The organism is Flavobacterium sp., assembly GCF_027531705.1.
Taxonomy (GTDB): Bacteria; Bacteroidota; Bacteroidia; order Flavobacteriales; family Flavobacteriaceae; genus Flavobacterium.
In genome coordinates this window covers 1-89,186 of sequence record NZ_JAPZSP010000005.1, presented here as the reverse complement: position 1 = coordinate 89,186, position 89,186 = coordinate 1, and the positions used below count along the sequence as shown (strand labels likewise).

The 89,186-nt window shown below is 31.9% G+C and carries 89 protein-coding genes and 2 pseudogenes; 36 read left to right on the top strand and 55 right to left on the bottom strand.

Annotation, left to right across the window (positions count from 1 at the left end):
* A pseudogene (locus O9267_RS02645) lies at window positions 1–3,579 on the bottom strand (hypothetical protein); the annotation flags it as partial.
* A 146-nt stretch (window positions 3,580–3,725) separates the two neighbouring features.
* Between O9267_RS02645 and folE the strand changes: the two are divergent.
* From folE to yidD, 3 genes are all read left to right on the top strand, one after another.
* Window positions 3,726–4,397, top strand: coding sequence for a GTP cyclohydrolase I FolE (gene folE / locus O9267_RS02640; RefSeq protein ID WP_298175683.1), 672 nt, complete (start codon window positions 3,726–3,728; stop codon window positions 4,395–4,397).
* 125 nt (window positions 4,398–4,522) lie between these two features.
* Complete coding sequence (gene cysS / locus O9267_RS02635) at window positions 4,523–6,007, top strand: cysteine--tRNA ligase (RefSeq protein ID WP_298175681.1); 1,485 nt, start codon at window positions 4,523–4,525, stop codon at window positions 6,005–6,007.
* 44 nt (window positions 6,008–6,051) lie between these two features.
* Window positions 6,052–6,288 (top strand): membrane protein insertion efficiency factor YidD, encoded by a 237-nt coding sequence (yidD, locus tag O9267_RS02630; protein WP_298175679.1) that lies wholly within the window; start codon window positions 6,052–6,054, stop codon window positions 6,286–6,288.
* Between the two features lie 116 nt (window positions 6,289–6,404).
* On the opposite strand, the gene O9267_RS02625 is transcribed toward yidD, so the two are convergent.
* Entirely contained in the window at window positions 6,405–7,097 is a 693-nt protein-coding gene (locus O9267_RS02625; RefSeq protein WP_298175677.1) for an SIMPL domain-containing protein, read from the bottom strand.
* Between the two features lie 166 nt (window positions 7,098–7,263).
* On the bottom strand, window positions 7,264–7,905 hold the full coding sequence (locus O9267_RS02620) for a rhomboid family intramembrane serine protease (RefSeq protein WP_298175675.1): 642 nt from the start codon (window positions 7,903–7,905) through the stop codon (window positions 7,264–7,266).
* Window positions 7,906–8,014: 109 nt separating this feature from the next.
* Between O9267_RS02620 and O9267_RS02615 the strand changes: the two genes are divergently transcribed.
* Window positions 8,015–8,896 carry a lipid A biosynthesis acyltransferase gene (locus O9267_RS02615; RefSeq protein WP_298175673.1) on the top strand — a complete coding sequence of 294 codons (882 nt, stop codon included), beginning with the start codon at window positions 8,015–8,017 and terminating at the stop codon, window positions 8,894–8,896.
* Between the two features lie 477 nt (window positions 8,897–9,373).
* On the opposite strand, the gene O9267_RS02610 is transcribed toward O9267_RS02615, so the two are convergent.
* Window positions 9,374–10,861, bottom strand: a complete 1,488-nt coding sequence (locus O9267_RS02610) for an aminotransferase class V-fold PLP-dependent enzyme (RefSeq protein ID WP_298175671.1) — start codon at window positions 10,859–10,861, stop codon at window positions 9,374–9,376.
* A gap of 378 nt (window positions 10,862–11,239) precedes the next feature.
* Between O9267_RS02610 and O9267_RS02605 the strand changes: the two genes are divergently transcribed.
* Window positions 11,240–11,785 (top strand): hypothetical protein, encoded by a 546-nt coding sequence (locus O9267_RS02605; protein WP_298175669.1) that lies wholly within the window; start codon window positions 11,240–11,242, stop codon window positions 11,783–11,785.
* 164 nt (window positions 11,786–11,949) lie between these two features.
* Here the strand turns inward: O9267_RS02605 and O9267_RS02600 are convergent, their stop codons facing one another.
* From O9267_RS02600 to O9267_RS02560, 9 genes are all read right to left on the bottom strand, one after another.
* Window positions 11,950–12,180, bottom strand: coding sequence for a DUF465 domain-containing protein (locus tag O9267_RS02600; protein WP_298175667.1), 231 nt, complete (start codon window positions 12,178–12,180; stop codon window positions 11,950–11,952).
* A gap of 22 nt (window positions 12,181–12,202) precedes the next feature.
* Entirely contained in the window at window positions 12,203–12,907 is a 705-nt protein-coding gene (locus O9267_RS02595; protein ID WP_298175665.1) for a sulfite exporter TauE/SafE family protein, read from the bottom strand.
* A gap of 61 nt (window positions 12,908–12,968) precedes the next feature.
* A complete protein-coding gene (locus O9267_RS02590) occupies window positions 12,969–13,415 on the bottom strand; it encodes a FixH family protein (RefSeq protein WP_298175662.1) in 447 nt (148 codons plus the stop codon).
* A 12-nt stretch (window positions 13,416–13,427) separates the two neighbouring features.
* Window positions 13,428–14,852, bottom strand: a complete 1,425-nt coding sequence (ccoG, locus tag O9267_RS02585) for a cytochrome c oxidase accessory protein CcoG (protein WP_298175660.1) — start codon at window positions 14,850–14,852, stop codon at window positions 13,428–13,430.
* Between the two features lie 78 nt (window positions 14,853–14,930).
* A complete protein-coding gene (locus O9267_RS02580; RefSeq protein WP_298175658.1) occupies window positions 14,931–15,878 on the bottom strand; it encodes a cbb3-type cytochrome c oxidase N-terminal domain-containing protein in 948 nt (315 codons plus the stop codon).
* Window positions 15,879–15,907: 29 nt separating this feature from the next.
* Window positions 15,908–16,075: a CcoQ/FixQ family Cbb3-type cytochrome c oxidase assembly chaperone gene (locus O9267_RS02575; protein WP_298175656.1), complete on the bottom strand. Its 168-nt coding sequence runs from the start codon at window positions 16,073–16,075 to the stop codon at window positions 15,908–15,910.
* 3 nt (window positions 16,076–16,078) lie between these two features.
* Window positions 16,079–18,253 (bottom strand): cytochrome-c oxidase, cbb3-type subunit I, encoded by a 2,175-nt coding sequence (gene ccoN / locus O9267_RS02570; protein WP_298175654.1) that lies wholly within the window; start codon window positions 18,251–18,253, stop codon window positions 16,079–16,081.
* A gap of 2 nt (window positions 18,254–18,255) precedes the next feature.
* Entirely contained in the window at window positions 18,256–18,450 is a 195-nt protein-coding gene (gene ccoS / locus O9267_RS02565; RefSeq protein ID WP_298175652.1) for a cbb3-type cytochrome oxidase assembly protein CcoS, read from the bottom strand.
* A gap of 161 nt (window positions 18,451–18,611) precedes the next feature.
* Window positions 18,612–20,987 (bottom strand): heavy metal translocating P-type ATPase metal-binding domain-containing protein, encoded by a 2,376-nt coding sequence (locus tag O9267_RS02560; RefSeq protein WP_298175650.1) that lies wholly within the window; start codon window positions 20,985–20,987, stop codon window positions 18,612–18,614.
* Window positions 20,988–21,092: 105 nt separating this feature from the next.
* On the opposite strand from O9267_RS02560, the gene O9267_RS02555 reads away from it, so the two are divergent.
* Window positions 21,093–21,773: a Crp/Fnr family transcriptional regulator gene (locus tag O9267_RS02555; protein ID WP_298175648.1), complete on the top strand. Its 681-nt coding sequence runs from the start codon at window positions 21,093–21,095 to the stop codon at window positions 21,771–21,773.
* A gap of 4 nt (window positions 21,774–21,777) precedes the next feature.
* Here O9267_RS02555 and O9267_RS02550 read toward each other — a convergent pair whose 3' ends face one another.
* From O9267_RS02550 to O9267_RS02505, 10 genes are all read right to left on the bottom strand, one after another.
* Window positions 21,778–22,080, bottom strand: coding sequence for an antibiotic biosynthesis monooxygenase (locus O9267_RS02550; RefSeq protein ID WP_298175646.1), 303 nt, complete (start codon window positions 22,078–22,080; stop codon window positions 21,778–21,780).
* A 5-nt stretch (window positions 22,081–22,085) separates the two neighbouring features.
* Window positions 22,086–22,859 carry a nucleoside triphosphate pyrophosphohydrolase gene (gene mazG, locus O9267_RS02545; protein ID WP_298175644.1) on the bottom strand — a complete coding sequence of 258 codons (774 nt, stop codon included), beginning with the start codon at window positions 22,857–22,859 and terminating at the stop codon, window positions 22,086–22,088.
* Window positions 22,860–22,938: 79 nt separating this feature from the next.
* Window positions 22,939–23,460, bottom strand: coding sequence for a DUF5606 domain-containing protein (locus O9267_RS02540; RefSeq protein ID WP_298175642.1), 522 nt, complete (start codon window positions 23,458–23,460; stop codon window positions 22,939–22,941).
* Between the two features lie 149 nt (window positions 23,461–23,609).
* A complete protein-coding gene (def, locus tag O9267_RS02535) occupies window positions 23,610–24,197 on the bottom strand; it encodes a peptide deformylase (RefSeq protein WP_298175640.1) in 588 nt (195 codons plus the stop codon).
* 102 nt (window positions 24,198–24,299) lie between these two features.
* Window positions 24,300–25,094 carry an HAD family hydrolase gene (locus O9267_RS02530; RefSeq protein WP_298175639.1) on the bottom strand — a complete coding sequence of 265 codons (795 nt, stop codon included), beginning with the start codon at window positions 25,092–25,094 and terminating at the stop codon, window positions 24,300–24,302.
* The gene (locus O9267_RS02525) at window positions 25,084–26,568 is read right to left on the bottom strand and encodes a malate:quinone oxidoreductase (protein WP_298175638.1); all 1,485 of its coding nucleotides are present in this window, start codon (window positions 26,566–26,568) and stop codon (window positions 25,084–25,086) included. The genes O9267_RS02530 and O9267_RS02525 overlap by 11 nt, the downstream gene beginning before the upstream one ends.
* Before the next feature lie 39 nt (window positions 26,569–26,607).
* Entirely contained in the window at window positions 26,608–27,027 is a 420-nt protein-coding gene (ruvX, locus tag O9267_RS02520; RefSeq protein WP_298175636.1) for a Holliday junction resolvase RuvX, read from the bottom strand.
* 19 nt (window positions 27,028–27,046) lie between these two features.
* Window positions 27,047–27,328: a type II toxin-antitoxin system RelE/ParE family toxin gene (locus tag O9267_RS02515; RefSeq protein ID WP_298175634.1), complete on the bottom strand. Its 282-nt coding sequence runs from the start codon at window positions 27,326–27,328 to the stop codon at window positions 27,047–27,049.
* Window positions 27,318–27,551, bottom strand: a complete 234-nt coding sequence (locus O9267_RS02510; protein WP_298175632.1) for a hypothetical protein — start codon at window positions 27,549–27,551, stop codon at window positions 27,318–27,320. Before O9267_RS02510 ends, O9267_RS02515 begins: the two co-directional genes overlap by 11 nt.
* A 35-nt stretch (window positions 27,552–27,586) precedes the next feature.
* Window positions 27,587–28,027, bottom strand: a complete 441-nt coding sequence (locus O9267_RS02505) for an META domain-containing protein (RefSeq protein WP_298175630.1) — start codon at window positions 28,025–28,027, stop codon at window positions 27,587–27,589.
* Between the two features lie 113 nt (window positions 28,028–28,140).
* On the opposite strand from O9267_RS02505, the gene O9267_RS02500 reads away from it, so the two are divergent.
* Window positions 28,141–28,956, top strand: a complete 816-nt coding sequence (locus tag O9267_RS02500) for a 2,3,4,5-tetrahydropyridine-2,6-dicarboxylate N-succinyltransferase (protein ID WP_298175628.1) — start codon at window positions 28,141–28,143, stop codon at window positions 28,954–28,956.
* 64 nt (window positions 28,957–29,020) lie between these two features.
* Here the strand turns inward: O9267_RS02500 and O9267_RS02495 are convergent, their stop codons facing one another.
* The gene (locus tag O9267_RS02495; RefSeq protein WP_298175626.1) at window positions 29,021–29,776 is read right to left on the bottom strand and encodes a lipopolysaccharide kinase InaA family protein; all 756 of its coding nucleotides are present in this window, start codon (window positions 29,774–29,776) and stop codon (window positions 29,021–29,023) included.
* A gap of 152 nt (window positions 29,777–29,928) precedes the next feature.
* Here O9267_RS02495 and O9267_RS02490 point away from each other — a divergent pair, with 152 nt between their 5' ends.
* Window positions 29,929–30,993, top strand: coding sequence for a glycosyltransferase family 9 protein (locus tag O9267_RS02490; RefSeq protein ID WP_298175624.1), 1,065 nt, complete (start codon window positions 29,929–29,931; stop codon window positions 30,991–30,993).
* Here O9267_RS02490 and O9267_RS02485 read toward each other — a convergent pair whose 3' ends face one another.
* A complete protein-coding gene (locus O9267_RS02485; RefSeq protein WP_298175622.1) occupies window positions 30,994–31,812 on the bottom strand; it encodes a glycosyltransferase family 2 protein in 819 nt (272 codons plus the stop codon).
* Between the two features lie 53 nt (window positions 31,813–31,865).
* On the opposite strand from O9267_RS02485, the gene O9267_RS02480 reads away from it, so the two are divergent.
* Window positions 31,866–32,603: a glycosyltransferase family 2 protein gene (locus O9267_RS02480; RefSeq protein ID WP_298175620.1), complete on the top strand. Its 738-nt coding sequence runs from the start codon at window positions 31,866–31,868 to the stop codon at window positions 32,601–32,603.
* Here O9267_RS02480 and O9267_RS02475 read toward each other — a convergent pair.
* Window positions 32,595–33,320, bottom strand: a complete 726-nt coding sequence (locus O9267_RS02475) for a polysaccharide deacetylase family protein (RefSeq protein ID WP_298175618.1) — start codon at window positions 33,318–33,320, stop codon at window positions 32,595–32,597. The genes O9267_RS02480 and O9267_RS02475 overlap by 9 nt on opposite strands.
* A gap of 65 nt (window positions 33,321–33,385) precedes the next feature.
* Between O9267_RS02475 and O9267_RS02470 the strand changes: the two genes are divergently transcribed.
* The 12 genes and pseudogenes from O9267_RS02470 to O9267_RS02415 form a co-directional block, all read left to right on the top strand.
* Window positions 33,386–34,156 (top strand): glycosyltransferase family 2 protein, encoded by a 771-nt coding sequence (locus tag O9267_RS02470; RefSeq protein WP_298175616.1) that lies wholly within the window; start codon window positions 33,386–33,388, stop codon window positions 34,154–34,156.
* A 2-nt stretch (window positions 34,157–34,158) separates the two neighbouring features.
* On the top strand, window positions 34,159–34,956 hold the full coding sequence (locus tag O9267_RS02465) for a glycosyltransferase family 2 protein (RefSeq protein ID WP_298175614.1): 798 nt from the start codon (window positions 34,159–34,161) through the stop codon (window positions 34,954–34,956).
* Window positions 34,953–35,888: a glycosyltransferase family 2 protein gene (locus O9267_RS02460; RefSeq protein ID WP_298175612.1), complete on the top strand. Its 936-nt coding sequence runs from the start codon at window positions 34,953–34,955 to the stop codon at window positions 35,886–35,888. Before O9267_RS02465 ends, O9267_RS02460 begins: the two co-directional genes overlap by 4 nt.
* A gap of 1 nt (window position 35,889) precedes the next feature.
* Entirely contained in the window at window positions 35,890–36,855 is a 966-nt protein-coding gene (locus O9267_RS02455; protein ID WP_298175610.1) for a glycosyltransferase family 2 protein, read from the top strand.
* On the top strand, window positions 36,852–37,718 hold the full coding sequence (locus O9267_RS02450; RefSeq protein ID WP_298175608.1) for a hypothetical protein: 867 nt from the start codon (window positions 36,852–36,854) through the stop codon (window positions 37,716–37,718). The genes O9267_RS02455 and O9267_RS02450 overlap by 4 nt, the downstream gene beginning before the upstream one ends.
* Window positions 37,715–38,707, top strand: a complete 993-nt coding sequence (locus tag O9267_RS02445) for a glycosyltransferase family 2 protein (protein WP_298175606.1) — start codon at window positions 37,715–37,717, stop codon at window positions 38,705–38,707. The genes O9267_RS02450 and O9267_RS02445 overlap by 4 nt, the downstream gene beginning before the upstream one ends.
* A 13-nt stretch (window positions 38,708–38,720) precedes the next feature.
* Window positions 38,721–39,482 (top strand): FkbM family methyltransferase, encoded by a 762-nt coding sequence (locus O9267_RS02440; protein ID WP_298175604.1) that lies wholly within the window; start codon window positions 38,721–38,723, stop codon window positions 39,480–39,482.
* A 19-nt stretch (window positions 39,483–39,501) separates the two neighbouring features.
* Complete coding sequence (locus O9267_RS02435) at window positions 39,502–40,071, top strand: L-threonylcarbamoyladenylate synthase (protein ID WP_298175686.1); 570 nt, start codon at window positions 39,502–39,504, stop codon at window positions 40,069–40,071.
* Window positions 40,072–40,126: 55 nt separating this feature from the next.
* On the top strand, window positions 40,127–41,554 hold the full coding sequence (locus O9267_RS02430; protein WP_298175602.1) for an HD domain-containing protein: 1,428 nt from the start codon (window positions 40,127–40,129) through the stop codon (window positions 41,552–41,554).
* Between the two features lie 69 nt (window positions 41,555–41,623).
* Complete coding sequence (locus O9267_RS02425) at window positions 41,624–42,643, top strand: COX15/CtaA family protein (protein ID WP_298175600.1); 1,020 nt, start codon at window positions 41,624–41,626, stop codon at window positions 42,641–42,643.
* A gap of 41 nt (window positions 42,644–42,684) precedes the next feature.
* Window positions 42,685–43,455 (top strand): CDP-alcohol phosphatidyltransferase family protein, encoded by a 771-nt coding sequence (locus O9267_RS02420; protein WP_298175598.1) that lies wholly within the window; start codon window positions 42,685–42,687, stop codon window positions 43,453–43,455.
* Between the two features lie 94 nt (window positions 43,456–43,549).
* Window positions 43,550–43,669: pseudogene (locus O9267_RS02415) on the top strand (CsbD family protein); the annotation flags it as partial.
* A 136-nt stretch (window positions 43,670–43,805) separates the two neighbouring features.
* Here O9267_RS02415 and sucC read toward each other — a convergent pair.
* On the bottom strand, window positions 43,806–44,999 hold the full coding sequence (gene sucC / locus O9267_RS02410; RefSeq protein WP_298175596.1) for an ADP-forming succinate--CoA ligase subunit beta: 1,194 nt from the start codon (window positions 44,997–44,999) through the stop codon (window positions 43,806–43,808).
* Window positions 45,000–45,400: 401 nt separating this feature from the next.
* On the opposite strand from sucC, the gene lysA reads away from it, so the two are divergent.
* Together lysA and O9267_RS02400 are read left to right on the top strand one after the other, a co-directional pair.
* Window positions 45,401–46,606 carry a diaminopimelate decarboxylase gene (lysA, locus tag O9267_RS02405; protein ID WP_298175594.1) on the top strand — a complete coding sequence of 402 codons (1,206 nt, stop codon included), beginning with the start codon at window positions 45,401–45,403 and terminating at the stop codon, window positions 46,604–46,606.
* A gap of 77 nt (window positions 46,607–46,683) precedes the next feature.
* Window positions 46,684–47,343, top strand: a complete 660-nt coding sequence (locus O9267_RS02400) for a hypothetical protein (protein WP_298175592.1) — start codon at window positions 46,684–46,686, stop codon at window positions 47,341–47,343.
* On the opposite strand, the gene pafA is transcribed toward O9267_RS02400, so the two are convergent.
* Entirely contained in the window at window positions 47,344–48,957 is a 1,614-nt protein-coding gene (pafA, locus tag O9267_RS02395; protein WP_298175590.1) for an alkaline phosphatase PafA, read from the bottom strand.
* Window positions 48,958–49,203: 246 nt separating this feature from the next.
* Here pafA and O9267_RS02390 point away from each other — a divergent pair, with 246 nt between their 5' ends.
* From O9267_RS02390 to O9267_RS02370, 5 genes are all read left to right on the top strand, one after another.
* Window positions 49,204–51,423, top strand: coding sequence for a RelA/SpoT family protein (locus tag O9267_RS02390; protein WP_298175588.1), 2,220 nt, complete (start codon window positions 49,204–49,206; stop codon window positions 51,421–51,423).
* Window positions 51,424–51,499: 76 nt separating this feature from the next.
* The gene (locus tag O9267_RS02385; RefSeq protein ID WP_298175586.1) at window positions 51,500–51,955 is read left to right on the top strand and encodes a transcriptional repressor; all 456 of its coding nucleotides are present in this window, start codon (window positions 51,500–51,502) and stop codon (window positions 51,953–51,955) included.
* Window positions 51,956–52,000: 45 nt separating this feature from the next.
* Window positions 52,001–53,272 carry an adenylosuccinate synthase gene (locus tag O9267_RS02380; protein WP_298175584.1) on the top strand — a complete coding sequence of 424 codons (1,272 nt, stop codon included), beginning with the start codon at window positions 52,001–52,003 and terminating at the stop codon, window positions 53,270–53,272.
* An 88-nt stretch (window positions 53,273–53,360) separates the two neighbouring features.
* Window positions 53,361–53,879 (top strand): hypothetical protein, encoded by a 519-nt coding sequence (locus tag O9267_RS02375; protein ID WP_298175582.1) that lies wholly within the window; start codon window positions 53,361–53,363, stop codon window positions 53,877–53,879.
* On the top strand, window positions 53,872–54,225 hold the full coding sequence (locus O9267_RS02370) for a hypothetical protein (RefSeq protein ID WP_298175580.1): 354 nt from the start codon (window positions 53,872–53,874) through the stop codon (window positions 54,223–54,225). The genes O9267_RS02375 and O9267_RS02370 overlap by 8 nt, the downstream gene beginning before the upstream one ends.
* 274 nt (window positions 54,226–54,499) lie before the next feature.
* On the opposite strand, the gene O9267_RS02365 is transcribed toward O9267_RS02370, so the two are convergent.
* The gene (locus O9267_RS02365; protein WP_298175578.1) at window positions 54,500–55,723 is read right to left on the bottom strand and encodes a T9SS type A sorting domain-containing protein; all 1,224 of its coding nucleotides are present in this window, start codon (window positions 55,721–55,723) and stop codon (window positions 54,500–54,502) included.
* 185 nt (window positions 55,724–55,908) lie between these two features.
* Window positions 55,909–57,780: an alpha-amylase family glycosyl hydrolase gene (locus O9267_RS02360; RefSeq protein WP_298175576.1), complete on the bottom strand. Its 1,872-nt coding sequence runs from the start codon at window positions 57,778–57,780 to the stop codon at window positions 55,909–55,911.
* Window positions 57,781–58,089: 309 nt separating this feature from the next.
* Here O9267_RS02360 and O9267_RS02355 point away from each other — a divergent pair, with 309 nt between their 5' ends.
* The 3 genes from O9267_RS02355 to O9267_RS02345 all read left to right on the top strand — a co-directional run bounded on the left by O9267_RS02355 (window position 58,090) and on the right by O9267_RS02345 (window position 61,683).
* On the top strand, window positions 58,090–59,277 hold the full coding sequence (locus tag O9267_RS02355; protein WP_298175574.1) for an aspartate aminotransferase family protein: 1,188 nt from the start codon (window positions 58,090–58,092) through the stop codon (window positions 59,275–59,277).
* Between the two features lie 103 nt (window positions 59,278–59,380).
* A complete protein-coding gene (locus O9267_RS02350; protein WP_298175573.1) occupies window positions 59,381–60,775 on the top strand; it encodes a tetratricopeptide repeat protein in 1,395 nt (464 codons plus the stop codon).
* A 161-nt stretch (window positions 60,776–60,936) separates the two neighbouring features.
* Complete coding sequence (locus tag O9267_RS02345) at window positions 60,937–61,683, top strand: shikimate dehydrogenase (RefSeq protein ID WP_298175572.1); 747 nt, start codon at window positions 60,937–60,939, stop codon at window positions 61,681–61,683.
* A gap of 79 nt (window positions 61,684–61,762) precedes the next feature.
* On the opposite strand, the gene O9267_RS02340 is transcribed toward O9267_RS02345, so the two are convergent.
* Window positions 61,763–62,197: a DUF1456 family protein gene (locus O9267_RS02340; protein WP_298175570.1), complete on the bottom strand. Its 435-nt coding sequence runs from the start codon at window positions 62,195–62,197 to the stop codon at window positions 61,763–61,765.
* A gap of 88 nt (window positions 62,198–62,285) precedes the next feature.
* On the bottom strand, window positions 62,286–63,086 hold the full coding sequence (locus tag O9267_RS02335; RefSeq protein WP_366521971.1) for an alpha/beta hydrolase-fold protein: 801 nt from the start codon (window positions 63,084–63,086) through the stop codon (window positions 62,286–62,288).
* Between the two features lie 59 nt (window positions 63,087–63,145).
* Between O9267_RS02335 and O9267_RS02330 the strand changes: the two genes are divergently transcribed.
* Window positions 63,146–63,547 carry a TerB family tellurite resistance protein gene (locus O9267_RS02330; RefSeq protein ID WP_298175568.1) on the top strand — a complete coding sequence of 134 codons (402 nt, stop codon included), beginning with the start codon at window positions 63,146–63,148 and terminating at the stop codon, window positions 63,545–63,547.
* Between the two features lie 160 nt (window positions 63,548–63,707).
* Complete coding sequence (locus O9267_RS02325) at window positions 63,708–64,139, top strand: Hsp20/alpha crystallin family protein (protein WP_298175566.1); 432 nt, start codon at window positions 63,708–63,710, stop codon at window positions 64,137–64,139.
* Window positions 64,140–64,229: 90 nt separating this feature from the next.
* On the opposite strand, the gene O9267_RS02320 is transcribed toward O9267_RS02325, so the two are convergent.
* From O9267_RS02320 to O9267_RS02260, 13 genes are all read right to left on the bottom strand, one after another.
* Window positions 64,230–64,682, bottom strand: coding sequence for a DUF6252 family protein (locus O9267_RS02320; RefSeq protein WP_298175564.1), 453 nt, complete (start codon window positions 64,680–64,682; stop codon window positions 64,230–64,232).
* A gap of 6 nt (window positions 64,683–64,688) precedes the next feature.
* A complete protein-coding gene (locus tag O9267_RS02315; RefSeq protein ID WP_298175562.1) occupies window positions 64,689–64,844 on the bottom strand; it encodes a hypothetical protein in 156 nt (51 codons plus the stop codon).
* Window positions 64,845–64,863: 19 nt separating this feature from the next.
* On the bottom strand, window positions 64,864–66,141 hold the full coding sequence (locus O9267_RS02310; RefSeq protein WP_298175560.1) for an OmpA family protein: 1,278 nt from the start codon (window positions 66,139–66,141) through the stop codon (window positions 64,864–64,866).
* Window positions 66,142–66,143: 2 nt separating this feature from the next.
* Complete coding sequence (locus tag O9267_RS02305; RefSeq protein ID WP_298175558.1) at window positions 66,144–66,653, bottom strand: DUF6252 family protein; 510 nt, start codon at window positions 66,651–66,653, stop codon at window positions 66,144–66,146.
* A 19-nt stretch (window positions 66,654–66,672) separates the two neighbouring features.
* Window positions 66,673–67,134: a lipocalin family protein gene (locus O9267_RS02300; protein WP_298175556.1), complete on the bottom strand. Its 462-nt coding sequence runs from the start codon at window positions 67,132–67,134 to the stop codon at window positions 66,673–66,675.
* Between the two features lie 19 nt (window positions 67,135–67,153).
* Window positions 67,154–67,651, bottom strand: a complete 498-nt coding sequence (locus tag O9267_RS02295) for a DUF6252 family protein (RefSeq protein ID WP_298175554.1) — start codon at window positions 67,649–67,651, stop codon at window positions 67,154–67,156.
* Window positions 67,652–67,672: 21 nt separating this feature from the next.
* Window positions 67,673–68,317, bottom strand: coding sequence for a hypothetical protein (locus O9267_RS02290; RefSeq protein WP_298175552.1), 645 nt, complete (start codon window positions 68,315–68,317; stop codon window positions 67,673–67,675).
* An 11-nt stretch (window positions 68,318–68,328) separates the two neighbouring features.
* The gene (locus O9267_RS02285; RefSeq protein ID WP_298175550.1) at window positions 68,329–69,711 is read right to left on the bottom strand and encodes a T9SS type A sorting domain-containing protein; all 1,383 of its coding nucleotides are present in this window, start codon (window positions 69,709–69,711) and stop codon (window positions 68,329–68,331) included.
* A gap of 101 nt (window positions 69,712–69,812) precedes the next feature.
* Entirely contained in the window at window positions 69,813–70,424 is a 612-nt protein-coding gene (locus tag O9267_RS02280) for a hypothetical protein (RefSeq protein WP_298175548.1), read from the bottom strand.
* Window positions 70,425–70,448: 24 nt separating this feature from the next.
* Window positions 70,449–71,285 carry an outer membrane beta-barrel protein gene (locus O9267_RS02275; protein WP_298175547.1) on the bottom strand — a complete coding sequence of 279 codons (837 nt, stop codon included), beginning with the start codon at window positions 71,283–71,285 and terminating at the stop codon, window positions 70,449–70,451.
* 16 nt (window positions 71,286–71,301) lie between these two features.
* Window positions 71,302–72,819, bottom strand: a complete 1,518-nt coding sequence (locus O9267_RS02270; protein WP_298175546.1) for a hypothetical protein — start codon at window positions 72,817–72,819, stop codon at window positions 71,302–71,304.
* Between the two features lie 5 nt (window positions 72,820–72,824).
* Window positions 72,825–73,346 carry a T9SS type A sorting domain-containing protein gene (locus O9267_RS02265; RefSeq protein ID WP_298175544.1) on the bottom strand — a complete coding sequence of 174 codons (522 nt, stop codon included), beginning with the start codon at window positions 73,344–73,346 and terminating at the stop codon, window positions 72,825–72,827.
* Between the two features lie 183 nt (window positions 73,347–73,529).
* On the bottom strand, window positions 73,530–76,418 hold the full coding sequence (locus tag O9267_RS02260) for a response regulator (RefSeq protein ID WP_298175542.1): 2,889 nt from the start codon (window positions 76,416–76,418) through the stop codon (window positions 73,530–73,532).
* A gap of 134 nt (window positions 76,419–76,552) precedes the next feature.
* Between O9267_RS02260 and O9267_RS02255 the strand changes: the two genes are divergently transcribed.
* Window positions 76,553–76,858, top strand: a complete 306-nt coding sequence (locus O9267_RS02255; protein WP_298175540.1) for a hypothetical protein — start codon at window positions 76,553–76,555, stop codon at window positions 76,856–76,858.
* 91 nt (window positions 76,859–76,949) lie between these two features.
* Here O9267_RS02255 and glyA read toward each other — a convergent pair whose 3' ends face one another.
* Window positions 76,950–78,224, bottom strand: coding sequence for a serine hydroxymethyltransferase (gene glyA / locus O9267_RS02250; protein WP_298175538.1), 1,275 nt, complete (start codon window positions 78,222–78,224; stop codon window positions 76,950–76,952).
* Between the two features lie 113 nt (window positions 78,225–78,337).
* On the opposite strand from glyA, the gene fahA reads away from it, so the two are divergent.
* Both fahA and O9267_RS02240 read left to right on the top strand, forming a co-directional pair.
* The gene (gene fahA, locus O9267_RS02245) at window positions 78,338–79,621 is read left to right on the top strand and encodes a fumarylacetoacetase (RefSeq protein ID WP_298175535.1); all 1,284 of its coding nucleotides are present in this window, start codon (window positions 78,338–78,340) and stop codon (window positions 79,619–79,621) included.
* A gap of 149 nt (window positions 79,622–79,770) precedes the next feature.
* Window positions 79,771–80,955, top strand: coding sequence for a hypothetical protein (locus O9267_RS02240; RefSeq protein ID WP_298175533.1), 1,185 nt, complete (start codon window positions 79,771–79,773; stop codon window positions 80,953–80,955).
* A gap of 69 nt (window positions 80,956–81,024) precedes the next feature.
* On the opposite strand, the gene O9267_RS02235 is transcribed toward O9267_RS02240, so the two are convergent.
* The 9 genes from O9267_RS02235 to O9267_RS02195 all read right to left on the bottom strand — a co-directional run.
* The gene (locus tag O9267_RS02235) at window positions 81,025–82,134 is read right to left on the bottom strand and encodes a lactonase family protein (protein ID WP_298175531.1); all 1,110 of its coding nucleotides are present in this window, start codon (window positions 82,132–82,134) and stop codon (window positions 81,025–81,027) included.
* Between the two features lies 1 nt (window position 82,135).
* Window positions 82,136–82,522, bottom strand: coding sequence for a bacillithiol system redox-active protein YtxJ (gene ytxJ / locus O9267_RS02230; protein ID WP_298175529.1), 387 nt, complete (start codon window positions 82,520–82,522; stop codon window positions 82,136–82,138).
* A 51-nt stretch (window positions 82,523–82,573) separates the two neighbouring features.
* Window positions 82,574–83,347 carry a DUF1080 domain-containing protein gene (locus O9267_RS02225; RefSeq protein ID WP_298175527.1) on the bottom strand — a complete coding sequence of 258 codons (774 nt, stop codon included), beginning with the start codon at window positions 83,345–83,347 and terminating at the stop codon, window positions 82,574–82,576.
* A 7-nt stretch (window positions 83,348–83,354) separates the two neighbouring features.
* On the bottom strand, window positions 83,355–83,723 hold the full coding sequence (locus O9267_RS02220) for a c-type cytochrome (protein ID WP_298175525.1): 369 nt from the start codon (window positions 83,721–83,723) through the stop codon (window positions 83,355–83,357).
* Between the two features lie 19 nt (window positions 83,724–83,742).
* On the bottom strand, window positions 83,743–84,795 hold the full coding sequence (locus O9267_RS02215) for a sugar phosphate isomerase/epimerase (RefSeq protein WP_298175523.1): 1,053 nt from the start codon (window positions 84,793–84,795) through the stop codon (window positions 83,743–83,745).
* Window positions 84,796–84,808: 13 nt separating this feature from the next.
* Window positions 84,809–85,672 (bottom strand): sugar phosphate isomerase/epimerase, encoded by an 864-nt coding sequence (locus O9267_RS02210; RefSeq protein WP_298175521.1) that lies wholly within the window; start codon window positions 85,670–85,672, stop codon window positions 84,809–84,811.
* 9 nt (window positions 85,673–85,681) lie between these two features.
* Window positions 85,682–88,015: a glycoside hydrolase family 3 N-terminal domain-containing protein gene (locus tag O9267_RS02205; RefSeq protein WP_298175519.1), complete on the bottom strand. Its 2,334-nt coding sequence runs from the start codon at window positions 88,013–88,015 to the stop codon at window positions 85,682–85,684.
* A 10-nt stretch (window positions 88,016–88,025) separates the two neighbouring features.
* Complete coding sequence (locus O9267_RS02200; protein ID WP_298175517.1) at window positions 88,026–88,562, bottom strand: gluconate 2-dehydrogenase subunit 3 family protein; 537 nt, start codon at window positions 88,560–88,562, stop codon at window positions 88,026–88,028.
* A gap of 12 nt (window positions 88,563–88,574) precedes the next feature.
* Window positions 88,575–89,186, bottom strand: a 612-nt coding sequence (locus tag O9267_RS02195) for a GMC oxidoreductase (protein ID WP_298175516.1), incomplete at its 5' end; no start/stop codon positions are given.

Sequence of the window (89,186 nt, the reverse complement as noted above, 5' to 3'; positions counted from 1 at the left end):
TCCTGTGTTGCCTGTGATTACAGAACTTGTTGTAATGTTTACCGTTGTTGGTGTACAAACTGATGGTGGATTTACTATCGTTAATACTGGTGTTGTATTTATTGTTACAACTACTGGTTTGATATCAACACAACTACCTGTGGTACTCTTAATATAATACGTTCCACTAGTTGCTATGGCTGTTGGAGTCGCTAATGAGCTAGTCGCTGCCGCATTTGTCCAATATGTCAATGCTCCCAAATTCGTACTTCCTGCTGTTACTGCTGCTGCTGTAATATCAACCGTGGTTGGGAAACATACCGAAGATGGATTGGTGATTACTAAAGAAGGGTTTGCATTAACCACAACCTCCGTATCATCAGTAGAAATAACATTTCCTAAAATATCATAAGCTGATAGTGTGTATAAATAAGGTGCTATAGCAGTTGCAGGGATAGTTAATCCAGTATTAGCCAATGTAGTTGAAGTATAGCCTCCTGGTCCAGTCCATCCATAATGGTGAGCTCCTAGAACAGTTGTTCCATTTAAATCAAAGGTGCTTCCTTCACAAATTGGTCCAGTGTTGGAAGCTGTTATATTCCCACAAGCTTTTATCTCAATTGTAGCAGAAACTGGTGCTGCAGTACATCCAAAAGCTGAAGGGAAAACATAATTTACATGATAAAATCCAACTGGTAAAGTTCCAAAAGATATTTGTCCTGTAATTGCATCAACTGTCAAACCATCTGGTGAAGAAAAGAATCCTCCTGATGTTAACGTAGAAGTAGGCAAATAGGAAGTTGTATCTCCAACACAATAAGGACTACCAGCGTAACTGAATGCCCCTGAAGCTGGTGTAACAACATCAATAGTAAAACTTCTTATGTTTGTACATCCAGTATTAAAATCTGTTATAGACACATAAATAGTTTTAGGAAAAACTGTTCCTAAAGCTGGTGTATAAGTAGTTGGTATTGCAGGTAAAGTAGCCAAAGCATCTGCATAAGTTTCATGATAACTGAAATCAAAATCTCCTGCACTTTGCCCATTTAGCATATAAACATTTTGATCTAAATTAAATGTATGAGAAGGACCCGCGCTACAAATAGTTAAAGGTTTAGGGTCAAGAGTAGGAATTAAAGGTTGCACATCCACAATATAAGAATCTTGCAAAACAAAATCTTGTGTTCCATCTGGATTCAGATAAGTAACTTCAGACGTATAAACATCATTTTGGTTAGCATTTATGTTTATAGTAGATGTAGCAACACCTCCAACAACTGTAATAGCAGGTGTTGGAAGGATTTCAACTCCATTTTTATACCATTTTAAAGTACTTAACGAAGTTCCATTTGGCTTAAATCTCCATGCTTCTCCTGTTAAACTTTCCCACGAACCTGAAAATCTATTTCTTCCAGGTGCTGTTATTGCATTAGATCCCGTGCTATTTATTAAACCAATTATACCAAATCCGCCCCAATTTCCAGTAGTGTTTTTTCTTCTTTTAACATAAACATCAATTATGTTTGAAGTTTCATACAAAACAATTTGATAAGATTGTTTTCCATTTGGATGAGTTGTACCATCTCCCCATAAGAAAACTTCATTCGTATTCATGACAAAAACCCTGTTATCCCCTGTTGGACAAGCATTTGCAACATAATAATTAATTGAAGCTGGTGGCGCAGGCGAATTTGTAAAATCAATATCTTGCCAAACTCCAAAAATTGCATTTTTTATAGTGACAGCTGTTGACGCACCTGAATTATTTAAATCAGCAGGATTTGTATAATCACAAATTGTTCCTAATCTACCTAGATCAAATGTTAATAATCCATTAGACCCAACCACCACTTTATCGTAATCATTTCCATAAAAATTAAAATTAAAAGGTAACGTAAAAGGTGATGTACTTGAGGTTCCAGCAAAAAAATCATCTTGATTTGCAGGAGATGGTGGAATCGGAATTTGATTTAAACTAGTAAAACTATAAGCTGGCGCATATGGTATAGATGTTACCGTATAACTAGTAGTCCTTTTTTTGTCCTGAAAAGTGGTTGTTAATGTAGTAACTTGTCCGCCATTACAAACTGTAGTTGGCCCTTGTAGTTTAACAAATGGTGGTCCTCCTCCAGATGTATCGTTAGAAAAAGTTAGAACATTTATAGTAACCGTTCCGCTTACATTATTAGTACAAGTTCCATCTGTACTATCTACTAAAAAATAAGAAGTTGTCACATTAATAGCCGGTGTTGTGTAGGTCCCAACTCCACTTGCTCCTAGCGCAACAGGTATTAATACCGTTGGAGAAAGACTTGAAGCTATGTGAACGGTAGTATTAGGTGTTCCGTTAATAGTTAAAGTCTCAATATCACCAGGACATACATTGTTAATTGTTGATACACTAAAACTAGCATCAAATTTCAAAACATTTACAGTAACTGTGCTTATAGGTTCTGTACTTGTAGAAGAAGCATTCTGAACACTAACAAGATTATAATTATAAACTCCAGCAACATTTGTAGGAACACTAACAGTTGCTGTATTACTGGTATTAGCATACACTGTTTGTAAAACTCCTCCATTAATATTATAATTAAACATGTAAGGAGGTGCACAATTGCTAGCCGTAAAAGTAATAATAGGTGAAGTACCGTTTAAACAAACCGTAGTATTACCAGAAATTGTTCCCTTTACATTTTCAACAACGACAGTTGCACTCGATGCTGGCAAAACATTTGTAAGGCCACCACTTTCAACGTTTACTAAATTATACGTATAACTAGTAGCAGTGTTTACGACTACTGGAACAGTAACAGAATTTGTTGTTGCAGTCGTTGAAACCGTTTGAGTTAATCCACCACCAATAGTATAGGCAAATGTATAGGGCGGCGTTCCGTTTGCTCCTGTAAAAGTTATAGCTGTATTTGCTCCTACGCAAACTGTTGCAGCACCAGAAATTGTAGCTGTTGGTAATAAATTTACCGAAAAATCATCAACTGCAAAATCATTGCCTGGAAAACCATTATTTGTATTCCATAATTCAATATTTACACAAGCATTTGAAGCTACAAAAGTGTAAGTTATTTTTTGCCAAGGACTATTTGGCACATCTATCAAAGTTGGACTTGGAACAGGAGTTACACTTGTAGCATTTGTAAACTGTACATTAATACTTGGTTGTGTGCTTCCTACAATTGTTGGATCATAAATAGATTTTGCCCAAAAACTAAATTCATATTTTTTTCCAACAGTTAACCCGCAAACACCACCGCCAGTATTACCTGCTTTCCAGAAACGTGGATTACCAACAGCATTATTTCCATCAATGACCATCATTTTTCCAGTTCCTGATGTATGATCTGTTGCAACAATAAAACTTGCAGTATTTAAAACTTGAGGATTGGTTACAAAAGCATAATTACCAGCCGATGTTGTTCCTGCAAAAGGAGCCGTTAATTCGGTATATCCCGTTCCATCAACTAAAAATCCGTTTCCGCTTCCGCCTAGTTCAAAACTACCATTCGTTAGCAGATTTTGAGCGACTAAAACATTGGCAAACAACATATTTAAAGCAATTAATAATAGTGTTTTTTTCATTGGTATAGTTTTTTTGAGGAGCGAAATTTACATAAAATTCACAAATAATTATCTTAAAATTATTTTTTTTTAAATATTCAATTTATCAGAAATAAATAAACTATTAATTATTTACCTTTGCAGTTCATTTTTAAAATTAGAAGCACATGAGTATTACATCAGATTATAATGATGAAATAGGCGAAAATCACATAGCAACTTCTGCACAAAATCCTGTAAGAAAGGACGCATTTGACATTTCTGATGAGCAAAAAATTGAACTTATCAAAAAAGATGTTGAGAGTATTCTGCAAACACTTGGCATGGATTTGGAAGATGACAGCATAAAAGGAACTCCAAATAGAGTAGCAAAAATGTTTGTGAAAGAACTTTTTGGTGGATTGAATCCAACCAAAAAACCGAGCTCTTCTACATTTGATAACAACTATAAGTATGGTGAAATGTTGGTTGAAAAAAACATAACACTTTACTCAACCTGCGAGCATCATTTGCTTCCTATTATTGGTAGAGCACATGTTGCTTATATTTCGAATGGAAAAGTGATTGGACTTTCTAAAATGAATAGAATTGTAGAGTATTTTGCCAAAAGACCTCAAGTGCAAGAAAGATTGACTATGCAAATTGTACAAGAAATGCAAAAGGTGCTTGGAACGGATGATGTTGCTTGTATAATTGATGCAAAACATTTGTGTGTGAATTCAAGAGGAATAAAAGATATTGAAAGTAGCACGGTTACCTCTGAATTTGGAGGAAAATTTAAAGATGAGAATACCAAAAGAGAATTTTTGGATTACATTAAGTTCGATACAAAATTTTAAGATAAAGTTGATTAACTAGCCCCGATAGCAGTGGAAATCCTTTTCTTTTTCATGCTGAGCGCAGTCGAAGTATAAAAAAGAAAAGATTGGAACGAATAGCGGGATTAGCTCCTAAAAAATAAAAAATGCAGTTATATACAACCAATAGTTTAAAAATATACAACACGCTTTCGGGCGAAAAGGAAGTTTTTGTGCCATTAAATGATGGAAATATTGGCATGTATGTATGTGGACCAACGGTTTATAGCAATGTTCACCTAGGAAATGTACGAACTTTTATGAGTTTTGACATGGTGTATCGATATTTACTTCATTTGGGATACAAAGTTCGTTATGTTCGAAATATTACCGATGCTGGGCATTTGACCGATGATGGAAATGTTGACAATGACCGTTTTGTGAAGCAAACACGTCTGGAAAAACTAGAACCAATGGAAGTCGTTCAGAAATATACGGTTGATTTTCATAGGGTTTTGGAAGTTTACAATTTGTTGCCACCAACTATTGAGCCAACTGCAACGGGTCATATTATTGAGCAAATTGAATTGATTGAGAAATTAATAGAAAAAGGTTTTGCTTATGAAAGCAATGGTTCGGTTTATTTTGATGTTTTTGAATACAACAAAAAGGGCTTGAATTATGGTGAATTAAGTAATCGAAATATAGAAGAATTGTTTGCCAATACAAGAGATTTGGACGGACAAAATGAAAAGAAAAACCCGCAAGATTTTGCTTTGTGGAAAAATGCGTCGCCAGCACATATCATGCGTTGGAATTCGCCTTGGGGTGAAGGTTTTCCTGGTTGGCATTTGGAATGTACTGCAATGAGTACGAAATATTTGGGTGAAAGATTTGATATTCACGGTGGCGGAATGGATTTGAAATTCCCGCATCATGAGTGTGAAGTGGCTCAAGGAAAAGCTTGTAACGATATAACTCCAGTAAATTATTGGATGCACACCAACATGCTTACCATGAATGGTTTGCGTATGAGTAAATCGACAGGAAATTATATTTTGCCAATGCAATTAGTAAATGGCGATAATGATTTTTTTGAAAAGAAATTCCAGTCAAGCGTGGTTCGTTTTTGCTTTATGCAAGCGCATTACAGAAGTGTTTTAGATATTTCTAACGAGGCCATGATTGCTGCCGAAAAAGGATATAACCGATTGGTTGAAGCTATCAAACAATTAGATTCGATAAAAGCTTCGACAATTTCTACTTTGAATGTTGCCGCATGGAAAAATTCTTGCTATGAAGCAATGAATGACGATTTAAACACGCCAATTTTAATTGCAAATTTATTTGAAGGTGTTCGTTTTGTGAATTTGTTGAAAGAGAATTCAGTAACACTTACTGCTACTGATTTGGAAGATTTTTCTAAAACGATAAAAGCATTTGTTTTTGATGTTTTAGGATTAGCAAGCGAAACTAGCTCTGAAGGCAATTTGGAAAAAGTTACTGGTTTGGTTGAATTGCTTATTGAAATGCGAAATACTGCCAGAGCCAACAAAGATTTTGCTATGTCTGACCAAATTAGAGATCAGTTATTAGCGCTTGGTATTCAGTTGAAAGATGGCAAAGACGGTACTGAGTTTAGTATGGTTTAGTTTTCAAAAAACAGATTTCAGAAGGCAGAATTAAGATTGTAACTATGTTGAAAAAAATTCTTATTTTTCCTTTACTTGTTCTTATTCGCTTTTATCAAGGTGCCATTTCGCCATTTACGCCAGCTGCTTGTCGTTTTGAGCCAACTTGTTCGCACTATTTTGTGGATGCCTTGAAAATTCATGGATTATTTTACGGAACTTATCTTGGTGTGAAACGAATACTGAGTTGTCATCCATGGGGAAAATCGGGTTATGATCCTGTTCCAAATAAGAAAGACTGATTTGTTTACCATATAAGGCATTTAAGGTCATATAAGTTTGGTAATTATTATAAAAAAAGAGAAAACTCATTGCGAATTTTCTCTTTTCTTTATTCTCTTTTCTTTATTCTAACTTCTTAATCCAACAGAAAACTTACTGTTACATTGGCAATAACTTCAATTTCACCAATTGCTAATGTTTCTCTTGGTGCTTCTGATCCATCTGCCATTGCCATCATTGCTCCTTTGTATATAGGTTGCGGATAGTAAGCTTGAGAATTATCATTGATTAAAAGTGCTTTTCCAATTTTTTGATTTAAAACAGAAACGTAATCTTCGGCTTTTTGTTTAGCATCTTTCATGGCTGCTTTACGAGCATCTGATTGTAGTTGTTCTAATTTAGATGATTTGAATTCTACATTTTCAATTCTGTTTACGCCATTATCTATTAACCCTTCTGATAATTCATCGTATTTTGATAAGTCTTTTAATAGAATTACGATTGTTTGATTGGCTAAATAATTATGTTTCTTTTTTTCGTAATCGTAATTTGGGTATAAATTCACTCGTTGTGTAAGTACATCTTCTTTTGGCAATTTCATTCTTTTTACAAATTGCAACACTTTTTCGACAGCGATGTCATTTTCTTTTTTTACATCAGCAGCTTTTGTGCCTTTGGTTTCTATTGAAACTGTTAACAAAGCTTGGTCTGGTGTAACTTTTATTTTTCCTTCGCCTGAAACTGTCACTTGTGGAATTTGCGGTTTGTACTCTTGTGCGTCCATCATAATTGTAAAAAATGTGATTAGAATTAGAATTGATTTTTTCATAATAAATTTGTTTTAGTTTGTATTCGTGATTTCAAAATGTGTGCCAAATTTTTAACTACAGACTGCGTTAGGGATAGAAATGGAAATCCTTTACTTTTTTTCTTTAAAAAAGTAAAGATTTGGAATGTATAGCCCGACCCGAAGGGAAACGCCCAAAAAATAAAAATTATAATTTTCCGAGTTTGGTCATTACAAATAAAATTACAATTGGAATTGCCAAAAGAAGCACCATTTGTGTATTATCGGTAAACATGTGTGGTTCTTTTATCAATGTTATCAAATAACCGCCGATTGCACCTCCAAAATGCGCTGTGTGACCAATGTTATCGTTCTTGGCTTTCATTCCGTAAATAGAATAGAGTAAATAACCTATTCCGAAAATGTAGGCTGGAATGGGAATTGGAATAAAGAACATATATAAACTCATATCTGGCTGAAACAAAATTGCCGAATACAAAACGCCTGTTACAGCTCCAGAAGCGCCTATGGCTCGGTAACTGTAATCGTTTTTGTGCATTAATAACGTTAGTAAACTTCCAAAAAGTAGGCTTCCGAAATACACTAGCAGAAAATTGGCGTTTCCTAAATAACTTATAACAGTTGGCGCAAAAAAGTACAATGTTAGCATATTAAATGCCAAATGCGCAATATCGGCATGAAGAAAGGCAGAAGTTATCATACGAAGTTGTTCGCCAGCGCGAATGCTTCCGATGTGGAATTCGTATTTTCTAAAAAAATGAATGTCATCAAATCCTTTGAAACTCACTATAACGTTGGCTGCGATAATAAAAATAAGTACTGCTGTCATAAATTAAATTGGTAAAATTTAGTTTGGTAAAAATAGAAATAGTTTCTTTAGCTTTTGTTAAAATAGATAGTCAAATTAACTTTTGCCTTATATTTGTAAAAAATAATTGATGCAGTTTTTAGTCTATCTTCTTATATATCCTATACTTTGGTGCGTTTCGATGCTGCCTTTTCGAGTATTATATTTTGTTTCTGATATAGTCTATTTCGTTGTCTATTATGTAATTGGCTACCGCAAAAAAACAGTTCGAGAAAATTTAAAATTAGCTTTTCCTGATAAAACCGAAGCTGAAAGATTGCAAATAGAAAAAGATTCGTTCAAGCATTTATGCGATATGTTTCTTGAAATGGCAAAAACGATGACTATTTCGAGAAAGCAAATAGATAAACGTTATAAAATTATAAATTTAGAATCGTATCTCGAATTTGAAAAAAAAGGGAAAAGCATTGCTCTTTTATGCGCGCATTATGCTAGTTATGAATGGGCTGTGTCATTAAATCATCATATCACTTTTAAAGGTTATGGTATTTACAAAAAAATTGCGAATCCTTATTTTGATAAACTTGTAAAAGACATTCGTTCGCGTTTCAAAGCTTATTTGATTACGACCAAAGAAACCAAAACTTGCATTGAAGAAAATAGTAAAAATGGCGTTTTAGGATTGTACGGATTTGCAAGCGATCAAACACCAAGAGCATCACATAATCTTCATTGGGATTCTTTTTTGGGAATTGAAACACCTATTCATATTGGTGCCGAAGTTTTGGCAAAACGATTTGATATGAATGTAGTTTTCCTAAAAACAACTAAAGTAAAAAGAGGTCATTACGAAGCAACTTTAGAACTAATGTCCGACGATATAAACTCGGTTCCTGATTATAAAATTTCGGAAGCTTTTATGCGAAAAGTAGAACAACAAATCTACGAAAACCCAAGTTTATATTTATGGACGCACAAACGTTGGAAACATAAGCGCGAACATTTTCAGTAGAAAGACACAAATTTCACGAATTTGCACGAATAGTTTTTGCTTTAAATTTCACGAATTTTTCTTTGATTGTGAATTTAATAGAAATAATTTCAACACAAATTTCACTAATTTTCACGAATTGTTTTTACTTGAAATTTCACAAATTTTAAAAATCTACTTGAAGTAACTTCAACACAAATTACACAAATTTGCACAGATTTTGCTTGCTTTAAGTTTCACGAATTTTTCTCTGATTGTTTGAATGCAAACTAAGTAAAAGTGACACAAATTTCACTAATTTGCACGAATTCTTTTTACTTGAAATTTCACAAATTTTAAAATCTACTTGAAGTAACTTCAACACAAATTATAGAAGTAAATCCAACACAAATTACACAAATTTGCACAAATTATTTTCACTTGAAATTTCACGAATCTTTGTGTAATTTTTTTCACATTTTGTTTAGTGTTAATTTGTGTAATTCGTGTAGAATCAATTTATTTTCTAAACCAATTGGATACTAATTCTTTCTCGTAATTGGTGGCGTCTTTGTGTGTAAACTCGTTGTTGGACGGATTGTAATTATATTCGTTTTCCCAAGTTTTGTGTTTTTCTGCTAACGATTTTATACTATCGCACACAAACTTAATTTCGCTTGAAGTTGTAGTTGGGTGAATTGACATTCTAATCCAGCCTGGTTTTCTTATCAAATCTCCAGAAGCTATTTGACAAACCAAATCGTGTGAAGTTTCTTGGTCAACATGAAGCAAATAATGTCCGTATGTTCCAGCGCAACTGCAACCACCACGCGTTTGAATTCCGAATTTATCGTTCAGCAATTTTACGCCTAAATTGTAGTGCAAATTGTCGATATAAAACGAAATCACTCCTAGCCTATCTTGATGTTCATTTGCCAAAATGTTCAAACCTTCCACATTTCCTAATTGTTCAAAAACGTAATCAACAATTTCGTGTTCACGGGCTAAAATGTTGTTTACGCCCATTTCTTCTTTTAGCTGAATCGCCAAAGCGGTTTTTATAACTTGCAAAAAACCTGGCGTTCCACCATCTTCTCTATCTTCAATATTGTCGATGTATTTGTGTTCGCCCCACGGATTTGTCCAACTTACAGTTCCGCCTCCTGGACAATCGGGAACATTGTTTTTGTACAAATTTTTATTAAAAACCAAAACGCCCGAAGTTCCTGGTCCGCCCAAAAACTTATGTGGCGAAAAGAAAATCGCATCTAAGTAACTTTCTTTATCTTCTGGATGCATATCGATGTTTACGTAAGGACCAGAACACGCAAAATCTACAAAACAGACACCATTATTTTGATGCATAATTTTGGCAACTTCATGATAGGGTGTTCTAATTCCGGTTACGTTGGAGCAAGAAGTTATAGAGGCAATTTTGAAACTTCTATCTTTGTATTTATCCAACACTTTTTTGAATTCTTCTAAACAAAACAAACCGTTTTCGTTGGCCGGAATTACTTCTACATCGGCAATTGTTTCTAGCCATGATGTTTGATTAGAATGATGTTCCATGTGCGAAATAAAAACGATAGGTTTTAGTTCTTTTGGCAAGTTGATAAACTCGCGCATATTTTCGGGAAGTTTTAATCCCAAAATACGTTGAAATTTGTTTACAACGCCTGTCATTCCGGTTCCTGTGTTTATTAGAACATCATCATCGTTGGCGTTTACATGGTGTTTTATAATGTGTTTGGCTTCGTGATACGCCATTGTCATTGCAGTTCCAGAAACAGTCGTTTCGGTGTGCGTGTTAGCAACAAAAGCACCAAACTCGTTCATTAGTTTTTCTTCAATTGGGCGATACAACCTGCCGCTTGCTGTCCAATCGGTGTAGATTATTTTTTGTTTTCCAAAAGGCGAATCAAATTCTTGGTCAATACCAATAATATTTTTTCTAAACTTTTGAAAATAAAGCTCTAATTCGGTGGTGGTTTCGGTTAGTGTCATGTTGTATCTAAAATTATGCTCAAAGATAGGAATTTTTATTTTTTGAAAAATAGTTGCTTTTGAAAACTTTGCTTTTGTCTAACCATTGCTAGAAAAAGCTGTTTAGCGTTCGGTTTTTTTTCTTTTTCAGTTGCTATAATTCTAAATTTTTATGAGCAAAGATTTAACTTCAGAAGTATAGTTTCAGAAGTATTTATTAAAAAAATAATTTAGAGTTTTTAAATTGTTAATTTTGTCATTGTTCCAACAAACTGACGCCCAACTTAAATACTATTTACGCTTTTTTTACAAAATTTACATTTTTATTTACAATCCAAATCGCTTAGTTCTAAAAATAGCACTTAGTTTCGCAGAACCAATTTAAAAAAAAGGAAACTTATGAAAAAAACCATTTATGTTCTGATCTTATTATTAGTTGTAGTAAGCGGACTAGTATTTGCTAATCGTGAAATTAAAAAGGAAACCAAACCATCCCAAAAGGTATTGGCTGTTGCAAACAAGAAAACCTACGTTGATGAAAGGAAAAAATGGGAAGCTTCTCCTGATGGTATAAAGTACAAAGAATGGCAAACTTCGGCAGAAGGCAAGAAAGTCTATGCTAGTTATGTTAACATAAAGAGATACATAAAGGCTTTCTCCGATATGGAAGCCGTGGTAACTTCTGTTACTTTTCAGCGCGAAAACGCGAATGCATCTGGTCCAAAATGGCTTATAGTTAGGATTGAAGGCCAAGATTACATGATGCAATTTACTCCTAAGGATTTTCAGCAATTAAGTAGCTTGAAAGTGAACGACAAAATAATTGTAAGAAGTCGCAACGCAAGCTTTTCAAACAATCATCCCTATTTGATTGTATCGGGCGATTACATTGCACATGATAAAAAAATACTTTTTAAACGTGAGTTCAAAAATGACGGTTGCTAAGGATTTGGGAGACGAAAAATATAAACCAAAACCCAACTCAACAACCCAAAACGCCAATACAAAGAGCGTTTTGGGTTTTATATCGTATTGACAATTCCTGAAATAGGTTTACAAAAAAAAACGCTTCAAAAAATAACTCTTGAAGCGGTTTTTTAGTTGTAGTACTACTTGTTTAGGATAGCATAAATTTCATCTTTTAGGTGTAGTAATTTTGCTTTTAGTTCGTGTGTGTACTCGTCTATAGCTACTTGTTCGCCTATGTTGATACGGTGCACTTCGTTTTCTACTTTGTGGTATTCATCAAAAAGATCTTTAAAATGTGTATCATTTTCTTTTAGTAGATCTAGTTTTTCCTGGTATTCAGGAAACTCGTGGAGCAAATCATGTCTTTCCATTTTATTTCTAATTTTTTGGTTACTAATTATGACAATTGGCTTCTGCTTGCACAAACAAATCTATGTTGCCTGGCGACAAATACGCAATGTCAAGTCCTAATCCTCTAAAAATAAATAACAAGCCAATTACAATGGTTACAATGGGTATTACTTTTTGCAAGTTGCTTCGTATCGGTACAGATAAAAAGTTGCTTATATAAATCACTGCGCTCATTAGTGGTATAGTTCCAAGTCCGTAAAGCAGCATATAGGAAACTCCTAAAAGGGCATTTTGCATAGCAATAGCGCCAAAAAGTGCTGCATAAACCAATCCGCATGGTAAAAATCCGTTGAGTAGTCCAATGGTAAACAAAGCATCGGGTGTTTTGCGTTTAAACTGGTTACCCAAGTTAGATTTAATATTAGAAATTAGTTTATAAATCGGTCTTGAAAAATTGTACTTAGCAAAAACTCTTTCGGGAATTAAAACTAACAAAATCATCATTATTCCCACAACTATCGACATGCGTTGTTGCATTCCTGCTAAGTACAATCCTTTTCCTATTAATCCAAAGAGCAAACCTAATGTTGCATAGGCTGTTAATCTTCCTAGATGGTATGTTAAAATCTGAATGGCTTTTTTACTCGGGTTTTTATGATCTACAGGTAGCATCATAGCGATTGGTCCGCACATCCCTATGCAATGCAAACTGCTAATCAAACCGAAAACCAAAGCTGAAATTAACATAATAAAGTTAGTAATTAGTAGTGATAAATAAGATGACAAATGTCATTTTACCCAGTATTTTTTAGTAATTTATTTTTTCTTTTTTTAGAAATTCTTTACCATCGTATGTCCAATCGACAGAAATGTCCCAAAGACCGCTAGCCAGATTACTTTTAGGTATGAGCAAATGTGGACTTGATAACGAAATAGGAACTTCGAAATCGAGCTTCTGGTTAGACGGTCTATATAAGGACACTTTTCCTTTTACTTTGGTAATATCTATTTCGTCAGGAAAGTCGATAGCAATGCCTTCATCTGTTCTGGAAACCAAAACATTTACAACCATATCATTTGCATTTTGCTCTTTTTCCATTTGTTTGGAATAAACCAACTCTTTTTTATAATATTCTTCGGTTACAAGCTCATTATCATATTTAGGATTAGACTGAACTTTGAAAACAAAGTATAAAATGAAAGTGATAAACAATGCAAACGCAATTACTATTGATGTTCCCCAATTAATTTTCATGTTTTCTATTTTTTAATTAAAGTTTCTTGGACCAACAAAGTTAGTTGTTGCTGATTCAATAAGCTTATTATTGTTATAAACTTCAATTTTCAATTCTACTTTTTCGCCTTTAAGGTTAGATTCAAGGATTTTTACAAACATAGTTCCTTGCGCCATTCCTTGTTTAGGAACTTTAACAAATGGACTTCCGACCAATTTTATTTCACCTTTAGGATCAACCAATTTGAAAGTTACATTGTCAAAAGCACCTTCGGTTTTATTAATAATTTTATAGTTGTAAATATTAGTAATATTTTTTCCTTCATGTTGAAACAATTGCCCAGGCATGTGCAAAATAGTAGCTTCTACATCGTTTCGCAAGAAAAGCATTCCGATAAAAACTCCAATTAATATTGCCAAAACAGCAATATAACCTTTCATTCTAAGCGTTAATTGGAATTTTTCTTTCTTAACGATTTCGTCTTCACTTGCATAGCGAATTAGTCCTTTAGGCAAACCAACTTTGTCCATAATAGTATCACACTCGTCGATACAAGCTGTACAGTTGATACACTCTAACTGCGTACCGTTTCTAATATCGATACCTGTTGGGCAAACGTGAACACATACTTTACAATCGATACAATCGCCTTTTCCAGATGCTGCTCTATCTTCATTTTTATTGAATTTAGCTCTACCTATTTCACCTTCACCACGAACATGGTCGTATGCAACGTTTATGGTTTTATTGTCCAACAAAACACCTTGCATTCTTCCGTAAGGACAAGCAATGATACAAACTTGTTCTCTAAACCAAGCATAAATAAAATAGAATACACCAGTAAAAATTAGCAAAGCAATAAGCGTACTTTGGTTTTGAGCTGGTCCTTCTTCGATGAATCGAATTAATTCGTCACTTCCGATTAAATAAGCTAAAAATACATTTGCTATTATAAATGAAATAATGAAAAAGATAATCCATTTGGTTAAACGTTTTCTAATTTTTTCGCCATCCCAAGATTGTTTCGCCAAACGCATTTGTTGCGCTCTGTCTCCGTCAATCCAAAATTCGATTCTACGAAAAACCATTTCCATAAAAATAGTTTGAGGACAAAACCAACCACAAAAAATTCGACCAAAAGCAACAGTAAAAAGAGCCAATCCCACTACTCCAATAATCATAGAGATTACAAAAAGGTGGAAATCTTGTGGCCAAAAAGGAAAACTAAAAATATTAAATTTTCTTTCCAGCACATTGAACATCAAAAATTGATTTCCATTGATTTTGATAAATGGAGCACTTACTAAAAAAGCTAATAATATGTAACTTAAGAGTTTTCTCTTATTATAGAACCTTCCAACTGGTATTTTAGAGAAAATAAATGCTCTTTTTCCACTTTTATCAATAGTTGAAATTGAATCTCTAAAACTTTCTTCTGGTAAATTATTTGATGCCATTTTAACTTATGTTTTACGGAAAATACCGTGTAAATTTTGAAAAGGTTTTGAGCAATCCCAAAACCTTTTCATTTTTTATTATTTTGCTGGAACTTCAGCTGTTTTTGTACTATCAGTGGCTGTCACTGCAGCGTCTGCTTTTGGAGCGGCATCTTCAACCCATTTTTCACCTTCAGCAGCTTTTCCGCCAGCTGGTTTACTACCTTGAAGACTTAAAACGTAACTAGCAATTTTTTGAATATCTGTTGGTTTCAAAGTGTTTTTCCAAGCTACCATTGAAGGGTTATTTGGACTACCATCTGTAATCACTTTGAAAACATTTTTGATTCCGCCACCGTTAATCCAAAATTCATCTGTTAAGTTTGGTCCTACTGATCCACCACCATCTGGTTTGTGACAAGCAGCACATGTGTTTGTAAAAATTTCTTTTCCTTTAGCTATGCTTTCTGCATCAGTTAACAATGTAACTTTATCGATATTCATATCATCAGGAGAAGCAGCAGCATTTTTAGCAATTTCGATGTTAGCCAATTCAACTTCTTTGTCAAACTCTTGTGCTTGTGTATAATCGCCCATAACATGGAAACGAATTAAGTAAACAGCAGCAAAGACAATTGTTGCATAGAAAAGATATACCCACCATGGTGGCAATACATTGTCTAACTCTCTAATACCGTCGTAATCATGATCTAACATTACATCTGCTTCTTGCTCAACAGCCTTAGAACGTGTAAGTTTACTCATAATACCTTGGTAGAATTTACCTTCAGTAAATGGTAATGATTGAGCATCGTCTAATTGTTTTTTCTGATCATCTGTTAATAAATGATAAGTAACTTTATCGACAGCATTAACTACAACTTCAATTGCAATTAATAAAAATAGGAAGACAAGTAAGAATAAAGAAACCATTGGGAACTTTATAAAGGCAGGTCTATCTCCTGAGTCGATGAAAAATTCCAATGCTGCAAATACAATTGCGAATATCAGTGGAACTCTTATGTATGATGGAATTATTTTTTTCATTATTTTAAACTTTTATATGTTGAAATTAATTAGTCGTTTAATGGAAGATTACTCATTTCTTTGATTCTGTCTTTGCTATATGTAAATGCCCAAACGGTGTATAGTACAAAAGCTGTAAAAAAGATTCCAAGTGATATGATAGGGTAAATAGATACACCATCAATCGTTTCCAAATTTTGTTTTACGAATTTTAACATGACTTATTTTTTATCTTTTACTTGAATATCAGTACCTAAACGTTGCATATAAGAAATAAGTGCAATAATCTCTCTGTCTTTTAATGGAACATCTGAGCCTTCAAAAGATTTTTTAATCTCAGCATTAGCCAATAATGTTTTTTCGATAGCACTTGCTTGCTCATCAATAGCTTTTGGAGCATTAGCTATATCTTCAGGAGAATATGGAACACCAAGTGTGACCATTGCTTCCATTTTAGCTTGAACTAATGAGTTATCCAATTTGTTTTGAACTAACCATTGGTATCTTGGCATCAATGAACCTGGAGAAATACTTTGTGGATCATAGAAGTGATTGAAATGCCATACATTATCTCTACCACCGTTGAAAGGTTTTCCTTTAACACCTTCTCTAGCCAAATCTGGACCAGTACGTTTAGAACCCCATAAGAATGGATGATCATAGACAAATTCACCCGCTTTAGAATATTCACCATAACGCTCAACTTCTGAACGGAAAGGACGAATCATTTGAGAGTGACAGCTTACACAACCTTCACGAATATATAAATCTCTACCTTGTAATTCAAGTGGTGAATATGGCTTAACAGCAGCGATAGTAGGAATATTTGATTTTACTAAAAGCGTTGGTAGTATTTGAATCAATCCTCCAATTAAGATAGCAACTGTAGATAATAACATGAACTGAACTGGTTTTCTTTCTAACCAAGCATGCCATTTCTCACCTTTCAATCTATTTTTACTTATATCTGCTAATGCTGGAGCTTCAGCTAATTCATTTTCAACAGTATCACCTTGTCTAACAGTCATAATAATATTGTAACATAATACTAATAAACCAGCTAAGAATAAAGTACCACCAATAGCTCTCATCCAATACATTGGCATTAATTGAGTAACTGTTTCTAAGAAGTTACCATATTGTAAGCTACCAGCGTCAGGTTTAAATTGTTTCCACATAGAAGCTTGAGTAAACCCAGCAACATACATTGGAAGTGCATATAAAATAATACCTAAAGTACCAATCCAGAAGTGGAAGTTCGCTAATTTTTCAGAGTATAATTTAGTTTTCATCATACGAGGAATCAACCAATAGATGATACCAAATGACATAAATCCGTTCCAAGCTAATGCACCAACGTGAACGTGAGCAATAATCCAGTCGGTATAGTGAGCTATAGCATTTACATTTTTAAGAGACAACATTGGTCCTTCAAAAGTTGCCATACCGTAACCCGTAATTGCTACTACGAAGAATTTTAATACTGAATCTGTACGAACTTTATCCCAAACACCACGAAGTGTTAATAAACCGTTGATCATACCACCCCAAGACGGAGCAATTAACATTACAGAGAATACAACTCCAAGATTCTGAGCCCAATCAGGTAATGCAGAATATAATAAGTGGTGAGGTCCAGCCCAAATGTATAAGAAAATTAATGACCAGAAGTGAATAATAGAAAGTCTATATGAATAAACAGGTCTGTTTGCCACTTTTGGAACAAAATAGTACATCATTCCTAAGAAAGGTGTTGTCAAGAAAAATGCAACCGCATTGTGGCCATACCACCATTGTACTAAAGCATCTTGAACACCAGCATAAACTGAGTAAGATTTTAGTCCAGCCACTGGTAATTCCAAACTATTAAAGATATGAAGAACTGCAACCGTAACGAAAGTAGCAATGTAGAACCAAATAGCTACATAAATGTGACGTTCTCTTCTTTTAATAATGGTTCCTATCATGTTGATACCAAATACAACCCAAATTAATGCGATGGCAATATCAATTGGCCATTCTAACTCCGCATATTCTTTAGATGTTGTAAATCCTAATGGTAAAGTAATAGCGGCAGCAACAATAATTAATTGCCAACCCCAAAAGTGGATTTTGCTTAATAAATCGCTAAACATTCTAGCTTTTAACAAACGTTGCATTGAGTAATAAACTCCTGCAAACATTGCGTTTCCAACAAAGGCAAAAATTACCGCATTGGTGTGTAAAGGTCTTAATCTACCAAAACTTAAAAACGAGATTCCACTCGTCATGTTTGGAAATAAAAACATGAAGGCTAGAATTAGCCCTACTAACATTCCTACCACACCAAAAACGATGCTAGCGTAGAGAAAGTTTCTTACAATTTTGTTGTCGTAATAAAATTGTTGCTTGTCCATAATTAAACTTGTTTTTCTTCTGTTATTTGTATTTGATTTTTGTTAGTTTCTTTGAGAAGTTCATCGTCAAAAAGCATTCTGACAGATGGCGTATAGTCATCATCAAACTGACCGCTTTTTACCATTCTTATAAAAACATACAAGAATGTAACAGCTAAGACTATACTTATTGAGATTAATAAATAAATGACACTCATACCTTAAATTTGTGTTAACAAAGTTACTTCTACCTATTTTTTTAAAATATGATATTTATCATACATTAAGATTTGCTTAAAATTTGAAAGCTAAATAATTTTTTAAATGATTGAATTTCAAATAAAAACAACCGTTTTTTATCGTAATCAGCTTAGTAAAATTATTTAACTCTTGCAAAAACATTACTCATGATTGTTACAAAACTAACTATGGTAATTGTGCTTAATGGCATAATGATAGCTGCCACAATTGGCAATAAATTTCCCGTAACAGCATAACTCAATCCAACAACATTATAGAGTAATGACAACCCAAAACTCATATAGATGGTTTTCATTGCGTTTTTGGAATATTTCAAAAAGAAAGCAATTCGTTCAAATTGAGATGCATCTAAAATTCCATCACAAGCTGGCGAAAAAACATTCACGTTTTCTGAAATTGAAATCCCAACATTACTTTGTGCCAATGCTCCAGAATCATTTAACCCATCACCTATCATCATAACATTTTTTCCTTGCTTTTGCAGACTATCTATATATTCAAGTTTTTGTTCTGGTTTTTGATTGAATACCAAATTCACAGAACTTGGCAACAACTTTTCCAAAATTTTTCGTTCTCCATCATTATCACCAGACAATACATATAAGTCGTATTTCTTGGCTAAATTTTCAAAGAGTTTTTCTATTCCAGGTCTGTACTGATTGGTAAAAACATAACTACCTTTATAGACACCATTAATTTCGACATGTACTTTTGTCTTTTTATGCGTGTTTTCAGTCATGGTTTTTAGATATTGAGAAGAACCCAACTTTACAGTATTACCATCAATTTCGGCAAAAACTCCTTTACCAATTACTTCTTCAAAACTAGAAGTCTCCATTTTATCCTGATTCGGAATATAATCGTACAATCTTCTGCTTAATGGATGATTGGAACCTCTTAGTACATTTTTTACTAATTTTAATTCAAAATAATTTAAAACTTCACCTTCATAAGTAATGGAAGTCTTTTTATTAGTGGTAATGGTTCCTGTTTTGTCAAAAACTATACTATCTACTTTGGCTAATTGTTCAACAACTATTGCATTTTTTAAATAAAATTTTCGATTTCCTAGAATTCGTAAAACGTTTCCAAGTGTGAAAGGTGCTGTCAATGCCAAAGCACATGGACAAGCCACAATTAGAATTGCAGTAAAAACATTAAAAGCAGTTGAAGTATCAATAAAAATCCAATATAAGAAAGAGACGATTGACAATCCTAATAAGGCTGGAGTAAAATAACGGCTGATTCTATCTGTAATCGATTTGTGTTTTTGATCAACTCTTTTTTGAAAAACATCATTACTCCATAATTGAGTTAAATAGCTATTTGAAACCGAAAACAAAACTTCCATTTCGATTACTTTACCTAATTGTTTTCCGCCTGCAAAAATTTTGTCGCCCGATTTTTTGGCAACAGCCACTTCTTCACCCGTTACAAAACTATAATCGATTGAAGCTTTTTCTGAAATCAAAATTCCATCAACCGGAATTAACTCTTGATTTCTTATCAATAATCTATCACCTTTTTCAATATCATAAACCTGAACGGCTTCTTCTGTGCCATTTGACAAAAGTTTGGTAATGGCAATCGGAAAATACGATTTATAATCTCTTTCAAAAGAAAGAAAATCGTATGTTTTTATTTGAAATAATTTCCCTAAAAGCATAAAGAAAATCAATCCGCACATGCTATCGAAAAAGCCTTGACCGTAATCGAAAATAATATCAACGGTACTTCTGACGAACATTACCACAATTCCTAGTGCAATCGGAATATCAATATTTAACATTCCCGATTTGATACTTTTCCAAGCCGAAACATAATAGCCGCTTGCCGAATAAATAAAGGCCGGCAATGACAAAGCAAAAATCAACCAACGGAAAAATCCACGGTATTGGTTAATCCAAAATTCGTTGACTTCAAAATATTCTGGAAATGATAGCAACATGATATTTCCAAAACAGAAAAAGGCTACTCCTATTTTATAGATTAAACTTCTATCGACATTTTTCTTTCCTTCGTCAAAATTTTCTAATGAAATATAAGGTTCATAACCTATAGAACTCAACATTTCAACGATTTTTCTCAAAGAAGTTTTCTCAGGATTGTAATTTACACGTACTTTCTTTTCGCCAAAATTAACCTGGGAAGTTCCAATACCTGCATCTAATCGTTGAAGATTTTCTAATATCCAAATGCACGAACTACAATGAATATGTGGAATATAAAGCGAAACAATATTAGTCGTTCCGTCTTCAAATTCTAATAATTTGCTGACAATATCATCATTGTCTAAAAACGTATATTTTCCTTGAATATCTTGTGGAGTAGCACCAGGTGCCGATTGAAAATCATAATAACAAGTCATATCATTTTGACTAAAAATCTCATAAACAGTTTTACAACCGTTGCAACAAAAACTTTTATCATCAAAAATAACCTCGTCTTTTTTTATTATTTCATTACCACAATGGAAACAATTTGTTGTGTCCATAAATTTGCTCATTTTACCTACTACAAAGATTAAACAATACTTAATTTTAAAATATGATATTTGTCATACAATTGGTATATTTGCAATGAAAAATCCAAAAACGATATGAGTAAGTGTGAACAATGTATTGTGAGACAATTTAGTTCGTTAAAAGCGTTGAAGAAAGATGATCTTTTAAAAATGGCTGATTGTAAGACTTCTTATACCATAAAAAAAGGCGAACCCATTTTTGAAGAAGGTGAAATTACCAAAGGTGTTTTTTGCATTAAAGATGGTATTTGCAAATTATCGAAGTTAAGTGCCAATGGAAAAGATCAAATTGTAAAATTGGTCAAACCAGGCGAATTATTAGGTCAACGTTCGATGATTAGCGAGGAACCAGCCAACTTGAGTGCTGTTGCTTTAGAAGATATGGAAGTTTGTTTTATTCCGAAGAGTGAAATTATGGGATTTTTTAATACCAATAATGAGTTTTCTATGAATGTTATGAAAACCATTTGTGGTGATTTGAAAGATGCCGACGATCATATGATTTCGTTAGCCCAAAAAAGTGTGAAAGAACGTTTGGCAGAAACCTTATTATATCTTGATGATAATTTTGGCAAAAACGAAGATGGTACTTTACACATTCAGTTATCACGTGAAGAATTAGCAGGTATGATTGGCACAGCAACCGAAAGCTGCATCCGATTACTTTCAGAATTTAACAAAAGTGGTTTAATTGAATTGGTTGGAAAAAAGATTGCTATTCTAGACAGAAATAAGTTGAGAAGACTTTCGGAATAGATTGCTATTTTTCAAAACTATATTCTTTTTCAACCAAAGCTATTCTTACTGTATATTTTTCATACCATTTTGAAACTCCCAATTGCTGAGCGTCAAGATGATCAAGATTTTGTTTCCAATTTTTGATAGCTTCAAGAGATTTCCAATAAGAAACTGTTATTCCTATCTCATTTCTAGCAGATTCAACTCCTAGAAAACCTTCTTGCAATTGAGCTAATTCAACCATTTTAGCAGCCATTTCGGAATAATTTTCGTCAACTTCTGTTCTTTTTGAAGTAAAAATTACAGCGTAATAAGGTAATTCCATAAATATCAAAGTTTCTTCGCTTCATTCCAAAAAACATCCATTTCGGCTAACGTCATATCCATTAATGGTTTTCCGAGTTCGCCTGCTTTGCTTTCTAGATATTGAAAACGCTTGATAAATTTTTTGTTAGTTCGTTCTAAAGCATCTTCTGGATTTACTTTCAAGAATCTTGCATAATTTATCATGGAGAATAAAACATCGCCAAATTCAGCTTCAATTTTATCTTGGTTTCCAGAAGCAACCTCAACTTGAAGTTCTTGCAATTCTTCCTGAACTTTATCCCAAACCTGATGTGGTTCTTCCCAATCAAATCCGACACCTTTTACTTTATCCTGAATTCTTGAAGCTTTAACTAGTGCAGGCAAACCTTTTGGAACACCTTCTAAAACGGATTTTTTTCCTTCTTTAAGTTTCAGTTTTTCCCAATTTCGCTTCACTTCTTCTTCATCGGCAACTTCAACATCACCATAAATATGTGGATGACGGTGAATCAATTTATCGCAAATTTCATTGCAAACATCGGCTATATCAAAATCGTTTGTTTCGCTTCCAATTTTGGCATAAAAAACAATGTGTAACAACAAATCACCCAATTCTTTTTTGATTTCTTGCAAATCATTATTCAAAATGGCATCGCCCAATTCGTATGTTTCTTCAATTGTTAAATGACGAAGACTTTCTAATGTTTGCTTTTTATCCCAAGGACATTTTTCGCGCAAATCGTTCATTATATCTAATAATCGATTGAAAGAGTCGAGTTGTTGTTGGCGTGAGTTCATGATTTTGATTTTTGTAAAAATAAAAAATCCTATTACTCAAATTGAGCAATAGGAATTCTATTTATAAAAAAGTAATTAACTATTTTTTAGTTTTAGCTTTCGGTTTTTCAACTTTCTCAGCTTTCTCTGTTTTAGCTTCTTTCTTTGGTTCTTTTTTGGCTTTAACTTCTTCTACCACTTGTTCTTTGATAGATTCTGCTTTTTCAATTTTTGGTTCTTCTTTAGAAACCATTCCTTTTGCTTGAAGCATATTGTACCAATTCAATACTTTTTTGATATCTGAAGCATATACTCTATCTTCATCATAATCTGGCACAATTTGTTTGAAATAAGCAATTAGTTTATCGTTATCTTCTTTATGAGAAATGGCTGGTCCTTCGTTTTCTTTTACTGCAATTGCTCGCATAATTTCAACTAAAGGTTTTTCTTCGCTATGAGTGTACATAGAAATTTCAGATAACAAACTTACGTTGCTTCTCATTCCAACCGTAATTTTTTTTCCATCAATCATTGATTCTGCAACGAATCCTGAACGGGTTTGAACTTTTAATTCGTATAAACCAGGTTTCCCTGAAATGGCTAATATTTTTTCTACATTCATTTTACTTGTATTTTTAAGCGGTGGCAAATATAACTAAATAAAATTCCAAATAACAAATTTGAAATTTCAATTAAAAAACTCAAATTTCATGCCATTTTAAGCTAAAAGCAATTGGGATTTGGGATTTTATTTTTTGGGATTTTAAGAATTTATCTTCCTTTTTTATTGCAAAAACGCATTCTATAATCTGGACGAGCTTTACCATCCATAATATTTTGCAGTTTATTTTTGATTAATTTTTTCTTTAAAGTAGAAATTAAATCGGTAAACAAAATTCCTTCAATATGGTCGTATTCATGTTGAATAACTCTGGCGATTAATCCATCAAAAACTTCAGTTTTCTTGTTGAAATTTTCATCATAATACTCTAAAGTGATTTTTTCATGACGAATTACATCTTCGCGCACATCAGGAATACTCAAGCAACCTTCGTTAAAACCCCATTCTTCGCCTTCTTCTTTTAGCATTTTAGCATTGATGAAAGTTCTTTTAAAAGTGCTCAACAGTACATGTTCTTCTGGAGTTAAATCTTTACTATCACTAAAAGGTTCGGTATCGATAACAAACAAACGAATAGCTAGTCCAATTTGAGGTGCTGCTAATCCAACACCATAAGCATTGTACATTGTTTCATACATATTATCGATAATTTCGGTAAGATTAGGATAATCAGCCGAAATTTCTTCACCTACTTTTCTTAAAACTGGATCGCCGTAGCCTATTATTGGTAGTATCATTTTGATTTCTGATTTTAGAATTCAGAATTTTGAATTCAGAATTTTGGCAAAAGTAATTATTTTTTAGATTAGTGAATCATCAACTTCACTGAAACTACTCATTTATAACAAGTATTTCTCAATTGTTTGCGTTACACCATTCGTATTATTATCAAAATCAGTCGTATAATTAGATATTTCGATGATGTCTTTATGTGCATTTTTCATGGCAAAACTAAATTCGGCGGTTTCCATCATTTCTAAATCATTAAGAAAATCGCCAAAAACCATTGTTTCACCTTTAGAAATCGCTAGTTTTTTTTGAATGATTTCAATAGCAACACCTTTATTGGCAGTAAAACTTGTTACGTCTAGCCAAATTAAACCCGAAATAGCCACTTTAAAGTCGTTTTCAAATTCTTTAAAATATTGATAACTGTTGGTTGGAACGTCATTAAAATCGCAAATAGTTACTTTCAAAACCACATCATCTACTTGCGTTAAATCATCCACAATTTGCAACTTTGTATAATATTTTCTGACTTCTGTCAAAAACCTTTCATCGGTATTTTCAACATAAGCAGATTCTTTTCCACATAAAATAACATACCCATCTTTTACTGTTCTTCCTATTTTTATAAACTCGATTGCATTTTCTTTAGGCAAATCATTTATGAATAACTCCTCACCTTTAAAATATGCAAAAGTTCCGTTTTCTGCTAAGAATAAAGTACGCTCTTTTATCCTGTCAAACAACGAAATAATATTGAACAATTGGCGTCCAGAAGCGATCGCAAAAAGTATATTTTTATCAGTTAATTGTTGCTCAACTTCCCAAAAATCTGTTGGTAAATTGTGATTGCTATCTAGTAAAGTTCCATCTAAATCTGAAACGATTAATTTTATTTTATCCTTCATTTGTAAGTTGCAATATTTTAGTAGTTTTAGTTCTTATTTCGTTTAATAATTGCTGATTATCGTTCAAATGCAATCCAAAAGATGGAATCATTTTTTTTAACTTTTCTTGCCAAAGTTTATCGTTCATTTCTTCTTTAAAACATCTAGTAAGCACATCAATCATTACAGAAACCGCAGTTGATGCGCCAGGCGAAGCACCAAGTAAACAAGCCAAAGTTCCATCGGTTGAAGTTATAATTTCGGTTCCAAATTCTAATGTTCCACCTTCTTCTTCGTCTTTTTTGATGACTTGTACACGCTGACCAGCATCGAGTAATTCCCAATCTTCCATTTTGGCGTTTGGAAAATAGTCTTGCAATGCTTCAATTCGTTTTTCGTCTGATTGCATTACTTGTTCAATCAGATATTTTGTCAACGGAAAATTGTTCCAACCAGCATAAAGCAAAGGTTTTATATTATCCAATTCGATTGAATCTAACAAATCTAAATAGGAACCGTTCTTTAAAAATTTGGTTGAAAATCCAGCAAATGGTCCAAAAAGTAATTCTTTTTTGCCATTAATAATTCTAGTGTCTAAATGTGGAACCGACATTGGTGGTGCTCCAACAGAAGCTTTTCCGTAAACTTTAGCTTGGTGCTTTTGAATGATTTCTTCGTTTTTACATTTTAACCATTGTCCGCCAACAGGAAAACCGCCATAACCTTCGGCTTCGTTAATATTGGCTTCTTGCAAAAGTAATAAAGAAGCACCGCCAGCGCCAATAAAAACAAATTTGGCTTTCGATTTTATTTTTTCATCATTCGTCAAATCTTTGATTTTCAAACGCCATGTTTTATCTTCATTTTGCTTTATTCGTCTAACTTCGTGGTTGTAATATATTGAAACGCCTTCTTGTTTTGCTAAATAGTCTAACATTCTCTTAGTCAATTCGCCAAAATCAACATCTGTTCCAAGCATAATTTTTGTAGCAGCAACAGCTTCTTCTTTGCTTCTATTTTGCATTACCAATGGCATCCAATTTTTTAATACTTCAAAATCAGCACTAAATTCCATTTGAGAAAAAAGTGGATTTTTGGTTAACGATTCATGTCTTTTTCTAAGATAATCGACATTTTCATTTCCCCAAACAAAACTCAAATGAGGAATAGAATGAATAAAACTTTCAGGATTTGTTAGTTTTCCATTTTCAACCAAATAACTCCAAAACTGGCGAGTTAATTCAAATTGTTCGGCAATTTTGATTGCTTTTTTAGCATCGATTGTGCCATCTGAATTTTGTGGTGTGTAATTCAATTCACAAAAAGCGGAATGTCCCGTTCCGGCATTATTCCAAGCAGAAGAACTTTCTTGAGCAGGTTTATCGAGCCTTTCGTATATTTCAATTGTTATTTCGGGTTGCAATTCTTTCAGGAAAATGCCTAATGTAGCACTCATTATTCCTGTTCCGATAAGGATTACGTCGGGTTGATTCATAATTTTGGTTGCGAGTTTCGAGTTACGGTTTTAAAAGTTTTATGTGATTTTAAATCGCAATAAATAATCTTGAAGCATAATTGTAGCGGCGATTTCGTCGACTAGTGCTTTGTTTTGACGCTGTTTTTTTTTCAATCCACTATCAATCATAGTTTGGAAAGCCATTTTAGATGTAAAACGTTCGTCAACACGTTCTAATTTCATTTCGGGAAATTCTTTTTGAAATTTAGAAACAAACTTCTCAATCACTTCGGTACTTTCAGAAGGTTGACCGTTCATCTGTTTGGGTTCTCCGATGATAACTTTGACAACATTTTCTTTGGAAAAATAATCTTTAAGAAAAGTAATCGCTGTTTCTGAAGGAATTGTGGTCAATCCAGAAGCAATTATTTGAAAATCGTCGGTTACGGCAATTCCTGTTCGTTTTATTCCGTAATCTATGGATAGGATTCTTGGCATTTGGAGAGATTTTGATTTGTTATAATGCTATTTTATGTTTAAGAATACCAATAACATATACAATTTCGTTCAACTCATCAACTCTAACAACTGTTGTATAACCTTTGTAAATATAATCTCTATAATTATTGTGATCAAAATATATTGACTTTTTATAATTGAATGGATTTACAAGGTCTCTTTTTATGTTTTGCAATAATTTATTTTTAAATTTTTGAGCAGCAATTGGTTTATCTCTAGAAATAAAAAAAACGATTTCCTTCAAATCAGCTTTGAAATCAATAGTCAATTTAATCTTCATGATTAGAAATGACGTTGTCTAAATATGAATCTAATTCTTCAAAACTACAAAACTCAGCAGTTCCATTAGAAATTTTTGCATCTACTAAATGAAGTTTTCTTTTATTTTCAATAAAACTAGAATCTTCAGTAACAACTTTACATTCTTTTTCTGAAAAAGAACTCAAAAACTCTAAAATTTTAGTTCTAACGTTTGGCTGACATTCAATTTTTATTGTTTCCATAATGAAATTGTTTATACAAATATAGGAAAAAAACTTTACTTTCTTATCAATTCAAATCTTGCTAATGGTGTCATTCTTCCCTTGTTTAGAGAAAGAATTTTTCCGTCAACAATAAAATTATCGGTCATTTCGAGCACTTTAGAAAATTCTTGTTCAGTTTTCATATCTTCACAAGCCATCCTAGTTGAAATAACTTTAGAGAAAGTGATTTTGAAAGTATTCTCAACTTTGTATTCACCACCCAAATTATTACAACCGGCAAATGCTGCAAATCTATTTTCTTCAAAAAAATCAAGAGTGAATTTAGTATTCTCAATTTTATTTCCTCTTAATTCAATCAATTTCCATTTGGTTTTAAACAAATTTTTCGAATCAATTTTGGTTGCCACTTCTTTAGAGTTTTCGTTTTTATTAATTGTTTTATTACTGCAACTTACCATAATTAGAGTTAATAGTAACATCAAAATATTTTTCATTTTCTGTACATTTGATTTTAAACAAAAGTAATTATTTCGATTCTGAAATGACAAAAACCATACCTGTTTCTTTATAAAATAAATTATCTTTGCATTTCAAAAACATAACAATCATGGACAATTTACAATCGACGATAGAAAAAGCTTGGGAAAACCGAGAATTATTGAAAGAAGAAATTACAATAAACACTATAAAAGAAGTAATTTATTTACTAGACAACGGAAAACTTAGAGTAGCTGAACCAACTACTTCTGGTTGGCAAGTGAACGAATGGGTTAAAAAAGCAGTAGTTATGTATTTTCCAATTCAAAAAATGGAAACACATGAAGTTGGTATTTTTGAATATCACGACAAAATGCTTTTGAAAACAGGTTATGCCGAAAAAGGAATTCGTGTTGTACCACCAGCTGTTGCTCGTTATGGCGCTTACATTTCAAAAGGTGTAATTATGATGCCTAGTTATGTAAATATTGGTGCTTATGTAGATGAAGGCACGATGGTCGATACTTGGGCAACTGTTGGAAGTTGTGCACAGATTGGAAAAAATGTTCACCTTTCTGGTGGTGTTGGAATTGGTGGTGTTTTAGAACCATTGCAAGCCGCGCCAGTTATTATTGAAGATGGCGCTTTCATTGGTTCAAGATGTATTGTTGTAGAAGGTGTTCGTGTTGAAAAAGAAGCCGTTCTAGGAGCTAATGTTTGTTTAACAGCTTCAACCAAAATTATTGATGTTACAGGAAATGAACCTGTTGAGTATAAAGGCTACGTTCCTGCTCGTTCGGTTGTGATTCCTGGAAGTTATACTAAGAAATTTGCTGCTGGAGACTTTCAAGTTCCGTGTGCATTGATAATTGGTCAACGTAAACCTTCAACCGATTTGAAAACTTCGTTGAATGATGCTTTGAGAGAATATGATGTAGCTGTTTAGGCAATTTGATTAACTTTAAATTATCAAAATTCAAATAAAAAAGCTCCGATTATAAATTCGGAGCTTATTTTTTTAGTTTGCGTTTTAAGTATTTCTTTTTGGTAATTCTTCTTTTGAATTTTGTTGTTTTTTCAAGAAGAATTTTATGCAATTTTACTTCTGATTCGCCTGAAAGTTCTGCATATTTTTTGGCTACAACTTTTATCATTTGTTTAGAAAGCCACATTTTTTTGAAATTATCCATTCGTTGTTGAATTGAAAGATTTTCAAATTTCATTCTGTTTAAATCAATCAAATAGAATTCATAATCACCTTTTCCATTTTTTACAATCAATGTATTACCAGGTGAATGGTCTAAGAAATTCACCTTTGCCTGATGCATCTTAAAAGTAAACTCGGTAAATTTTTCTAAAATAAGGTTACGCTCTTCAAATAATGGATCATGTATAAGTTCGCGAATAGTAAAATCGTAATTAATGTGATGGCTTATATAATAGCTATCTTGAAGCAATCCAAAACTATTTTGATTCTCGATATAAGCAATTGGAAATGGTGTTTGGATGGAATTTTCTAATAAATAATTGGCGTATTCATAAGACCTTCTTGCTTTTGTAGTTCTAAAAAAAGAATAAATTATCGATTTCAGCAAACTTGGTTTTTGAAAAAACTTAATGGAAACCTTTTCATTTTCTAAAAAATTCGATTTAATACTATTACGTGAACCTTTTACAATCCATTCACCTTTTTCAGAAAAATCAGTAACCAACTGATATATAGCATCTTCAAGACTTTTGTATTTGGTATGTATAGATGTTTGCACAATTGTAAATTATAGTTGGGTAAATGTATAAAAAAATAGTAATTTGCACTTGCAAAAGCTTTACATATTATTTAATGTTGGGCATTTTCAAATTTAAAAAATTAATTTTAAAAATTTAACTTGTAAAGCTTCGACTGTAAAAGTGACTGAAAATGAAGAAAATTTTAATTATTCAAAATAAACGTATTGGTGATGTGCTAATAAGTTCGGTTATTGCCAATAACTTCAAAAAAAAATACCCAACTAGTATTGTTCATTTAATGGCTTATGAGTTTACACATGGTGTTATTCAAAATAATCCCAACATTGATAAAATAATTTCAATAAATGAAAAAGAGCTTAAAAAGTTTAAAAATTTAATAAAAACGATAAAAGAAGTTCGTAAAGAAAAATATGATATCATTTTTGATCCCTATTCTAAATTACAAAGCCGATTGATATGTAAGTTTGGAGGAGCAATTCAAACTGTTGGTCACAAAAGCCGCAAAAAAATTGGAAATTTAGGCTATTACACTAACCCAGTCGGAATTCTTAAAGAAAAAAGCCATGTTTGTGGAAAAGCGATTGAAGATAGAATTCACTTATTACAACAAGTAGAAACCTTAACGGATATAGATTATGAACCAAAGATTTTTTTAACAGAAAAAGAAAAGCAATTTGAAGTTCCGGAAAAATACCAAGACAAAAAAATCGTAATGCTTGGAATTTTAGGAAGCACACCTCAAAAATCTATGCCATACGAATATATAGCAACTATTGTTGATTATATAGCTTTTAACTTCAATTGCTATTTATTGTTTAACTATGCACCAAATCAGAAAGAAGAAGCTAATAAAATTTATAATATGTGCCAGCAAAAATCAAATATTATTCTTGATATTTACGCTCCTAGTATTAGAGATTTTGCCGTATTAATGAATAAATGTACTGTATTAGTTTCTAATGAAGGAGGAACGGTTCATATTGCAAAAGCATTAAACAAGCCAACTTTCACTATTTTTTCACCTTATATAAATAAAGATGATTGGAGTAGTTTTGAAGATGGTAAATTTCATAAATCTGTTCATTTATTAGATTTTCTTCCCAATGCTATTTCTGAATTGTCTTACGAACAAAACAAAGAAATAGAAAAAAATCCGAGGGAATTGTACTTAAAATTAACTCCTGAAATGATTATTTCAGAATTAAAACCATTTTTAGGTGATTATTTAAAATAATTATTCCTTTTTAATTCCAAACTCAGTCCACACCTTTTTATTCGCTTTAGTTTCTTTTCTAATTTGAAGATTTTTTTCAAGCATCTCTGGCTTTACATAACTACGAGCATGATCCAAATGAATACAGACAGTTGAATATCTTATTTGTTTAGCTTTAATACCTTTATTTATTAATCGTTCACCAAATTCTCTATCTTCTCCACCATATTGCATTCGCTCATCAAAACCATTAACTTCTAAAAAATCAGATTTCCATCCCGAAGAATTATGTCCATTCCAACTTGGCGTTGTAGGTGTAATCAAATTAAAAAACCAACTCTTAATACCAACGGCAATTAACTTATAGCTTTTGAAAGAAACTTTAATTCCATTCTTTTTTAACCAATTTATATCAAAACATTTTCCTAAATAAATGTCTTCTTTAGAGATTTGTTTAGATATTTTCATTGGTAATTTATAATATCCTCCAGATAAAAAGTAACCTTCCTCTCTATTCTTTATGTGCTGCTCTATAAAATCTTCTCTTGGAATACAATCACCATCTGTCATCAAAATGTAATCAGTAGTAGTAGCAAAAATTGACTTATTCAAGATAATTGTTTTTTGAAAACCATTGTCTTCGTGCCAAACATGATAAATGGGAAAAAAAACTTCTTTTTGAATTTCTGATATAAATTTTTTTGTTCTTTCGTCAGAACCATCATCAGCAATTACAACCTCAAAGTTCCTGAAAGTCTGTGCATTATACCCATAAAGAACTTTTGCTAACCACTCTGGCGAATTATAAGTGCTTATTATGATGGAAATATCTTTATTCATTACGTTGCAAAGATAAAAAAAAAATTCTATGTTTGAACTCAAGTAAATTCATTATGTCAACTATAACAGTCATTATTCCAACTCAAAATGAAGCAAAGTATATCTTCGATTGTTTGCATTCTGTTTCTTTTGCTAATCAAATTATTGTTATAGATTCATTTAGTACTGATGATACAATTTCTATTGCTAAACAGTTTGATTGTGAAATTATTCAACGAGAATTTGATAATTTTTCAAATCAAAAAAATGAAGCTATTAAAATTGCTAAAGGCGATTGGATTCTCTTTGTTGATGCGGACGAAAGAGTTACTGAAAAGCTTAAGAATGAAATTGCCAAAACTATAAATAACCCTAAACATAATGCATATAAAATAAGGTTTCCTCACTATTATATGAATAGATTTTTATATCACACCGAAAACAAAGTAATCCGATTGGTTAAAAATGATTCTGTTTATTTTAAAGGTGATGTACATGAAAAATTGATTCATAAAGGAACAGTAGGTCTGCTATCCAATTTTATGATTCATTATACTTATAAAGGATTATTTCATTACTTAAAAAAGAAAAATTCGTATGCATGGTTTCAAGCAAAAATGGAAGTTGAAAAAAATAAAAAAGCTTCATATTTTCATTTAATTTTTAAGCCTTTTTATCGTTTTTTCCATACCTACATAATTAGAAAAGGATTTCTTGATGGCATACCAGGATTAGCAGTTGCAACAATTGATGCATATGGTGTTTTTTCAAGATATGTAAAAATGATTTTAATCAAAAAAGAACTAGAATAATCCTAATTTCCCAATTTTAATTTTCATTTTAAACTCGAGTAAACTGTCTTCGCCTTTAATGTCTATGCGTTGTATTTCATAAATATTTTCTAGTGGTAATTTATTTCTTCTATTCCCTATTCTAAAGCCCATTTGAATATTGTTTTTTTCTAAAACTTTAAAAAAATCTTCTTTTTCAGTTTTCTTTTTAGGATATTTTCCAAAAGGATAAGCAATTGATGGAAAAACAGTTAGGTTATTTTCATTAATAAAAGCATAACTTTTATCTAAATCTTCCTGGATTTCTTGCAATGATAATTTTGTAAAAGGTTTATGAAAAAAAGAATGATGTCCAAATTCAATAATTGAATTATCTATGCTTTTTAGCTGATCAATTGTCATTATTTTTTCAGGATCGCTATCTAATCCTTCATTCCATAAATCAGATTTTCCAATATAATTAAATGGGATGAAAAAAGTAGCTTTAGCATTATATTTTTTCAAAACAGGAATCGCATAAAGCAATTGATTTTCAGTCACATCATCAAAAGTAAGAGCAATAGATTTTTTTGGGAATGTTGTTTTTTTAATAATTTCAGAAGCAAAAAAGAAAGTATATTGTTTATCTACTAAATACTTTATCTGTTCTTCAAATTTTTCATTGGAAATAGTTAGTCCTTTACTCACACTAGAAGAAGTACTCAAATTATGATACATTAAAACAGTAAATTTTGACACAAATAGAAAAATTGAAAATAGAATTGGCGTAAAAATATTATATTTGTAGCATATAGCAACGAATTATGTCCAAAAATAACGAAAAAATCAAGATAAGCGCCTTGGCAATTTCTTATAATGAAGTTCACAATGTTAAAAGATATATTGAAAGTCTGTCTTTTGCAGATGAAATCATCTTTATCGATTCTGAGAGTACAGATGGTACTGCTTCGTTAGCAAAAAGTTTAGGGGCAACGGTTATTGAAAAAAAATTTGAGAATTTTTCGTCTCAGCGAAATTTTGGAATCAACTTAGCTAAAAATGATTGGATTGTTTTTTTTGATTTAGATGAAATTATAACAAAATCTTTGGAAGATGAGATTGTTAAAAAAGTAAGTAACCCTCATTCGATAGTGGCTTTTTTTGTGAAAAGAAACTTCTATTTTATGAATAAACACATTCGATATGGAGGTTGGCAATCAGACAAAGCCATTCGTTTATTCAATAAAAACTATTGCACTTATAACGGAAACTTAGTCCATGAAGAAGTAAAAGCTGATGGCAAAATAGGTGTTTTAAAAAACTGCTTGAATCACTATAGTTACAAAAATTTTGATAATTATAATGATAAACTAAATCTGTATAGCAAACTTCAAGCTGAGAATCTTTATAATAAAAAAATAAAACCAAATGGTTACCATTTTTTCTTTCGCCCAATGTATCGTTTTATGTGGCAGTATATTTTTAGATTAGGCATATTAGATGGTAAAGAAGGTTTTATTCTAGCTTACATACATTCATTTTCCGTTTTTAAGCGTTATTTACAGTTATGGATGCGTTATAGAAAAATAGATTAATTATGAGTAACATGCCTAAATGCACATTGGTCACACCAACTTATAATTGGCCAGAAGCGCTTGATTTACTATTGTCTAGCGTACTAAATCAATCTGTTTTACCTAACGAAGTTATTATTGCTGATGACGGTTCTTCTAATGAAACAGAAGAATTGATAAAAAAATATCAACAAAAATTTCCAGTTCCGCTTATTCATGTTTGGCACGAAGATATGAAAAACAGAAAGCCCGCCATAATGAATAAAGCTATTGCAAAAGCAAAATATGAATATATTATTGAGATTGATGGAGATATAATAATGAACAAACATTTTGTTGAAGACCATTTAACTTTTGCCGAAAAAGGCACCTATCTATTTGGGTCAAGAGTAAATATTCAGGAAAATATTTTAGGTTCAATTTTTAGCAAAAAAACTGTTCATTTTGACATTTTTTCAAAAGGGATTAAAAAAAGAACTCGAACAATACGAATCCCTTTTTTAATGAATTTTTCAAAAAAAACTGATATCCGTTCACCAAAGTTGAGAGGATGCAATATGTCATTTTGGAAAGAAGATTTTATTAAAGTAAATGGTTTCAACGAAAATTTAGTTGGTTGGGGAATAGATGATTCTGAAATGATTCAACGATTGCATAATATTGGAATATTAGGGAAACGATTGAAATTTGCTGGTCTTGCCTATCACATTTATCATAAAGAACAGTCGAAAAGTCATATCGAAATCAATAACGAAATAGAGAAACAAACAACAGAAAGAAAAATAACTTTTATAGAAAAAGGAATAAATCAATATTTATGATTGGTCAAAAAAAATATGATATTGCAGCTATTTTAATAAACTATAATTCTAACAGCTATACTAAGAATTGTATAGAAAGTATTATTGCTAAAACAGCTAGTTCCTTAAATTATCAAATTGTTATTATTGATAATGCATCCGAAAAAGAGGATTTTTCCAGTCTAGAATCATATATTGAAAATAAAAAATATTATAATGTTCAATTAGTAAGAAGTGCCATAAATTTGGGGTTTGGAGCTGGTAATATGCTTGGTGTACATTATAGTAATGCAAATTATCTGGCATTCATAAACAATGACTCATTACTATCAAACGACTGTTTGTCAATTATATATTCAAAAATAACCAATAATCCTGACTTTGGAATATGCGGTCCACTTGCCTATAAAGAAGATGGAAGTCTATTACCTACTTTAGATCACTTCGCTTCGCCAGCCAAAGAAATTTTAGGTCGCAAATTATTAGAAAAACTAAATCCTGAAAAATATCCAAATCGTAAAATAATATATTCTGAACCAAAAAGAGGTCAATTTATATCGGGAAGTTTTATGATAGTTAAATCGGAGGATTTTAATACTGTTGGAGGATTTGACACCAACCTTTTCCTTTATTTTGAAGAAACTGATTTATGCAAAAGACTATCAAAAATAAAAAAATATGCATATCTAATTCCTGAAGCAAAATACGTTCATTTTCACGGTGTTAGCACGCCAAGTTCAATTACCATAAAAACGGAACACAAAATTTCCTATTTATATGTAATTAGAAAACATTATGGGTATTTTTGGCATCAAGTAATTTTGAATAAACTGCGTTTTCATTTCTTTTTCAAAAGTCTTTTCAAACCAAGTTATTGGAAAATATTTAGAGTACTACTCGTTGGTGCACCGTTAAGTGAGTCATTAAAATTGAAACAGAAGATAACAAGTTAGTATGAAAATTTCAGTAGCATTATGCACCTATAATGGTGAAAAATACATACAAAAACAGCTAGATAGTATTTTGCATCAAAATAAATTTAGTGTTGATGAAATTGTAATTTGTGATGACTGTTCTAATGATACTACTGTAGAAATTATAAAAGAATATATAAAATATCATCCAGAAACTATAAAGTTATTTGACAATGAAACTAATCAAGGAAGCACTAAGAATTTTGAAAAAGCAATAGCTATTTGCCAAGGTGATTACATTTTTTTGTCCGATCAAGATGATATTTGGAATGAAAACAAAATAGTTGAAACACTAAAAATTTTTAATGAAAACCCAAAATGCGAAGGTGTATTTACAAATGCCAGCTTAATCAATGAAGATGACAAAATAATAACTCCACTCACTTTATGGGATTCTATTTTTTTCCTAGAAAATGAATTACAAAAACCAATTGATTTATTTGATATTATTACAAAAAATGGAAATATTGCAACTGGAGCAACTTTATGTATAAAAAATGAAGTAAAAGAATTTATTTTTCCATTTTCAGATGAAGTTTTACACGATGAATGGATAGCAATACTTTTAGCAATCAAAAAAACATTGTACTATTCGACACAAAATTTACTATACTACAGAATTCATGGTAATCAACAAGTAGGTGTAAAAAGTGATGCTAAACTAAAAAAAATAAAGCATAAAAAAAGAATACTTTTAGGACTTGATGAACCAAAAAAATATAAGGATTATCTAATTTTATCTAAAAAAAAATGGTTAAAATTTAATGAGTTAGAAAAATTATCGAACACGCTTACAGATAAATATGGTATTCAAAATATGAAAAAAGATTGCTATGAAGAATATCTTCAACTGCAAAAAAAAATAAAAATAAAGTTTCCAGTAAAATACCAATTAACAAAATGGATTGATACATTTCTAGGAAAAAGAAAAATTAAAAATTTATGAGTTTTAATATCGCAGCATGTGTAATACTTTATAATCCAAATATAGAGGATTTACAAAACATAACAAGTTATTTACCTAAGATAAGTAAATTGTATGTTTACGATAATTCCGCAACTAAACTTGAAAGTTCCTTTATTAATGAAAATGAAAAAATTAATTATTTTTGGGATGGAGAAAATCATGGTATTTCAATTCGCTTAAATCAAGCATCAAGATTGGCAATCTATGAAGGATATGACAAACTCTTAACAATGGATCAAGACTCATCTTTTCTAGAAGAAAACATTGAAAAATATTTTAGAGACATTGAAAATTTTAAAGATTCCGAAAATGTTGCTAATTTTGGCTTAGAATATAACAAAGAAGCCATCTGTTGTGATTCAAACGAAATTATTTTTGAAGAAGTTGATCATTTAATTACGTCATGCTCTGTAATTAATTTAAATTTATTTGAAAAAATTGGTGGTTTTGATGAAAACCTTTTTATAGATGGCGTAGATATAGATTATTGCTACGCTGCAATGAAAAATGGATATAAAAATATTCAATTTAAAAATAATTATTTCAAACATTCACTTGGAGAACCAGTTAGGAGAGCTTCAATAGTCTCATTTTATTTAATCAAAAAAAATAGAATAGTTCACTCGAACTTAAGAGTGTATTACATGTACAGAAATATCTTATATCTTGAAAAAAAGTATTCCACAATTTTTCCTGAAATAACAAAAAAATTGGTCAAAAATTATATTCATCATATAAAAAGATCCATTAGATATTCTGAAAATATAATTACAGCTTATAAATATATACTCAAAGCAAATAGAGATTTTAAGAATCATAAAATGGGAAAAATACAACTATGAAAAACATCTCAAAATTATCTGTAGCACTATGTACCTACAACGGAGAAAAATTTTTAAAAGAACAAATTGATTCTATTTTGAATCAAACTATATCAGTTGATGAAATTATTATCTGTGACGATTGCTCATCTGACTCAACAATTATAATTCTTAATGAGTACAATCAAAAGCATCCTAATCTATTCAAAATTTATATCAACGAGTTCAACTTACGAAGCACTAAAAATTTTGAAAAAGCAATTAGCCTTGCAACTGGAGATTATATTTTTCTTTCAGATCAAGATGACGTATGGAGAAAAGATAAAGTAGAAAAAACATTGGAAATTTTTTCTAAAAATCCAATTGTAGAAGGCGTCTTTTCAAATGCAAATTTAATTGATGATAATAGCAATCCAATATATAATGAAATTTCTCTTTGGGAAAGTTTTTGTTTCTTTCATGAATCAATAAAAGAACCGTCTGATTTGAGAAGATCACTAATACACATAGGTAATTTTTTAACTGGTGCCACTTTGTGTATAAAAAAAGAAGTGAAGGATTTCTCAATTCCATTTTTAACATCTGACAATTTTATACATGACGAATGGTTAGCATATATTTTAACTGAAAGAAATACTTTGATGTTTAGTACCGAAAAATTAATTTCGTACAGATTACATCAAAACCAACAATTAGGAGTTGGAAAATTATCAAATCCAGAAAAAACACTAAAAAATAATAGAGAATATAACCATGTTCTGATGGATATATATAAACCTAAGAGATTTAAAGATTGTAAAGCAAAAGTACGTTTTCATTATTCACAATATGAAAAGTATTACACCTTATATGAAAAACATAGAATACCCTTATTCAAAAATATATTAGATGATTTGAAAACAAAATTCATTGAGTCAAACTTAGAAATGAAAAAAAAGTATCCAATACGATATTTTTTCAGAATATATAGTGACAAAAGAAAAGGTAAAAGACAACTAAAAGAATCCTAAAACGCAAATTATCATGCTAAAAAAGCTAGTCCTATTCAAACTATTAAAAAAACATTTCGCTTTTAGAGATTCAATAGCTCTTTTTAAAGGAATAAAAAATAACAAAGAAGAAATTTATCTTCCCAAACTAAATCGTAAAATTTATCTTAGGAACAATACCAAAGATCTTGAAACTTTTGAAGAAATTTTTCTAACAAATCTTTATGACACTACTTTGCCAATAATACCAAAAACAATAGTTGATGCTGGTGCCAATGTGGGTTTAGCCTCATTATTTTTTCATTTAAAATATCCTGAAGCTTCAATTGTAGCACTTGAAATTGAAAGTAAAAACTCTAAAGTAATTAAAAAAAATACATCAGGTATCAATAATTTTGAACTAATAGAAAAAGGGTTATTCAATAAAAAATCTTTTTTTAAAATTGAAGATCCATATAATGCTAGCAATAGTTTTCAAATAAGAGAAGTTACAGAACAAGAAGAGTATGATGTTGAATCAACTACATTAGATGAAATACTATCTCAGAAAAAATGGGATACAATAGACATACTCAAAATAGATATTGAAGGAGCTGAAAAAGATTTATTTAGCAGTAATTATGAAAACTGGTTGCCAAAAACAAAAGTAATTATGATAGAAACTCACGATAGAATGATACCTAAATGTTCATATACTGTGATGAATACCATTAACAAATACAACTTTATTCTATATACAACTACTGAAGGTACTCTTGTATACTATAATTTATCGCTTTTGTCAATTAATATCTAATTTTAAACTAAAAACTTTGATAACAGACATCAACATCGAAATACAAAAAGCTTACGAAGTAATTCAAAATGGCGGAATCATTCTCTACCCTACCGATACCGTTTGGGGAATTGGTTGTGATGCAACCAATGCAGAAGCTGTTGCCAAAATATATGCACTCAAGAAAAGAGAAGAATCTAAAAGCATGATTGTACTAATGAATGGAGAAAAAATGATGTACAACGTCTTCAAAGATATTCCAGACGTAGCTTGGGAAATTATTGATTTATCCGAAAAACCAACAACTTTAATTCTAGACAACCCAAAAAATGTAGCTTCAAATATTATAGCTGAAGACAAAACATTGGGAATTAGAATTGTAAAAGAGCCTTTTTGTTTCAAACTAATGGAACGCATGAAAAAACCTTTGGTATCAACTTCAGCCAATATCTCAGGAATGTTTACTCCAAAATCGTTCAAAGAAATAGATCCCGAAATTATAAAAGGTGTTGACTATGTAGTAAATTTGCACCAAGATAAAATTTGTGACAAACCATCAACAATCATTAAACTTTCTCTGGATCATCAGGTTAAAATCATACGTAAATAGTTTGCAGTCGCAGTCACAGTTTTAAGTTGATTAAACTGAAATTGAAATCAATACAATGAATTACTCAAAAGCACTTAATAATCCTATTTTTAAAATAATTGCACAGGCAAGTCAAGAACTTAATGTTGATAGTTATGTTATTGGCGGTTTTGTTCGTGATTTTTTACTTCAAAGAGATTTTAAAAAAGATATTGACATAGTTGCTGTAGGTTCGGGAATTGACTTGGCTTTGAAAGTTTCTGAACTATTACCTAACAAACCCAAAGTTCAAGTTTTCAAAAACTACGGAACAGCAATGCTTCGCTACAAAGAAATTGATATTGAATTTGTTGGCGCAAGAAAAGAAAGTTACAATCAAGACAGTAGAAATCCAATTGTAGAAAATGGAACATTGGAAGACGACCAAAATCGACGTGATTTTACCATAAATGCTCTAGCCTTTTCTTTGAATGAAATAAATTATGGCGAACTAGTTGATCCATTCAATGGATTGATAGATTTGCAAAATAAAACCATCAAAACGCCTTTAAATCCTGATATAACTTATTCAGACGATCCGTTACGTATGTTACGCGGAATTCGTTTTGCAACGCAATTAAATTTTGAAATTGAAGCCGAATCATTAGAAGCTATTTCTAGAAATAAAGATAGAATCAAGATTATTTCAGGCGAACGAATTGTGGATGAGTTAAACAAAATTCTTTCAACCGAAAAACCATCAATCGGATTTTTACTATTATACAAAACCGGACTTTTAGACATTATTTTACCTGAATTAACAGCGTTAAATAATGTGGAAGAAATAGAAGGTCATACACATAAAAACAACTTTTACCATACGTTAGAAGTAGTTGACAATATTTGCCCAAATACTGATGATGTTTGGCTTCGTTGGGCAGCTCTATTGCACGATATTGGAAAAGCTCCAACAAAACGCTTTACCAAAAAACAAGGTTGGACATTTCACGGACACGAATTTTTAGGCGGAAAAATGGTGAAAAAAATCTTTGAAAGATTACACATGCCATTAAACCAAAAAATGAAGTTTGTTCAAAAAATGGTAATAATGAGTTCGCGACCAATAGTTCTAGCTGATGATATTGTAACCGATTCTGCAGTGCGTCGATTGGTTTTTGATGCAGGCGAAGATGTAGATAATTTAATGACGCTTTGTGAAGCTGATATCACCACCAAAAACCCAGCAAAATTTAAAAAATACCACAATAATTTTGACCTTGTTCGCAAAAAAATTGTTGAAGTAGAAGAACGAGATCATGTGCGTCAATTTCAACCACCAATTTCGGGGGAAGAAATTATGGAGCTATTCAATCTAAAACCTTCAAGAGAAATCGGAATGCTAAAAGAAGCAGTTAAAGAAGCCATTTTGGACGGAAAAATTCCAAACGAATACCAAGCTGCATATGATTTTGTGGTGAAAAGAGCAGAAAAATTAGGATTGAAAAAAATTGAAAACAATAAGTAAAGATTAACTTTTGTTGAATAGATTTATCAAAGGAATAAAAATAATTTTGTACAAAATATACTTCTAAAAATGAAGACAAATAAATCAGTCATTTACTGGCTACTTTCAGGTTGTATCTTACTTTTTATCATGGTTACTGTTGGTGGAATTACACGTTTGACCAATTCTGGACTTTCAATGACCGATTGGCATTTGGTAACAGACACTTTTCCTCCTTTAACAGAAGAAAAATGGCAAGCAGCATTTGATGAATACAAGAAATTCCCTGAGTATCAAAAAATCAATATTCACAATGATTTTCAACTTTCAGATTATAAATTTATTTATTTCTGGGAATGGTTTCACCGATTTATTGGAAGAATAATTGGATTGGTTTTCATTATTCCGTTCGTGTACTTTTTAATCAAGAAAAAACTCGATTCTTCTACAATAAAAAAATGCATAATTCTTTTAGGAATGGGAGCATTTCAAGGATTTTTGGGTTGGTTTATGGTGAAAAGTGGTTTGATTGATAATCCAGATGTGAGTCATTTTAGACTTTCATTACACTTAACTTTTGCATTTATAACTTTTGCCTACACACTTTGGGTTGCGTTAGATTTAATTTATCCCGACAAAAAAGAAGTCAACACAACTTTAAGAAAATATGCTCGAATTGCAATAGTTTTTCTAATTATTCAAATTATCTATGGCGGATTTGTTGCTGGTTTAAATGCAGGTTTAATTCACAACCATTGGCCATTAATGAGTGACGGACAACTATTTCACGATAGTATAGTTTTAGAAAAAGACTCTTGGCTTTTACGATTAACCGAAGGTAAAAGTGGTGTTCAGTTTGTTCATAGAACTATGGCTTATGTTGTAGTTGGATTGATACTATTTTTATACTTTAAAAGTAAAAAGTATACGTTATCATCACAACAAAAAAACGGATTGAATGGCTTACTATTTATTGTATTTTTACAATTTGCATTAGGTGTTTTAACCTTGTTGTATAGCGTTCCAATGTGGTTGGGATTGACGCATCAAATTATGGCTTTTATATTATTAGCAACCATGACGTATACATTGCATAGATTATCAAAATAAATTTCAGACTATATTGTCGCAGTTCTATTTACAAACCTTAAATGTCAAAACTTGCAGCTCAAGATAAATTTCTTGACTTATCAGATTACGGAAGACCATTTGGAAAATTCCTCGCTAATCAATTAAAAAACACACGCTTTACTCCTATACACGTTACCATTTTATTCGGAATTTCGGGTTTAATTGCAATTTATTGTATTCTAACACATCAGTATTTTTGGGCTGGTTTTTTTATTATTCTAAAATCTGGAATTGATGCAGCCGATGGAGAATTGGCAAGACTTAAAATTAAACCTTCTTATTTTGGAAGATATTTAGACAGTGTATTTGATATTATTCTGAATTTCTTATTTCTAATGACTATTTGCTATGTTTCTAAAACTACAATTTGGTTTACACTACTAGCTTTTATCGGAATTCAATTGCAAGGAACTTTGTATAATTATTACTATGTCATTTTAAGAAATAAATCGGTTGGTGGCGATTCTACAAGTAAAGTTTTTGAATATAAAACACCCAAAGCATTGCCTGGAGAATCTCAAAAATCAGTCAATATTTTATTCGGAATTTACACGGTTGTTTATGGTGCTTTTGATAAAATAATTCATGCTTTAGATAAAGATGCTTACAAAGTAAAAACGTTTCCTAATTGGTTCATGACGCTACTTTCGATTTATGGATTGGGCTTTCAATTATTGATTATTGCTTTAATGTTACCTTTTGGTTGGATTGAATTTATTATTCCTTTTTTTATAGCTTATAGTTCGATTATAATTATCCTAATTTCTATTCGCAAAATAGTAATAAAGTAATTATGTAACTTAATTACTAAAATGTAAAACAATTTTAATCTTTATTTTCTGAAATTTGATTTAATAAAAAATAGTAATTTTAAAAAAAATCGCAATGCCAAATTCAAAAGAAATTAAAGGAAACTGGGAACAGTTAAAAGGAAAAATGAAACAAAAATTTGCAGTATTAACTGATGATGATTTGTTATTTGAAGAAGGAAAAGAACAAGAAATGTGAGGAAAACTTAAAGAAAAATTAGGTAAGACCGAAAAAGAAATTAGGTCATTATTTGAATAATCTCTAGTAATAAAAAAAAACCATTCAATACTAAGTAAAGAATGGTTTTTTTATATTTGAAAATTTGAAAATCTTAGCTTAAAGCAGCTTGAACTTGGTCAGCAGCTTCTTGAAATTGAACCGCAGATAAAATTGGCATTCCTGAATTATCAATTAATTCTTTAGCAATTTCAGCATTTGTTCCTTGTAATCTTACGATGATTGGCACTTTGATTGCGTCACCCATATTTTTGTAAGCATCCACAACACCTTGAGCAACACGGTCGCAACGAACGATTCCACCAAAAATGTTAATCAAAATTGCTTTTACGTTTGGATCTTTTAAGATAATTCTAAAAGCCAATTCCACACGTTTTGCATCAGCTGTTCCACCAACGTCTAAGAAGTTAGCTGGTTCAAAACCTGCATATTTAATCAAATCCATTGTAGCCATTGCTAATCCTGCACCGTTAACCATACAACCTACAGTTCCGTCAAGGTCAACATAGTTCAATCCAGCTTCTTTAGCTTCAACTTCAATTGGATTTTCTTCTCTAACGTCACGCATTTCAGCATAAACTGGCTGACGGTATAAAGCGTTATCATCAATATTTACTTTGGCATCAACTGCCATAATTTTATTGTCAGATGTTTTTAAAACTGGGTTAATTTCAAACATTGATGAATCAGAACCAATGTAAGCATTGTATAATGAGTCAACAAATTTAACCATTTCTTTAAAAGCATTTCCAGAAAGTCCTAAGTTAAAAGCAACTCTTCTTGCTTGAAAACCTTGTAAACCAACTTGAGGATCGATTTCTTCAGTAAAAATCAAATGTGGTGTGTGTTCTGCTACTTCTTCGATATCCATTCCACCTTCAGTAGAATACATGATCATATTTCTTCCTGTAGCTCTATTCAATAAAATTGACATATAGAATTCAGAAGTTTCACTTTCACCAGGATAATATACATCTTCAGCAATTAAAACTTTGTGAACTGTTTTTCCTTCTGGTGGAGTTTGTGGAGTGATTAATTGCATTCCAATAATTTGCTCAGAAATTTCAGTTACTTGTTCTAAGTTTTTAGCCAACTTAACACCGCCACCTTTTCCTCTTCCACCTGCGTGAATTTGAGCTTTGATAACATACCATTGCGTACCAGTTTCAGTAGTCAATTGTTTTGCAGCAGCCACAGCTTCTACAGGATTATTAGCAACAATTCCACGTTGAACGCGTACACCGTATTTTGCTAGAATTTCTTTCCCTTGATATTCGTGTATATTCATAAGTATTAGTTTGTCATTTAAAAAGTTCCACAAAAGTAATTAAATAGAATGAAACCAAAAAGAAATGTATATCAATTTAGTAACTTTATTTTGAGTTTTTTTGGAGCGAATGGTTTGGGCTTTTTCAGTAATCCATTTTCCTGCTATCCGCTATATTTTTACACCTGTCAGGTTTTAAAAACCTGACAGGTGTAAAAGATACCGCTCCTATCAGGGCTAAATAGTTATGGCATTGAGAAAAAATCAGTTCAAAAAATAACAATTTCGTAGAAATAACAAACCAGTTTGAAATCCATTTTTGATAAACTATCTTTGCAAAAGTTACGAATTAAAACTTTTAAACTCCTAACCATTTAAACTTTTAAACTCATAAACTCATAAACTTTTAAACTAAAAAAATCATGCAACCAAAAGAGTTACTTACGCTTGCCGAAGAATTTGGCAGTCCGTTGTACGTTTATGACGCTACAACCATTGAGCAACAGTATAACCGTTTGACAGCTGCATTTTCTAAGGTGGAAAACCTTCGAATTAATTATGCAATGAAAGCTTTGTCAAACATTACGATTTTGAAGTTGCTAAAGAAGTGTGGTTCTGGTTTAGACACGGTTTCTTTTCAAGAAGTGCAATTAGGTTTACATGCAGGTTTTACACCAGACAAAATTATATTTACACCCAACGGTGTTTCCTTTGAAGAAATTGAAGAAGTTGCCAAATTAGGTGTTCAAATCAACATCGATAATCTTTCTGTTTTAGAACATTTTGGAGCAAAATATCCAAAAATTCCGGTTTGTATTCGCATCAACCCTCACGTTATGGCTGGTGGAAATGAGAATATTTCTGTTGGTCATATTGATAGTAAATTTGGAATTTCAATTTATCAAATTCCTCACGTTTTACGAATCGTAGAAAATACAGGAATGCATATCAACGGAATTCACATGCACACAGGTTCAGATATTTTAGATATTGAAGTGTTCTTATATGCTGCCGAAATTCTATTTGATGCTGCTAAACAATTCAAAGAATTGGATTTTCTTGATTTTGGTTCAGGATTCAAAGTTCCTTACAAAAAAGGCGACATCGAAACCAACATCGAAGAACTCGGAAAAAAATTAACAAAACGCTTTCTAGCTTTCGAAAAAGAATATGGAAGAACATTAACTTTAGCTTTCGAACCTGGAAAATTTTTGGTTAGTGAAGCTGGTTTTTTCTTGGCTAAAGTTAACGTAGTAAAACAAACAACCTCAACAGTTTTCGCAGGAATTGACAGTGGTTTTAATCATTTAATACGACCAATGTTTTACGGTTCGCAACACCAAATTGAAAACATTTCTAATCCAAAAGGAAAAGAACGTTTTTACACGGTTGTGGGTTACATCTGCGAAACCGATACTTTTGCCAATAACAGAAGAATTGCCGAAATAAAAGAAGGTGATGTTTTATGTTTCAAAAATGCTGGAGCTTATTGTTTCTCAATGGCATCCAACTACAACTCACGTTTCAAACCAGCCGAAGTTTTGTGGAAAGACGGAAAAGGTCACTTGATAAGTAAAAGAGAAACCTTTGAAGATTTGATAAAAAATCAAATTATGATTGAGGTATAGTTTTTGATAATCTAATGGAAAAGTTAAAATTAATGTAGCTTTTCCATTTTTTTATATTTTTAACCAAAAAATAGGCTGTGAAAATTTTTAGTGCTTTCTTTTTTCTAATAATAATTTGCGCATCGAGTAATGCTCAAGTTGAATTTTCGAATAAATCTTTTTCCATTCCACCGTCTATAAAAGATGATGGAAATAAAACTATTGCGCCTACTACTCCAAAAACAAATCCTTTTTCAAATCCTGCACCAGTTAGTCCGACCAAAAAAATTGAAAACCTCAATCCTTTAAGTATGACTAAAAAAAATCAATTTGTCAATCCCGGCGACTTGATTGTAGAAGATTTAAACAAAAAAATAGCCATTGGTGAAGGCAATCCTGATATCGATTATGGCGCATTTAGAAAAGATGAATACTTTGGTGATTTTGTTACAAAAGGAGAATTCTTAACCATCAACGTTCGAGATAATCAAATGGTGGATGGCGATATGCTAAGTCTGTACGTAAACGGAAAGCTAGAAGTTCCTCAAATAAGGTTAGATTTTAATTTACAGAAATTCATAATCAATCTGCAAATGGGTTTCAATACAATAGAGTTTGTTACCCTAAATGAAGGCGAATATTACCCTAATACAACTCAGTATTTAGTTATTGATTACCAAGATGTTTTGAAAAAAAATGTAATTTTTTCGCAAGCAAAAGGTTTCAAAGCTAAACTTATCGTAATTAGAGAAAAATAATTATTTCTTAGTAAAAACTTCGGTTAACACTTCACTTTTGGTGCTATTTGGCATCGTAATTTTCAACAATTGAGAAACCGTTGGTGCAATTTGAGTAATCACTTTTTTATCATGCGACTCGCCTTTTTTGATATTCCAACCGTAAAACAATAACGGAACATGCGTATCGTAACTATAAGGTGAACCGTGCGAAGTTCCAGTTGCCATATATTCGATATAACCAGGTTTGTATATAAAATACAATTCGCCATTTTGCGTCGGGTCATAACCATTAGCAACAAAATCAATTAAATCATCTGTTCCTGAAGATGCCAGAATTTCTTCTTCAGTAAAGACACGTTTCACATACTCTTTGGTATAAAGAAAATCTTTAAAAGCTTGTTTCACTTTTGACAATTCCAATCCTTTAGTTTTGATTAAATCTTTATCAAAAAACACATTAAAACTATCGTATTTCAATAGTAAATCTTCTCCAAAAGTGGCCTTAGAAAACTCTTTCAAATCAGATTCGACATTTTTATAATTAATGTTGTCAACTTTGTATTTATTATCTTTCAAATACGTAACATTTTCTGCACCAGCATGATCTGCCGTTAAGAACACCAAATATTGATTTTTACCAACAGTTTTATCCAAATAATTCAAAAAATCGGCAATTGTTTCATCTAACCTTAAATAAGTATCTTGAATTTCGATAGAACGCGGTCCAAAAGTATGTCCAATATAATCAGTTGACGAAAAACTTATTGCTAAAAAATCGGTAATGGCATCTTTTCCTAACGATTCTTTTTCGATGGCTCGTTTGGCAAAATCTACCACCAAATTATTTCCATACGGACTAACACGTAAAACACCAGCATCGTTATTATCTAGCATTTCTTTCATATTATAAGGGAAAAATGGTGTTTTTTTATACAACTTCCCTTCATACGGATTGTCATCTGGAAGACTTTCGTTATACGTTTCTTTCGCTTTTAATAATCCCCAACCTTTTTCGGCATATTTACTATAATTTTTTTCTTTGTTAAAATCGTTAGCCCAAGTTGGCAAAGCAGTTCCATAATAAGAACTCGAAATAAACTCACCTGTTTTAGTGTACCAAAAAGCCCAATCGGCAAAATGTCCAGCTGGCAAAATTGCACCTCTATCTTTAATACTAATTCCAATAACTTTTCCTTTAAAATTGGTTGCCATTTTCAATTCATCCGTAATCGTTGAACTTTGCAAGTTTCTTGGCGACATTTTTCCTTCGGTTTCTGTTCCGGGAACTAATGTTGTTACAGTAGCATCGTCTGTACAATACACCTCTTTTTTTAAAGTTCGGTGAAACCACTCGTTGCTTACAATTCCATGAACAGATGGCGTTGTTCCTGTATAAACCGAAGCATGACCTGGTGCCGTATAAGTTGGCATATAATTGTAATGCATATTATGAAAAGTATAGCCTTTATTCATCAATCGCTTGAATCCATTTTCTGAAAAATCATTCGAAAAACGGTACAAATACTCCATCTTCATTTGGTCAACAACAATTCCAACCACCAATTTTGGACGTTCTTGTGCCAGAACATTTGAAAATAAAACAATAACGAATAACAATAGGATTTTTTTCATAACAAAAATAATTTTGACAAAAATACATATTTGAAAACAAATGAAGATGAAGAAATTGGTAAGAAATCGCCATTAACAACATGTTGCATACGCAAACACCTATATATAAAAAGGCGATAACATATATGACCACTAAAAAATAAATTCTACATATATGAAACTAAGAATTTGAAGATTTAATTTTTTCCACTTGCACAACTCATTTCTTATTGTTAATTTTAGAAATTCAACTACTAGAATAGACCAATGACTGAGATTGACATAGAAAAAGAAAACAAAGCAATTGCCCAAGAATACAAAGAATTGCTGCGTATTAGTTATCAAACACTTAGTGAAGCTGATAAAAAACTAATCCGAAAAGCATTTGACTTGGCAGTAGATGCTCACAAAGACCAACGACGCAAATCGGGAGAAGCCTATATCTTCCATCCTATTGCTGTTGCCAAAATTGTCGCGTCAGAAATCGGACTTGGAGCTACTTCTATTGCGGCTGCTTTAATGCATGATGTTGTTGAAGATACTGATATTACTGTTGAAGACATAGAAAAAATGTTTAACAAAAAAGTAGCGCAGTTAGTCGAAGGTTTAACCAAAATTTCTCAGGTTAAGAAAGATTTAAATGTGTCGATGCAAGCGGAAAATTTCCGTAAAATGCTATTAACACTCAACGATGATGTTAGGGTAATCCTAATAAAACTAGCTGATAGATTGCACAATATGCAAACTATGGGTTCAATGCCCGAATACAAACAAGTGAAAATTGCTTCTGAAACCTTATATATTTACGCACCATTAGCGCACAGATTGGGTTTGTATAACATCAAAACGCAATTGGAAGATTTAGGTTTAAAATACACTGAACCAGCTATTTATAATGATATTGTTAGCAAAATAAAAGAAACCAAAGAAGAACAAGACCAATATATAGAAGACATTTCGCAAGTGCTAAAAAAAGCTTTAGACGAAGAAAGTGTTGATTATATAATCAAAGGTCGTCCAAAATCAATTTATTCTATTCGTAGAAAAATGGCGGCGCAAAATGTCAGCTTTGATGAAGTTTACGACAAATTCGCGCTTAGAATTGTTTACAAATCAAATCCACATGATGAAAAATTTCTTGCTTGGAAAATTTATTCAATTGTAACCGATCATTATCGTCCGAGTCCGAGTCGTTTGCGTGATTGGATTTCATCACCAAAATCAACCGGATATGAAGCTTTGCACATAACCGTTATGGGACCAAAAGGTCGTTGGGTTGAAATACAGGTAAGAAGCGAACGAATGGACGAAATTGCCGAAAAAGGTTATGCAGCACATTACAAATACAAGCAAGGTGCTACCGAAGAAAGTGGACTTGATATCTGGCTAAATTTACTAAAAGAAGCACTCGAAAATTCCGAAACCAATGCGGTTGATTTTGTCGAAGATTTCAAAATGAATTTGTACGCCAAAGAGATTTTTGTGTTCACTCCAAAAGGTGAAATCAAATCATTACCAAAAGGTGCCACTTCGTTAGATTTTGCTTTCAGTATTCACTCTGAATTGGGAATCAAAACCCTTGGAACACGTGTAAATGGTAAACTTGTTCAACTAAATCATGAATTAAAAAGTGGCGATCAAATAGAAATTATCACTTCTCAAAACCAAAAACCAACTGCCCATTGGCTTGATTATGTAACAACTTCTCGTGCCAAAAACAAAATTAGAAATATATTAAATGATAATAATAAAAAAATTGCCGAAGAAGGCAAAGAATTATTAACTCGTAAATTAAAACATTTAAAAATTACACTTAACGAAAGTGTAGTCAATGAATTAGTTAACTTTTTCAAACTAAAAACCAGTTTAGATTTATTTTACCGTGTTGGTATTGGCAGCATAGAAAACCAACAACTAAAAGATTACGCAGCGCAGAAAAGCAATACGTTGATGAATTTTTTCAAAAACAAAATCAAGCGTTCTCCAAGCACTGCCGACAAGGATATTCATAAACCTGTAATCAACAACAATTATGATATGTTGGTTTTTGGTTCAGAACAAGATAAATTAGATTATAAACTTTCCACTTGTTGCAATCCGATTCCTGGCGATGATGTGTTTGGATTTGTTACTATAAATGAAGGAATTAAAGTGCATAAAAAAGATTGTCCAAATGCTATTAGCTTGCAATCAAATTATGCTTACCGAATTTTGCAAACCAAATGGATAGATTCATCCCAACAAGAATTTAGAGCCGTTTTAGACATCACCGGAATGGATTCATTAGGATTAACAAACGAATTAACCAAAGTGATTTCTAACAATATGCACGTAAATATTCAAAGTATTTCGTTGAGTGGACAAGCAGGGATTTTCAATGGTCAAGTTACCGTAATCGTTCAGAATAACACCATTTTGAAAAAATTAATTGAAAATATTAGAAAAATAGACGGAATTGAAAAAGTTACACGAGTAAATAAAAACTAGCTTTATTAACAATTAGTTTATAACTTTAAACTGCTAAACTTTTATACTTCTAAACTTAAATTTATCTTTGCCAGATATGACACAAATTGCAACTGACAATACTAAAAATCAAGAAACTGTAAAAAATGTTTTTACGGCATATCTTGAAAATAATGGACACCGAAAAACGCCTGAACGCTACGCTATTCTTCAAGAAATTTACAATAGTGAAGAACATTTTGACATTGAGAATTTGTATATCAAAATGAAAAACAAGAACTACCGCGTTTCTCGTGCAACTTTGTATAATACTATCGAATTGCTACTTGACTGCGGATTGGTTCGCAAGCATCAATTTGGTCAAAATCAGGCACATTATGAGAAATCGTATTTCGACAAACAACACGATCATATCATTATGACCGATACTGGCGAAGTAATCGAGTTTTGTGATCCAAGAATACAAACAATCAAACAAACCATCGAAGATATTTTTGGAATAGAAATACACAATCATTCGTTGTATTTTTATGCTAATAAGAAGAAAGATTAAGTAAAGACAAGGCAATGCCTTGTCTCAACAATAAACAACAAAAAAATGACCGTAGATTTACTACTAGGATTACAATGGGGCGACGAAGGAAAAGGAAAAATCGTTGACGTACTAACTTCCAAATATGATATAATTGCACGCTTCCAAGGCGGACCAAATGCTGGACACACGTTAGAATTTGACGGAATAAAACATGTTTTAAGAACCATTCCGTCTGGAATTTTTCACAAAAACAATATCAATATTATTGGAAATGGTGTAGTAATCGACCCAGTTGTTTTCAAAAGCGAAATTGACGGTTTAGCCAAATTCAATTTGGACATCAAATCTAAATTGATTATTTCAAGAAAAGCACATTTAATTCTTCCAACACACCGATTGCTTGATGCTGCTTCTGAAGCCTCTAAAGGTAAAGCCAAAATTGGTTCTACACTCAAAGGAATTGGTCCAACTTACATGGACAAAACAGGACGAAACGGAATTCGTGTTGGCGATATTGAATTAGCTGATTTCAAAGAACGATACAGAGCTTTGGCAGACAAACATGAAGCTATGATTAAGTTTTATGATGTTTCTATTCAATACAATTTACCAGAACTTGAAAAAGAGTTTTTTGAAGCGATCGAAGATTTAAAAAAACTAGATTTTATAGACAGCGAAGAATATTTGGCGCAAGCACAAAAAGCAGGAAAATCAATTCTTTGTGAAGGTGCTCAAGGTTCATTATTAGATGTCGATTTTGGAACTTATCCATTTGTAACATCATCCAACACAACAGCAGCTGGCGCATGCACAGGATTGGGAATTGCTCCTAACAAAATCAAAGAAGTCTTCGGAATTTTTAAAGCCTATACAACTCGTGTTGGTTCTGGTCCATTTCCAACAGAAGATTTTGGTGATGCTGGCGATGTTATGGCAAAAGTAGGAAACGAATTTGGATCGGTAACTGGAAGAAAAAGACGTTGCGGTTGGCTGGATTTGGTTGCCTTAAAATATGCTATCCAAGTGAACGGCGTAACACAATTAATGATGATGAAAGGTGATGTTCTATCAGGATTTGAAACCTTGAAAGTTTGTACATCTTACAACTATAAAGGACAAGTTATTCAACATTTACCATACAACATCGAAGAAGAAAACGTAACACCAATTTACACCGAATTCAAAGGTTGGCAAGCCGATTTAACAGGTTTAACAACATTTGACAGTTTACCAAAAGAACTAAAAGACTACATCGAATTTATTGAAAAAGAAGTCGAAGTTCCAATAAAAATAGTTTCGGTTGGTCCTGATAGAAAACAGACTATTTTGAAATAGAATTTATAAAAAATTAATTGATTAAATAATTTTTAGTTTAAAATTTGATAATTAAAATTATTGATCAATTATTTAAAATTCGCCTTAAATGATAAAACAAAAACTAAATGACATCTTATCTTTAAATGGTATCTCAATTTTAATTGGAATCGTTGGAGGTCTATTTGGAATAATTTCAATTTTCATTGATTGGGATACTCGTCTTAGCATTAAATGGTTTGCTGCGGTTTTGATATTATGTTCATTCATTTCAATTATCTTAATAAAATTAACTTATGACATATATAAAAGTCATACACAAAGAATAGTAAAAAACAGTAAAGTTTTTCAATTTTCAAGAAAGGATAATCTACTTCTCGTTGAAAATAATAATAATCTTGAATTTTCTCAACTGGTATCAATTTACTATATTAAAAATAATTTTCAACAGTTATTTGCAAATGGTTATGTTCAGAATATTCAAGAAGAATTTGTACAAATCAAAGTTCTATCATTTGAAGAAAATTTTAAAACTGTTTATGAAGATGATTTCGATAAAATACTGAACAACGAAAACAATGCTTTATTATCAATATTAATCAAAAATTACCTCAGCTATAATGGATAACAAAACTTCAAATATTTTAGTAGCAAGTAAAATAGATGATTTTCAAATTGTCATAAACAAAGGTTATGATGATTTCATTGATTCTTATATGAGATTTCTTGTTTATGAGGAAGGTCAAGAGATTTTTGACCCTATTACCAAAAAAAGTTTAGGTAAATTAGAAATTCCAAAAGGCTTTTTTAAAGTGCAACATATTCAAGATAAAATGACCATTTTGGTATCTGAATTAAAAAAAGATAAAAACATGTTTCAAATTACTTTATTAGTTAAAGAACTTGATGTAGAAAAAGAATTATTAACCAAAATAAAAATTGGTGACAGAGTAAAAATTGTTAATGTATTATAATTAACATTATATTTTTCTGTGTCAATAAAATGAAAATACCCTTTCAAATATAAAATAAAGAAAGGGTTTTCTATTTTAATTCACTTTTAACTACAATTTAAAAATAAAAACCCTCACTTTTTAGAATACAACTTTCAACACTCCAACTCCATTTTTAAACTTTAAAAATTAAAAAACTACAAAATAAAATTGTCATTGAAATGAGTAAAATTAAAAATCCCAAATTCCAATGCGTTAAATTGAAATTTGGGATTTTTTTATTTTTAGCAAAAATCTAACCTTTCATAAATTTCATTTGTGAAACATCTATATCTCTATAAATTTTCAAAAAATATATTCCGGATTGCAAAGCTTGCATATCAACAACATCACTTACATTTTCGGAAGTCATTATTAACAATCCATTGCTTCCGAAAACTTCAACTTTATTTATTTTTTCAGCAGAATCCAAATGCAACATATCTTTTACAGGATTAGGAAACATAGTAACCGTTTTGAGAGTAATTTGTGGTTGCGCACAATCACTTACAACAGTATTATCATAACCTAGAAAATTACATTGGTTTTGAATATATACAATTTCGTTAGGATCGCAACAAATAGTTTCTAAATTTGGATTTCCAGCAAATGACATTCCAGAATTATCACCAAAAATTAAACCATTATTTTTTACAGATAGATAGTTTAAATCATTATTATCACAGTTTAAATTTTGCAAATTAAATAAGAAACTTGTGTCTAAAGATGTGAGTTTATTTTCTTGAACGAAAAGATATCTAATATGTTTTATTGAGCCTAAATTTAAGGTTTCCATTTCTGTTTTGTTAATATAAACAATTTCTAAATTAGGACAAGAACTTAAATTTATTGTTGTAAAGTCAGAATTTGCAATATTTAAATTTACAAGTTTGGTATTACTAGATAGATTTAATTCAGTTAAAGGCGCAGTTAAATACAACTCAAGCAAATTTATACAGTCCGATAAATCAATCTCTGTAAACGTTCCAAAAATCGATAAGCTTTTCAAATTAGTCAAGTTATTTAGATTTATATTACCATAGACCGAACAACTAACTTTTTTTAAATTTATATTACTTGATAAATCTAAACTGGTTAAATTGCTTAGTCCACTTACAGCGTCAGAAAGAGTAAGATTTTCCAAATTAACCAATGTGGGAAAATTGAAACTTGAAGAATTAAAATATAGTGAATTAAAACCCTCAAGATTTGTAAAATATTCAAGGCCTGACAAGTCATTTATTTCTGCATAACCCATATCTAACCTAATAACAAGTAAGGCTTCTGCTTGTGAAATTTCACCATCGTTGTTGCTGTCAATGCTCGGATAATTGATAAATTCACCTGTAAAATAGGGATCGTTATAATCAATTTTAGAAGCTAATAATAAGTTTTTAAAATTTGTATCTGCAAAAGTTATATTCTGAGCAACAGCAAACTGAATTAACAGTAAACTAAATAAAAGTAATATTTTTTTCATAGTCGATTTGTTTTAAGTTTAGTTGTACAAATTTGTTAAACAGCAACTTAGCTGTTATTTGCAAATACTAAATTAGAACAAAGCAACTTGTTTTAAGTAAATTTTAACATTTACAACTCATTAAATAACAACTGTTTAAGTCAAATATAAAAAAAGACGCAATTTGACCTTTTTACTTAAACAAATTATAATTTATAAATGAAACTTTCACTTTTCCCCAAAGCTACTTTCACAACTCCTACTCCATTTTCTACTTTCAAAATAGCGGAGCTTCCGTATAATTGGTCATTTATGGTATAACTTCCGTCTTTTAATTTCCAGTTTGAAATTACATCAGCTGGGATTTTCAAATCAAAATTTTCAGTATAATCAGGCGATAAATTAGAAACAATTATTAGTTTTTCGGTAGCTGACCAACGCACAAATGAATACACATTATGTCCGTAATTTGCGGTTTCATTTCTGTTAACGGTTTGAATTTCTTGGAATTTGCCCATCAAAGCATCACTTTTTATAGAAAAATTCAAAAGTCGTTTGTAAAAATCTCTCAATTCTTTCTCAGATTCTGACAATTGTCCACCATCAAACTTTCCATCATTCATCCATCTTTGGTGACTTGGAACTCCGATATAATCAAAAATTGATGTTCGTGAACGCTTACCAAAACCAGCATCTTCGTTTCCTGCTTCGCCTACTTCTTGCCCAAAATAGACCATTGTTGGTGCCGAGCTCAAAGTTGTTGAAATGACCATCAAAGGTTTTCCACGTTCGCCACTTCCAGCAAATTCAGGACTTGCCAATCGTTGTTCGTCATGATTATCTAAAAAATGTAGCATATGATGTTCTATATCACTCAAATGATTTTGAATAGCTGTCAATCCATCTGGCCACGTTTTTCCGTGAATTACGGCTTTCAAATGGTCATAGGTTTCCACTTTGTCATACAGATAATCCATTTTTCCGAAGTGAATATAGTTTCTGTATTCATTAGGATTATAAACTTCTGCCAACAAAAACGCATTAGGATTTTTCATTTTGATGGCCGAATTCATATAACTCCAAAACTCATAAGGCACCATTTCAGCCATATCATATCTAAAACCATCAACACCTTTTGCTGTCCAATACAAAGCAATATCTCTAAATTTTTTCCATGAATTAGGAACGTCTTTATCTTTCCAAAAATTGAAATGTTCTTTGTATGATTTTTTAGCATATTCGGCTGGCAATTCAGGAAAATCTTTTGAACCATTTGGTTTTATTCCATAATTTACTTTTACCGTTTCGTACCAATCATTTATATCGGGTTTTGCCAAACGAGAACCATTTCCTGTCCATTTTGCTGGATTTTCATCAAATTTTCCATCAATAAGTGGATTCTTTTCTCCATTCAAAGGTTGGTAATTATCCGACGTTGGCACCTGAAATGCTTGTCCGGGAATATAGTAGAAGTTATTATTTCTGTCATATTCAACATTTTTATTATCATCTGCACCAAAATCTCGAACGCCTTTCGGATTATTTTTTCCTTCATATTTTCGTGCAATATGATTGGGAACAATGTCTATAAGCAATTGCAAACCGTTTTTGTGCGTTCGAGCAATCAAAGCTTCAAATTCTTCCAATCTTTTTGCTGGATTTACAGCCAAATCTGGATTAACATTATAATAATCTTTCACAGCATAAGGCGAACCTGCACGACCTTTTACAACTTCTGGATCATCATTTGAAATGCCAATATTAGTGTAATCTCTAACCAAAGCATGATGCGGAACACCTGTGTACCAAATATGCGTTACACCTAAATTTTTAATTTCTTGTAATGCTTTATCTGTAAAATCGTTGAATTTTCCAACACCATTTTCTTCTAAAGTTGCCCAAGGTTTGTTGTTTGTGTTTTGATTTCCGAACAATCTTGTAAAAACTTGGTAAACTACTTTCTTTTTTTCCACAACGGTAACTTTTTTATGTTTTTTGGTGTTTGACTTATGTTTTTTGTATTGTGCATTGACAGAGAAAGTTAAACTTATCAAAGCCAGAAGTATTATTTTTTTCATTGTATCTTTATTTTAAAAAGCATCATTTGACAAATATAAAAATTGAAATCGACTTTTCAGTCAACTTATAAATTATTCGTAAATTGAAAAAAAACACAAATTACACGAATTAACACAAATTAATTCAATTTAAAGTCATATTTCACAAATCAAACTGACTAGAAAAAATTAGTGAAATATTGAATCCCAACCTTTCGTGCGAATATGTGCAATTTGTGTTGAAAAAGCTGTAAATAGTTTTCTTTTAAAATAGAAATAGTTGCGCCGTTTTTCCTAATTTTGCCTCATCAAAAAAAGACTCATTTTATAATGAATAACGACTTTCTAAAATACCAAGCACAAACTTCGCCTTATCCACTCGGAATGGAAGTTTCACATGCAATTGGTTCTTATATTTACGATACAAATAACAAAAAATATTTAGATTTTGTAGCTGGTGTTTCGGCTTGTTCTCTTGGTCATCAGCATCCGCGTGTAAATCAAGCCATAAAAGATCAGTTGGATAAATATTCTCATGTAATGGTTTATGGCGAATATTCGCAAAGTCCAGCCGTTCAATATTGTAAATTATTGGTTGAAAATTTACCTGAAAGTTTGAATAAAGTTTATTTGGTAAATTCTGGAACCGAAGCTACAGAAGGTGCATTGAAGTTGGTTCGTAGGGTAACCGGAAGAAGTCAATTGATTTCGTGTCACAATGCCTATCACGGAAATACAATGGGTTCAATGAGTGTTATGGGTTTTGAAGAACGCAAACAAGTTTTTCGTCCGTTGATTCCCGATGTTGATTTTATAACGTTCAATAACGAAGCCGATTTAGAAAAAATAACTACCAAAACAGCAGGAATAATTTTAGAAAGTATTCAAGGTGGCGCAGGTTTTATAGAACCTCAAAATGGTTTTTTGACCAAAGTAAAAAAGCGTTGTGACGAAGTTGGTGCTTTACTAATTATTGACGAAATCCAACCAGGTTTTGGCAGAACAGGAAAACTATTTGGTTTTGAAAATTATAATGTCATTCCTGATGTAATTGTTATCGGAAAAGGAATGGGTGGCGGAATGCCAGTTGGCGCATTTGTTGCCCATGAAAAATACATGGACTTACTAAGTCACGATCCAAAACTTGGTCATATTACCACTTTTGGCGGACATCCTGTCATAGCTGCTGCTTGCTTGGCTACACTACAAGAAGTGATTGAAACCAACCTTATGCAAGCCGCTTTAGAAAAAGAAAAACTTTTTAGAACACTTTTGGTACATCCTTTGATACAAGAAATTAGAGGAAAAGGGTTAATGCTTGCCGCCATGACTAGCGATACCGAAATAACAAATCAAGTTATTTTGCGTTGTCAAGATAAAGGTTTGATTTTATTTTGGTTGCTGTTTGAAGGTTGCGCTATCAGAATAACTCCACCGTTAACAATTTCTGAAGACGAAATTCGTGAAGGTTGCGCGATTATTTTAGAAGTGATGGATGAAATTCAAAGCAAGTTATAATACCAAAAACTTGTTAATTAAATTGTTCAAAACAAAAAACCAATTTTTCCCTATCACAAAGATTTTGCTTACTTTTATTTAAGCTAATCTAAATACAAAAAGTATGCAATTAAGCGACGAAGAAGAAGACTATAACTTGTCATTATCAAAGTTCGAATCGATGTTGAAAACCAATAAGGTGCTCTTCTTTGATTCGGAAGAATTTGAAGAAATCATTCTTCATTATCTTGATATGGGTAAAGCCAATTTGGCCAAAAAAGCGCTAAAATTGGCTCTTGAACAACATCCAAAATCTACTGGATTAAAGTTGGTTCAGGTTGAAATGCTAGTGTACGAAGACAAACTCGATGTTGCCGAAAAATTGCTAAACGAATTATACGCAATCGAGCCAACTAACGAAGAAATTTACATTCAAAAAGCCAATATCTATTCTAAACGTGATAATCACGAAAAAGCAGTAGAGTTGCTTCAAGAAGCTTTAAAATATACCGATGATTTTGCCGATGTTTATAACTTGATAGGTATGGAATATCTTTTTATGGATAGTTTAGAATTGGCAAAAGAAAACTTTACCAAATGTTTGGAAGAAGATTTTGACGATCAATCAGCGTTATATAACGTTGTTTATTGTTATGAATTTTTAGATCAAAATGAAGAAGCAATCGCTTTTTTAGAAAAATACATTGACAAAAATCCCTATAGTGAAATTGCTTGGCACCAAATTGGTCGCTTGAGTTATGGTTTGAAAAAATACGAAGAAGCCATTCGTGCTTTTGACTATGCAACCCTTATAGACGAGGATTTTATGGGTGCATTCATGGAAAAAGCAAAAGCTTATGAAAGATTAAAACGCTACGAAGATGCTATCGAAAGTTATCAACGTACAATCGAATTGGAAGACGCCACTTCTTATGCGCTTTTACGCATTGGAAAATGTTTTGAAAAATTAGGAAATAAAGTAGAAGCCTTAAAATATTTTAATCAAACGGTTCACGAAGATCCTCTATTAGACAAGGGTTGGATTGCTATTACTGATTTTTATGTTCGCCAAAAAAACTTTGACAAAGCGCTTTATTATGTAAACAAAGCATTAGCAATTGATAACGAAAATAGATTGTACTGGAAACGTTTTGCTACCATAAATAAATCATTGAATTTATTTGAAGAAGCTGAATTTGGATACAGAAAAGCCGTTGAAAATGGTGATTATCAATTAGATACATGGTTGTTTTGGGTTGACATTTTACAATATTTAGGTGAATTTGAAACAGCAGCTTTCACTTTATTACAAGCGTGTGAATATTTCCCTGAACAATTCGAAATTGAATACCGTTTAGCTGGTATTTATTTTATGCTAAATGAAGAAGAAAAAGCAACTTTCCATTTAAGCAACGGATTGCGTTTGAATTCAAATAACATAACAGTTTTGGAAGAATTATTCCCTGTTGTTTGGGCTAGAAAAAACGTTCAGAATTTTATAAAGAAACATAAGAAGTAACTATTTCATCACGAATTACACTGATTTACACAAATTATTTTTCGCTTTAATTTCACAAAAATTCAGCAAAACAGAAAATTCGTGAAATATATATTTAAGACACGAATTGGTGCAAATTAGTGCAATTCGTGTCTATTTTTTTAATAATTAATAACTACAAATTGGAAACCAATCATAAAAAATTCGGATTACTAGGAAAAGACATTTCGTATTCATTTTCAAAAAAATATTTTACTGAAAAATTTTCTGATCCATTATTTGAAGATTGCAAATATGAAAATTTTGATATTCCTTCAATTGATGAATTTCCAACAGTTTTGAAGAATAATCCAACTTTGAAAGGATTGAACGTTACCATTCCCTACAAGGAAGCAGTAATTCCATTTTTAGATTTGCTTTCGGATAAAGCCTTTAAAATTGGAGCTGTAAATGTTATTCGATTCACTAAAAAAGGAAACCTAAAAGGGTACAATTCTGATTGGTACGGTTTTAAAAAATCGCTTGAACCACTTTTGCAACCGCATCATAAAAAGGCTTTAATTCTCGGAACTGGTGGTGCTGCTAAAGCGGTTGCATTTGCATTGGAAGATTTAGATATCAATTTTGCTTTTGTTTCGAGAGAAGCTTCAGAAAAAACTATTGATTATAATCATGTTAATGCGACTACTTTTGATAATTACCAAATCATAATCAACTGTACGCCACTTGGAACGCATCCTAATATCAAAGACTTTCCTCCTATTCCATATGAGTTTTTTACCGAAAAACACATTGCTTTTGACTTGATTTACAATCCAGAAGAAACGCAATTTCTTAAAAAAGCTAAAAAGAAAGGCGCAACCATAAAAAACGGTTACGAAATGCTAGTTTTTCAGGCGGAAAAAGCTTGGAAAATTTGGAATAAATAAGTTTTTAAAGACTATAATTAAAACAAAACCCTTCGACTGCGCTCAGGGTGACAATGCAGTACTTAATGAAAATTAGAGTTTATGCTTTTTTATTTTTTCCGTTTTTGAATTGTACTTTTTCTACCACTTGCACTTTTGGTGTTCCTTTTTTGTCAAATGATTTTGCTTTGGAAGCTGGTTTTTTCTTAAAATCAACTTTGGGAGTTGCTTTAAATTCTGGTCTAGGTTTAGTGGTTTCTTTCTTAGGAATTTCCGCTTTAAGTTTAGCCAAAACTTCATTTGGATTTTTAGGATTTTCCTTTGTTCCACGCAAGTGAATAATTAATCCGTTCAAAAAATTGCGCAAAACCTGATCGCCACATTCCATGAAATTCTCATGTTTTTCATCACGAAAAAAGGCACCCAATTCTGATTTTGTAATTCTGAAATCGACTAATTGCAAAATATCAACTATTTGGTCATCTCGAAGCATTAAAGCCACACGTAGTTTTTTGAAAATATCGTTGTTGTTCATTTTTTTATTGATTACTGTATTGTTGTATAATGTATTATTGTAATTTACACTTTTCAGTATACAACATACAATGTTACATTATACCGTTTTAAAACAGCCAAAGGTACGCTTTTTTGAAACCTTCACGCCATAATTTTTCGTTGTGTTGACCATTTTTTACAATTACTTTTTTGTTCAACTTCTTGCATTCACATCGTTTGGAATTTACCCAACTTTCAACATTATTAATATCTTTTACAATATCATCATCGCCTTCGTTGTCTCCACATAAAAAATAGACTTTAGTTTTGAACTCGTTTGTGTTTTCCATTAAAGCCAACATTTCGTTTCTATTAAACCAAAAAGCTGGCGAAAAACATCCAATTTTACCAAAAACTTCAGGATATTTAATAGCACCATAAAATGAAACCAATCCGCCAAGTGAACTTCCGAAAAGACAGGTATTGTTGGCATTTGCTTTGGTTCTGTAGTTTTTATCGATATGTGACTTTAATGTGTTTACTATAAAATCAAGGTAATTATCAGCATTGCCACCGCCGTATTTTTCATTTTTATAAGCTGATAATTCTTCCATTCTTTTTTCGCCACCATGCTCAATTCCAACTACAATTACTTGTGCATTTAAACTGTCTAGTGTTTCATCAACATTCCATTCGCCAACATAGGAAGTTTTGGCATCAAATAAATTTTGTCCATCGTGCATATAAATCACAGGATATTTTTTCTTTGAAGTGGCGTAATTCTTAGGCAAATACAGCCAAATTTTCTTAGAAGCTTTTAGTTGTGGTGCTTCTATCGTAAAAGATGAAACTTGCTTGCTAGCAGTGCTTTCTTGAGCCATTGATGAACCAAAAAAAGTAAATAGTAAAAGTGATAAAATGAATTTCAAGCGAATAAATTTTTAAAAATTAACAAAAAATTATATTTTAGCTAAAAATAATCATTTTGATGCATACAAAAGAAGAAAAAATAAGTTTATTATCGGACATGATTGCATTTGCAATTGTAGATGGTGAATTACACGAAAGAGAATATATGTTTTTATCAATTGTTGCTGTGGAATTAGGCATTAGCAATGATGAACTAAAACAACTTTTTCATGAAGAACATCGAAGTGAAATTATAAAAAGTGAGTTTGAACGAATTCAGCAATTTTACCGTTTGGCATTATTGATGCATTGTGATGGTGTTTTACATGAACGTGAAGAAATCAAGATTAACGAAATCGGAATCAATATGGGATTAAACCCATTTGCTATAAAACGTGTTTTAAAAGCAATGGAGAATTCACCAACTAGAATGGTTCATCCTGACTTTCTATTGGAAGTTTTTCAGGAACAATACAACTGAAAATTAGTCAGTTAACAAATTGTTAAAGTGGTCAAAATTTCATTTTTCAAGTTTAAATTCTATTCTAAAAATGTCAATTTGACTTAAAAATTGCATTGGTACATAATTTGTTTTTGGGTAGTTGTAATTAAAAAAATGTTTAATTTAAATAATCACAACTATGAACTTAATAAAAAGAAACACAGTACCATTTCCATCAATTATTGATGAATTATTAAAACCTGATTGGTTAGGCGGAATGCAAAATTTCAATGCAAATGTTCCTGCTGTTAACATCAAAGAAACCGATACAAATTTCGGAATCGAACTAGCTGCACCAGGAAAAGTAAAAGAAGATTTTAATATTGAAATTGACCACAATGTCTTGACCATTTCTTCTGAAGAAAAAACTGAAAAAGAAGAGAAAGACAATCAAGGAAAATACACTCGCAGAGAATTTAGTTATTCTTCTTTTAGAAGAGCTTTTACTTTGCCTGAAAGCGTAAATGCTGATTCTATCAATGCAACATACGAAAATGGTGTTTTACACGTAACGCTACCAAAAAGAGAAGAAGCATTGCCTAAACCAAAACGTTTGATTGAGATTGCTTAAATTTCAAAGTTTCTTAAAATCAAAAAACGCATTCGATTAAAACCGGATGCGTTTTTCTTTATAAAAAACAAACTAACTAAAATATTTCGATTAAGGATTAACAGTAACCCTTTTAAAACTGCCCGAAACTGAGTTAATACCCAAATCACTATCACCAGCAGTTAAATTAAAAGTTCCTGATATTTTATTACCATTGACTTCAAGAATAGTGATTCTTCCCGATATTGCTGTCCATACACTAGTTTGACCAGGTCTTGTGTATTTGAAAGTGTTTAGACTGCCAATTTCATAAACACCCACAACTAGTGTATTTAGTTTTATTTCAACAACATTTGTACTACCATTATTTCCAAATATTGTTTGGGTTGAAGCATTTGCAAACGGATTTGTAACCGTGCTCATTGACGGTTCGCCACCTTCGGCATATTCAAAAATGGCAGGTTCGACAACTGGTGCTGGTGTATCATCATCTCTATCACAAGATGTTAGACTTACTGAAAGCATAAAAAATGCTAAAATTGGTTTTAAAATTGATTTTTTCATATTAATTTATTTCTTTTTAAAAGTTGTTTTTTTTATCAAAATGTTTTTATGCACAATATTCAATTCATAGTTTCCTTCTTTCATATTATTTACATTTATATAAATTTTATTAGAAGGAAGTTCTTCTATTTTTGATTCATATTTTATTGGCTTTTTACACATATCTTACAATTTGAAACAATTACTGAATTACCACAAATTCTACTCTTCGATTTTGTTTTTTATCTTCTTCCGAATTAGTATCGGTTAATGGTTCAGATTCACCTTTTCCGCTAGTTTCAAATCTGGATTTTGCGATTCCATAATTTGAAGCAAAATAATTGGCAACAGCTTCAGCTCTTTTTTCAGATAATTTTTGATTATCTTTTTCGCTTCCATCACTATCAGTATGGCCAGTAATGTTTATTCTGACCGATGGATTTTCTGTTAGAGCTTTACCTAATTCATCCAAAACTTTTTTACTTGATGCTTTTATCGTTGCTTTGTTAGTATCAAATAAAATTTCATTTGTTGTAAAACTTCCAGTTTCAATCAATTTATGTCTTGTATCTGCTCCAGCTTCTGCAAGTTTAAGATTTGAAATAAAAAACTTGTCGGTTGTTTTTTTGTAGGTTCCAATAAAAAAGATGATTTGGTTGTAATTGGCGTCACCAAATGCAGTTGGTAAATCCCAATATTTCTTGCCATCAACATACATTCTGAAACGATTTTTCTGACGCCAAACTTGAACTCTAACTGAATTATTATTTTTGTTAAAATTGGAAACTTCTACTTTATTTTTCATAATTTCTTTCTTTTCAGAAATTACCGAAATACTGCTGCCACCAACTGTTCCTGCTAATGAATTTGCTGGATGAATACTAAAAATCATTGCTTCTTTTCGTTTAAAAACGGTGTTCCAAACATTGTCAACTTTGGAAGTTTTTTCAGTAAAAACAACATTTAGAGCTGTTGAATAAAAATTGAAATTGTCGGTTGTGGCTACATCAAACTCAAAAGTGAAATTTTCTGGCAATTTTGACACATTCAATGGTGAAAAACTTCCTTTGTCAGAAACTTGAAGCCATTTTTTTGAATCGCCCTCAAAAGTTACAATTTCGCCACTGCTGTTGGTAAACCAATTTACAGGAAAATCGCCAATTGCATCGTTATTAAATTTTTCTTCAAAAAGTACTTTTGAACCTGCACTAAAATCGGAATCTTTCTTTGAAACCTTTGTTTTAGAATTTGATTCATTTGATGAAGAAGTAGTTGTTTTAGAAGTTTTCTTTTTATTGTTCAAAACTTCATCCATACCATCATTAGTGGTTTTGGTTGCCTTTTGTTCGATTTTTCTTTCTACTGCTCTTTCAGAAGCTTTTTCAGCTTTTTTTGCTAATTTTTCTAAGAATTGTGCGTTTCCATTTAGAGAAAAGAAAACAGAAAAAAGAAAAAATACATTTTTTAAAGATGTTTTCATTATTATTGAGTTATTCCAGATTTAAAAGATCCTTCAGTTATTAGTTTAGCAGGATCTGAACAAAATGAAGTTCTTTTTCCTGTAAATGAAAAATTCCCTGAAACTTCAGTAGCAGATAATGCTGTAATTGTCAAAGTTCCTGTTGTTCCTGAGCAAGCACCTGTTCTCCAAAGTGCAGTTGCAGAAGTTGCATCGCCATACTCCATTCTTAAAACATAATCTACCCCTGAAGGCATAGGATAAGTATAAGTGCCTATTCCTGTTGGACTATCTATTTCTAATTCAAAATTTCTATTATCTGATAAAACTGAAGTGATCTTAATTCTATCAGCGTTGCTACTAGATAAAACTCTAAATGCAGCATCCGTTTCATATTGAACTCCGTCAATTTTTGCTTTGAAAAAATAGTTTGGTGTTGGTGTTGGAGTTCCTGAATTATCATCGTCATTACTGCACGAAATTGTTACTATTGAAATGAATAGAATTGCGAATATTTTTTTTAATGTTTTCATGATTTTCTTTTTTATAAAGTTATTTTTCTAAAGTGTAAACAACATTTGTAGAAACAGAAGCAGCAATAGTCTGAATTAACCTCATCTTCATGCGGTTGCTAGTTAGCTCTTCAATGGTCATATTAAATGCTGTTCCGCTACTTGGTGTTGTAACTAATGATGTGTTGTTTCGGGTATATGTTCCAGAATTTGCCGCAATAGCAAGTGGTAAATCAAGTTTTCCGCTTTGACATGCTGAACTTACATTTGACATAGAATAAGTTAGATTAGCGTTGAGCGTAATGGTACCAGTAGTATTAATACAAGTCATAGGAAATGTTCCTGCTGGTGATGTGAATGATCCAGAAACCGATTTGTATTGCCAAGTACCTATTAAATTGTCTGCTACTGGTGTGCCTGAATTGTCATCATCATTATTATTACAAGAAAATGTTAGTAATGAAATAAATAGGATTGCGAATATTTTTAAAAGTGTTTTCATAATTTTTTTAATTAATTAGTTATAAAAGTGTAATTCTAAAAGTTCCTTCTGTAATCACTTTTGCAGGTTCGCCACAAAGAGCTATTTTTTTTCCTGAAAAGTTGAAAGTTCCTTCAATGGTGTTTCCATTTTTGGATGTAATAATCAATGTTCCGTTTGAACCAGCGCAAACACCAGTGGAATAAATATCTGGACTTCTGTATTGCAAACGTCCAACTGAAGTTAAATTTGATGGATTAACGGTGTATGTTCCAACGGCTGCTTGTCCGAAAAAAGAAAAATCCATCCCGATTCCTCCGCTTCTTACATCACTATTCATGTTGAAAGCAATTTCATTTTGGTCTGCTATTATATTTGCTCCAGTTGCTTCAAAAGCGACACCATCAATTTTGCATCTAATAAAATCAGTGCTTGTGCTTGGTATTTGGTTTGTTGAATTATCATCATCGTCATTATTACAAGAAGTTGTTACTAATGAAATGAATAAAATTGCGAATGTTTTTAAAAGTGTTTTCATGTTTTTGTTATTTTTAATTAATTATTGAGAAATATTAAACATTGTGCAGATTTCTTGGTAAGACATTTTTGAAAAATCAGGTTTTGCAATTCCACGACCTGCACCACCTTCAGGAATTATTACATATCTAAATCGATTTCCTCTATACGCATCAGCCTGATATTCAGTTAACGCAACTCCATCAGTAGAAATAATTTCTAAAATAATACCTTGTACTGCTACACCATTATTACCAAAAGAATAATTATACTTAACATTTGACCATCTACCTGAAGAAGGCAGTGTGTATATAGATGATGTACCCCATTGTTTAGCATATACCATTACTAAACAATTGTTGGATAGGACTGTATTTGAAACTTCAGGAACTGGTATTACCATTTCTTTCCAAGTTGATTCATTACGCAATCCCCAATTTGCATCTATCCAGTTAGAAGCTATTACATTTGCATTACCGTTTGTACCATTTGTGCCGTTTGTACCATTTGTGCCGTTTGTGCCATTTGTGCCGTTAGTACCATCAATTCCATTTATACCGTTTGTACCGTCTTTACCATTAGTTCCATCTTTACCATCGTCTGGCGCACAAGAAGTGGTTACAGAAATTGAGAAAATTGTGAATGTTACTAGCATTACTTTTGCGATTGTGTTTTTTAAATTTTTCATAATTTTTATTTCTATTGTTTAATGAATTTAGTTTGACTTGTTCTGCCTTCAGATGTGATTTGCAAAAAGTACAATCCGGCTTGAAGATTTTGAATATTTATTGAAGTTGTATTTTGGTTTTCTTCAAGAATTTTTTTACCAGAAATATCATAAATGGTGAGATTATCAATTTTCAAATTGTCATCATTTTGAATAGTAATAAAATCATCAGCTGGATTTGGATAAATTGTGAATTTAGTTTTGTCAAAACTTTCGTTTGCAAGAATTAATGGGTTGCAGCTATTTATTAATGTTGGCACCGATTTATTGACCAAAGTTCCATCTCCTAGTTGTCCATCATCGTTCAATCCCCATGTTCTGATATAATTCCAAAAAAAAGAACCCGTTGATTTTGCAAGGGAATAATAACCACCTGCCATAATAAATGACCAATTGGTTGCTGTTCCTAGTTGAGTTGGAATACTCTTAGATACTAAAGTTCCATCGCCAAGTTGCCCATATCCATTTGCTCCCCAAGTCCAAATTGTAGCAGTACCTTTTTGAGCAACCGAATGAAAACCACCAGCAGAAATGTCATACCAGTTTATATCGGATCCAATTTGGGTTGGAGTATTTCTTGTTATTGTTGTATTATCACCAAGTTGTTTTTGACTATTATCTCCCCATGCCCATAATGATCCATCAGTTTTAATTGCAAGTGTATGTAATCTTCCGGCTTTAACTTTCAGAAAAGGAAGAGAAGAATTAATAAGAGTTGGAACATACTTAATAATAAAGGTACCATCACCTAATTGTCCGACATCATTTTTACCCCAAGCTCGTATTGAACCATCTGATTTTATACCAATTGAATGAACATATCCAGCAGTAGCTGCTAACCAATCATTATCAGTTCCAATTCTTGTGGGTACCAACTTACTTACTGCGCTACCATCACCTAATTGTCCTTGCACGTTGTTGCCCCATGCCCAAAGTGTTCCATCAGTTTGAATTCCTAATGAGTGTATTCCGCCAGTTGAAACACTTTCCCAATTAGTTGCAGTCCCTATTTGTATTGGTACATAGCTAGCGATCAGTGAATTATTTCCTAGTTGACCAAATGCATTATCGCCCCAAGCCCACAATGTACCATTGGTTTTTATGCCAAAAGAATGTGTATCGCCGGCTGCAACATATGTCCAATCAGTATCAGTTCCAATTTGAATTGCGTTTGGGCTGTTGATTGTATTCCCGTTTCCAAGAGTTCCATAGTTATTATCGCCCCAAGCCCATAATGTTCCGTTAGATTTAATCGCAAGAACATGCTTAAATCCAGCAGAAATACTTGTGTAACATTGTGCATTGCTTTTTATAAAAAACAAAGCAAAAACCAATAGTGTAATTATTTTTTTCATAGTATTATTTTTTTAGATTTATTTTTTTAGTTTCCAAATAAGACTTAGCTAACTATAACCAAGTCTTATTTTCATAAAAACTAAACAAAACTCAATTATATTTATTCCGTACGTAAAAATGTAAAACTGAAATCTCCGTAGTAATATCCTGGGTTATTTGTGTTTACTGACGTATTAATATCAGTTTCTGAAAATCCCCAAAGTTTGATGTTACCCACTTGAATAGGATATGCTACATCAGCAGAATTACTTCTTTTTCTTTCATAAGTGCTTTTGGAAACCATTCCTATTCTGTATTTTTTATCTTTTGTTAATTCAATAGCTGGAGATACTGTAACCGTTTTAATCGTTCCGGCTGTATAATCACTCGAACTTGTAGAAATTTCTTTAACAAGTGAACCTGTTTCAGCATCAACAATTCTTAGAATTACAGAGTTTAGAGTAGTTGTAGCAGGGACTTTAAAAGATAAACTGGTAATTTTTCCTTTTTGAGTTGCAGAAAACTCTAAGTATTCTATTAAACTGTAATTCTCATCAGATATAGTTTGAACAACTTGATCTAATCCTGAAGTTGATAAGAAGGTGTTCAAGAAATTTTCTTCTTGGTAAACTACTGGTGTAGGATTTGGTGTTAAGTTGTCATCATCTTTGCTACAAGAAATTGCTAGTAATGAGATAAATAAAATTGCGATTTTTTTTAATTGTGTTTTCATATTATTTTTTTTAATTATTATTTTTTAAAATTGATATTGTAACCCTATATTTAACCCAAAACTGCTGAATGAAAAATCAATTAATGGGTTTTTAGAAGGTTCATTTGGATTAGATGGTGCACCGGTTTCGGTAAAAGAGGCAATAAATTCAATCTCTTTTTGTTCAACAGTCAATGATGGTAATTGGTCAACTCCGTTTTCTGTTGCTTCTGTAATATGTCCTTTCTTTGGAGCATAATGAAGGCTGATTAAATTCAATTCTCCAAACAAGGATAGTTTATCGGTTAATTTATAAAGTGTACCTAAACTTGCGTGAAAACCAATTGGCATGCCGCCATCAAGCTCTACTGTTTGGGTTGAAAAATTCGCACCGTTTTTATCATCTTGAGTGTTAGTAATTTTACCAGAACCAATGACCATTCCGACTTTTGCATACGGATTAAGTTTGTCAAAACCGCTTCTAAAAACAAGTGTTGGTTTTATTTGAATCATTTTTGCAGAAATTTCACTGTTACTATAATTACCTGTATAACTAGTATTTGAAGCCTTAATTTCTCCACCCAAAAGGTAATTTCCGCCCAATTCAAACCCCATGTTTTTAGTAAACATATAACCAAAATTGACGCCTACATTCAATCCTTTTCCCAAATTTGCTTTTACAAGTTCTGTTGTATTAGTTGTAGCAGAAGTTTCGTTTGAACTAACCATTCCTACTATCATAGCCTGATAATAATCTACATTTCCTATGCCTATATTGTAGCCAGAATTGATACTTGCGTAAAACCCTTTTTCAGATTGTGCATTAGACATTAGTGAAAAGAAAATAGAAAATAGAACTGAGATTGTTTTTAAGTTTTTCATTTTATGATTGTTATTTTTAATAAATTTTGTAACCTGTGAAATAAACTCTTTGCGGGTTATTAGCTAGTGTAGCATTTGATCCTGAATTTTGATAAATTTGAATTGTAACTTTGTCGTTTGCAAATAATCTGAGGTCGGCTGATATATCAATACTTTCGTCACTTGATAATGATGATTTTGAAATTTTATTTATAATTCCGTTTACGGTGATAAGTATTTCAACTCTATTTGCTGTTAGAAAAGTTGAAATAAAACTAGCAGTAGCATAAATATGATAAAATCCATCTGATGAAATTGTCCATTCATCGGGTGCTATATCAAATGCATTGCCATCATCTGTTACTTCGTTATTAAAGTCGATTTTGGTATCAGTACCATTTGATATAACCTGAATAGCTGTTTTAGTAACATGTACTCCGGTATTTTTATTTGAATTTTGCCAAGTTGCATTTCCAGTAGCATCAGATGTTAATACTTTATTTATTCCAGCACCAGCAGTTACTTGCAAATTGGTAGTTTTGGTTTTCCCATCAACTTCCAATCTTTCAGTTGGAACTGGCACACCAATTCCAATTGTACCGGTTGCAGTAGTTCCCATATTGGTACCGTAAATAACGTTTCCTATTGACAATTGGTTATTTGTCGTTGATGATGGAACATTTGTCAATTTTCCAATGGCAATGTTACCGCCACCAGTTGTAAGGTTTTCTAAAGCACTCCAACCAATTGCAGTGTTTTGTCCACCAGTTGTATTTCTTAGTGCTTGATATCCAATAGCAGTGTTATAACTCTCTGTGCTATTGTTTCTTAAAGAACCATGCCCGTAGCTTGAATTACCTTGTCCAATAGAATTCACGTATTGCGATTCGAAACCAGTTGCTATGTTAAAACTTCCGGTATTAAATGCTAAGGCATCAGGTCCAAGAGCCACATTAAAATTGCCTGAATTTAATCCTAACGCACCTCGTCCTAATGCGATTTTATTTTGCCCAATCAGTCCAGATTTTATATTATTTCTTTTAAAAACCACATCAACATCATTGGTAGATCCTATAAAATCGGTGTTCAAATCGACTGTGTTTCCCGTTTTTCTCCATGAATCGCCACTGTAAGAAGCATAAAGCGCATTTTCGGCAAATTGCGAATACGGAACAGTGTTTAATTGACTTGTGTTGGTAATAGTATAGTTCGCACCACCAGTTGGATCAGTATCTGTTTTGATATAATGCAATCCAGAAAGCCAATCAATAGTAAAAAATGTACCAAGTAAAGGCGTTCCAGTTCCTATTACTATAGTTGCTAAACCATTAGCATTGGTTGTTGTTGTATGACTTTCTGAAAAAACAATTGCACCAGATGCGCTGCCTTGCAGAATACTAATTTTTACTCCAACTGTTGCATTTGCCACCAGTGCATTGCTAGAATTTCTGATAACTGCTTGATAATTCATTCCTGAAACTACTTGCGCGTTAGAACATATAGAACTGAAAAAAGAGAATAGAAAAATGACGAGTAATTTTGTATTTGTTTTCATATTTATTAATTTTTAATGATTTTGAAAGTTTTGATTATTTTGTTTTGGTTGTTTATGATCAAGAAATAAATGGCAGAATTCAAATTGTCCATATTAATTTCAGTAACAGAGTTAGCAACTTGTTCGCTTAAAATTTGTTTCCCTGCAATATCAAATAGTTGATAACTCAAATTTTCAGTCGAAAAATCAGAAATTTTTAAGGTTACATTATTTGCTGTTGGATTTGGATAAACACTCATTTCCAAAACAATGTTTGGAAAATTGTCGTTTCCAAGTGTAGAGATTTCAAAAGGTTGTTGCACACCTTGATTTACAGAACCATTTGTACCACTAGCATAAGTATAAGCAATTTGCCCTACTGAATAACTGACCTTCCCACCTGTTCCTGTTGCATCACCACCAGAAGCAACAACTGCATTTTGCGAATGCACATTTGGAATAAGAAAACAAGAAAGTAAAAAAAGTAAAAGATTTAATTTACTCACAAGGAGTCGTTTTTTTTTGTATTCGTGAATCTTCGATTTCATAATTATTGTTTTTAATTGTTCAACAAGGCAAAGTTGCATAGAACCAAAAACAATCATTGTGAGTATTGTAACAACAGTTATAACTATTGTAACATGATGTTACAAGCCAGTAAAATCAATGGCTTAGAACCAAAAAAAAATCAAAGCTTTTGGCTTTGATTTTAAAATTTGAAAAAATTGAGTTTATTTTTCTATGTATTCAGTTGGACTACAACCATGAACTTCTTTAAAACATTTAGAAAAATACGATACATCATTAAATCCGACTGCATAAGCAACATCTGAAATATTTCCATTTCCTTTTTTGAGTAATTCGGTGGCAACTTTCAATCGTTCGTTTCTTAAAAATTCTGTTGATGAAACACCAAGTAATGATTTTAGTTTGCGGTGCAATTGCATACGGCTCATGCCAACAGCTGCTGCAAAATCTTCTGAACTAAACTCGGAATTTGATAATTCTTTGTCTAATATAACTTGTAATTTTTCTATAAATTTTTCGTCAACCGAATTGATTACAATATCAACAGGTCGCAAAACTAGTTCTTGACTATAACGTTGATGCAGTTTTTTTCGTTCAGCAATCAACTGATTTACTGTTTCTTTTACAATTTCGTTGTTAAATGGTTTGGTCAAATAGGCATCTGCTGTACTTTTCAAACCTTCCAAATGTGCTTCATCTGTTGTTCTTGCTGTTAGTAATATTACTGGAATAAACGATGTTAATTCGTTGTTTTTTATTTGTTTAGTAAATTCAAATCCGTCCATTTTTGGCATCATTACATCACTAATTATGCAATCTGGAATTTCTTTTTTGGCAATTTTTAGCGCTTGTTCGCCATCTTCGGCTTCTAGAATTTGATAATTGCTTTTAAAAATATCTTTCAAAACCATTCTAACATCTTGATTGTCATCAACTATCAATAGAATTGGAAGTTCGTTTTCGTTTTTATTTTCTTCCGAAATAATTGCCTTTGGAACTTCTTTGGTGACTACAATCGCATTTTCATTTGCTTTTTCTAATGGTAATGAAACCGCAAAACTCAAAATACCATTTTCAACATTGGTTTCAATTTTTCCTTTATATAATTCGACCAATTCTTTTACCAAAGCTAATCCGATACCAACACCTTGATGGTTTTCTTTTTTCTGATAAAAACGTTCAAAAAGTTTTGGCAAATCTTCTTTTTTTATTTCAGAACCCGAATTGGAAACCACCAACTGCAATTGATTGTTTTCTATTTTAGAATCAAAACTAACTTTTTCATTTTCATCTGTATATTTAATAGCATTTGAAAGTAAATTGGTGACTATTTTTTCAATCACATCTTTATCAAAATGATGGTTTTCTGTATTTTTTTCGATTGTCGAAGTAAATGAAAGTTTGTTTTCTTTGGCTTGAAAAGTAAATGAATCAACCAAAGAGTTCAAGAAAGTAGCTATGTTTCCTTCTTTTAAAATAAGCTGCAATTTTCCACTATCTAGTTTGGAAAGTTCCAAAAGTTGATCGACTAAATCTAACATTCTATTAGAATTTTTATCAATCAAATCTAATTTACTTTTCTGACTTTCATTAGTAATTTCGGATTGTAAACTTTGCACCGGACTTTTTATCAAAGTTAACGGTGTTCTGAATTCGTGTGAAATATTAGCAAAAAATCTTGATTTTAGTTCGTTTAGTTCATTTAGTTTTTGTGCTGTTTTTATTTTGTTGCGATAGCCGTAAAATAAACTTCCTCCAATAATGGCTAATAAACCTAATAAAGCAATGTAAATGTATTTTTGTTTAGCAGCAAGTTCGTTTTGTGCAGATAAAAGTTTGATTTGTTGTTCTTTTTGTTTTGTTTGGTATTTAGCTTCAACTTCGTTCAGACTGTTTTTATTTGATTTAGACTCTTTAACTTGAACTAATGAATCCCTCAAATCAATAAACTTTATTGCATCATTTATATTATTAGTCTTTTTGAAATAATCAATTTCGGCATCGAGAACTTCTATATAATCTTTAGAATCAGGCTTTATTAATGACTTTGCTATATTAATATCTTGTCTAGCACTTTCAAGATTATTATTGTTTATCATCACTTTTGCTCGATTAACTATTGCTCTCGCGTAATCACTATTTTGATTATTTTTTGAAAAAAAATCAATTGCAATATTTGAATACGTTAACGACTTAGGATAATCTTTTAATTGATAATACACTTTTCCTAAAAATTGAGCCGAAGAACTTTCATACATTTTATTACCATTTTCTTTATAAAAGTCATAAGCTTTTTGGAGGTGTTTTTGAGCAATTGCATAATTCTTAGCAGATGTTTCCAAAAAACCTCTATAAAGATTTACTTTGGTTATTTCATAAACATCCTTTGTTTCATTAGCAATAATCAAGGCTTTGTTATTATATTCTCTAGCTTTATCGAAACTTTTAAGATTTGCATACATTGTACAAATCATGGTATTGTTAGTAATTTTAAAAGCAAGGTCTTTAGACTTATTCTCAATCATCTTCTTCTCTGCTAGTAAAAAATATTCTATAGCTGTGTTATTAAATGACTTAATAATATTCAACTGACCTAAAAGATAATAAACATATTCTGTGTTTTTTTTTAAATTATTTACTTTTTTAAAGTCTAAAAGATCATTCAACTCTTTCTCACCATTTACAATATCGCTTGTATTTAAAAATGTCTGTATAAGTTGCATTTTTGCAGCCTCATAGTTTTCAAAATCTTTAATCTTTAACGCTTTTTTTGCAGACTTTTCATAGAATAAAATTGAGTTTTTATTTTCATTATTTAAATAATAAAAATAACCTTGATTCAAATCTCCTAAAACTTCACATTTTGGGCAAGAATTATCATTATTTAGGGCGTAAAGTTCTTTAATATACTTTTTTGATATTTCAAAATCGGTATTCAAAGTTATTTGAAGCAAAGTATGGTAAGCAACCGCTTTTTCATCCTTAGAAATTTTAGAAGAAATGACTTTTTTCAAAGAATCAATGTTTTTTTCGTTTTGCCCATAAGAAAAACGAAAAACGAAAAAAAGGAAAAGTAAAATGGCTTTTTTCATAATGTAAAGTATTGGTAAGTAAATCTATACAATTTTACTCAATTTCAAACACTTTAATTATAAAATTTGTAACATTTTTTTGTTACATGTTTCATTAAACCAAAACTACAACTCCTTAAGCACTAGCAAAATAAATGTTTCCCCGGATTTTTAGACAATTTATTCATGAAAGTATTGCATTAGAAAAAGATTCGTGGTTACTCCGATTTACAATAGGAAAAAGTGGCGTACAATTTATTCACAGAACAATGACGTATGTTGTTGGTTTACTATTACTTTTATTTTTAAAAAGCAAAAAATACTCACTTACATCACAACAAAAAAATGGATTGAATAGTTTGATTTTACTAGTTTTTATTCAATTCACTTTGGGGTGTTTTAACTTTACAGGTCTAACGCATCAAATAGTTGTATCCATTCTATTAACAGCAATGAATTAAACACTTCACAGATTTAGCAAATAAAAATATATTAATCTAAAAAAAATCCCAAGCTACAAACTTGGGATTTTTAGTATTTTAAAATTTCTTTTTAGAAAACAAACATAGCCCTTTCGCTCATCATTTCGTTTACCTCGGTTGCCACTTCTTCAATTATGGTTTCGTCTGTGTGATTCATAAGTACTCTATCGATAAATGCTACGATGGTTTCCATATCTTCTTCAACCAAACCACGTGTTGTGATAGCAGGTGTTCCAACTCTAATTCCTGATGTAACAAATGGAGATTTATCGTCAAAAGGCACCATGTTTTTATTTACTGTAATTTCGGCTTTAACCAAAGCATTTTCGGCTTCTTTACCAGAAATATTTTTGTTTCTCAAATCAATTAGCATCATGTGGTTATCAGTTCCGCCAGAAATGATATTGTAGCCTCTTTTTACGAAAGCTTCCGCCATTGCTTTTGCATTTTTCTGCACTTGAACAGCATATCTAAAAAACTCATCGCTTAGACATTCTCCAAATGCGACTGCTTTAGCAGCAATAATATGCATCAATGGACCACCTTGATTACCTGGGAAAACCGACATATCTAAAATATGTGACATCATTCTGATTTCGCCTTTTGGTGTGGTTAAACCCCAAGGATTTTCAAAATCTTTGCCCATCATAATCATTCCACCACGTGGTCCACGAAGGGTTTTATGAGTAGTTGTTGTAACAATATGACAATGCGGAATTGGATCGTTCATCAAGCCTTTAGCAATCAATCCTGCTGGATGCGAAATATCAGCTAATAACAATGCTCCTACTGAATCGGCAATCTCTCTAAAACGTTTAAAATCCATATCGCGTGAATAGGCAGAAGCTCCAGCAATAATCATTTTTGGTTGCTCTTTGGTAGCAATTGCTTGAATTTTGTCATAGTCAAATTGTCCAGTTTCAGGCTCAACACCATAAAAACTTGGTGTGTACAATTTACCAGAAAAGTTTACTGGAGAACCGTGTGTTAAATGTCCACCATGAGACAAATCAAATCCTAAAATCTTGTCACCAGGTTTTAAACAAGCTGCAAAAACAGCTGTATTGGCTTGCGAACCAGAATGTGGTTGTACGTTTACATACTCAGCACCAAATAAAGCTTTTGCTCTATCAATAGCGATTTGTTCTACAATATCAACTACTTCACAGCCACCATAATATCTTTTTCCAGGATAACCTTCGGCATATTTATTAGTTAGGCATGAACCTGCTGCTTCCATTACTTGGTCGCTTACAAAGTTCTCTGAAGCAATAAGCTCAATACCATGAATTTGTCTGTCTTGTTCGTCAAGAATTAAATCAAAAATTTGTTCGTCGCGTTGCATTTTTATAGATTTTCGTTAAAAACTTTTCAAAATTACGAAATATGTTTGTCAAATAAATTCTAAATGATATATTTGATTACTAATTTTTCAACAACAAATCAACAATAAAAAATATGCCAAATCTAGCCAATGACCCTAACAGAAAATCGTGGATACATGTACCTGAAAATAGTGATTTCCCTATACAGAATATTCCTTTTGGAGTTTTTATAACCAAAGATGATGTTATCACAATAGGAACAAGAATTGGAGATTGCGCCATTGATATGGGAGCATTGCAACAATTAGGTTACTTTGAAGGAATCGAATTGACCGACGATATGTTTATGCAAGACACGTTAAATGATTTTATTTCTGACGGAAAAAAAACATGGCGTTTGGTTAGAAATCGATTGTCGGAGCTTTTTGAAGAGAATAACCCAAAACTTAGAGATAACAAAGCACATCGAGACGTTGTAATCTTTAATGTGAAGTTAATAGAGATGCTTTTGCCTGTTCAAATTGGCGATTACACCGATTTTTATAGTAGTAAAGAACATGCAACCAATGTTGGAAAAATGTTCCGTGATCCTGAAAATGCTTTGTTACCGAATTGGCTTCACATTCCGGTTGGCTATCATGGCAGAAGTTCTACAATTGTTCCTAGCGGAATTCCTGTGCATCGTCCAATGGGACAAACCTTGCCAAATGGACAATCGACACCTGTTTTTGGGCCTTCACAATCTATAGATTTTGAACTAGAAACTGCTTTTATAACAACTGATGCAAATATTATGGGAGAAAACATTCCTATAAATGAAGCAGAAGATTATATTTTTGGAATGGTTTTGCTAAACGATTGGAGCGCAAGAGATATCCAAAAATGGGAATATGTGCCACTTGGACCGTTCTTAGCAAAAAACTTCGCTTCTTCAATTTCTCCATGGATAGTTACGATGGATGCTTTAGAACCATTTAGAACTAAAGGGCCAAATCAAGAGCCAACACCGCTTCCTTACCTACAACAAAAAGGGAAACATGCTTTTGATATTAATTTAGAAGTTTATATTGAGCCTGAAAATGTGGAACCAACTTTGGTCAGTAAATCAAACTTTAAATATATGTATTGGTCTATGTGTCAGCAATTGGCGCATCATACTTCTAATGGATGTAGAGTGAATTCTGGTGATATGATGGGTTCGGGAACGATTTCTGGACCAACAGAAGACAGTTATGGTTCGATGCTAGAACTTACTTGGAGTGGCAAAAATCCTATAAAGATGAAAGATGGTAGCGAACGTAAATTTATAAATGATAACGATACGGTAATCATGAAAGGATATTGTCAAAATAGTTCGGTACGAATTGGTTTTGGTGATGTTGTGAGTAAATTGTTGCCGCCGTTTGTTAGGAAATAGTATATTAACTTGATAAGATTCCTCTGGAATGACTAGTTACCGTAAAGCCCTAGCCCAGATAGTAGCGGCATCCTTTGTCTTTTTTCTTTAAAAAGACAAAGATAGAGCGGATAGCTGGAAATAGCTCCTAAATAAAAATTAAAAAATCTATGAAAAAAACGTTACTTTTTATTACTCTTACTTTGTTTATTCTTTCGTGTGGTGTTCGCCAGACTAGAGAATCATTGACTTCTGGTGATTATGATGCTGCTATTGAAACAGCTGTCGAAAACTTGAAAAATAGAAAAGACGCCAAAGGAAAACAAGACTATATTTATTTATTAGAAGAAGCATTTGCTAAGGTGAAAGAACGCGATTTGCAAAATATAAACATGTGGTTTAAAGATGCGAGTCCAAGTAATACTGAGAAGATTTACAATGCTTATTTGCAGCTCAATAGTCGTCAGGAATTGATAAAACCATTATTGCCATTGAAATTGTTAAAAGAAGGCAGAAATGCAATTTTTCCATTTGAAGATTATTCCGATCAAATTGTTAGTAGCAAAAATGCATTAGCCAAACATTTATATGATAATTCAAAAGGACTTTTGGCAACAAAAGACAAAATGAATTTCCGTCGTGCTTATGACGATCTGGTATATCTGAATAGCTTGAATCCGAATTATAAAGATGTTGCTTCTTTGATAGACCAAGCCAAACAAAAAGGAACTGACTACGTAAGTGTTTATACCAAAAACGAGACCAACATGGTAATTCCTGTAAGATTGGAAAACGATTTGTTAGATTTTAGCACTTATGGTTTGAATGACAAATGGACGGTTTATCAAAGTAATAAAGTTAAAGGTATTGTTTATGATTATGGTTTGATTGTGAATTTTAGACAAATCAATATTTCTCCTGAACAAATAAAAGAGAAAGAAATCATCAAAGAAAAGCAAGTAAAAGACGGAACCAAACCTCTTTTAAACGCTCAAGGTCAACAAGTAAAAGACGACAAAGGAAATGTGGTTATGGTTGACAACATGAAAACAATTAGAGCTACAATTTACGAATCAAGACAATTCAAATCGGCTCAAGTTACTGCCAAAGTAGATTATATTGATTTCAAGTCAAACCAATTAATCGATACTTATCCTTTAGCAAGTGAATTTGTTTTTGAGAATATTTATTCTAAATATAACGGTGATAGAAATGCTTGTGACGCAGATTATATGTCTTATTTTGATAAAAGAGCTGTTCCGTTTCCTAGTAATGAACAAATGGTTTATGATTGTGGAGAAGATTTGAAACTGAAACTAAAAGATATTTTGGGAAGAAATAAGTTTAGAAGATAGATTTCAGAATTTAGAATTAAGAAGTAAGAAGTAAACGCATTTGAAATTTCAGATGCGTTTTTTTATTTTTTAAAAGTTGAACAAGTAAACTGGTTTTGGAATGCTGATTTCGCTCGAAGTTGGCGATAATAATCCTGATTTTGTGTCTCTATCAAAAACGGTTATTTTATCTGAATTTTGATTGGCAATTAGAATATTTTTTTGGTCATTTGTCAAAATAAAATTACGTGGTGCTTTTCCTGTTGCAATACTTTGGATAACTTCTAAATCTTTATCTTGATTTGTTTTCATTACAACCAATTGATTATCGTTTCCTCTAACGGTCGCGTACAAATAATTTCCGTCGTCGCTCAATCGCAATTCAGCTGCGGAACCGCTTTTTGTAGGTGTTTTGGTTAATGCTATTGTTTGTTGGTGTTGCAATTGGTTATCTTCAAATTTGAAAACACCTATTTCATTTGTCAATTCGTAGGTTACATAAAGTGTATTTCCTGCTTTGTTAAAAAGCAAATGTCTTGGTCCAGAACCACTTGACACTTTGGTCGAAATTGCATTTTCTATTTGTAAAAATGTTTTTGAATTGGCATCAAAAGGAACCATTTCGATTGCATCGCGACCTAAATCGGCTACGAAAAGAAAACTATCTTTAGGATGAAAAACAACTGAATGCACATGCGGTTTTTCTTGGCGCTCAGCATTCACACTTTTGCCTTCATATTGAATAAATTGAGTGTTTTCAGAAAGATTTCCTTGTTGGTCGATAGGAAAAACAGCTAAATTTCCGCCTGAATAATTTCCAACAATAACATACTTTTCATCTGGACTGAAAGTCACTGTACAAGGGTGATTTCCTTTGGTAAAAAGGGAATTTAGCTTTTTAAATTTATTTGAAGTAGAATCATACGAATACGAAGTTACTTTTCCACCAGTTTCACTCGCAGTTTCTTCAACAGCGACCAGAATTGTCTTACCTTTATTAGTTATTACAAATGAAGGATTTTCTATTCCTGGAATGAGATTTTGAATAGAAATTGCTTTTGAATTAGTGTCAAATTGAATAACATTTATTCCTTGAGATGCATTTGCTGTATAAGTTCCAACCAAAAAAGTAGCTTGTTTTGAAGTTGAACAACTTGCAATCAAAAAAGAAAGCATCAACCCTAAAATATTTTTTTTCATTTTATAAATAGTTTTTTAAAATGGCAGCTTCGATATCGCTGTGAGAATCGTGGTAAATGGCTTTTCCGTTTTTAATCAAAAGAATTTGTGGCGATTGATGCATTACATTGAAACGGTTGGCAATTTCATTTGAAATTTCTCGGTAATTCAATAAATCTAAGAAATAAATAGCTATTTTATCTTGTAAATCAAACTCGTTTTCAAACTGTTTGAGAGCCATTCTGCTAATACTACATCTTGTACTATGTTTGAAAATAGCAACAGGTTTTTCATTAGACAAATCCACAATTTCATCAAGTTGACCTAAATCAGTTAATGGTTTCCAATCTAATTTTGAATTGGTTGTTTCTTCATCAGAACTTCCAAATATATTTTTAAATAAACTCATACTTTTCTTTTTAATAAAATAAAATCCGAATGTGACTTCGGATTTTATTTCTTATTTCAATTCTTTAATTTTTATGTTTCTGAACCAAATCTTATCACCATGATCTTGCAAACATAATTTACCCGATTTATAGGTGCCGAATCCAGGAAATTCATGGAATTTAGAGCCTGCTATCATTTTTTTCCAAGCATCATCCCACATGGTTGTTTCTAGAACTTTTTCATCATTTAGATAAAATTCAAGTTTGCCTTTGTTTGAAATGATTTCAGCATGATTCCATTCTTCGGCTGGTTTTACAGTTTCTTTTGAAGTTATTAAATCGTATAAATCACCTGCTCTGTGTTTAATAATTTTAGAATCAGGATGTCCGTTATTATCTAAAACTTGCATTTCTGGACCAGTCATCCAAGGGAATTCATATTTTTTTGGATCTTCGTGCACATAAAAAATAATACCACTATTTCCATTTTTGGCTACTTTCCAATCTAATTTTAAATGAAAATTACTATACTCTTTTGCTGAAATAATATCACCACCATTAGCTGCTTGCCAATCTTTTTTATCTGAAACATTCAAATGGATAGATTGATCATTAACTTCCCAAGCTTTTCCTATTGAATCAGTTCCGTATTTGTGCCAACCCTCAATTGATTTTCCATCAAATAATAATTCCCATCCTTCTGCTTTTTCGGAATCAGACAATGAATTAAAAGCTAACGAATCTTTTTGAACTGTTTCATTTGAGACAGCAACTTCAGCTGTTTTTTCTTTTTTACAAGCAATAAAAGTTGAAGCAAAAAGAGCAATTATAAGTAGTTTTTTCATCATTACATTATTTTAAAGTAAGTATATAGTTTACCATTTCAGTAGCATCCTCTGTTGAAACTGTTGGATGTGGTGTCATTGGAACTTCACCCCAAACTCCTTGTCCGCCTTTTATTATTTTTTCTGTAAGCATAGCAACATCTTTCTCTGTATACTTAGCTGCAACTTCTTTATATGATGGACCAACTACTTTTTCATCAACTTTATGACAAGCCAAACAATCACTTGCAGCAATCAATTCCTCACCTCTTGAAATTTTAGTTTCTTCGGCAACTGGTTTTTCAGTTGTAAATTCTTCTTCGGTTACTTCTTTTTTCTTTTCACCACATGATGTAAGCATCGTTGCAACCACAGCAACTAAAACTATTTTTTTCATAAAATCTATTATTCTATTTTTAAATTCCTAAAACTCTTCTATTAAACTCTTTGTCTTGTTCAACACTTGCAAAATCATCAAATGCTTTATCAGTTACTCTGATAATATGATTTTTTATGAACTCTACTCCTTCTTTGGCACCGTCTTCTTGGTTTTTGTAACAACATTCCCATTCTAAAACGGCCCAACCCGGAAAATCGTAGTGTGCTAATTTACTAAAAACTTTTTTAAAATCAACTTGACCATCACCCAACGAGCGGAATCTTCCAGCTCTATCGGTCCAATTTTGAAATCCACCATAAACACCTTGTTTTCCTGTTGGATTAAACTCAGCGTCTTTGATATGGCATGCTCTAATTCGTTCATGATAATGGTCGATATAAGTCACATAATCCAAACACTGTAAAACGAAATGTGATGGATCATACAACAAACACGCTCTTGGATGTTGCTTAACTTTGTCTAGAAACATTTCATACGAAATACCGTCGCACAAATCTTCGCCAGCATGAACTTCGTAACATAAATCAACTCCACATGCATCAAATTCATTCAAAATAGGTGTCCAGCGTTTTGCCAATTCTGTGAACCCTTCGTCAACCAAACCAGCTGGTCGTTGTGGCCATGGATAAACGGTGTGCCAAAGTAACGAACCGCTAAAAGTAGCATGAGCACTTAAACCCAAATTTTCAGAAGCCTTTGCTGCCCATTTAAGTTGTTGAACAGCCCAATCGTAACGAGCTTTTGGATTATTCTTGCAATAATCAGGAGCAAAACCATCAAAAAGTTGGTCATAAGCAGGATTAACAGCAATTAATTGCCCTTGTAAATGCGTTGATAATTCGGTTATTTCTAAACCATAACTATTTATTTTAGCCTTGTATTCTTGGGCAAAAACTTTATCGGTTGCTACTTTTTCTAAATTGAAATACTTTGCATCCCAAGTCGGAATTTGAACACCTTTGTATCCTAAATTAGCTGCCCATTGACAGATGTTGTCAATAGTATCAAACGGCGCATTATCCCCGTAAAATTGTGCTAAAAATATAGCAGGTCCTTTTATTGTTTTCATTTAAAAACTTAAATTAACGTTGCAGTTTTTTCAAATATTCGGCACTTTCTTTAGCATTAGCTAAAACGCCTTTGTCGTTGTATTTTTCTTGCTCGTATATGAAATATTCCATCCCATATTCTTTGGCTTTTACCAAAATTTCTGGATAATTTATAAATCCATCACCGAGCGTACAAGAATCAAACGGTTCTTTTGAATCTTTGTTTCTATCTTTAATATGACACAATTTGAAACGATTTTTATATTTTGCCATATACTCAACTGGATCAACTCCGGCCGTTACAACCCAATACATATCCATTTCAAAATCGACTAAATCTGCATTAGTTCTATCCATAAAAAGTTGTTGCGGAATTACACCATCCATTTCTTTGAATGAATAATCGTGATTGTGATAAGCAAATTTCACACCTTCTTTATTACAAATTTCTCCAGCTTTATTGAATTCGTCAGCATACTTTTTATAATCGTCTAATGTCTTTTGTGGTCCAAGCCAAGGACAAATAAGATATTTTCCACCAATACTTGCTACATCAGCCGCTTTTTGTTGTAAATCTTTTGTCCAATTACAATGTGCGCTTACTAGTTTTAAGTTTTCGCCATCTAAAAACGATTTGAACTCTTTAGGTTTCATTCCCCAAAAAATTCCTTTTTCGCCTTCAAAACTTTCAATTTGGGTATAGCCCATTTTTCCTACTTGTCGAATGGTTTCTTGTGGATTAGCATTGATAATGTCTCTTAATGTCCATAATTGAATACCAAATTCAGTATAAATTCCATTAGCCGAAACCAACTTATTTGAACAAGCAATATTGGGAAGCACAGCTAATAGAGCGGCTGCTTGTGCCGATTTGATTACAAATTTTCTTCTATCCATGGTTGGTTATTATTTTTTGGTTATTTTATATTTTTGAGTTCTTGCATCAGAAATTTTTCCTTTCCAATTTAATCCAAATCCAAAATCGTAAACATTTTTTGTACAATCAACATATGGAATCATGTCGTGTGGAACATCTTCAAACTGCTTTTCGACTGTTTCCATATCATTAGGCATTTGTAGAGGTAATAATCCTGAAGGCTCAACTTTTCCTGAAATAATGTCTAATAAAGCTTCCGTTTGAACACCAAACTCACAAACGATGGCATCTACTTGTTTTTCAAATTCTGAAAAAACCATTGGATTAGAAACATTTACAGAAACAATTACAGGTTTTCCTTTCATTGCTTTTTTGGTTTCTAAAATAGTATTCAAATCAGGATAAGAATTTGATTTTGATACTTTATTCAGATAACTTCTGTTGGTTATTGTTGGGTCAACAACTGGATCACCTGCAGCAATACTTGATGCTCTAGCGGTTGTCGCTTTATAATCTTTCAATTGTAAACTAATTGGAACATAACCATTACCTCCTTCTTTTCTATCTTGAGCGCTATAACCGTTACTAATTGGACTCTTAATGAAAACCAAAGCAAAATCAGCTTTTGATGGAACATCGGTTACATCATAATATTTTTTAATTAAATCTAAATTCACAGGATACTCTGTCTTTTCTGGAACTGGCATTCCGAAAAAATTGACAGTAGCTGGTGTTGTTCTTTTTGGAACATAAACAGTTTTTCTTTCTTGAATTGGCAAGGTTTTTTTCTGATTTTTTATCATTACAATTGACTTCAATTGAGCTTCATAACCCGCTTTCATGTATTCAGGTTTTCCAACAATAGCATTTGTTGTGACAGCATCCAAATAGGGATTTTCAAACAATCCAACTCTGAAAATATTGAGAAGTAAACGAACTGCAGATTGTTCAAAACGAGTTCGCATAAAAGTCTCTCCATACTCTTTTACACCCATTTGATAAGCTTCAATTACAGGTTTAACGTCATTATTCCCACCAAACTGATCAACTCCTGCCATTAACACTTTGTAGTGTCTTTCGGCTACACTCATTTTTTCAACACCCCATGATTTTCCTGCAAAAACGTCTGGTGTTTTACCTTCATCTGCTGTTATAAGCCAATCGGTGCACACGACACCATCATATTTATATTTATCTCGTAATAAATCAGTTATAATATATTTACTAAAACCATTTCCAACATTTTCATTATTTTTTTTATCTTGATTGAAAGATATTGTATAATAAGGCATAACTGCAGAAGCCTTTTGGGTTTTACCAGAAAGATTAAAAGCACCATCAAGAAAAGGTTTAAGATGAGTTTCAAAATTATTTCCTGGATATACGGCAAATTTTCCGTAGGCAAAATGTGCATCTCGACCTGCTTCTTCTGGTCCACCACTTGGCCAATGTTTAATCATTGCATTCACACTTTGGTTTCCCCAACCGTTATAAGTATCAACTTCGTTGGATGAAGTTTGAAAACCATCAACATAAGCTCTAGCCATATCGGTTGCGAGTTTAGGATCTTCACCAAAAGTTCCAATAAAACGGTTCCATCTTGGTTCGGTGGCCAAATCAATTTGAGGTGATAAAGCAGTTGCAATTCCTAATGCTCTGTATTCTTTAGCCGCAATTGAACCAAATTGTTGAGTTATTGCAGGGTCAAAAGTGGCAGATAAACCCAATTCTTCGGGCCATTGCGAAATTGTTCCGCCAGAACCAGCATTATATTCAGTATCTTTATTAGCACCATGTCTTGGATCAGAGCTATTGTTGGCTGGAATTCCGAGTCCTATTCCTTCTGATAATTTTTGTACATTATTATTCCATTGTGCTGCAATTGTTGGACTTTGAACCGATGTTAACAAAATATGTCTTAAGTTGTCTTTAGTTAAAAACTCAATTTGTTGATCGGATAAATCAGTTTCTTTTGCACCGCTTTTAGAAAAGGGTTTTCCATTATAAGTTCCAGTTGTCCAGCCTTGTTCAGGTGCAGGAATTGCTTGATGACGACTGTATAACATCAAACCAGCAATTTGTTCAACTGACATTAAAGACGCTAAATTTTTGGCTCTTTCATTTACATTTAATCGCCAATCTTCATAAGGATCTAAAACATTGTTTTTGTTTAAATCTTTGAAAGCAAAACCATCAACTGTTAGGATTTTCACGCCAGAATCGGTTGCGTAACCAAGAGATAAACCGTTTTCATTAGTAATGATAGCGTAATTATCTTTGGGAATTTCTTTCCACTTTTTTTGAGCATTTACGGTTGTTCCTAAACTAATTATTACTAAACCTAAAACAATATTTTTTTTCATTTTCTAAAATTTATCCCGCCAAACCAACAAACATTTTATCTCCTTTTTTATAAGGTATATCGCCTTCTTGCTTCCCAGGAACTGGAACATATCTGAAAGTTGCTTTCATTCCTTTTTCTGATGTAAGATAAGAATATAAAACCATTTGATACATCGCTAAGAAGCCTTTGTCTTTTGGGCTCTTGATTTCGCTAAACAATTGTGCTTTTTTATCGGCTGAAAGATTTACGAAATCATCACCCATTTTTTCTTTAGCTTTATCATTTATCATTTTTAAAGCTGCAATAAACTCTTTCTGTTCTTCGTCGGTATAAATATCTTGGAAAATTTTATTGATAAATTCAGCAACTTTGGTAGTTTTTGCTCCAGCAGTTTCTGTTTCAGGAATGATAGTCTCGGCAACTTCGTCTAATAATTTCAACAAATCTTCGCTTATTACTTGCGAACCAGCTTCGGAATTTTTACAACTAGTTAAAAGAAAATTAGAACCGATAAACAAACCACCACTAATTATAGCTATATTTTTAATTAAATCTCTTCTGTTCATGATAGTAATTTTTTAAAGGTTACCTTTTTTTAATTCTTCAGTTGCAAAATTTGCCGCTCTTGCTGTTAAAGCCATGTAAGTTAATGATGGATTCACACAACTTGCAGAAGTCATACAAGCACCGTCAGTTACAAACACATTTAAGCAATCCCACACTTGATTATTTCCATTTAGAACAGAAGATTTTGGATCTCTACCCATTCTTGCAGTTCCCATTTCGTGAATTCCCATTCCTGGTGCATAATCAGCTTCAAAAATATTTACATTTTTAGCACCAGCAATTTCCAACATTTCTTTCATGTCGTTTTTCATGTCTTCACGCATCTTCTTTTCATTTTCTTTAATTTCGACATCAAAATTTAAGACTGGTAAACCCCATTTGTCTTTTTTCTCGGCGTCTAAAGAAATTCTATTTTCATGATATGGAAGCATTTCTCCGAAAGCAGTTGCTCCAATATTCCATTTTCCTGGTTCGCCCATCATGTCTTTCAAGTCTTTTCCAAAACTCATTTCGGCAACTTGCGATTCCCAACCGTTTCTTGATGCTCCACCTTGGTAACCAAAACCTCTTAAGTAATTTTTCTTTTCACCATTCAAATTTTGGTATCTTGGAATATAAAATCC

Coding starts and splice junctions, on each gene's coding strand:
- folE (WP_298175683.1), top strand. CDS start 3,726: ATGAGTATTACATCAGATTATAATGATGAAATAGGCGAAAATCACATA.
- cysS (WP_298175681.1), top strand. CDS start 4,523: ATGCAGTTATATACAACCAATAGTTTAAAAATATACAACACGCTTTCG.
- yidD (WP_298175679.1), top strand. CDS start 6,052: ATGTTGAAAAAAATTCTTATTTTTCCTTTACTTGTTCTTATTCGCTTT.
- O9267_RS02625 (WP_298175677.1), bottom strand. CDS start 7,097: ATGAAAAAATCAATTCTAATTCTAATCACATTTTTTACAATTATGATG.
- O9267_RS02620 (WP_298175675.1), bottom strand. CDS start 7,905: ATGACAGCAGTACTTATTTTTATTATCGCAGCCAACGTTATAGTGAGT.
- O9267_RS02615 (WP_298175673.1), top strand. CDS start 8,015: ATGCAGTTTTTAGTCTATCTTCTTATATATCCTATACTTTGGTGCGTT.
- O9267_RS02610 (WP_298175671.1), bottom strand. CDS start 10,861: ATGACACTAACCGAAACCACCACCGAATTAGAGCTTTATTTTCAAAAG.
- O9267_RS02605 (WP_298175669.1), top strand. CDS start 11,240: ATGAAAAAAACCATTTATGTTCTGATCTTATTATTAGTTGTAGTAAGC.
- O9267_RS02600 (WP_298175667.1), bottom strand. CDS start 12,180: ATGGAAAGACATGATTTGCTCCACGAGTTTCCTGAATACCAGGAAAAA.
- O9267_RS02595 (WP_298175665.1), bottom strand. CDS start 12,907: ATGTTAATTTCAGCTTTGGTTTTCGGTTTGATTAGCAGTTTGCATTGC.
- O9267_RS02590 (WP_298175662.1), bottom strand. CDS start 13,415: ATGAAAATTAATTGGGGAACATCAATAGTAATTGCGTTTGCATTGTTT.
- ccoG (WP_298175660.1), bottom strand. CDS start 14,852: ATGGCATCAAATAATTTACCAGAAGAAAGTTTTAGAGATTCAATTTCA.
- O9267_RS02580 (WP_298175658.1), bottom strand. CDS start 15,878: ATGAAAAAAATAATTCCATCATACATAAGAGTTCCACTGATATTCGCA.
- O9267_RS02575 (WP_298175656.1), bottom strand. CDS start 16,075: ATGTTAAAATTCGTAAAACAAAATTTGGAAACGATTGATGGTGTATCT.
- ccoN (WP_298175654.1), bottom strand. CDS start 18,253: ATGGACAAGCAACAATTTTATTACGACAACAAAATTGTAAGAAACTTT.
- ccoS (WP_298175652.1), bottom strand. CDS start 18,450: ATGAGTGTCATTTATTTATTAATCTCAATAAGTATAGTCTTAGCTGTT.
- O9267_RS02560 (WP_298175650.1), bottom strand. CDS start 20,987: ATGGACACAACAAATTGTTTCCATTGTGGTAATGAAATAATAAAAAAA.
- O9267_RS02555 (WP_298175648.1), top strand. CDS start 21,093: ATGAGTAAGTGTGAACAATGTATTGTGAGACAATTTAGTTCGTTAAAA.
- O9267_RS02550 (WP_298175646.1), bottom strand. CDS start 22,080: ATGGAATTACCTTATTACGCTGTAATTTTTACTTCAAAAAGAACAGAA.
- mazG (WP_298175644.1), bottom strand. CDS start 22,859: ATGAACTCACGCCAACAACAACTCGACTCTTTCAATCGATTATTAGAT.
- O9267_RS02540 (WP_298175642.1), bottom strand. CDS start 23,460: ATGAATGTAGAAAAAATATTAGCCATTTCAGGGAAACCTGGTTTATAC.
- def (WP_298175640.1), bottom strand. CDS start 24,197: ATGATACTACCAATAATAGGCTACGGCGATCCAGTTTTAAGAAAAGTA.
- O9267_RS02530 (WP_298175639.1), bottom strand. CDS start 25,094: ATGAAGGATAAAATAAAATTAATCGTTTCAGATTTAGATGGAACTTTA.
- O9267_RS02525 (WP_298175638.1), bottom strand. CDS start 26,568: ATGAATCAACCCGACGTAATCCTTATCGGAACAGGAATAATGAGTGCT.
- ruvX (WP_298175636.1), bottom strand. CDS start 27,027: ATGCCAAGAATCCTATCCATAGATTACGGAATAAAACGAACAGGAATT.
- O9267_RS02515 (WP_298175634.1), bottom strand. CDS start 27,328: ATGAAGATTAAATTGACTATTGATTTCAAAGCTGATTTGAAGGAAATC.
- O9267_RS02510 (WP_298175632.1), bottom strand. CDS start 27,551: ATGGAAACAATAAAAATTGAATGTCAGCCAAACGTTAGAACTAAAATT.
- O9267_RS02505 (WP_298175630.1), bottom strand. CDS start 28,027: ATGAAAAATATTTTGATGTTACTATTAACTCTAATTATGGTAAGTTGC.
- O9267_RS02500 (WP_298175628.1), top strand. CDS start 28,141: ATGGACAATTTACAATCGACGATAGAAAAAGCTTGGGAAAACCGAGAA.
- O9267_RS02490 (WP_298175624.1), top strand. CDS start 29,929: ATGAAGAAAATTTTAATTATTCAAAATAAACGTATTGGTGATGTGCTA.
- O9267_RS02485 (WP_298175622.1), bottom strand. CDS start 31,812: ATGAATAAAGATATTTCCATCATAATAAGCACTTATAATTCGCCAGAG.
- O9267_RS02480 (WP_298175620.1), top strand. CDS start 31,866: ATGTCAACTATAACAGTCATTATTCCAACTCAAAATGAAGCAAAGTAT.
- O9267_RS02470 (WP_298175616.1), top strand. CDS start 33,386: ATGTCCAAAAATAACGAAAAAATCAAGATAAGCGCCTTGGCAATTTCT.
- O9267_RS02465 (WP_298175614.1), top strand. CDS start 34,159: ATGAGTAACATGCCTAAATGCACATTGGTCACACCAACTTATAATTGG.
- O9267_RS02460 (WP_298175612.1), top strand. CDS start 34,953: ATGATTGGTCAAAAAAAATATGATATTGCAGCTATTTTAATAAACTAT.
- O9267_RS02455 (WP_298175610.1), top strand. CDS start 35,890: ATGAAAATTTCAGTAGCATTATGCACCTATAATGGTGAAAAATACATA.
- O9267_RS02450 (WP_298175608.1), top strand. CDS start 36,852: ATGAGTTTTAATATCGCAGCATGTGTAATACTTTATAATCCAAATATA.
- O9267_RS02445 (WP_298175606.1), top strand. CDS start 37,715: ATGAAAAACATCTCAAAATTATCTGTAGCACTATGTACCTACAACGGA.
- O9267_RS02440 (WP_298175604.1), top strand. CDS start 38,721: ATGCTAAAAAAGCTAGTCCTATTCAAACTATTAAAAAAACATTTCGCT.
- O9267_RS02430 (WP_298175602.1), top strand. CDS start 40,127: ATGAATTACTCAAAAGCACTTAATAATCCTATTTTTAAAATAATTGCA.
- O9267_RS02425 (WP_298175600.1), top strand. CDS start 41,624: ATGAAGACAAATAAATCAGTCATTTACTGGCTACTTTCAGGTTGTATC.
- O9267_RS02420 (WP_298175598.1), top strand. CDS start 42,685: ATGTCAAAACTTGCAGCTCAAGATAAATTTCTTGACTTATCAGATTAC.
- sucC (WP_298175596.1), bottom strand. CDS start 44,999: ATGAATATACACGAATATCAAGGGAAAGAAATTCTAGCAAAATACGGT.
- lysA (WP_298175594.1), top strand. CDS start 45,401: ATGCAACCAAAAGAGTTACTTACGCTTGCCGAAGAATTTGGCAGTCCG.
- pafA (WP_298175590.1), bottom strand. CDS start 48,957: ATGAAAAAAATCCTATTGTTATTCGTTATTGTTTTATTTTCAAATGTT.
- O9267_RS02390 (WP_298175588.1), top strand. CDS start 49,204: ATGACTGAGATTGACATAGAAAAAGAAAACAAAGCAATTGCCCAAGAA.
- O9267_RS02385 (WP_298175586.1), top strand. CDS start 51,500: ATGACACAAATTGCAACTGACAATACTAAAAATCAAGAAACTGTAAAA.
- O9267_RS02380 (WP_298175584.1), top strand. CDS start 52,001: ATGACCGTAGATTTACTACTAGGATTACAATGGGGCGACGAAGGAAAA.
- O9267_RS02375 (WP_298175582.1), top strand. CDS start 53,361: ATGATAAAACAAAAACTAAATGACATCTTATCTTTAAATGGTATCTCA.
- O9267_RS02370 (WP_298175580.1), top strand. CDS start 53,872: ATGGATAACAAAACTTCAAATATTTTAGTAGCAAGTAAAATAGATGAT.
- O9267_RS02365 (WP_298175578.1), bottom strand. CDS start 55,723: ATGAAAAAAATATTACTTTTATTTAGTTTACTGTTAATTCAGTTTGCT.
- O9267_RS02360 (WP_298175576.1), bottom strand. CDS start 57,780: ATGAAAAAAATAATACTTCTGGCTTTGATAAGTTTAACTTTCTCTGTC.
- O9267_RS02355 (WP_298175574.1), top strand. CDS start 58,090: ATGAATAACGACTTTCTAAAATACCAAGCACAAACTTCGCCTTATCCA.
- O9267_RS02350 (WP_298175573.1), top strand. CDS start 59,381: ATGCAATTAAGCGACGAAGAAGAAGACTATAACTTGTCATTATCAAAG.
- O9267_RS02340 (WP_298175570.1), bottom strand. CDS start 62,197: ATGAACAACAACGATATTTTCAAAAAACTACGTGTGGCTTTAATGCTT.
- O9267_RS02330 (WP_298175568.1), top strand. CDS start 63,146: ATGCATACAAAAGAAGAAAAAATAAGTTTATTATCGGACATGATTGCA.
- O9267_RS02325 (WP_298175566.1), top strand. CDS start 63,708: ATGAACTTAATAAAAAGAAACACAGTACCATTTCCATCAATTATTGAT.
- O9267_RS02320 (WP_298175564.1), bottom strand. CDS start 64,682: ATGAAAAAATCAATTTTAAAACCAATTTTAGCATTTTTTATGCTTTCA.
- O9267_RS02315 (WP_298175562.1), bottom strand. CDS start 64,844: ATGTGTAAAAAGCCAATAAAATATGAATCAAAAATAGAAGAACTTCCT.
- O9267_RS02310 (WP_298175560.1), bottom strand. CDS start 66,141: ATGAAAACATCTTTAAAAAATGTATTTTTTCTTTTTTCTGTTTTCTTT.
- O9267_RS02305 (WP_298175558.1), bottom strand. CDS start 66,653: ATGAAAACATTAAAAAAAATATTCGCAATTCTATTCATTTCAATAGTA.
- O9267_RS02300 (WP_298175556.1), bottom strand. CDS start 67,134: ATGAAAACACTTTTAAAAATATTCGCAATCCTATTTATTTCATTACTA.
- O9267_RS02295 (WP_298175554.1), bottom strand. CDS start 67,651: ATGAAAACACTTTTAAAAACATTCGCAATTTTATTCATTTCATTAGTA.
- O9267_RS02290 (WP_298175552.1), bottom strand. CDS start 68,317: ATGAAAAATTTAAAAAACACAATCGCAAAAGTAATGCTAGTAACATTC.
- O9267_RS02285 (WP_298175550.1), bottom strand. CDS start 69,711: ATGAAAAAAATAATTACACTATTGGTTTTTGCTTTGTTTTTTATAAAA.
- O9267_RS02280 (WP_298175548.1), bottom strand. CDS start 70,424: ATGAAAACACAATTAAAAAAAATCGCAATTTTATTTATCTCATTACTA.
- O9267_RS02275 (WP_298175547.1), bottom strand. CDS start 71,285: ATGAAAAACTTAAAAACAATCTCAGTTCTATTTTCTATTTTCTTTTCA.
- O9267_RS02270 (WP_298175546.1), bottom strand. CDS start 72,819: ATGAAAACAAATACAAAATTACTCGTCATTTTTCTATTCTCTTTTTTC.
- O9267_RS02265 (WP_298175544.1), bottom strand. CDS start 73,346: ATGAAATCGAAGATTCACGAATACAAAAAAAAACGACTCCTTGTGAGT.
- O9267_RS02260 (WP_298175542.1), bottom strand. CDS start 76,418: ATGAAAAAAGCCATTTTACTTTTCCTTTTTTTCGTTTTTCGTTTTTCT.
- O9267_RS02255 (WP_298175540.1), top strand. CDS start 76,553: ATGTTTCCCCGGATTTTTAGACAATTTATTCATGAAAGTATTGCATTA.
- glyA (WP_298175538.1), bottom strand. CDS start 78,224: ATGCAACGCGACGAACAAATTTTTGATTTAATTCTTGACGAACAAGAC.
- fahA (WP_298175535.1), top strand. CDS start 78,338: ATGCCAAATCTAGCCAATGACCCTAACAGAAAATCGTGGATACATGTA.
- O9267_RS02240 (WP_298175533.1), top strand. CDS start 79,771: ATGAAAAAAACGTTACTTTTTATTACTCTTACTTTGTTTATTCTTTCG.
- O9267_RS02235 (WP_298175531.1), bottom strand. CDS start 82,134: ATGAAAAAAAATATTTTAGGGTTGATGCTTTCTTTTTTGATTGCAAGT.
- ytxJ (WP_298175529.1), bottom strand. CDS start 82,522: ATGAGTTTATTTAAAAATATATTTGGAAGTTCTGATGAAGAAACAACC.
- O9267_RS02225 (WP_298175527.1), bottom strand. CDS start 83,347: ATGAAAAAACTACTTATAATTGCTCTTTTTGCTTCAACTTTTATTGCT.
- O9267_RS02220 (WP_298175525.1), bottom strand. CDS start 83,723: ATGAAAAAAATAGTTTTAGTTGCTGTGGTTGCAACGATGCTTACATCA.
- O9267_RS02215 (WP_298175523.1), bottom strand. CDS start 84,795: ATGAAAACAATAAAAGGACCTGCTATATTTTTAGCACAATTTTACGGG.
- O9267_RS02210 (WP_298175521.1), bottom strand. CDS start 85,672: ATGGATAGAAGAAAATTTGTAATCAAATCGGCACAAGCAGCCGCTCTA.
- O9267_RS02205 (WP_298175519.1), bottom strand. CDS start 88,015: ATGAAAAAAAATATTGTTTTAGGTTTAGTAATAATTAGTTTAGGAACA.
- O9267_RS02200 (WP_298175517.1), bottom strand. CDS start 88,562: ATGAACAGAAGAGATTTAATTAAAAATATAGCTATAATTAGTGGTGGT.